This window comes from Burkholderia sp. E168m22, assembly GCF_001319805.1.
Classification (GTDB): Bacteria; Pseudomonadota; Gammaproteobacteria; order Burkholderiales; family Burkholderiaceae; genus Burkholderia; species Burkholderia orbicola.
In genome coordinates this window covers 1-112,368 of record NZ_BBSK01000139.1, presented here as the reverse complement: position 1 = coordinate 112,368, position 112,368 = coordinate 1, and the positions used below count along the sequence as shown (strand labels likewise).

Below are 112,368 nucleotides of genomic sequence, written 5' to 3'. Positions count from 1 at the left end.
CGTGCGGACGACCGTCGATACCCGTCCTTTCTGAATTCCGAGGCTTTCAGCCGCACGCGTGAAGCTCGCCATTTCGGCGACACGGGCAAAAATCAAAAGTGCATCAAGGTTCTGCATTGTTCATCCGGAAAGTAACAGAACGTTCAATCTGTCGTCGTTTATCACCCGATCGCGGCTCGCTAGAGTGGTTTCCCACGTCGTCCGAACGACGCTCCAAACGAAAGGAAACCCTCATGGATCAACTCAACCCGCCGGTGAAAACGGCCGTCGTCTACCACTCCGGCTACGGCCATACGCAACGCATGGCCGCCGCCGTCGCGGACGGCGCCGGCGCCGCACTCGTCGCGATCGATGCCGACGGCAACCTTGCCGACGACGCGTGGAACACATTGGCCGACGCCGATGCAATCCTGTTCGGCTCGCCGACCTACATGGGCGGCCCGAGCTGGCAGTTCAAGAAGTTCGCGGACGCGTCGTCGAAGGTCTGGTTCGAAAGCGGATGGCAAAACAAGATCTTCGGCGGCTTCACCAATAGCGCCAGCATCAACGGCGACAAGCTCAATACGCTCGAATACTTCTTCCTGCTGGCCGGCCAGCACGGCGGCATCTGGGTCAGCATGGACATCAAGCCGGCGAATCTGAAAGCGTCGACGCGCGACGACCTGAACCGCATGGGCGCCTACATCGCGCCGATGGCGCAGACGCCGGCCGATGCGTCGCCCGAAGAGATGTCGCCGGGCGATCTCGAAACGGCCCGCCGCTATGGCGCACGCGTCGCGGCGATTGCCGGGCAGTTGCGGGCCGGCCAATCACGCTCCAACTAACATTCCGCCGTTCATGCGGGGCGCCACCGGCCGACGCCTCGCATTGTGTCCGGCCGATTCTGAAGGGCGCTGCAATGAAATACAAGCAATTGGGCCGCACCGGCCTGTACGTGTCCGAGCTGTGTCTCGGCACGATGACGATGGGCGGCAACGCGGATGCCGGCATGTGGGCGGCGATCGGCGCGGTCGGCCAGGACGACACGAACCGCTTGATTGCCCGCGCGCTCGACGCAGGCATCAACTTCATCGACACCGCCGATATTTACTCGTTCGGCCAGGCCGAACGCGTGGTCGGGCAAGCGCTGCGCGATCTCGGCGTCCCGCGCCACGAGATCGTGCTGGCGACGAAGACGGCCGGCGTGATGGGCGCGGGCCCGAACGACCAGGGCGCGTCGCGCGGTCACATCATGGATTCGGTGCGGCGCAGCCTCGAGCGGCTGCAGGTCGACCATATCGACCTGTACCAGATTCACGCGAGCGACCCCGTCACGCCGATCGAGGAGACGCTGCGCGCGCTCGACGATCTTACGCGACAGGGGCTGATCCGTTACGTCGGCGTGTCGAACTGGCGCGCGGGCAAGATCGGTAAAGCGCTCGGCCTGAGTGCCGCGCTGCACGCCACGCGCTTCGAGACGCTGCAGGCCTACTACTCGATCGCCGGGCGCGACGTGGAGCGCGAACTCGTTCCGCTCGCCGTCGACGAGCAGATGGGGCTGCTCGTCTGGTCGCCGCTCGCCGGCGGATTGCTGTCGGGCAAGTTCGGCCCCGGTGCGGCGACCGAAGCAGGTTCGCGGCGCGGCCATTTCGATTTTCCGCCGGTCGATCTGGATCGGGCCTGGCCGTGCGTCGCGGAAATGCGCGCGATTGCCGGCGCGCATCGCGTGTCGGTCGCGCGGATCGCGCTCGCGTGGTTGCTCGCCAGGCCGGCAGTCACGAGCGTCATCATCGGCGCCAAGCGGATCGACCAGCTCGACGACAATCTCGGCGCGGTCGATGTCGTCCTGACCGACGATGAGCTGGCGCGTCTCGATGCCGTGAGCGCGTTGCCGCCCTGCTATCCCGGCTGGATGATCGCGCGTCAGGAAGCGGGCAGGATTCCCGGGCCGTTTACGCGCACCGCGTCGAAATAGGAGCGGCGGCACTTCATCTCACCGGCGGTTCGATGCGGGCGGTGGCAAAGCTGCTCGTGTCGAACCGGGTGGGCGTGCGACGTGTGCTTACATCCGATAGCCCGGTTTCTTGTACAACGTTCCGGAACGCGCATCGATATCCGGACGATAGACCTCTTCCTTCCACCTGTCCGACGGAATCTCCTCGAAACCAACTGAAACGGATTCCTCACCATAACCGAGTATGTCCATCACGTCGCGCGTGATGGCGTCCGCGAGACGTTGCTTCTGTTCCTCGGTCTTCCCGGGCCAGGCTTTGACGATGACGTGGGGCATGACATCCTTCTCCGAAATTCGAAACGACCGCGTGCACGCGCATCACGCCGCGCGCCGTGAAAATACGTCCTTGAATACCGGCATCGCCGAAAAGACGTTCGGCCATCCCGCGTAGAAAGCCAGTTGCGTCAACGTCTCGGACGCTTCGGCCTGCGTGAGCCCGTTGTCCATCGCACGATTCAGGTGATACGGGATCTGCGCGACCTGGCCGTTGGCGACGAGCGCGCTCACCGTCACCAGGCTGCGGTCGCGCGGCGCGAGCCCGGGGCGCAGCCACAAGTCGCGAAACAGCGCATCGGTCGTGTACTCGACCACGCCGGGCGCGACCGCGCCGAAGTTTTCCGAGACCGTCCGCGCACGCTGCGCCTCGGCCGCCTCGTTCAGCGGCAGCGGCGTGACGTCCGCCGGCGCGAGCTGATCGGGCCCGATGCCGCGTTCGTCATAGACGTGCTTGACGATGATCGATGCGGCGCTCGCGTTGGCCCATCCCGCGTAAAAAGCCAGATGCGCGATCATTTCCGATATTTCCGCAGGCTTCACGCCGTGATCCAGCGCGAGGCGCGCATGCAGCGGCATCTCGACGGTCTGGCTGCGGGCGATCAGCACCGACAGCGTCACGATGCTGCGATCGCGCGGCGACAGGTGCGGCCGCTTCCACAGGCCGTCGAATACGGTATGGCTCGTGTATCGCTCGAAGGCCGGGGCAACCGCCTTCAAGGCGTCAACAGACAAGGGTTCCTGCATGGTGTCGGTCCTTTGCATGGTGGTGCACGCGGCGGCGAGCAATGCCAGGCCCGTCGCGGCGACGAATCGCGACAGGCGCCGCGTGCGATCGTCAACGCGCGCCGAGCTGCGCATCGGTGACGTGTTCGGCCCGGTTGACGTCGCGCCCATCGAGTGCCTCCCGAAGCGCGACCTGCGTGCCGCTGCGGCGAACGACGCGCGGGCCGGCATCGAATTCAAGGCTGCTGGCGTATTCATCGCGGTTCGCCGCTGCCGAGGTATTGCTCGTCCGTAACCTTCTCCAGCCAGTGGACGTTCTTGCCGTCGAGCGCTTCCTGAATCGCGACGTGAGTCATCGCGGTGGTCAACGTCGCACCGTGCCAGTGCTTGTGGCCCGGCGGGCACCAGATCACGTCGCCCGCGCGGATCTCGACGCGCGGTTCGCCGTCGCATTGCGTCCAGCCGCAGCCGGCGGTCACGAGCAGCGTCTGGCCGAGCGGATGCGTATGCCACGCGGTGCGGGCGCCCGGCTCGAACGTCACGCTGGCGCACGATACGCGCGCCGGCGGCGGCGGTGCGTTCAGCGGATCGATCCGGACCGTGCCGGTGAACCATTCGTCGGGGCCCTTGATCGAGGGCTGCGAGCCCGCGCGCTTCAGTTCCATGATGTCGTCCTCTACCGAAAAGGGTGCCGCATGGATCGCTCCAGCGGCCAGCCATCCCACTTTAATGATTCGCGATTCATGCGACTAGATGGCAAAATCGGCATAGGCCTATGCTGTGGTGCATGAATCAATGGAAGACTTCAACGATCTGGTGGCGTTCATGGCGGTCGCGCGCGAACGCAATTTCACGCGGGCGGCCGCGCAACTCGGCGTGTCTCAATCGGCGTTGAGCCGAACGGTGCGGGCGCTGGAAGCACGCATGGGCATTCCGTTGCTGACGCGCACGACGCGCAGCGTATCGCCGACCGAGGCCGGCGAGCGGTTGCTGGAATCGATCGCCCCGCGCTTTCAGGAAATCGAGGCGGAGCTGGAGTCGCTGCGCGCGATGACGGATCAGCCGGCCGGCAACGTCCGGATCACCGCGACCGACTATGCGGCGAACGAATACGTGTGGCCGCGGCTGCAACCGCTGCTGCGTCGCTATCCCGCGCTCAAGGTCGAACTGGTGAACGACTATGGCCTGACCGATCTCGTCGCCGGCCGCTACGACATCGGCATACGGCTCGGCGACCAGGTCGCCAGGGACATGGTCGCGCAGCGTATCGCGCCGGACATGACGATGTCGATCATCGGTTCTCCCGATTACCTGGCGTCCCGACCCGTGACGAAAACGCCTCAGGACCTGACGCAACACAACTGCATCAACCTTCGGCTGCCGACCAGAAACGCGCTGCTATCGTGGGAGTTGAGCAAGGGGCGCCGCGAATTGCAGGTTCGCGTCGAAGGCCAACTGACGTTCAACAACGTCTATCAGATGGTCGACGCGGCGCTTGCGGGCTTCGGGCTCGCCTATGTGCCGAAGGATCTGGTCGCGCATCACGTTGACGCCGGCCGGCTCGGCTGGGTGCTGGAGGACTGGTTTCCGACGTTCGTCGGGCACCACGTCTATTACCCGAGCCGGCGCAAATCGTCGCGGGCCGTCGAGCTCGTGGTCGATGCGCTCAGGAGCGGGTATCAACGCAATGCGCGGCAAGCTTGAGCCGTCACGCCGGCGTGTCGACAGCCCGGCAGCGTTGGAAATGCGATGCCCGCATGGATGCGCCACCGCGGTATTGAACGGAAATCGAGCACCGCCGGCACCACCGCGTCGAGTAACGGGCAGACGTGATCGGCAATCACGGCTTCGATACGCGCGGTACGTCGAACAGCACCGTCGAGCGACGTGACTCGCCTGACGACCTCGATCCTGCGTCGCGCATCACTTCGGAAACACGCCCCTGCTCATCGCATCGAGCTGCCGAACGATCTCCGCGCGCAATTCGGTCGATACCTCGACGCTGTCGAGCAGTTCCGAAATCCACAACCCGTCGGCCGCGAGCCGGCAGATCATCAGCGTCGCGGCCTGCTGGAGCGGCACCGGGTCGGGCCGTGTCCATTCGCGCATCGGCACCGACCAGCGCGCACGCGTGTCCTGCTCGGTGATCATCGACGCGACCAGCACGCGCAGCACCTCGATACTCGCGGCCGGATTGGCCGCGTCGAGCACCGCATGCAGATACGCGCGCGCCGCCGCGCCGTCGCCGCTGGAATCGGCCGCCAACCGCGCGGCCAGCTGCGCGCCGAACCGGTCGGTCGCCTGCCCGAACAGCGCATCCAGCAGCCCCTGCTTGTTCGCGAAGTGATATTGCAGCGCGCCTTTCGTCACGCCGGCCCGTTCGGCCACCGCATCGAGCGTCAACGCGGCCACGCCGTGATGCGTCGCGATCTCCGACGCGGCCGCCAGCAATTGCGCGCGCACCTGGTCCGGCGCTTTTTTTCGCCGCACGCCGGCCACGGGCGCGGCCGGCGCCGATGATCCTTCGGAGGCCCGTGTATCGGGCGTTCCAGCCGGTTCGACAGGCGCGGACACGTCGCGCGCCGCGGGTTCGAGGCGTTTTTTCATGGTGCGGATGGTAGCACCGCGCGTCTCGAGATAAACATTCCGTCTGGATGGTATGATCCGCCGCATGAACAAATCGGCCCCCTCTTCCTGGTCCGCGCTCGACGCTGCCATCGCCCGTGGACGCGACGCACTCGTGCGCCTTCAGCAGCCCGACGGCAGCTGGTGTTTCGAACTCGAATCCGACGCGACGATCACCGCGGAATACATCCTGATGATGCATTTCATGGACCGGATCGACGACGTGCGCCAGCAGAAGATGGCGCACTACCTGCGCGCGAACCAGCGGCTCGACACGCACGGCGCCTGGGATCTGTACGTCGACGGCGCGCCGGACGTGTCGTGCAGCGTGAAGGCGTACTTCGCGCTGAAGGCGGCCGGCGACAGCGAACACGCGCCGCACATGATCCGCGCGCGCGACGCGATCCTGAAGCTCGGCGGCGCGGCCCGTTCGAACGTGTTCACGCGCATCCTGCTCGCGACGTTCGGCCAGGTGCCGTGGCGCGCGGCGCCGTTCATGCCGATCGAATTCGTGCTGTTCCCGAAGTGGGTGCCGATCTCGATGTACAAGGTCGCGTACTGGGCGCGCACGACGATGGTGCCGCTGCTGGTGCTGTGCTCGCTGAAGGCGCGTGCGCGCAATCCGCGCAACGTGTCGATCCGCGAGCTGTTCGTCACGCCGCCCGAACAGGAGCGCCACTACTTCCCGCCCGCGCGCGGCATGCGCCGGCTGTTCCTCGCGCTCGACCGCACGGTCCGCCCTATCGAGCCGCTGCTGCCGAAGCGTTTGCGCCAGCGCGCGATCCGGCATGCGGAAGCGTGGTGCGCGGAACGGATGAACGGCGAAGACGGGCTCGGCGGCATCTTCCCGCCGATCGTGTACAGCTACCAGATGATGCAGGTGCTCGGCTACCCGGACGACCATCCGCTGCGGCGCGATTGCGAGGACGCGCTGGAGAAGCTGCTGGTCACGCGGCCGGACGGCAGCATGTATTGCCAGCCGTGCCTGTCGCCGGTGTGGGACACCGCGTGGAGCACGATGGCGCTCGAGCAGGCGCGCGGCGTCGCGGCGCCGGAAACCGGCGACACGGCTTCCGGCGCACTGCGCGAACTCGACGAGCGCATCGCCCGCGCGTACGACTGGCTGGCCACGCGCCAGGTGAACGACCTGCGCGGCGACTGGATCGAGAACGCCCCGGCCGACGTCGAACCGGGGGGGTGGGCATTCCAGTACGCGAACCCGTACTACCCGGACATCGACGACACGGCGCTCGTCACCGCGATGCTCGATCGCCGCGGCCGCACGCATCGCCATGCGGACGGCACGAACCCGTATGCGTCGCGCGTCGCACGCGCGCTCGACTGGATGCGCGGGCTGCAATCGCGCAACGGCGGCTTCGCCGCGTTCGACGCGGACTGCGACCGCATGTATCTGAACGCGATTCCGTTCGCCGATCACGGCGCGCTGCTCGACCCGCCGACCGAGGACGTATCGGGCCGCGTGCTGCTGTGCTTCGGCGTGACGAAGCGCGCCGCAGACCGCGCGTCGCTCGCCCGCGCGATCGACTACGTGAAGCGCACGCAGCAGCCCGACGGCAGCTGGTGGGGCCGCTGGGGCACGAACTACCTCTACGGCACGTGGAGTGTGCTGGCCGGCCTCGCGCTCGCCGGCGAGGACAAGTCGCAGCCCTACATCACCCGCGCGCTCGACTGGCTGCGCGCGCGGCAGCATACGGACGGCGGCTGGGGCGAGACCAACGACAGCTACATCGATCCGAAGCTGGCCGGCACGAACGGCGGCGAGAGCACGTCGAACTGCACCGCGTGGGCGCTGCTCGCGCAGATGGCGTTCGGCGACTGCGAATCCGATTCGGTGAAGCACGGCATCGCGTATCTGCAGTCGGTGCAGCAGGAAGACGGCTTCTGGTGGCACCGCTCGCACAATGCGCCGGGCTTTCCGCGCATCTTCTACCTGAAGTATCACGGCTATACCGCTTACTTCCCGCTGTGGGCGCTCGCGCGTTATCGACGGCTGGCGGGGGCGAAGGATGCGGACGCAACCAAGTCGCCTGCATCCGCCACACCGGTAACGGACAACGCGCTCGCCTGAGCCGGAATCCCGGCCGAAACGGCAACGCGCCGGCACGCCCGACGGCGTCCGGCGCGCTCGAGACGATTTCCCCCCCCTCCTGCTTACGCGTCGCGCAGCGCCCGCATCCGCGCGAACGCGTCGCGCAAATCCGCGCAGAACGCATCGCCGAGCATCGACAGCGGCTGCGACGCGGACGTCACCAGATAGAAGTGATCGGGCACGGCCGGCTCGAACGGCTTGACGGCCACGCGCTGCCCCGCATACGCGGCCGTCACCGGATCGATCAGCGCGACGCCGGCACCGTTCGCGACGAACGCGACGATCGTCTGCGACAGTTGCGCCTCGATCGACAGCACGCGCGACACGCCGGCTTCGACGAATACGCGATCGATCGCGCTGCGCGCCTCGAAACTCGGCGGAAACGAGATGAACGCTTCGTCGCGCAGGTCGGCCGGCCGCACCACGCGTTTGCGCGCGAGCCGATGCCCACGCGGCACGATGCAGCGCATCGCGCTTTCCGCGAGCCGCTCGCCGCGCACGGCCGGATGCGGGACGGGTTCAGCGATCAGCCCGACATCGCATTGCCCCGACGCGACCTTGTCGACGACGGTGGACGCACTGTGCGCGAGCAACGTGATGTCGACCCCCGGATGCGCGTGCGAGAAATGCGTGACGAGCTGCGGCAGCAGGTCGAGCGCGACGGCCGGCGAGCCGGCCACGCGCAGCGTGCCGCGCCGCATCGCGCGGATCTGCTCGGCGGCCTGCGCGACGCGGTCGAGGCCGACGAACGCGCGTTCGACCTCCTCGTACAGCACACGCGCCTGCGCGGTCGGCGTGAAGCGCCCCTGCTGCCGCTCGAACAGCACGAAGCCGACCCGGTCCTCGAGATCGGCGATCAGCCGGCTCACGGCCGGCTGCGAGATATGGAGATCGCGTGCCGCACGCGTGACGGTATGGCGCTGCATCACTGCGCGAAACGCTTCGATCTGGCGAATCCTGAGCGAGGGCGTGGTCATAACACTGGATTATGGGTCGTTGATCAAGCTGTATTGGACAGCCCATTTTGCCTGCCCGAAAATCGGTTCCGCAACGTATTGAAAGCAAGGAGCCGCGCCACCATGGGATATAACACGCAACCGCCTCACCCGCGATACCGGAGCCGCGCATGACCGTGCGCCGCTTCGACGTCGTCGTGGCCGGCGGCGGTCTCGTCGGCATGGCCATCGCGTGGGGCATCGCGCGTCTCGGCCAGCGCGTCGCGGTGTGCGACGGCGACGACATCGCGTTTCGCGCGGCGCGCGGCAATTTCGGGCTCGTGTGGGTGCAGGGCAAGGGCGGCCGCTGCCTGCCGTATGCGCGCTGGTCGCGCGAATCGTCCGAGCGCTGGCACGCTTTCGCCGCGCAGTTGCAGCGCGAAACGGGCGTGGACTGCGCGTTCGAGCGCCCGGGCGGCATCGAGCTGTTCGAGCAGCGCGCGGAACTCGACAGCGCGACCGACCTGCTCGAATCGCTGCGCCGGCAGGAAGCCGCGCTGTCGTACGAGGTGCTCGATCCGGCGGCGCTGCGCCGGCGCGTTCCCGCGGCGTCGCCGTCGCTGGCCGGCGCGCTGTGGTCGCCGAACGACGGTCACGCGAATCCGCTCACCACGCTGCGCGCGATGCTGCAGGCGTTTCAGCAGTGCGGCGGCGTCTATCTGCCGCGCAGCGAAGTCACCGAGATCCGGCCGCGCGCCGGGCGCTTCGAGATCGACACGCACCACGCGCAGCTCGAAGCCGGGCGCGTGGTGCTCGCGGCCGGCCTCGACAACGCGCGGCTCGCGCCGATGGTCGACCTGCGCGCACCGATCTCGCCGCTGCGCGGCCAGATCATGGTCACCGAACGCCTCGCGCCGTTTCTCGACTATCCGACACTCGTCGTCCGGCAAACGCCGGAAGGCTCGGTGCTCCTCGGCGATTCGGCCGAAGACGTCGGCTTCGACGACGGCCAGACACGCCCCGCGATGGTCGACATCGCACGCCGCGCCCGCACCGCGTTCCCGGCGCTGGCCCATGCGCGCATCGTGCGCGCGTGGGGTGCGCTGCGCATCATGACGCCCGACGGCCTGCCCGTCTACGAGGCGTCGGCCACGTACCCCGGCGCGTTCATCGCGATCTGCCACAGCGGCGTGACGCTCGCGGCGACTCACGCCGATCTCGTCGCGCCGTGGATCGCAGGCGGCGCCGCGCCGGCCGACCTGTCCGCCTTTACCACCGCGCGCTTCGCCGCGCCCACGGAAGCCCGGCATGTTTGAACCGCTCATTCCCGCCGCCGCGCTGCTCGAGCGCGTGCGCATCCATATCGACGGCACGCCGCACGACGTACCCGCGCATTACAGCGTCGCGGCCGCGATGCTCGCCGCCGGCTCGGCCGCGTGCCGCACGAGCGCCGTGAGCGGCGCGCCGCGCGGCCCGTTCTGCATGATGGGCGTGTGCTTCGACTGCCTCGTCGAAATCGACGGCGTACCGAACGTGCAAGGCTGCATGACGCCCGTTGCCGTCGGCATGCAGGTGCGCGCGATGCACGGCAAGGCGAGGCTCGCATGACGCGCCGCCAGTGCGACCTGCTGATCGTCGGCGCCGGGCCGGCCGGCATGGCGGCGGCGACTGCCGCGCGTGCGGCCGGCTTGTCGGTCGTCGTCGCGGATGAAGGACGCGCGCCCGGCGGCCAGATCTACCGCAACGTGGCCGATGCGCCGGCGCCGCTCGCGCAATGGCTTGGCGCCGACTACACGGCGGGCCGCCCGCTCGTCGACGGCCTGCTCGCCAGCGGCGCGCATTACGTGCCGCGCAGCGTCGTGTGGCAAATCGCGTTCGAACCGGCGCCCGTCGCGATGCTCACGCAAGGCGGCCCGGCGCGCGGCACGCTCGAAATCGGCGCGCGCGCGGTGCTGATCGCGACCGGCACGCAGGAGCGGCCGTGGCCGGTACCCGGCTGGACGTTGCCCGGCGTGATGGGCGTCGGCGCCGCGCAGACGCTGTTGAAGGCGTCCGGCCTCGCGCCGTCCGCCGACGCCGTGCTCGCGGGCAGCGGCCCGCTGCTGTGGCTGTTCGCCGCGCAATTGCTGAATGCCGGCCGGCGCGTGCGCGCGCTGGTCGACACGACACCGCGCGATGCGTGGCGCCGCGCGCTCCCGCATGCGCTGCCGGCGCTGCGCGGCGCCGACTATCTGCTCAAGGGCTGGCGCATGCTGCGCGCGGTGCGCCGCGCCGGGATTCCGGTGTATCGCGGCGCGACCGACGTCCGCATCGACGGCGAAAGCCGCGCCGAACGCATCCGCTTTCGCGACGAAGACGGCATCGTGCAAACGCTCGACACGTCGCTCGTGCTGCTGCATCAGGGCGTCATTCCGTCGACGCAGCTTGCCCGCTCGCTCGGCTGCGCACACGAATGGGACGAATCGTCGGCATGCTGGCGGCCTCAGTGCGACGCGCGCGGCCGCAGCAGCGTGCCGCACGTGTGGATCGCAGGCGACGGCGCGGGCATCGGCGGCGCGCGGGCGGCGGCACTCGCCGGCGAAGTGTCGGCGCTCGACATCGCCGCGCAACTCGGCGCGCTCGACACGCAACGGCAGGCCGCACGCGAACGCCCGGTGCTGCGCGCGTTGCACCGCCACCTCGCGGTGCGCCCGCTGCTCGACGCGCTGTACACGCCGCCCGCCGCGCTGCGCCGCCCCGACGACGACACGATCGTGTGCCGCTGCGAGGAAGTCACGGCCGGCGAGATCCGCCAGCTCGCGGCGCTCGGCTGTCAGGGGCCGAACCAGATGAAGGCGTTTACGCGCTGCGGCATGGGTCCGTGCCAGGGACGCTGGTGCGGCACGACGGTCGGCGAGCTGATCGCCGACGTGCAGCAGCGCGGCGTCGGCGACGTCGGTCACTACCGGATTCGCGCGCCGATCAAGCCGGTCACCGTCGGCGAGATGGCCGACGCGCTCGAACTGTCGAACGATTTTCAGCGCGGCGAATTCCCGAGCTGACGTGCACGCCCACTCTTCCCCACACGAACGGAGCCTGACCATGAAGACGCGCCTCACGATTCTCCTGTCCGCCGCCGCGATGGCCTTCGCGTCGCTGGCGTCGGCGAAGGAATGGACGACCATCCGCATCGGCGTCGACCCCACCTATCCGCCGTTCGAATCGACCGCGACCGACGGCAGCGTGAAAGGCTTCGACATCGATCTCGGCAACGCGCTGTGCGCGAAGCTGAAGGCGAAATGCGTGTGGGTGTCGAGCAGTTTCGACGGGCTGATTCCGGGGCTGCAGGCGCGCAAGTTCGACGTGATCCTGTCGTCGATGGCCGCGACCGAACAGCGGCGCCAGCAGATCGACTTCACCGATCGCCTGTACCGCAACCAGACGCGGCTGATCGCGCGCACCGGGTCGGGGCTGCTGCCGGACGCGGCGAAGCTCGCCGGCAAGCGCGTCGCGGTCGAACAGGGCACGGTCCAGGAAACCTATGCGCGTGAGAAGTGGGCGCCCGCGAAGGTCGAGGTCGTGCCGTATCCGAGCTACGACCAGGCGTATGCGGACCTCGTCACGGGGCGCGTCGACGGCGTGCTGATGGACGCCGTGCAAGGCCAGCTGGGGTTCCTCGCGACGCCGCGCGGCAAGGGCTTCTCGTTCGCGGGCGGCGTGGTGTACGACGCGAAGATCATGGGCAACGGCGATGCGGCCGGCGTGCGCAAGGCCGACACCGACCTGCGCGATGCGCTGAATCGCGCCATCGCGCAGATTCGCGGCGACGGCACCTACAACACGATCCAGGCGAAATATTTCGACTTCGACATGTACGGGAACTGACGGCAGCGCGGGTGTTCCGATGGCCGGAAAACCCACTGTTTCTTGGTGATCCTCACGATCGTTTACGCGCCGGACGGGCTATAATGCGCGCTTTCGGTTTGGTCGTTGCCATGAAGCCGCTGGCCGTTCCCTCCCTCGCCAATATCGCCTCGCGCCTTCGCCTCAAGCAGCTCAAACTGCTGATCGCGCTCGAAAACCACGGCTCGCTGCACAAGGCCGCCGAAGAGATCGCGATCTCGCAGCCCGGCGCCACCAAGGTGCTGCGCGAGATCGAGGACATCCTCGGCATGCCGCTGTTCGAGCGGCAGCCGAAAGGCCTCGTCGCGAACGATCTCGGCCGCTGCGTCACGCGCTACGCGCGCCTCATCTACAGCGATCTCGAACACCTGCATACCGAAGTGCTCGCGCTCACGCAGGGGCATGGCGGCCATCTCGCGGTCGGCGTGATCATGGGCGCGGTGCCGCTGCTCACGCGCGCACTGACCGACCTGCGCCGGCGTCAGCCGAACCTGTCGGTCGAAATCGTCGAAGGCACCAGCGCGAGCCTGCTCGCGCTGATCGACGACGGCCGCATCGACCTCGCGATCTGCCGCAACGGCAACAGCCGCCGCCCGGAAGCGTACGACTACGTGCCGCTGAAATCCGAACCGCTCGCGGTCGTGACCGCGCGCACGCATGCGCTGGCCGGGCGCGACGCGCTGACGCTGCGCGATCTCACCGATGCGGAATGGGTCGCGTATCCGGTCAACACGCCGATGCGGCTCGCGCTCGAACGCGCACTGGCAGATGCGGGCATCGAGGTGCCGCGCTATCCGATCGAAACCGCGTCGACGTTCGCGACGCTCACGCTGCTGCAGGAGAACCCCGAGCTGGTGGCCGTGATCCCGCGCGAGGTCGCCGAGTTCGGCGAGCGCTTCGGCCTGGTTGCGTGCCTGCCCGTCGCGATTGCGGCGCTCGACGAGCCGTACGGCGTCGTCGCCCGTACCTTCGCGCACCTGTCGCCCGGCGCGCGGCTGCTCGTCGAAACGCTGCAGAGTCCCCTGCTTACCTGATCGGCGAGAACGCGGCCGGCCGCAGCAGCTTCGACTCCATCTTCTCGAGCATCGGGAACGCCTTCGGCACGAACTTCTCGAGCCAGTCCGGATCCTCGTACAACGCGGTACGGCGCTTGATGCGATCGTCCAGGCTTTCGTATGCCCAGATATGGACGACCTGGTTCAGTTCGCCGATTTCCGTGTACCACCAGCCGACGAGCGTCGCATAGCGGGAGATCACCGGCAGCCCTTCCTTCTCGAAGTGCCGCAGGTATTCGTTCATCTTGCCGATCTGGACCGTGTAGGTCCGCATTTCGTAATACATGACTGCTCCTGGTTGAATCGAATCGGGTAAGCGGGTTCCGTGCGGGATGCGCGCGATCAGCGATCGCCGCCGTACGCGGCGCGGATGATGTCTTCGACGTCGCGCGCGGTCGTCAGCCGCGGGTTGACCAGCACGTTGCCGCTGCGCATCGAGTCGGCCACCATCTGCGGCAGGTGCGCGAGATCGACGCCGAGCTCGCGGATGTTCGACGGAATCGCGAGCGCGCGATTGAGCTCGACGATCTGCTCCACCAGTGCGCGCGCGGCCGTTTCCGCATCGACGCCGGTCACGTCGCCGCCGAGCGCTTCCGCGATGTCGCGGTACAGCGCCGGGCAGGCCGGCCGGTTGAAGTCGATCACGTACGGCAGCAGCGCCGCGTTCGCGATGCCGTGCGCGATGTTGAACACGCCGCCCATCGTGTGCGAGATCGCGTGCACGTTGCCGAGCTTCGATTGTGAAAACGCGACGCCGGCCAGGAACGAGCCGAGCAGCATGTCCTCGCGCGCCGCGAGATCGGAGCCGACGTAGTACGCGCTGCGCAGGCTGCGCCCGATCAGGCGGATCGCACCCAGCGCGAGCGACTGGCTCACCGGGTTCGCCTGCTTCGAGACGTACGACTCGATCGCATGCGTGAGCGCATCCATGCCGGTAGCCGCGGTGATCGCGGCCGGCAGCTTCAGCGTGAGTTCCGCATCGAGGATCGCGAGCTTCGGGAACAGCTTGTGGCTGACGATCACGGTCTTGAACAGCGTTTTCTGGTTCGTGAACACCGTCGACGCCGTGCATTCGCTACCGGTGCCCGACGTGGTCGGGATCGCGAAGATCGGCAGCGGTTCGTCCGGAATCTTGTTGTAGCCCTCGTAGTCGAGAATCGTGCCGCCGTTGGTGGCCATCGCGGCCACGCCCTTCGCGGTGTCGATGCTGCTGCCGCCGCCCACGCCGATCACGGCCGTGCAGCGATGTTCCTTCAGGAACGTCAGCGCGTTGTCGAGCACGGCCGTGCTCGGGTTCGCCTCGACGCCCGAGAAGATTTCGTAGGCGACGTCCGCGTCGCGCAGCGACGCGAAGAACCCTTCGAGCACGCCGCTCTTGATCAGGCCTTCGTCGGTCACGACCAGCAGCTTGCCGCTGAACAGCGGCTTCAGCAGGTCGCCGGCCTGCCGGGCGAGGCCGTTACCGAATTTCAGCGTGGTGGGAAAGAAATATTGGAATGGGTTCATGGTGCTTTCTCCGTGTGAAGTCTCCGCACCGAACACTACAAGCGGCCGATTGCCGCCGGTAATGAAAAAACCGGATCGCCCGATAACGCCCGCTTATTCCCCGCGCGCGCCGCGCCGTTTGGTTATCACGCGATCACGAAGCGTCATTAGGCAAGACGCGGCCGTGCCCCTACAGTCGCTGCACGGGACGATGTCATCGCCCCTGCAACCATAACGACGGAGACACGCATGCCCCCCTCGAATTCCCCCGCCGTCCCGGCCGCGGCGCCCGCGTCGCTCGACGCGTCGGCACGGCCGACCAACGTCCGCTGGCGCATCTTCCTGCTCATGCTGCTGCTGGTCGCGATCAACTACATCGACCGCGCGTCGCTGTCGGTCGCGATGCCGCTGATCGCGCCGGAATTCAACCTGTCGCCGGCACTCGAAGGCCTGATGCTGAGCGCGTTCTTCTGGTCGTACGCGCTGATGCAGATTCCGGTCGGCGTGATGCTCGACCGCTATCACACGCGCGGCATCATCGCGACCGCGACGCTCGCGTGGGGCGCGTTCCAGGCGCTCGGCGCGGCGTCGCACAACTGGATCCTGCTGATGCTCACGCGCATGGGCCTCGGCTTCTCCGAATCACCGGTGTTCCCCGCCGGCGCGAAGCTGATCGGCACGTGGCTCACGCCGCACGAACGCGGCCGCGGCGCAGTGCTCGTCGACGGCGGCGCGCCGCTCGGCAGCGCGCTCGGCGCGATCCTGATTTCCGGGCTGATCGCCTGGTTCGGGTCGTGGCGCATCGCGTTCGTGATCGCGGGCATCGGCACGATGCTGGTGGGCGTGCTCGTGTGGCGCTACATCCGCAACCATCCGTCCGAGCATCCGGGCGTGAATGCGGCCGAGCTCGAACACATCACGCGCGCGAATGCGCCGACGCAAGCCACCGGCGAACGCGTGCCGCTGCGCGAGCTGGTGAAGGACCGCTCGGTGCTCGCGATGTTCGCCGGCTACAGCTGCATCCTCGCAGTGTTCTACGGGCTGCTGACGTGGATGCCGAGCTACCTGCACAAGACCTACGGCTTCAACATCGCGACGACGGGCGGCGCGACCTTCATCATCTTCATGTCGGGCTTCGTCGGCGAACTGATCGGCGGCACCATCGGCGATCGCTGGAAGGCGTCGGGCGCCTCGCCGAACCTGGTGATGCGCACGATGTTCAGCGGCTCGTCGCTGATCGCGGCTGCGTGCATTCTCGCGGCGGCCTATATCGCGAACGCAAACGCGGTCGTGCTGCTGCTGAGCATCGCGATGTTCTTCATCCGCTTCTGCGGGATGTACTGGAGCCTGCCGGCGATCGTCGGCGGTCCGGCGCGCGCCGGCGTACTCGGCGGCACGATGAATTTTTGCGGCAGCATGGTCGGCGTCGTGGTGCCGATCCTGATCGGCGTGATCGTCCAGTGGTCGGGCTCGTACTTCCTCGCGCTGCTGTTCTTCGTCGCGATGGCCGTGCTGATCGCGGTGTTCTCCAGCCTGATCGACTATCGGCCACGCGCGCACGGCTGACGCTCGAGCGACTGACCTTCCCCTTCTCGAAACGACGAGGCCCGTGCAAGCGGGCCTCGTCACGTCGTCAGCGGCTTTCCGCCGTCAGGCGATCGATCGGCAACGGCGCATCGGCCGCGACGAGCCGCTGCTCGCGCATCTCCCGCCAGAAATCGGCGGGAATATCGAACGCCAGCGCCGCGGCATCTTCCGCGATCCGCTCCGGACGGCTCGCGCCCGGAATCACCGCGGCGGCCGCCGGATGCGCGAGCACGAACTGCAGCGCGGCAGCCTTGACCGGCACGCCGTGGCGCGCGGCCACCGCGTTGATCCGACCGACCTTCGCGAGGATTTCCGGCGAAGCCTTCCGGTATTCGAAGTGCGCGCCGCCGACGAGCACGCCCGAGCTGTACGGGCCGCCGACGACGATCCCGACGTTCTGCGCGGCCGCCGCCGGCATCACGCGCTGCAGCGCGCGTTCGTGATCGAGCAGCGTGTAGCGGCCGGCCAGCAGCATGCCGTCCGGCTGAGGTTCGGTGAGGTCGAGCACCAGCTCGATCGGCTCGACACGGTTCACGCCGAGACCCCACGCACCGATCACGCCTTCCTCGCGCAGCTTGCCCAGCACGCGGAATGCGCCCTTGCGCGCCGCCTCGAACTGCGCGAGCCACTCGTCACCGTAAATGTCCTGTGCGACGTCGTGCACCCACACGATGTCGAGACGATCCGTGCGCAGCCGCTTCAGGCTGTCCTCGATCGAGCGCAGCGTCGCGTCGGCCGAGTAGTCGCTCACCAGCCGGTTCGCACGGCCGTGCGCGAAGATCCCGCTCTTCTCGCCGTAGTCGCGCGTCGTCGCATCCTCCATGTCGTCGAGCACGATGCGGCCCACCTTCGTGCTGATGAAGTAATCGTCGCGACGCTGGCCGGCCAGCGCGTCGCCGAGGCGCGCTTCGGCCAGACCCGCGCCGTATGACGGCGCGGTGTCGAAGTAACGGATGCCGCGCGCCCACGCGGCTTCGACGGTGGCGATCGCTTCCGCGTCGGGAATGTCGCGGAACATGTTGCCGAGCGGCGCCGCGCCGAAACCGAGCCGGTTGTCGGCGGGCAGCGTGTCTTTGAGACCCATGCTTTTCTCCGGGTGGGACAGGAAAGTGAGCCCAGTCTAGGTTGCACGGATGAGTCTGTCCAAGACATAATTCAGCATACTTGAGTCTCATAAGGTCTTACATGCTCGACATCCGCCAGCTTCAATATTTCATCGCGGTCGCGGAAGAGGAACACGTCGGTCGTGCGGCCGAACGCCTACACATTTCGCAGTCGCCGCTCAGCCGCCAGATCGCGCAGCTCGAGGAAAAACTCGGTCTGACGCTGTTCGAACGCAGCCAGCAGCGCATTCGTCTGACGCGTGACGGACGCACGTTCCTCAGCGAAGCGCATGCGTTCCTGCGCCATGCGAACCGGCTCGAATCGCTCGCGCGCCGGCTCGGCCGCGGCGACGAAGGCGGCCTGTGCATCGGCTACCTGGAAACGGCCACCCACTCGGGCGTGCTGCCGCGCGCGCTGAAAACGCTGCGCGCCGAGCGCCCGTCGGTGCATATCGCGCTGTACAACTATCAATCCGCCGCGCAGCTCGAAGGCCTGCGCGAACGCAGCCTCGACATCGCGCTCGTGACCGAGCCGCCCGCGCCGGACGATCCCGAACTCGATTCGACGATGGTGCTGAACGATCCGATGCTGCTCGCGATGCCCGACGGACACCCGCTCGCGAAAAAGAAGACGCTCGTCGCCGACGATCTCGCCGCACAGGCGTGGATCGGCGTCACGCAGCAGGAAAGCGCGCCGCGTCACGGCGCGTTCGTCGCGGCCTGTGCGAAGGCCGGTTTTTCGCCGGACATTTCGGTGGAGGCGACCGAGCCGCTCGCGGCGCTCGGGCTCGTCGCCGCGGGGCTCGGCGTGACGATGATCCAGCAAAGCCTGCGTCACCAGGTGCCGGAAGGCGTCGTGCTGCGCGAGCTGCCGTGGTTCAGCTACCGCACGCCGCTGTGGGCCGCATGGCACAAGGTCAACCTGCGGCCGCTGGTCGGCATCTTCCGCGAGATCCTGACCGGCGAGGAGCTCGTCGCGGCAGTCGGCAAGTAGGCCCGTGAAAACGCGCGGCGCCGTTGCATCGCGGCGCCCCGCTTGCCCCTCGCGCGCCGCTTACTTCGCGAGCGTGACCTTGCCGTCGAACAGGCGGTTGAGCGCCCATGGATTGCTCGTTCGCAATGCATCGGGAAGCAGCGCATCCGGCATGTCCTGATAGCTGACCGGCCGCAGGAAACGGCGGATCGCGAGACTGCCGACCGACGTCGAGCGCCCGTCCGCGGTGGACGGATACGGGCCGCCGTGCACCATCGCATGCGCGACCTCGACGCCGGTGCCAAAGCCGTTGACCAGCACGCGGCCCGCACGCCGCTCCAGCGCCGGCAGGAACGTGCGCGCGTCCGCGTAATCGGCTTCGTCGAGATGGATCGCCGCCGTCAGTTGCCCTTCCAGCGACTCGATCAGCGCGAGCATCGTCTTCAGGTCCGGGCACCGGACGATCAGCGACGCCGCGCCAAAAATCTCCTCGTGCAATGCCTTCGATTCGCGGAACGCATCGGCGCTCGTCACGAACAGCGCGCCCTGCCCCTGGTTCGCACCGGTCGGCGCGTTCGCGCGCGCGAGGGTCTGCACCTGCGGATGCTGCGCGAACGCCGCGACCGCGCGTTCGAACGCCTGGTGAATACCCGGCGTGAGCATCGTGGCGGCCGGCGCCTGCGCGAGCCGCTCGGCCGCCGCCGCGATGAAGCGTTCGAGCGCCGGCCCCTCCACCGCGAAGATCAGCCCCGGGTTCGTGCAGAACTGGCCCGCGCCGAGCGTCAACGACTGCACGAACGCCTGCGCGATCGCCTCGCCGCGCTGCTCCAGCGCATGCGGGAACAACAGCACGGGGTTGATGCTGCTCATCTCCGCATAGACGGGGATCGGCTCGGGACGCGCATTCGCGATCGCGATCAGCTCGGTCCCGGCATGGCGCGAACCGGTGAAGCCGACCGCCTTGATGCGGCGGTCGCGCACGAGCCCCTGACCGATTTCGCGGCCGCTGCCGAACAGCAGCGAGAACGTGCCTTCCGGCATCCCGCACGCGTTCACGGCCTGCTGCACGGCCATCCCGACGAGTTCCGACGTGCCGGGGTGCGCCGAGTGCGCCTTCACGATCACCGGGCAGCCGGCCGCGAGCGCGGACGCCGTATCACCGCCCGCCACCGAAAATGCGAGCGGGAAGTTGCTCGCGCCGAATACCGCGACCGGGCCGATGCCGATATGACGCAGGCGCAAATCGGGACGCGGCGCCGGCTGGCGTTCCGGTTGCGCCGGATCGATGCGCGCTTCGAGGTAGTCGCCCGCGCGCACCACGTCGGCGAACATGCGCAACTGGCCGATCGTGCGGCCGCGCTCGCCTTCGACCCGCGCGCGAGGCAGGCCCGATTCGGCGACGCAGCGCTCGACCAGCGCATCGCCGAGCGCGAGGATGTTGGCCGCGATCGCTTCGAGAAACCGCGCGCGTGCTTCGGGCGAGGTCTCGCGATACGCGTCGAAGGCCGCCCAGGCCAGCGCGCATGCTTCGTCGAGATCGACGACGGTCGCACCGCCGAACGCGGGCTCCATGCGTTCGCCGCTCGCCGCGTCGATCGCATACGTGACGCCCTGGGTGCCGCGCCGCGCGCGCTGACCGATCAGCAAGTTGCCTGCGATGTTCATTTCCGTTTCCTGTGTGGATCAATCGACTGAATGCGTTGGCGTCGACGCGAATGCGGCGCCGCCACGAGTGACCACGATGGTTTCAAACCCGCCCGACCCGCGTCAATACTTCGCGCATGACAGCTTTTCATAGCGCTATGAGCGGCTCTCAATACCGGATACGCGGCACGATTCTTATACTGGCCCGCGACGCGCCGCACCGGACGCGCCCGTCCGACGTCGAATATCCACACGGCAAACTGCCCCGAGTTCACGTCGGCCACGACGATGGAGACGATCATGTGTGTGCAAAAACCGGCCAACGGCCCCGACGTCAGGCGCCTGCTCGACGGCCTGCCGACCAACTGGGGCAAATGGGGCCTCGACGATGAAGCCGGCGCGCTGAACTATCTGCAATCCGAACAGGTGATGCCCGGCATCGCCGCCGTGCGCCAGGACCGGACCTTCACGCTGCAGGTGGACATCGGCCACGCACCGGTCAATCCGCTGGTGATCAAATAACGCAGGCGGGCCGTGCCCGGGCACATCGCGCGGCCCGGGCATCCCGCGACGACCGCGCGGGTATCAGAACGTGCCCGGATACGCGCCGCCGTCGAGCAGCACGTTCTGTCCGGTCAGATAGCCCGCGTGCGCACTGCACAGGAAGGCGCAGACCGCGCCGAATTCGTCGGCCGTGCCGAAACGCCCGGCCGGCACGTTGCGGCGCTTCGCTTCGCGGGTCGCTTCGTAGTCCGTGCCTTCCGCCCGAGCCGACGCTTCGGTCGCCTTCTTCAGACGGTCGGTATCGAACAGCCCCGGCAGCAGGTTGTTGATCGTCACGTTACGCGCCGCGATACGCTTCTGCCGCGCGATGCCCGCGATGAAACCGGTCAGCCCCGTGCGTGCGCCGTTCGACAGGCCGAGCACATCGATCGGCGCTTTCACGGCGCTCGACGTGATGTTGACGATGCGCCCGAAGCCGCGCTCGGTCATCCCGTCGACGGTCGCCTTGATCAGCTCGATCGCGGTCAGCATGTTCGCGTCGAGCGCGGCGATCCAGTCGTCGCGCGTCCATTCGCGGAAGTCGCCCGGCAGTGGGCCGCCCGCATTGTTCACGAGGATGTCGATGTGCGGCGCGGCCGCGAGCGCCGCCGCGCGACCCGCGCCCGTCGTGATGTCACCGGCCACCGCCACCACCGTGACGGCCGGGTTCAGCGCGCGCAATTCGCGGGCGGCCGCCTCGAGCGCGTCACTGCCGCGCGCGGTGATCACGGCGTTCACGCCCTCGGCGACGAGCGCCTGCGCGCAACCCTTGCCCAGCCCCTTGCTGGCCGCGCAGACCAGCGCCCAGCGGCCTTCGATGTTCAGATCCATACGTGCTTCGCTCCTGACGTCCGACGCGGGTCGCCCAGGCGCGACCACAATCGACACGGCAATAAGTTCAAGTTATAGTGAGTGCGCCCGTTTTCCGCCGCACGCCGGCGGCCTTCCGGTTCACACATCCAAAAAACGGCTTGATAAAAGGCTCGACGGGCCAGCATAAAGAATCGCCGCCATCGCGACAATCGACGGGATGTGATACCGGTATAACTTTTCGTCACACCCATGACCCCGCCGCTTCACTCGATCATTTCCCGCCTTCACCTGAAGCAGCTGCGCCTGCTGATCGCCCTCGCCGACCAGGGCTCGCTGCTGAAGGCCGCGCAGCAGGTTGCGCTCACGCAGCCGGGTGCGAGCAAGGCGCTGCAGGAGATCGAGACGACCTTCGGCACACCGCTGTTCAATCGCACCAACCGCGGGCTCGAACCGACCGAGGTCGGCGATTGCGTGATCCGCTACGCGCGGCTGATTCATACGGATCTCGCGCATCTGCGCGAGGAAATCGTCGGCATCCTGCGCGGGCATGGCGGACGCGTGAGCGTCGGCGTGATCATGGGCGCGGTGCCGCGGCTGACCGATGCGATCTCGACGCTCGTCGCGCGCCATCCGGAGATGTCCGTCGAGATCGTCGAGGACACCAGCGAGGCGCTGCTGAGCGAGATCGACGCGGGCCGGCTCGACCTCGCGATCTGCCGCACGACGATCAGCCGCACGCCGCAGCTCTACGACAGCGTGAAACTGCAGGACGAGACGCTCGCGGTGGTCGCGAACGTGCGGCATCCGCTCAAGGGCGCGAAGAAGCTCGCGTTGCGCGACCTCGCCGAATACCGATGGGTCGTGTATCGCGCGAACATGCCGATGCGGCTGCTGCTCGAGCGCGAATTCCTCGAAGCCGACCTTCGCTTTCCTCCGCACCTGCTCGAAACGACGTCGGCGTTCGCGACGCTCGCGCTGCTGCAGGGCAATCCGTCGTTCGTCGCGCTGGTGTCGATCGACGTCGCCGAATTCTTCGCGCGGCACGACATGACGCGCATCCTGCCGCTCAGGATCGGTTCGCGCAGCGAGCCGTACGAGCTCGTCACCCGCAAGGGAGCGCCGATTTCGCCCGGCGCGCGGCTGCTGATCGACGAACTGCACGCCGATGGCGGCGGCCAGCCGGCGTAAAACCGCGCTGACGCGCCAACGCCTTCGCAGCGGGTCGAAACCCGCGGCGAAGGCGTGGCCGGAGCCGGAAAGCCCGACTCCCATCGCACGATGCGACGTGCCGCCGTTAAGCCGCCGCGAAGCGCTTCGCCAGTTCCGCGAGGCCGTCTTCGTAAATCCCGCGGAACAGCCGGACGGTTTCGTCGTCGGTCGCGCCGTGCGGCGTGAACGTGCCCGACCACTCGACCTTCGATGCGTTCGGGCCGTTCTCGCGCACGCGCAGCGTGGAGCGATAGTTCACGACCGGGAACGGTGCTTCGAGAATCGCGTACGTATAGCTGCGTTCCGCTTCGTCGAACGCGACCAGCCGCTCGACGATCGCGTCGCCCGCCGGGTTCGCGAGACGCCGCACGCGCCCGCCTTCGCTCAGTTCGCTGGCCGGAATGTACGACAGCCAGTCGGGCAGTGCGCCGAAGCCGCCGATCAGTTGCCAGACCGTGTCGGCCGAAGCCGCGATCTCGATACCTGCATGGGCCTGTGCCATGTCATCACCTTTCAGGATCAACGATCGGTCGGCAGCGGCGCATTGGCCGCAATCAGACCTTGTTCACGCATGTCGCGCCAGAAGTCGGCCGGAATCGCCACGTTCAGCGCCGCCTGGTCTTCCGTGATCCGCTCCGGACGGCTCGCGCCCGGAATCACCGCGACGGTGGCCGGATGCGACATCGAAAACTGCAGCGCGGCGGCCTTGATCGGCACGTCGTAGCGCGCGGCGATCGCCTTGATCCGGTCGACCTTCGCGAGAATTTCCGGCGACGCCTTCTGGTATTCGAAGTGCGTGCCGCCCGCGAGCACGCCCGAGCTGTACGGGCCGCCGACGACGATCCCGACGTTCTGCGCGGCCGCCGCCGGCATCACGCGCTGCAGCGCGCGTTCGTGATCGAGCAGCGTGTAGCGGCCGGCCAGCAGCATGCCGTCGGGTTGCGGTTCGGCGAGGTCGAGCACCAGTTCGATCGGTTCGACGCGGTTCACACCGAGGCCCCATGCGTTGATCACGCCTTCCTCGCGCAACTTGCTCAGTACGCGAAACGCGCCCTTGCGCGCCACTTCGAATTGCGCGAGCCATTCGTCGCCGTAGAAATCCTGCGCGATGTCGTGCACCCACACGATATCGAGGCGGTCGGTGCGCAGGCGCTTCAGGCTGTCCTCGATCGAGCGCAGTGTCGCGTCGGCCGTGTAGTCGTTGACGATGCGGTTCGGCCGGCCGTGTTCGAACAGGCCGCCCTTTTCGCCGAGATCGCGCGCCGACACGTCCTCGATTTCGTCGAGGATCACGCGGCCGACCTTCGTGCTCAGCACGTATTCGTCACGCGGATGGTGCGCCAGCGCGTCGCCGAGGCGGATTTCCGCGAGGCCTGCGCCGTAGAACGGGGCCGAGTCGAAATAACGGATGCCGTGTTGCCATGCCGCTTCAACGGTGGCCGCGGCTTCCGCGTCGGGGATGTTGCGGAACATGTTGCCGAGGGGCGCCGTACCGAAACCGAGGATCTTGTTGCCGGGCAGCTTGTCTTTGAGACTCATGATTTTCTCCAGGGAGTAAAGGAAAGCGAGTTCAGTCTAGGGAGACGGGTTAAGTCTGTCCAAGACGGAATTCGACACACTTGAGTCCCGCTAGGTCTGATACGGGGATTTGCGGCCTGTTTCGATCACCGGCTCCGGCGCCCTGTTCGGCCGAGACGCCCGGCCGGCAAGGCTACCGACCGAATCCACGTTCGATTCGTGACGCAGGATCAAAAATGATTTGGCGCGGCGGCCGTTTTTCCCGGATGCCGGCGTACCTATATTGACTGCACTCGCAACGACATCGACGTGGTCGACGGTGGTTGCGGCTCACTCAACCAGACAGGTACCCACGATGAAAACGCTCGTTTCTTCCACCCTTGCCGCACTGATCCTTTCCGCACCGGCGCTGTCGTTCGCGCAACAAGCCGACCATCAGCTGACCCGCGCCGAAGTGAAGGCCGAGATGGCCCGTCTCGCGGCCGTCGGCTACACCCCCGCGCTGGATCACAACCAGTACCCGGCCGCGATCCTCGCCGCCGAACAGCGTGTGCGTGAAAACACCGTCGCGCAATCCGCCCCGAACGCCGCCCCGACCGCGGACAACACCGGTTACGGCAGCGAAGCCCGCACGACCGGCGAATCCGGCCGTGCGATGATGATCAACGGCCGCAACTCGATCTATCGCGGTCATTGAGTCGCGTCGGCGTGCAAGCGAGCACGCCTTTCGATACGCGCAACCGCTCGTCCATCCCCTCCGCATGGCCGGCCCGAATCGCCTGAACAGGCATTCGGGCCGCGCGTCGTCGCTGCCCTTGCACTCCGTCGCCCTGCTTCGCGAAACCGGCTCGCCCGTGGCCGCCGCAGGCAGCGATTCGTGACTGCGCAGTACAAGTTCTTATGCCGCTTCATCCGTTTATCCGGCGCGCGCCGCGCACGATACTTCGCACCGTCAGGCGCCACGCGCCCCACTCGACATCTCGTACGCATATGAACCGATATCCAGGATTGAAGCGCATCGCGCGATCGGCCGCGCTGGCCGCCGTTCCGCTGGCCGCGCTCTTCGCGTTGTCCGGCTGCCAGTCGGACGACAAGGCTCCGGCCGCGACGCCGAGCGTGATCGTCAGCGCGCCCGTCGCGCGCGACGTCAACGACGTCGACGTCTACACCGGCCGCTTCGAGGCGGTCGACACCGTCGACGTGCGCCCGCGCGTGAGCGGCTATCTCGACAAGGTCGCGTTCCAGGACGGCGCGACCGTCCGCAAGGGCGACCTGCTGTTCGTCATCGACCCGCGCCCGTACCAGGCGGCCGTCACCGCCGCGCAGGGCGCGCTCGAACGTGCGCAGTCGCAGCTGAAGCTGAGCCGGCAGGATTTCGAGCGCGCGAGCATCCTGATCAAGACCGACACGATCGCGCAGAGCCTCTACGACCAGCGCAGGCAGGCGGTGCAAAGCGCGCAGGCCGAGGTGACCAGCGCGCAAGGCGCACTCGAACGCGCGCGGCTCGACCTGTCGTTCACGCGCATCGTCGCGCCGATGTCCGGCCGCATCAGCCGCAAACTCGTGAGCGAGGGCAATCTCGTGAAAGGCGGCGACAGCGACGCGACCGTGCTGACGACGATCGTGTCGCAGGACCCGATCGACATCTACTTCGACGTCGACGAGGAAAGCTACCTGCGCTATACGCGCGAAGCACGGAAAAGCGGCGGCAACGCGTCGTCGCGGCAGGTCGCGATCGCGCTGCCGGGCGACGTGCAGCCGTCGCTCACGGGGACGATGGATTTCGTCGACAACCGTCTCGACGACTCGACCGGCACGCTGCGCCAGCGTGCGCGCGTCGCGAATCCGGACCGGCGCCTGAGCCCTGGCCAGTTCGGCCGCGTGTATCTGTCGAGCCGCGTCGCGCACCCTGCGCTGCTCGTGCCGGATGCGGCGGTCGCGACCGATGCGACGCGCCGCGTGCTGTACTTCGTCGACGCGAACGGCACCGTCGCGATCCGCCCGGTGACGCCCGGCCGCCTGTACGGCAACCTGCGCGAGATCGACGCGGGGCTGAACGCGGGCGATACCGTGATCGTCGACGGCTTCCAGCGCGTGCAGGCCGGCGACAAGGTCAAGGCCGTGCCGCGCGCGATCGAAGCGGCCGCGGTGGCCCGCGCGGCGAGCGGCACGACCGGGAGCGCGCAATGAACCTCGGCCGCCTGTCCGTCCAGCAGCCGGTGCTCGCGATCGTCCTGTCGATCGTGCTGACGATCGCGGGCGCGCTGGCCTATTTCTCGCTCGCGGTATCCGAGTATCCGGACATCGCGCCGCCGACCGTCGTGATCCAGGCGACCTATCCGGGCGCCTCCGCGGAAACGGTCTCGCAAACGGTGTCGACGCCGATCGAACTGGAAGTGAACGGCGTGGAAGACATGCTGTACATGTACAGCCAGGCGACGTCCGACGGCAGCCTGAACATCACCGTGACGTTCAAGCCCGGCACCGACGTCGACAAGGCGCAGGTGCTCGTGCAGAACCGCGTCGCGCTCGCGACGCCGCGCCTGCCCGAGCCCGTGCAGCGCAGCGGCGTGTCGGTACGCAAGTCGTCGCCGACGCAGCTCGGCACGATCTTCCTGTACTCGCCGGACCAGCGCTACGATCCGCTGTACGTATCGAACTATGCGATCCGCAACGTCGCCGACGTGCTCAAGCGGATCGAAGGCGTAGGCGACATCAACGCGCTCGGCGCGCGCGAATACTCGATGCGCATCTGGCTCGACCCCGAGCGCGTCGCGTCGTTCGGCCTGAGCCCGGCCGACCTGATCGCCGCGGTACGTTCGCAGAACACGCAGCTCGCGGGCGGCGTGGTCGCGCAGGCGCCGATCGCGAACCAGGCGTTCCAGCCGAACCTGGTCTTCGAGGGGCGGCTCAAGCGCCCCGAGGATTTCAGCGACATCGTCGTCAAGCAGGGCAAGGACGGCAGGCTCGTGCGGCTGAAGGACGTGGCTCGCGTCGAAGTCGGCGCGCTCGCGTATGCGACCGACAGCTACATGCTGCGCCATCCGACGATCGCGCTGCAGGTGCTGCAGCAGCCCGGCGCGAACGCGGTCGCGACGATGGCCGCGGTCGAGAAGAAGATGGCCGAACTGTCCCGCGACTTCCCGAAGGGCATCGTCTACAACATCGGCTACAACCCGACCGCGTTCATCGGCGACAGCATCCACGAACTCGTCAAGACGATCTACGAAGCCGTCGTGCTCGTCGTGTTCGTCGTGCTGCTGTTCCTGCAGGGCTGGCGGCCGTCGATCATCCCGATCCTGTCGATTCCGGTGTCGCTCGTCGGCACGTTCGCGGCGATGGCCGTGCTCGGCTATTCGATCAACAACCTGACGCTGTTCGGCCTCGTGCTCGCGGTGGGGATCGTCGTCGACAACGCGATCGTCGTGGTCGAGAACGTCGAGCGGCACCTGGCGGCCGGCGCCGGGCCACGCGACGCGACGCTGCTGACGATGAAGGAAGTCGGCGGCGCGCTGTTCGCGATCACGCTCGTGCTGTGTGCGGTGTTCGTGCCGACCTCGTTCATTCCCGGCATCTCGGGCCAGTTCTTCCGCCAGTTCGGCGTGACGATCGCCGTGTCGACCGCGATCTCGTTCTTCACGTCGGTGACGCTCGCGCCCGCGCTGTCGGCGATGATGCTGAAAGCGCACGCGGGCGACCATGACGCACCCGCGCCGACATCACGCATCGCCACGCTGTTCGCGCCGGCGCTGCGCGTCGCGCGACGCTTCTCGAACGCGTTCAACCGCCTGTTCCAGCGCCTGTCCGATGCGTATGGCCGGCTGGTCCGGAAAGTCGTCCGGATCATCCCCGCCATGACCGCACTGTACGTGGTACTGATCGCCGCGACCGGCTACCTGCTCGTATCGAGCCCGAAGGGCTTCATTCCCGCGCAGGATCGCGGCTACCTCGTCGTGCTCGTGCGGATGCCCGACGGCGCGACGCTCGAACGCACCAGCGCGGTCGCCCGCAAGATCGAGGACATCGCGCTGTCGGTGCCCGGGGTCGCGCGCGTACCGGTGTTCTCCGGCGTCAACGCGGCGACCGGCACGAACTCGGCGAACAGCGCCGGCCTGTTCCCGGTGTTCCAGCCCTGGCCGGAACGCAAGGCGCGCGGCCTGACGATCGATACGATCGCCGCCGAGATGCGCAAGCGGCTCGCGACCATCACCGAAGCGTCGATCGTGGTCGCGATGCCGCCGCCGGTGCAGGGCCTCGGCAGCACGGGCGGCTTCGCGATGCGGCTCGAAGACCGCAACGGCCTCGGCACCGCCGCGCTCGCGAAGGCCACGCAGGATCTCGTCGCGGCCGCGAACCGCACGCCCGGCATGGTCGGCGTCTACACGCCCTACTCCGCGACGAGCCCGCAGGTGCACGTCGAACTCGACCGCGAGAAGGCCGAGATGCTCGGCGTGCCGAGCCAGGCGATCAACGATGCGGTCGAGACGTATTTCGGTTCGACCTATATCAACGACTTCAACATCGTCGGGCGCACCTATCGCGTGACCGCGCAGGCGGACCTGCCGTTCCGCGTCGGCGCGTCGGATCTCGCGCGGCTGAAGGTGCGCAACCGCGACGGCGAGATGGTGCCGATCGGCAGCGTGACGCGCATCGACGACATGCTCGGCGTCGATCGCGCACCGCGCTACAACCTGTATCCGGCCACCGAAATCAACGGCGATACCGCGCCGGGCCTCGGCTCGGGCTTTGCAATCAAGACGATGGAGACGCTGGCGAAGCAGGTGCTGCCGCCCGGCATTTCGTTCGAGTGGACCGATCTGTCGTATCAGCAGACCACGGCCGGCAACACGGGGCTGCTCGTGTTCCCGCTGTGCGTGCTGCTCGTCTACCTGGTGCTCGCCGCGCAGTACGGCAGCTGGAGCCTGCCCGTCTCGATCCTGCTGATCGTGCCGATGTGCCTGCTGGCCGCCTCGCTCGGCGTACGCGCGCTCGGCCAGGACGTGAACATCCTCACGCAGATCGGCTTCATCGTGCTGGTCGGGCTCGCCGCGAAAAACGCGATCCTGATCGTCGAGGTTGCCAGGCAGCTGGAGGCCGACGGCACCGAGCTCGTCGAGGCCGTCGTCGAGGCATGCGTGCAGCGGCTGCGCCCGATCGTGATGACGTCGCTCGCGTTCATCCTCGGCGTGCTGCCGCTCGTGATCTCCGAAGGCGCGGGCGCGGAAATGCGCCAGGCCGTCGGCGCGGCGGTGTTCTTCGGGATGATCGGGGTGACGTTCTTCGGGCTGCTGTTTACGCCCGTGTTCTATGTGATGGTTCGCCGGCTCGCGATGCGCAAGACCGCTGTCGCAGCCGTCGCGACGGAGGCTGTGCAATGAAGTTCGTTCGACTCGTGGCCGCGCTGTCCGCGGCGGCCGTCCTGACCGCGTGCACGAGCGCGCCGGTCGCCACCGTCACCCCGCCGCCGCTGGCCGCGACCTATGCGAACGCGGATCTCGCGGCCGGCGGCCCGGCCGCCGACACCGGTGCGTGGTGGCATGGCTTCCACGACCCGATCCTGGACCGGCTGGTCGACACCGCGCTCGCGAACAACCTCGACCTGCAGGCGGCCGTCGCACGCATCGACGCGGCCCGCGCGGTACGGATCGGCGCGGCGTCGCAATGGTTTCCGTCCGTCGACCTGAATGCCGGTGCCAGCCGTCAGCGGCTGTCCGCATCGCAGGCGTTCCCGACCGATACGCCGACGACCGGCAACGCGTTCGACCTGAATGCGAGCCTCGCATGGGAAATCGACATCTTCGGCCGCATCCGCCAGGGTGTGTCGGCAGCCGACGCGGATATCGCATCCGCGCAAAACGATGCGGCGGCCGTGCGGATCGCGACGATCGACGAAACCGTGCGCACCTACGTGACGGTGCGCGGCCTCGAACAGCGGCTCGCGCTGGTCGAGGCCAACGCGTTGAGCCAGCGCGGCACCGAGGAATCGACACGGCGCCTGTTCGACGCGGGCGTCGTGCCGATCGCCGACGTCGACCGCGCCGCCGCGCAGACGGAAACGACGCTGGCCGAGCTGCCTGCGCTGCAACTGCAGCGGCAGGCCGCGATCCACCAGCTGTCGATCATCACCGCGTCGACACCGCAGGACATCTATGCGCGGCTCGACCCGCCCGCGCCCGAGCCGGTGTGGACCGCCGCCGCGCCGGGCATCGGCACGCCGGCCGACCTGCTGCGCCGGCGGCCCGACGTGCGCGCGGCCGAGGCACGCGTCGTCGCGGCCTATGCGCGCATCGGCGTCGCCGAGGCCGACCTGAAGCCGCACCTGCAACTGATCGGCGTGATCGGTGCGGCGATCGACGGTTTCTCGGGCGCGTCGCTCGCGCGTTCGCTCGCATGGATGGCCGGCGCCGGCGCGAGCGCGCCGCTGTTCGACGGCGGCCGGCGCCGCAGCGTCGTCGCGTTGCGGCGCGCGCAGGCCGACCAGGCGCTCGCCGCCTATCGCACGACCGTGCTGACGGCCGTCGGCGACGTCGAGACATCGGTGGCCGCGACCGCCCGAAATCACGGCCGGACCGAGCGCCTCGAGCGCGCGGTATCGAATGCGCGGGGTGCGTACACGCAGATCAACCGGTCGTGGCGCAGCGGCGAATCGGCGTTCATCGATACGCTGGAAGTGCAGCGTGCGCTGCTCGCGGCCGAGGATTCGCTCGCACAGGCGCGCACCGAGGAAACGCTGAGCCGGGTCAGGCTGATGAGTGCGCTGGGGCAGTAAGCGCGCGGTTCGGGTTCGATCGATGCGCGAAGGGCGACGGGTTCGATGTCATGCGAACCCGTCGCCCTTTTACGTGGCGTGAACCCGTGCGGGCGGCATCGACATCAATCAATGTCGCCGCCTGCCTTCAACTGCGCGCTCACATAGTCGAGAAAGCTGACGATGCGCGACGACAGCGTCGTGTTGCGATAGAACACCGCATGAATCGGCTGGCGGAACTCGAGGGTGTCGTCGACGAGCAGTTCGACGAGGCTGCCATCGCGGCGATGCGTGCCCGTCATGTAGTCGGCGAGGCATACGACGCCCGCGCCATTGAGCGCGAGCGTCAGCAGCGTCTCGCCGCTCGACGCCTGCAACGCCGGATGAATGCGGTACACGCCATCGTCCGCGGTGCGCAGCGGCCAATGGTTCAGCGTTTCCGGCTGCACGAAGCCGAGCAGCGTATGGTTCGCGAGATCGGCGACGCTCGCCGGCACGCCGGCTTTCTCCAGATAGGCCGGGCTCGCCAGAATGCGCAGCCGGCTGCTGCCGAGCCGGCGCGCATGCAGCGTCGAATCGCGCAGCTCGCCGATCCGGATCGCGACGTCGGTGCGGTGTTCGAGCAGGTCGATGATTTCGTCGCTCGTATGAAGTTCGGCCTCGATTGCCGGATACGCGTCGCGAAAGCCCGGCATCATCGGCGCGATCACATGCTGCATGAACGGCATCGCCGCATTGATCCGCAACCGCCCGGCCGGCGCCTCGCGCTGGCTGACGATCTGTTCCTCGGCGAATTCGACCGACGCGATGATCTCGCGCGCGTAGTCGAGAAAGAGCTTGCCCTCCTCGGTCATTTCGAGGCGGCGTGTCGTGCGGCGGATCAGCGTGGTGTCGAGTTTCTCCTCGAGGCGCCGCAGAATCCGGCTCATCACCGAGGTCGGCTGATGCAGTTTGTCCGCCGCGCCCGTCAATGAACCGGTATCGGCGATGGTCACGAACGCGAGCATCTCGTCGAGGGTCGTCTTCATGGTCGGCAGTCGTCAGCGGTATCAGGGACCGTCACGATAGTGCCGCCGCGCCGCTTTGATAAGCGGGTTCGCGCGCGAATCATAGTTGATTTCGATTCAATAATGCGCGGCGAATATTGTCGGAATATTCGGACGTGAAACGGGCGGCCGGGCCTGCAAGCACGTGCGGATCGACGCGCGTTTCAGCAGGCAACGCGGTGCGGCAGCGTCAGGCCGCGACGGGCATCTCGTGGCGAATCCAGTCGAGCATCGCGCCGTGCCGCGGCGCCCACCCGAGTTCCCGTCGCGCCCGCAGCGCCTTCACGCGGCTGTTCGAGGCGAGCGAGAAATGCGCGCGCGAGTGACCGAGCACCTCGGCGGCATCGGCGACGTCCCATTCGACGACCGACCGCAAACCGAGCCGCGCGGCGAGCGCGAGACCGATTTCCGCGAACGACGCTTCGCCGTTTTCCGCGAAGTAGAACGCGCCCGGCGGCGCGGCATGGACCGCGTGCAGATAGAGATCGGCGACATCGTCGACGTGCACGTTCGACCAGCGGTTCAGCCCCTTGCCGATCACGCGCACCGCGCCGGCGTCGCGCGCGATGGCCGCGAGCAGCGGCAGTTGCGCGCTGTCGCGACGCAGCCCGAGCCCGTCGCCATAGATCATGCTGTTGCAGATCACGGCCGAGCGGATGCCGAGGGTGGCGGCCGACATCACGAGCCGGTCGATCGCGCGGCGCTCGGCCTTCGCGGGATGGACGATCGGCGTCGTTTCGTCGAACACGATCGCGTCGCCGTGCGCGCCCTGCGCATCGTCCGCGATCACGCTCGTGCCGCTCGTGTGCAGGAACGCCTTGCCCGAGCCGCTCAGCGCCGCGATGATCGTCTCGACGGCCTCGCGGTGATCGCTGTTCGCCGCGTTGACGACGCAATCCGCGTCGCGCGCGAACGCATGCAGCAGCGCCGTATCGTCGAGCGTGCCGACGACCGGCATGATGCCGGCCGCCGCGAGTTTCGCGGCGTTGTCGCCATCGCGCGTCAAACCGGTGACGACGTGCCCGGCCGCGACGAGCCGCGCGGCCACCGATCCGCCGATGTAGCCGGTCGCGCCCGTCACGAATATCCTGCTGCCTTTCATCCGCTGCTCCGGGAAGCGAGGCGGGCCATGCGGCGCACGTCTCGCGAAATATCGTGCGTCGCAGTATCGACGGCCGGTGCCGTCGGCGGAAGAGGTGAATCACTAAAACAGTTTTGCGCGCGGCGGGATGATGAGTCGTGTCGGACGCAACCCGCTTCGATGGGCGTGCAGCCGTTCGCGGTGATCCCGTGCCGCCGGCCGCGCGTCGTCGAGCGCGGCCCCGCCCGTGATTCCGTCCCATGCGATGCTCGATCGGTCCGCCTCCGTCGACCGGTATCGCGCTCGCCGCACACCGGCTTGCCCGCCCATCACGAGCATTTCCCGACGGGTGGGCATGGCGACGTCACCGCCCGTCGCCGAGCGACCCGAGAATCCGGTAGGCGACCTTCACGCGGTCCTCGATCGGCACGTTGCCGTTCGCGAGCATCACAATCCCGATCCGCTTCGCGGGAACGAACGCGACGTACGTGCTGAAGCCGCCGGTCGAGCCCGTCTTGTTGATCCAGGTCGCGGGGTTCGGCGCGAGCGGCGGCTGGATCGCGCTGGCCGGCACCGCGTCGAACAGCATCTTCGGCGCGTTGCCCGCCAGCAGCGTCGGCAATGCGACCGGGTACGGATACTGTTCCCAGATCAAGTCCTGCGTCAGCGGCCCCGCGCGGAAATAGCCGGTGTGCGTACGTTCGATCGCGCGCTGCAGGCGCGGCGCCGTCTGGATCATCCCCAGGTTCGCCTGCACGAAGCGCAGCAGGTCGGCCGCCGTGGTCCGCACGCCGTACGCCGGCTGCCACAGCATGCCTTGCGACATCCGCACCGGCTTGCCGTCCTTCGTGTAGCCCTGCGCATAGTCGGTCATGCGCGCGGCGGGCACGTCGATGGTCGTGTGCGTCATCCCGAGCGCGGGAAAGAGCCGCTGCTCCATCAGCGTCGCGAAATCCTCGTGCATCGCCTTCGCGGTGAGCCAGCCGAGCATGCCGATCGCGACGTTCGAATACTTGCGGTGCGTGCCCGGCGCATACTCGGGCCGCCACGCATCGAGATAGCGGATCAGACCCGCATCGTCGCGAATGCTGTCCGGCACCTGCAGCGGCGTCCCGCCGGGCGTGTGCGTGCCGAGCTGAAGCAGCGTGACGACGCCGAACGGCTTGCCCTGCAACTCGGGCAGATATCTGGCCACCGGGTCCGCGAGCGACAGTTCGCCGCCCTCTTGCGCGTCCGCGGCGAGCGTCGCGGTCAGCGTCTTGCTGACCGAGCCGATCTCGAACAGCGTGTCGCCGGTCACCGGCTTGCCGGTCTGCTTCGACATCACGCCGTAGTCGAACACCTGCGGCTTGCCGTCGGCGACGATGCCGATCGCCATGCCGGGGATCGCATACTGCTTCATCAACGGAGCGATATGGCGCGTGACAGTGTCGTGGAGGTCGTCCTGCGTGACGGCGGCCGCGCTACCGGCCGTGGCGGTCGCGCATGCGGCGACGAACAGGGTCGCGGCGACGCGTGTCGCATTGAATCGCATGAGTGCGGTTCCTTCTATTTCCGATGGTTGCATGGACAACAGATCCGGCCGCGTCGCGCGGAAAAGGCGGCGGCCGTCCTGTCGAAGCAGGACTATCCGCTACCGTCCGATCGCCAACAATCGACGATATGTTGCGCGAGCCGAAAGAAAAACTTATGAGATAGGCGGAATGCGGGACGAGGCGACCGCCATGGCCGGGCCACTCCCCCGTTTTCCACGAAAACCTGTCGGTTTTAACAGCATCGAATCCGGCGGCCGAATGGCGCCGCGTCGAAAATCGACGAAAAAGAGATAAGTCTTGTCAGATCCACGGGCGCCGGCCAGCCGCGCGATTGATTCATCCGCACGGATCGAAGTAGACTCGCGGAAGCCAAAAATAAGATCCGACCTGAGAGAATCCATGAATCACCCTTTTCCGTTCGCCTGCTCCCGAGTCATCGGCTCCCGCGCGTTCGCGTGACGTTCACGCACCGCCCGACCTGAACCGGACTACGCGACGCCGCCGCGTTTGTTTGCGCGCGTACGCTCGTCGTTTCGCCCTTGAGCCAGAAGAACCGCCAGGGTCCCGCGCGCACCGCCCGCGCACGCCCTGCCCGACCGGAGAGTGAGCCCGTGACCGAAACCTTGGCCGCGTCGGCCTATCGGCCGCGCGATGTCGTCAATGCGCCCGACATCAAGGCGGCCATCGCCCGCCGCAGCGCCGCGCGCGGCGATCCGGCCGAGATCCGCGCATGGCTCGGCAACCATTTCTTCCGCTGGGTCGTCGGTGCGTTCGAGCAGGCGCAGCCGCTCGCTTCGCTCGCCGATTACCGCGCGCTCGCCGGCGCCGACCGGCCGGCACCCGAATGGCTCGTGCGCCGGTTCCGCGCGCAACCGGCATCCGCGGCCCCCGCGGCATCCCCGGCCTCCGGCCCGGCGGCCGACGCGGCGCGGCCGCCCGCCGCCGAGCCGGCGCCGCTCTACTTCATCGATCCCGAGCACATGCTGCTGATCGACCGCGAACGCGTGCTGGTCGAATTCCTGCGCTCGCGCGCCGGCACGCGGCTCGCGCAGAAACTGCAGCGCATCACCTGTACGATGGCGCTCGACATGTGGGAACGCGAGCACCAGCGGATGCAGGCGCGCCGCGACAAAGGCTGGGTGCCGAGCAGCGGCCTCGCGTTGCGCGAGGTACTGCGTACGCCGAACGGGATCGTGTTCGAATTCGTCGGCGATCATGCGGCGCTGCGTGAGGAGCTCGCATACGAGTCGTACTACATGCAGCACTGCCTGGGCCAGTTCGCCGATCGCCGACGGCTGCGCGGCGGCTACGGCGAGCAGTACGCGCAAGCCGCGCGGGACGGCCGGCTGCGCCTGTTCACGCTGCGCGGCGCGGGCAACCAGCCGCACGTGACGATCAGTCTGCAAGCCACCGGCGACGGGCTGCGCATCGACCAGATCAAGGGCAAGCAGAATCGTCATCCGGTGCGCCGCTATGCCGACGACGTCCGCCAGTTCCTGCGCGCGCTCGCGCCGCGCGGCGAGCGTCACCCCGATTGCGAGGGCATGGGCCTCGTGTTCGAGCCGGATGCACCGGGCGCGGCCACCGGCGCCTGGACCTTCGTCACCGACGTGCGCTCGCCCGACCATCTGCTGAGCGTGATGAGCGCCAACTTCCACCTGATCGAGCATTTCGAGCAGCCGCCGGCCGTGCTGCAATGGCTGCTGTTGCGCAACGCACCCTATGCGCTCGGCCAGTTGCGGCAGATCGATCCGGCCGTCGCGGCGGCCGCGCGCCATGCGTTGCCGGCCGATGCGCTGCCGGCCGCGCGCACGCCCGACGCACCGCCGGCCACGGCCGCATTCGAGATCGAAGGCATCGCGATCGACCCCGCGCTGTGCGCGACATTCGCGTTGCCCGCGCCGGCGGACGGGAGCCCGTCATGCTGAAACTGCTGCTTGGCGCGGCCGTGCTATGGCTCGTGTGGTACGTATGGCGCTCGTTCCGGGTCGCCGCGCGGCTGGTGCGCGAAGTCGACGCCGACCAGGCCGCGGGCGCCGACGGCGCGGTGCCGGTGCGGCAAACCACGGCCGTCAGGCTCGCGCATGCGCAGGCCGAACAGGCGCCGCCGAACCGCCGCCGCTGGGCGCTCGCGCTGGCCGACATCCTGCTGATCCGCAACGGGCTGCGCTGCGATTGCGACGACCTCGTCTATGCGCTGCCCGACTCGCAGCGCGAACAGCTCGCGCGCCAGCTGCGGCGCGAACTCGACCTGCCGGCCGACCTGCCCGAGTGGCAAATCGTGCAGCGTGTGCCGTCGATCCTCGCGGGCTGGATTCGCGGGGTCGGTCGCTCGCACGACGGCTTCTACGAACAACTCGCCGCGCTCGGGCGCGTGCGCGACGCACTCGCGTTCGACTGCGCGCGCACCGCGTTTCTCGTGCGCTGCATCGCGCTGCTCGGCTGGGCGTCCGAACAGCACGCGTGGGTCGTGCTGCTGCTCAATGCGCAGCGCGCGCAGGACAGCTTCGACAGCTGGGAAGATTTCGGGCTCGCGTATGCGCGGGCGCGCCAGCAGTGGCTGCGCGGCAGCGGCCAGGACGGCCCCGCGTCGTCGCGCGCCACGCAGGAAGTGCGTGAGTACCTGCGCAATCCGTCCGGAAACTGGCTTGCGCTGCCGTGGAAGCGCTACCGCATCTTCGATCCCCAACCCGTTTCGTCATGACCGCCGATACCGACATGTCCTCCGCTTCCGCCGACCTGATTCCGCCCGCGCCATCCCGCTGGCACATTTGCGACGTCGACGCGCTGCTGCGCGCGGGCGACCATGCCGCGCTCGACGCGCAACTCGATGCCGCGCTCGCCGCCAGCTTCGCCGATCGCACCGCCGAAGCGCGATACGTCGACGCGCTGCCGGCCGACGTGCAGCCGTGCATCGACGCCGGCGCCGAAGGCCTCGCGCGCCTGCGCGCGTGGCAGGCCGCGAACCCGCGCTCCGCGCATGCGTGGCTGTGCGAAGCGCACTACTGGCATCACTGGGCCTACGAGTACCGCGGCAGCGGCTGGGCCGAAACGGTGACCGAAGCCGGCTGGATCGGCGCGCATGCGTGCGCGACGCTGACGCTCGTCGCCGCGTTGCGCGCGCTGGTGCTCGCGCCGACGATGTGGAGCGCGCCGATGGTGATCTTCACGAGCGTGTCGTCGTTCGGCGAACCCGAGTGGCTCGCGCAGCTCGTGCGCGAGCGCCGCTGGCCCGTCACCGAGTTGCACCTGAACGCCGGCGCCGAGGACGACGCCACGCGCGCCGAACTGCAGCACATGTTCGCGCGTTCGGGACTGAATCCCGACGTGCCGGCCGCCTGCCCGCCGGAATTTCCCGACGCGCTGCCCGGCGCCGTCCAGGGCAAGAAGCTGCGCAAGGAAAAGTGGTACTGGATGGAAGCGACGCTGCACATCCACCCGAAGCTGTTCTTCCCGATGCGTACGTTCATCTGGTACATGCAGCCGCGCTGGGGCGGCTCGCACGATCACATCCGCGCATTCGTCGCGTCCGACGCGTGCGCGCACCTCGATGCGGTCGAGAAGGACCGGCTGCTGCACGAGATCTGGCGCGACGACTACGCCGGCAACACGCTCGACGCGGATGACGACGAAGACGATGCACGCCGCGCGATGACCGCGACGCTCGCGCGTGCGCAGGCCGCGCTGCATCCGTACCACCGCTGGGAGACGCTGCACTGGCTCGCGTACAGCCATTTCAAGCGCAGCGAGTACGAACAGGCCTACGCGCGGCTGCAGGAAGCCGAACGCAACGAGCCGATCGACGACAACCGCGCCATGGCGATGGGTTTGCGGCTGGCGCTCGGCCTCGATCCACAGGGCGACTGGCTGCCCCGCGCGATCGAACGTGCATCGGACGCACGCGCCTGCACGTCGGCGATGATCCTGCGCGGCTATGCCCATCGCACCGGCACGTTCGGCTTCGCCCAGGACGACGCGCGCGGCGACGCCTGGCTCGAAGCCGCGCGCGAGAACGAGCCCGGCTCGCTCGCATGGAACCAGATCGCCACCGCGTTCGAGTATGAAAACCGGCGCCCCGCCGATGCCCTCGCCATCTGCCAGCTCGGCTACGAGGCCGGCGGCAATTCGTGCGACTACCTGCTCGGCTGCTTCTACAAGGAAGGCATGCATGTCGAGGCCGACCCGTACCGCGCCGCCCACTACTTCCGCGAATCGATGGAGGCCGGCGGCAACATGGCAGCGTACCGGCTCGGCTACACGTACCATCACATCGGGCAGACCAGCACGGACCGAGCCGAACGCGTGCGCATGCAGACCGAGGCCGTCGAGGCCGCGCGCAAGGCGCACGAGATGGGGCATACGGACGGCCTCGAGTGCATGCTGATGTTCATCGGCGACATCGAGGACTATCCGTCGCGCCATCGCTACGTCGACGAACTGCGCCGACATGCCGAAGGCGGTCACCCGGCCGCGATGGCCGCGCTGTCGTTCTTCCTTGCCGACATCAACGACAAGTCGCTGTACGACTATCGCGAAAGCGTGCGATGGATCATGGGCGCGCAGGCCATCGCACCGGACGACGAATACGTGCTGAACATCACGCGTGTCAGCCACGAAGACGGCATGCTCGGGAAGCTGCGCTACAAGCTGCAGCGCAAGCAGATCAAGGCGCACGAGATTCCGGGCGCCGACAACGCGATGGTCTGAACCCGGGCCGACGCACGCGCCCGCTCGCCGGCGGGCCGTGCGTGCATCATCCCGGCAGCCGGTCGAGAAACGCCAGCATCGCCGCGTTGAACCGCGCGGGCCGCTGCAGCGGCGCGAAATGACTCACGCCGGGCAGGATCGTCAACGTCGCGCCCGGGATCGTCCGCGCGAGGTACGCCGCATGCTCGGGCCGGATGAATTCGTCGTGCTCGCCCTGCACGATCGCGACCGGCACGGCGATCGCCGCGAGATCCTGCGCGGTGTAATTCGGTTGCGTGCGCATCATTTCGCTGACGGCCGCGACGAACGCGTCGAATTGGTCCGGTGTCGCGGACAGTTGCGCATAGTCCTTGCGATGCCGCGCGAAGCAGCGGTCGATCAGCAGGCTCGGCGCCATCTCCTTCGTGCCGCCCGGATCCATGCTGCAGGCGAAGAACAACACGCCGGCCGCGCGTTCCGGTGCGCGCGCGGCCAGCACGAGCGCGATGCACGCGCCATCGCTCCAGCCGACGAAGCGTGCACGGTCGACCTGCAGCGCGTCGAGGACGGCCAGCACGTCCGATGCCATGCGTTCGTAGGAGTAAGGGCGGTCGTCGCGCGTGCTGCGGCCGTGGCCGCAGCTGTCGATCACGATCGCGCGGTAGCCGGCCGCGAGCAGTGCCGGCACCTGGTTGCCCCAGTTGCCGCCGTGGCCGAGGCCGCCGTGCAGCAGCACGACCGCCGGCCCCCGGCCGAACGACGCGTGCCAGATGCGCGCGCCGTCGTGGTCGAGCCACCCTTCGGCGTCGGCTGCCGGCAGCGGGGTGCCGCCGTGCGCGTCGAAGCGAACGAGTTCGTCGTCGTCGAGTTCCGCATTCATCGTTCAGCCATCCTTGAGAAGGAGACGAGCTTGCGATTGTAATGCGGGCAGCCGATGAGGTCGTGGCCCCTCAGGCCTGCGTCGACACCAGTCCGCCCGACGGCGAGCCGCCGGATTTTTCGAGCGCCGCGGCGAGTTGCGAGATCGCCGTCGCGAGCGCGGCCGAAATCGCGCTGGCTTCCGCGCTCAGCGACTGCTGTTCGACGGCCGCGGCCGGGTCGTCCTTCGCGCGCTGGGCGGCGGTGGCCATCTGCCGCTCCAGCGTCGCGAGCTGCTTCTGCAGCCGCTCGATCAGCGCCTTCAACTGGGCAACTGCCGGGTCTTCCGACGATGCGCCCGCCGCACCGGGCGTTTGGCCGGTCGCGCCGGCCGAATCCTTCGCGCCGGAGGGGCTGGTCGTGCCGGTCGCACCCGTCGTGCCGGTCGCGCCCGTGGTGCCGTCCGTGCCCGTCGCGCTCGCGGCATTCGTTGCGCCGGTGGGCGACGTCGCGGCGGACGGGTTCGCGACCACGCCGCTATCCGCGAGCGGGGATCGCGCGGTCGGGGAGAAATCGATCTGCATCGTGTCGGTCCGTATGTCGGTAAACGAAGTGACAGGGCGAAAATCGCCTTCCAGTTCGTTTACGGCATTCGTCACACGAAACTTGAATATCGGGGCCGGGTGGATTGCCGTGCGATGAGCACAATGGATCGGGAAAGGGCCAGATGGGCGGCATGACGGCGCTGGTAAAATCGCCGCTTCGCCGGCTGGCTACGCATGTCGAGCGCCTTCCCGTGCTCGACCGCGAAGCCGCCGGCTTCGACTCCCGGCCCCCGTTGCGCGCGGCATGCGACATGGGCCGGCGCCGCGATCGCGGCTTCCCGAGTTGCCGTTTCCGTCCGCATGCGTACTCCGCTCGCCCGCTCGAGCGGCGAACGCCGCGCGGCACACATTCACCTCATCACGCATTCGAGGAACACACGATGGCCCGCATCGGCGCCTTCTGCATCACGACGTGGCTCGCCGCCGCGATTCTCTACTTCGGCCAGCACTCCGTCGCGATGATCGTGCTCAGCGGTGTCGTGGTGTTCGGCGGATTCGATCTGCTGCGTCCGTAAGTGCGCGGCCGTACCGGGTGCCTCTTGTCGCACGCATCCTCGTGCGTGCGTCGCAGGTTCGCCAGTGCCTTCAATCCTTGAAGCGCTGCGACGCGCTCGACGGATGCGCGCAGCGCGGCGCCCCGCGCGCACCCTTGCGTTCATCGCACGCCGCCCTGGTGCTGCATGCGCATCGCGGTTGACGCACCGCCCGCCGTCATCTGCGTGTAGTCCGCATTCGGCCCGGATGGCGGCGTCAGGTTGTCGGCGGCCGCCCATTGCGTCGGCGTGGCGGACAGCGCATAGCTCATCGTGCCGCCATTGGCGATCTTGCCCAGCGGTAGCCACGAGCCCGCGTAGTCCGTGCCGTTGACCTTCAGCGACTGGATGTACGGGAACGCGGCATGGCCGGTATCGTCGGCCGCGACCTGCTTGTCGCTTTCGAGTCGCAGCGTCTTGCCGTTGCCGAGCCAGACCGTGATCCCGCTGAACTGCGGCGTCGACAACGCAAGACCGGCTTCCGACGGAATCACCGGGAACATGCCGAGCGTCGCCCACACGTACCAGCTCGACGTCGCGCCCATGTCGTCGTTGCCCGGCAGGCCGTCGCGGCCGGTGCCGAACGTCTGCGCCATGATGATCGGCAGGATGTACTGCGCCCCGCTCGGTTGCCCGGCCCAGTTGTAGCCCCACGGCGACTGGAACGACGGTTCGTTGCCGATGTAGAGGCCATTCGACGATTCGCCGCCGTTCAGGCTGCCGGCGGTCGGCACGGTCGAATACGGCGTCGTGATCGAGAACAGCTTGTTCAGCCGCGCGACGGCCGCCTGCTTGCCGCCGATCGCGTCGATCAGCGCGGACCAGTCCTGCGCGAAGGTCCAGAAGTAGTTCGGCTCCGTCGATTCATGGAACGCGCCCTGCACGAGCGTGCCCAGCGTGCCGGGCGCCGCCCCGGCCGGCGGCGCGTTGCGCGCGGCGATCACCTTGTTCGGGTAGTCGAAGATGTTGCGCCACCACGACGCACGCGTATACAGCGTGCCGATGTTGTCCGCCGTCACGCCGACCGACGGCGCGTTCAGCACGCCGGCAGGCAGCGCCTGCAGGAACGCGGCCGCGGAGCGGTCGCTCAGCACGCGCTCGATGGTCGCGGACGACGAATGGCCGTCGTCGCTCTGCGACAGGTAATGGGCCGTCAGGAAGTTGGCGAGCCCGGGCGCACTCGCGCGGTCGTTGCACGCGCTCGACGGATCGAACACCGACTGCTTCGTCAGCCGTGCGGCCGACACCAGGTCGAAGTCGGTCGCGCCGAACTTGTAGGAACCGGCAATCACGTTCAGTGCGTTGTCGCCCGCCATCGGCGTCGAATCGTCGCTGCCGTCGACCCAGTGCGGGAACGCGCCGCATTGCAGCCCGTCGACGACGAGCGACTGCATCATGTCGCTCGCTTCCCGCGGGGCAAGCAATGCCAGCAGTTGCGCCTGCGACCGGTACGTATCCCACAGCGAGAAGCCCGTGTAGTGATTGGCGCCGCCGCCTTGCGAGCCGTCGGGACGTTTGTACGCGTAGTCCTTCACGTTCGCGGTGGCACGCTGCGGGACGGTGCCGGTCCGGTCGACCGAGGTCGGATAGCTGCCGTTCGCGTTCCTCGGCTGACGCATGCTGCGGAACTCGCCATTCGTGTCGCTATAGAGCGTCGGCGCGCTGAATACGTGATACAGCGCCGTATAGAACTTCGTGAGGTTCGCCTTCTGCGTGGCGTTCAGCGCAGCCGGGTCCTTCGCCTGATCGATCTGGATCGTATTGAGCCGGTCGTTCCACGCCGCCGATGCCTTCGCACGCGCATCGTCGAACGCGAGTTTTTCACCCTCGGCCGCGAGGTTGGCCTGTGCGTTCGACACGCTGACGGACGAGATGCCGACCTTCACGGTGACGGTCCTGTCGTCATCGGTCAGGTCGAACTGCAGCGTCGCGGCGCCGTTGCTCGCGGTATTCACCGACGACGTACCGGTTTGCTTGCGCAGCGGCTTGTCGAAGGTCGCATAGAAGTACACCGGAGCGTTCCAGATTGTGCCGTACGGCGTGCAGAACGCCGGCGCGACCGCCTGCCCGCTCATCGACTTGCCGTCGCCGGCGATCGCAAGCGCCACGTTGTTCGCGGTGATGCTCGTGCGGCTCGAATCGCTGTTGCCGTTCAGCTTCGCATCGACCGAGAAGAAACCCTTGTCCTTGTCCGTGTACGTAAAGCGCGCGAGGCCGGCGCGCGCGGTCGCGCTCAGCTCCGTCGTGATGCCACTCGCGAGGCGTACCTTGTAGTAGCCCGGTTGAGCCACTTCTTCCGAATAGCTGTATGCGATACCGGTCGGCCTGCCGCCCGGCGCGATGGCGTTCGCCCCGTCGGTGGGCAGCATCGCGACCGCGCCCTGCCCCGGACAGCCGACGCCGCTCAGATGCGTGACGCTGAAGAAGTCGATCGTGCCGCCCGACCCACCCGACGACAGGTAGCCGCCCGAGCCGTTGAAGTTGTAGCGCGGTGTGTTCGGACCGAAATCCACCATTCCGAACGGCACGGTGGCGCCCGGGTTCACGTTGCCCCCGTAGCCGGAGTCATTGTTGACCTGCGTGCCGATCAGCGGGTTGACGAACTGCGTCAGCTGCATGTTGGTGCGCGCGGGCGTGGACGGTTGGCCGGGTTGTGATGGCTGCCCGGGCTGCGATGGCCCCGATGTCGATGGCCCGTCCGTGCCGCCATTACCGGTGGTGCCGCCGCTGCCGGCGATCGACGGGCTGTTCACGTCATCGCCGCCACACGCGGCGAGCGCCGCACCCGTCAGCGCAGCGACGATCAAGAGTCGTGTATTTTTCATTTTTCGTTTAGCACCGTTAATTAAACGAGTCGTCCTGCGTCGACGATGTTCCGGCGGGGCGTCAGGCTTGCCGCCTTGCGCGGCGCGACGCCGGCTGGTCTCCCATCGGCGTCGCACGGACTCCCGCTTGTGAATATCCGGCGCGCTATCGCGCGGCCCGCGATTTACCTCGGACCATCGGCGCCGTTCCCGCGGACCTACAGTGCCGCAACGACTGTTTATTCACCACAAGAAGTTTCCCGAATTTTCGGTTTGTTTAACTAAACAAATGGGAGTTAAGTGGCTATGGGTACAAATTGCCGAGGCTTGTTGCGTTGCAACCAGACTGGAAAGGAGGGGTCTCGACGGGCACCCGAAGAAACCGGGTGCCGTTTTCACTCAGGGATACGAACGAATACACGAAGCGTCCGACGACGCGTCAGCGCGGCAACGTCCTCAACGAAGACGGCCCGCCCGTCAGCGCGATCCGCTTGCCCGTATCGCGCAGCTTGCCGCCTTCCACCGCATACAGCGCAAGCTGCCGTTCGACGTTGAATTGCACGATCACGTGCCGGCTGTCCGCGGTAAACACGATGCCCTGCGCGGCTTCGCCGCCCGGCACCTCGTTCACCTTCACGGCCCGCCCGTCGCGGATCTCGAACAGCAGCACCTTGCCGATCTTGTGGCGGCCCGGGTTGTCGGCCGTGAGGTTCGAGCCGTCCATCGCCTGCACGGCGATCCACTTGCCGTTCGGCGAAATCGCGACGCCTTCCGGCAGCGACGGCACCGTCAGGTACTGAACCGTGCGGAACGGCACGCGCGACACGTCGATCAGCGCGACCGAATCGGCGTCGCCCGCCAGCGTGCCGGTGTAACCCGGTAGCCCGGCGAGCCCGACGTTGCTGACGACGGCCCAGCGGTTGTCGCTCGACACGTCGATCGTGTAAGGCGCGACGCCCGTGCTCAGACGCGTGCCGCTGTCGGTCACCTTGCCGTCGTCGACGTTCAGCACCGCGATGCCCTGCTCGTCGCGCAGCGACACGAGCGCATGCCTGCCGTCGTGCGTGAAGCTGATCCCGGCCAGCCGCTTCTTGCCGATTTTCAGGTTGCCTTCGAGCGTCACCTGCGTGCCGTCGATGCGCAGGATCGACACGCGGCCGTCGACGTTGGCGACGAGCGCAAGCCGGCCCGAGCGATCGATCGCGATCCCTTGCGGATGCGTGCCGAGCTCGATGCGCGTGATCGCGGGCGGTGCGCTGTCGAGATTCACGACTTGTAGAAACGTGTCGAATACGAGCTGCTTCGCGGCCGTGTCATAGCGCGTCGGCGCGCCGACCAGCGCAAGCTTCGCGTCGGGCGTGATCGCGACGGCCTGCGGCGGCCCCTGGATGCCGTTCTCGACGTCGACCTGCAGCGCGACCTTCGGCGGGAAGGTACTCGCATCGAGCAGCGTGAGCGTGTCGGCGGGCGGGGAAGGCAAATAGGTGTCGCGGCCCTCGACGCGCTGGTACTTGCCGTCGTTGCCGGACACGATCCAGTCGGCGGCATGCACGGTAACGGCCGTCGTGGCGAGGGTCAGCGCGGCGAGCAGGCGCGCGCTGCGCTGGCGGAAAAGGTTCGAATGCATGGCGGTCGGTTCTCCGGATCGGTTGCGGACGCAATGGATTGCCCGACCCTGCTGCTCGACGGGCCGGCGCCATCGCATGATGCCCGAAAGCGGGCCGACCCGGCGTCTCGTTCCGGTTCGGTTCGGTTCCGCTTCGGTTCCGTCAATCCGTGCGGCGCGTCCCCGATGACCACTCGACGATGTCGTCGAGCGGATACACCGGCCGCGCGAGCCGCTCGTAGCGAAACAGCCCGTAGTCCGAGCCCGTCACGCCGCGGCTGTCGCATTCGACCAGCGCGGACGAAATCGGCACGAATACCGGCCGGCAATACATCCGCGACTTCAGCAGCAGGAAGCGCGCACGGCGCGGATCGACGCCCACGCTCTCGAACACGCCGAGATCCCACGGCTCCTGCGTGCGCTCGGTGACGACGAGCGTGGCCGTGCCGATGTCGAGCACGGCCGCGCGGCCCATGTACGCACGCTGCCCGGTATACGTCGGCCCGGTGATCACGTATTCGCCGTCGGTGATCGCGCGCACGATGCCCGTCGCGCGAAACGGTTCGCGCCGCACGCCGCCATGCGACGGCAACCGGTTGCCGACCGGCACCGTGACGGTGGCGCCGACGCCCGCATCGATCAGCGCCGCGACCGCGTCCGGGTCGCACAACGGTCCGCTGACGATTCCGTCGAGCCCGTGCGCGAGCGCGGCTTCGAGCAGGTCCATCGTGTCGCACGGGCCGCCCGACATGCAGTTGTCGCCGTGATCGAGCATCAGCACGGGGCGGTCCGCGCCCTGTGCGAGCGCCGCGGCCTGCGCAACCGATTCGGCGAGCGGCGCGCTGCGATAGACGAATTCGTCGCGCGCGTCCCAGATCTGCCGCGCGATGCGCTCGGCCACTGCGTCGGCGGCGGCGCGGTCGCCATCGGCCACCACGACCACACTGATGCACGGTGCAGGAATATCCGCGAGCGAGAAGCCGGGCAGGACCGACACCGCGAGCATCCCGTCGGACTCGGCCGCGCGCGCGGCCTCCACCGCGCGCCGCATCGCGCCTTCCGCGCTCGCGCTGCGCAGCGTCGACGTCATCAGCGGCGGCTGCCGCCACGCGAGCACGGGCCGCGCGCGGCCGTGCAGCCGGTCGAGCAGCAGCCGCGCCGCGTGCTCGCCCGTCTCGTACATGTCGACGTGTGGATAGGTCTTGAAACTGACGATCACGTCCGCGTGATCGACCATCTTCTGCGTGACGTTCGCGTGCAGGTCGAGCGCGACCGCGATCGGCGCGTCGGGCAGCGCCGCGCGCACGCGCGCGAGCAGGTCGCCCTCGCCGTCCGCGCTCTGCTCGGCAACCATCGCGCCATGCAGGTCGAGCATCACCGCGTCGCAGCCCGGCGCCGCGGCGACGATCGCATCGCAGATCGCCGCATACGCGTCGGCCGCGACCGGCCCGCTCGGGTTCGCGGCCGCCGACACGGGCGTCACGATGTCCGCGCCCGCGCGTTCGGCCGCGTCGATGAACGCCGCCATCGCGGTACGCATCCCGCGATTCGCGCGATACGCGTCGTCGCCCCAGTCGGGGCCGTTGCGGCCGAACGCGGCGAGCGGCGTCGGCACCGGCGAGAACGTGTTGGTCTCGTGGTTCATCCGGGCAATCAGGATCTTCATCGCGCTTGGCCCTCCGCGATCCCGGCCGCGGCCAGCATCGCATGCAGCAGCACGTTGCAGCCGGCTTCCAGATGAACCGGATCCGCGTCTTCGATCTCGTTGTGGCTGATGCCGTCCTTGCACGGCACGAAGATCATCGCGGTCGGCGCGACGCGCGCGAGATACACCGCGTCGTGGCCCGCACCGCTGATCACGTTCATCGACGACAGCCCGAGCGCGCTCGCGCCGGCGCGGATCTGCTCGACCAGCGCCGGATCGAACGGCTGCGGCGGAAAGTACACGACCGGCTCGATGTCGATCCGCATCCCGGCCGCCGCGCCGTGGTCGGCGCATGCCGCACGCAATTCCGCATCCATCGCCGCCAGCGTCGCGTCGTCGGCCGCGCGCAGGTCGACGGTCAACGTCACGCGGCCGGGAATCACGTTGCGCGAATTCGGGTGCACGTCGACCCAGCCGACCGTGCCGCGTCCGTGCGGCGGATGCGCACGCGCGATGCCGTTCACCGCACGCACGAGATCGGCTGCGACCAGCAGCGCGTCGCGCCGCAGTTCCATCGGCGTCGGGCCCGCATGCGCCTCCATCCCGTGGACGGTCACGTCGTACCAGCGCTGTCCGAGCGCCCCCTCGACCACGCCGATCGTCGTGTCATGCGCTTCCAGCACCGGCCCCTGCTCGATATGCGCTTCGAAATACGCGCCGACCGGATGCGCGCCGTGCCCGTCGTCGGCACTGCCCGCATAGCCGATCGCGGCCAGCGCATCGCGCACCGACACGCCGTCGCGGTCGCATTGCGCGAGCGCATGGTCGAGCGTGAACGCGCCCGCGAACACGCCGGAACCCATCATCACCGGCACGAAGCGCGACCCTTCCTCGTTGGTCCAGACGGCCACCTCGAGCGGCGCGCGCGTGCGAACCCCGGCGTCGTCGAGCGTACGCAGCACCTCGAGGCCGGCCAGCACGCCGTAGTTGCCGTCGAACTTGCCGCCAGTGGGCTGCGTGTCGATATGGCTGCCCGTCGTCACGGGCGGCAGGTCGTCCCGTTCGCCCGCGCGCCGCGCAAAGATATTGCCGATCGCATCGACGCGCACCGTGCAGCCGATGTCCTTCGCCCATGCGACGAACAGGTCGCGCGCGTCGCGATCGAGTTCGGTGAGCGCGAGGCGGCACACGCCGCCCTTGTCGGTCGCGCCGATCCGCGCGAGCCGCATCAGGCTGTCCCACAGCCGCGCGCCATCGACGCGCAAGCCGGACGCCGCGACGCCCGGAGTCAAATCCTGTACTTGCATCGTTGCCATTCCTCGCATTGAAAGGGCACGGCGCTCATGCCACACCGACACCCAGGTAGCGGTCCTTCACGTCATGATCGGCCGCGAACGCCGCGTTGCTGCCTTCGTAGACGATCACGCCCTGTTCGATCACGAAGTGGCGGTCCGCGAGCTGCGTGCACACTTCGAGGTTCTGCTCGACGAGCAGGATCGCGACGCCGGCCGCCTTGATCCGCTTCAACTGCTCGACGATCTCCTCGACGATCACCGGCGCGAGCCCCTCGACCGGCTCGTCGAGCATCAGCAGCCGCGGATGATTCATCAGCGCGCGGCCGATCGCGAGCATCTGCTGCTCGCCGCCCGACAACTGCGCACCGCCGTTGCGGCGGCGCTCCTTCAGGCGCGGAAAGATCCGGTAGATCTCGTCGAGCTGCCACGGCGAATCGCGGCGCGCGCCGAGCCGCAGGTTTTCCTCGACCGACAGCAGCCGGAAAATCCCGCGATGCTCGGGCACGAAGCACAGTCCGCCCGCGGCGATCCGGTGCGCCGGCTGCCCGGCCACCGGCCGGCCCTCGAACGTCACCGTGCCGCCGGTCGGCGCGACGACGCCCGCGATCGTCTTCAGCGTCGTCGATTTACCGGCGCCGTTGCGGCCGAGCAGCGTCACCGTCTCGCCTTCGTTCACGTTCAGCGAAATGCCCTGCAGCACGTGGCTCTTGCCGTAGCACGCGTGCACCTCCTTCACGTCGAGCATCATGCGCGGCCTCCGGTGATCATGTTGCCGAGATACGCGCTGCGCACGCGCGCGTCGCCGCGGATCGCATCGGGTTGGCCTTCGACCAGCACGCGCCCCTGCTGCATCACCGTGATCGTGTCCGAGATATCCATCACGATGCCCATGTTGTGCTCGATCAGCACGACCGTGTAGTCGTCGCGCAGGCCGCGGATCAGCGCCTTCATGTCGTCGAGATCGTCGATGCCCATGCCCGACGTCGGCTCGTCGAGGAAGATCGCGCGCGGCCGCGCCGCCAGCGCCATGCCGACCTCGAGCCGGCGTTGCTGGCCATGCGACAGCACGCCGGCCGCCGTGTCGGCGAAGCGCTGCAGGCCGAGCCGCTCGAGGACGTCGTCGACGACGCCGTCATGCGCGAGCGCGCCGCGCGGCGGCGTCCACGGATTCAGCGCCCGCCGCGATTCGACGCCCTGTGCGGCGACGCGCAGGTTTTCGCGCACGCTCAGGTTCGGAAACAGGCTCGTCACCTGGAACGAGCGTGCGATGCCGCGCCGCACGCGCTTGTGATCGGGTTCGTGCGACACGTCGTGGCCGTCGAACAGGATCGAGCCCGACGTGATCGGCAGCGTGCCTGTCAGCGTATGGAACAGCGTCGTCTTGCCCGCGCCGTTCGGGCCGATAACAGAATGCACGGTGCGCGGCATGATGCGCAGATCGACGCCGCCCAGCGCCGTGAACTTGCCGTAACGCTTGACGATGCCGCGTGCTTCGAGAATCGCTTCGCTCATTGCCGCTCCTTGACCGTGGCCGCCGCGCGATCGCCACGCCGCAGCGACGCCACGATGCGTTCGCCCAGCCCCCACAACCCGCGCTGCATGAACAGGCTGACCGCGATCAGCACGAGGCCGAGCAGCAGCAGCCAGCGCGGCCACAGCGTCGACAGCCAGTCCGCGAACAGCACGTAGAACGCCGCGCCGAGCACCGACGCGAACAGGTTGCCCGTGCCGCCGATCACCGTCATCACGAGGATCATCTCGCTCGTGTGATAGTCGATGTTCGACAGCGGCGCGATGCCCGTCATCAGCGCGTGCAGCGCCCCCGCCAGGCCCGTGACCGCGCCCGAGATCACGAACGCCGCGAGCTTGAAGCGTTTCACGTCGTAGCCGGCCGCCGCCGCGCGCGCCTCGTTGTCGCGAATCGCGAGCAGCGTGCGGCCGAACACCGAGCGCGACACGCGCAGCAGCAGCCAGAACACCGCGACGAACAGCACCGCGACGAAGCCGTAGTAACGCCACGGCGAATCCAGCGCGACGAGCGGATGCCCGAACGCGGCGAGCGCGGGGCGCGGGATGTCGAGCAGCCCGTTGTCGCCGCCCGTCACGTCCGGCGTCGTATACGCGAGGAAGTAGAACAACTGCCCGAACGCGAGCGTCAGCATCACGAAGTAAGTGCCGCGCTGCCGGATCGAGAACCAGCCGACGAGCGCGGCCGCGACGGCGCCGAGCACCGCCGCCGCCAGCAGCGCGACGCTCACCGATGCGACACCGCGCGTCAGCACCAGCCCCGCCGCGTAGCTGCCGAGCCCGAAGAAGATGCCCTGCCCGAACGACAGCAGGCCCGTGTACCCGAGCAGCAGGTTGCAGCCGAGCGCGGCGAGCGCGAACACCAGCACTTCAGTCGCGAGCGAGCCCGAACTCAACACGAGCGGCAACACGCACGCGGCGACCACCGCGAGCCAGCCTTCCGGCCGCTGCAGCAGGCCGCGCCACGGCCGCAGGCGTTGCGACGCCGCCGCGCCCGGCGGCAACGGTTTCGACGAATCGATCATGCGGCCCTCCCCAGCAGACCGTTCGGACGCAGCAGCAGCACGGCCGCCATCGCGACGTAGATCATCAATCGCGCGCCTTCCGGCCACAGCGTGCTCATCAGGCTCTGCACGATGCCGACCAGCAGCCCGCCGACGAGCGCGCCGAGAAAATTCCCCATCCCGCCGACGACGACCACGACGAACGCGACGCCGAGCGCCTCGATCCCCATGAACGGATCGACGCCGCGGATCGGTGCGGCGAGCACGCCGGCCAGCGCGGCCGTCGCCGCGCCGAGCGCGAACACGAGGCTGAACACACGCGTCACGTTGATGCCGAGCAGCGACACCATCTCCGTCGACTCGCTGCCCGCGCGCACCGTACTGCCGAGCCGTGTGCCTTCGAGCACCCACCACAGCAACGCGGCGAGCACGGCCGTGAACGCGATCACGAACAGCCGATACTTCGGATAGACGAAGCCGCCCCAGATCACGACGCCGTTCAGCGCGTCGGGCGGCGGCACGTTGTCGCCGAGCGGCCCCCACGCGAGGATCGCGCACTCCTGCAGCACGAGCGCGAGGCCGACCGTCGCGAGGATGTGGAATTCGTGCTGCTGCGCGTACACGTGGCGCAGCACCAGCTTCTCGACGATCCATGCGAACGCGCCGACGACGAGCGGCACGACCGCCAACGCGACCCAGAAATTCGCCGACCATTGCAGCGCCTGGTAGCAGAGATACGCGCCAAGCAGATAGAACGCGCCGTGAGCGAAATTCACGAAGCGCAGCAGGCCGAATACGATCGACAGGCCGACGGCGAGCAGGAAATACAGCATGCCCACGCCGATGCCGTTGACGATCTGCAGCAGATAGACGTTCATGGCTTCCGTGTCGGAGAGGAAGGTAACGGACGCCCGCGGCGCGCGCTGCGCCGCGAACGCATGCACGGCGTCACGCGAGCTTGCAGCCCGTCTTGTCGAGCGGCAGGAACGACTGGCCGGAGCTGACGATGTCGGCATAGTCGTCCGCGTTCTTCATCCGGCTCTTCGGCTTGCCCTTCAGCAGGTAGTAGTTCTTCAGCACCTGGTGGTCGCCCTTGCGGATTTCCTCGGGGCCTGTGAGGCCGTCGTACTTCATCCCTTCCATCGCCGCGACGACCTTCTTCGGATCGGCGCTGCCGGCCTTCACCATCGCGTCGATCAGGATCTTCGAGCAGATGTACGAGCCGGCGAGGCTGTAGTTCGGGTTCGCCTTGAACGCGGCGTTCGCGCGCTTCACGAGATCGCGGTTCAGCGGCGAATCGATGCCGTGCCAGTACTGCGCGCCGAAATACACGCCGTCGCAGATGTCCGGCCCGAGCGCCTCGAACTGCTCGAGGCCCGATGCCCACGCGAGCAGGATTGTGCAGTTGCGCTTCATCCCGAAGCTGACGGCCTGGCGCAGCGTGTCCGACGATTGCGAGCCGAAGTTCAGGATCAGCAGCACGTCCGGCTGCGCGGCCGCCGCATTCGTCAGGTAGCCGCTGAACTCCTTCTCGGCGAGCGAGTGATAGCTGTTGCCGACGTGCTCGATGCCCTTCTCCTTGAAGACCGCCTTCGCGGCCGACAGCAGGCCATCGCCGAACACGTATTGCGGCGTGATCGTGTACCAGCGCTTCGCCTTCGGCAGCATCTGGATCAACGGGCGCACCGTCTGCTCGATCGCGCCGAAGGTCGGCACGGACCAACGGAACGTCGCCGCGTTGCAGTCCTTGCCGGTGATCTCGTCCGCGCCGGCCGTCGTGATGAACACGCCGTCCGCCTTCTGGACTTCCTTGCCCATCGCCAGCGATTCGGACGACAGGATGCCGCCCGCGAAGAAACGCACGCCCTTCTGCTGCGCGATCTCCTGCACGCGCCGCACGGCCGTCGCGGGCTTGCCCTCGGTGTCGAGCGCCGTATAGGCGAGCGGCGCGCCGAGCACCTTGCCGTATTGCTTGACGGCGAGCTGCATGCCGAGATCGGCGTACTTGCCGTTGGCGGCGAACGGGCCGGACATCGGCACCGGGCAGGCAAGCTGGATGGGCGCGCCCTGCGCGAACGCGACCCGGGACGACATGCTGCCGAGCGCGCCCGGCACGGCCGACAGCGCGGCCAGTTTCAACAGTTCTCGGCGATTCAAGTTGACGCTCCTCATGAGGGGGACACACGCGATACGACCGACTGCCAAACCGTGCCCACGCCACTCTTCGATGCGCGCCGCCGGTTGATCCTATTTATCATGATAAATAGAATGAACCTGATGCTAGAGTTGATCAAAATTGGTGTCAATCAGGCAAAATTCCGTACCCGCGCCGGGACCGATCGTCGACGATGACGCGGGCGCGCGGTCAGACAAAGGAGTCGTGAAGATGGTCATGGACCGAGCCAGGGCGGGCCTCGCGGTCGAAATCAAGCAGCCGAAGCGGGCCGACCTCGTCGCCGAGGAGATCAAGCGGCTGATCACCGAGAAGGACCTGAAGCCGGGCGACCGCCTGCCGCGCGAGGCCGAGCTGCAGCAGCTCTATGCGGTGAGCAAGAGCACGATCCGGGAGGCGCTGAAATCGCTCGAGGTGCAGGGGCTCATCAAGGTCACGACGGGGCCGTCGGGCGGCGGGATGGTCGTCGAGGTGCCGCTCGACCGCACGCTTCAGCTGTTGCAGAACTACCTGTTCTTCAAGGACGTGACGATCGACGACATCTATACGGTGCGCAAGCTGCTCGAACCCGAGCTCGCTGCCGGCGCCGTGCCGCACCTGACCGAGCGCGACTTCGCGGCGCTGGAATCCAACATCGCGTGCTGCGACGGCGGGTCGGGCGTGCACGATCGCGGCCACATGCTGCGTCAGCGGCAGGAGGACACGACGTTCCACGACATCCTCGCGGCCGCGAATCCCAATCCGTTCCTGCGCTTCAGCTGCGAACTGATCAACGAGATGATCCGGCAATTGATCGAGTTCCGGAACGATACGCCGCTCGCCGAGCACAAGCGCTTCGGCGAGGCGAACGTGTCGATCCACAAGGCGATCCTGCAGGCCGCGCGCGAGCGTGATGTCGAACGCGTCCGTGCGCTGATGGTCGAGCACATGACCGAAGCGCCCAAGCATGTGAAGCGGATGAAAGGCAAGCTGCGCGGGCGGCTGATCCTCGATTCCGAGATCCGCCGGCGGGCCGCCGCCGCACCCGTCGCCGAATCCGGTACGGCCGCGGCGGACCCGGAAGAACGCTGAGCGGCGGCACATGCGGCGTGGCGTCGAGGGCTGCAAGGGCCGACCGCGTCGCGGCGGCCCGAGGGCTTCTCCTGCGCCAGAGTGTCGCGATGTGCCGGGCCGCTGCCGCTGAGCGCGGGCGATCAGATCGTCATCGCGCGCCGCCTTCGGTGTACCCGGTCGTGCCCTTCGTTTCCAGATACTCGACGAGGCCGAACTCCGCGTATTCGCGCCCGTTGCCCGAGCGCTTGTAGCCGCCGAACGGCGCGGCCGGGTTCCACGCCGGGTAGTTGATGTGGACGTTGCCGACGCGCAACCGCGCCGCGATCCGGCGTGCGCGTTCGAGGTCCGTCGACTGCACGTAGGCCGCGAGCCCGTAGACCGAATCGTTCGCGAGCGCGACGGCCTCGTCCTCGGTCCGGTAGGTCATGATCGCCAATACCGGCCCGAAGATTTCCTCGGTTGCGATCGTCATGTCCGGCGTGACGTTCGAAAACACCGTCGGCCGCACGTAGAACCCGTCCGTCAACCCCGCCGGCCGGCCGGGGCCGCCGGCGACGAGCGTCGCGCCTTCCTCGATCCCGAGCCGGATGAAATGCTGGATGCGATCGAACTGCGTGCGGCTGACCACCGGCCCGATGCCGGTTTCCGTCGATCGCGGATCGCCGACGACGGTGCGTTCCGCTTCCCGGCGCGCCGCCTGCTCGGCCCGCGCCAGATGATCGACGTGCACGAGCATGCGCGTCGGCGCGTTGCACGACTGGCCGCTGTTGCTGAAGCAGCTACGCGCGCCGCGTGTGACGGCATCCTCGATGTCCGCATCGGGCAGGATCAGGTTCGGGCTCTTGCTGCCGAGCTCCTGGTGCACGCGCTTCACGGTATCGGCCGCCGCCTTCGCGACTTCGACGCCCGCGCGCGTCGAACCCGTGAACGACACCATGTCGACCTCCGGATGCCGCGACAGCGCGTCGCCCACTTCATGCCCGTAGCCGTGCACGAGGTTGAACACACCGCGCGGCACGCCCGCTTCGTGCAGGATCTCCGCGAACAGGATCGCGCTGAACGGCGCGATTTCGCTCGGCTTGAGCACCATCGTGCAGCCGGCCGCGAGCGCCGGCGCGACCTTGCACACGATCTGGTTGATCGGCCAGTTCCACGGCGTGATCAGCGCGCACACGCCGATCGGATCGTGCGATACCAGCAGCGAACCGGTCTGCGTGCTGAAGCGGAACGACTGCAGCGCGCGGATCGTCTGTTCGAGATGCGCGGTGCCGACCGCGGCCTGCATCGCCCGCGCGAACGCGATCGGCGCGCCCATTTCCTGGCTGATCGTCTGCGCGACCTCTTCGTAGCGGCGCTGGTAGATATCGAGGACGCGAGTCAGCAGCGCGACGCGCTCGTCCACCGACCAGCGCGAATAGGTATCGAAGGCCCGCTTCGCCACGCCGACCGCGCGATCGACATCGGCCGCATCGCCGATCGCAAGCTGTGCATACCGTCGCGCGGTAGCCGGGTCGATCACGTCGATCGATCGCGCGTCGGCCGGATCGAGCCACTGGCCGTCAATGTAGGACTGTTGTGACGTTCGCATCGAATGCTCCTGAAATGAAGGCTGCCGCTCAGCGCGTCGCCCGTGCGTAGGACTCGACGAGGATGTCGCGAATCTGCGCGACGAACCAGACGATCTCGTCGCGCGACATCACGAGCGGCGGCGAGAACTGCAGGATCGGCGTGCCTTCGTGGTCCACGCCCGCGCGGCACAGCAACCCCGCGTCGAAGATCGCCGGCGCGAGTATCGTCGACACGAACGCCTGCGCGCCGAGGCCCGCCGCCCAGCGGCGCGCGGCTTTGTCGGTCACGAGTTCGAGCGAGTAGTGATAGCCGTCGCCGCGCACGTCGCCGACGCACGGCAGTTCGAGCAGCCCGTCGAGCGTCTGGCGAAACACCGCTTCGTTGTCACGAACGTTCGCGAGCACGCCCTCGCGCTCCATGATCACGAGGTTCGCGAGCGCGGCCGTGCATGCGACCGGATGGCCGCCGTACGTCGCGCCGTGCAGGAACATCTGCTGCGGCCCGTCGAGCACCGTGTCGACGACCGCGTCGCTCGCGATCACGCCCCCGAGCGGCACGTAACCCGACGCGATGCCTTTCGCGAACGTGATGATGTCCGGCTTCAGCCCGTAGCGCGCCGACCCGAAATACTCGCCGAGCCGGCCGAACCCGCAGATCACCTCGTCGGCCACGAGCAGCACGCCGTGCCGGTCGCAGATGTCGCGCAGGCCGGCCGCGTAGCCGGCCGGCGGCGTCAGGCTGCCGCCCGCGTTCTGCAGCGGCTCGACGACGATCGCGGCGACCGTGTCCGGCCCCTCCTGCACGATCAGCGATTCGATCTCGTCGAGCAGATGGCGCGTGAACTGCGCTTCCGTCTCGCCCGCCGGGCGCCCGTAGCGCTTCGTGTTGCCCACATGGCGCACGCCCGACATCAGCGGCTCGAAATGCTTGCGGAAGTTCGTCATCCCGTTCAGCGCGAGCGCGCCGAACGACGTGCCGTGATACGCGACGCGCCGCGCGATGAACTTGCGCCGCTGCGGCTCGCCGCGCGACTGGTGATACTGGCGCACCAGCTTGATCGCCGACTCGTTCGACTCCGAGCCGCTCGACGTGAAGAACACGCGGTTCAAGCCTTCGGGCGCGAGCGTGGCGAGCTGGTGCGCGAGCCGGATCGCCGGTTCGTGGCCCACGCCCCAGTTGGTCGCGAACGGCAGCCGCGCCATCTGCTCGCGGATCGCATCGCCGATCTCCGCGCCGTGGCTGTAGCCGACCTGCACGCAGTACAACCCGGCGAGCCCGTCGAAATAGCGCTTGCCGTTGCGGTCGACGAGCCAGCAGCCTTCGCCGCGGTCGAACACGGTCAGCGCGTTCTCGCGGTATGCATCGGCATGCGTGAAGTGCATCAGCAGATGGCGCTTGCCGAGCGCCTGCAGGTCCGCAGCGGAATTGACGTCAACAGCGTGCATGGATCACTCCTCCTTCAGGGTTTCAAAACCGGCATCGCGCATGCCGGCCATTCAATTCATCGACAGCGTCGGCGCCGGGCGCGTGAAGCCGCGCGTCAGCCATACGAGCTGGCAGAGCCCGAGCACGAGCCAGCCGATGCCGACATAGAACGTCTGGCGCGACAGCCCCGACCAGAGCCACACGTTCATCGCGAAGCCGATCGCCGGCATCAGGCCGTACGCGATCCAGCCCACGGCGTGGCGATGCTCCGGCCGGCCCAGATAGCTGCGCATCACGCACAGGTTCACGATCGCGAACGCGACGAGCGCGCCGAAACTGATCATCGTCGACGCAAGATCGAGCGTGATGAACAGCGCGGACAGCGACACGACGCCGACCGCAAGCGTCGCGCGCACCGGCGTGCGCAGCCGCGCATGCAGATGACCGAACACCGATTCGGGCAGCACGCGGTCGCGGCCCATCGCGAACAGCACGCGCGTCACGCTCGCCTGGCCCGCCATCGCACTCGCGAAGCAGCCGGCCACGTACACCGCCACGAAGAACGCCGACAGCGTGCGGCCGCCGACTCGCCGCATCAGGTCGAGGCTCGCCGAATCGAGATCCTTGAACGCGTGCCAGTCGGGAAACACCAGTTGTCCAACATACGCGATCAGCATGAACAGCAGGCCGCTCGCAAGCGTGCAGAGCAGGATGGCGCGCGGCACCGTGCGCCGCGGCTCGCGCGTTTCCTCCGACAGTGTGGTGACCGCATCGAAGCCGAGGAACGACAGGCACAGGATCGCGGAGCCGGCGAAGATCGCGCGCGCATCGCCGGACGACGGCAACGCGACGGCCATCGACAGCCCTTCGCCGGCCGCGACGTGCGCCGACGCGATCACGAAGACCGCGATGAACACGAGCTGGCTCGCGATCAGGATCAGGTTCACGCGATTGACGAGCCGGATGCCGACGATGTTCAGCCCGGTGATCAGCGCGATGCTGCCGACGATCCACACGCTGGCCGGCACCGCCGGAAAGATCTGCTTCATGTAGATGCCGATCGCGAGGTAGCTGATCATCGGGATGAACAGGTAATCCATCAGCAACGCCCAGCCGACCATGAAGCCGGCCGACGTACCGAAGTTGCGGCTCGCGAACGTATAGGCCGACCCGGCGCTCGGCATCAGCCGCGCCATGTGGCCGTAGCTGCGCGCGGTGAACAGCATCGCGATCAGCGTGACCGCGTACGCGGCCGTCAGATGCCCGTTCGTCTCGCTCGTGACGAGGCCGTAGGTCGTGAACACCGTCATCGGCAGCATGTATGCGAGGCCGAAGATTACCAGCGTCGAGAGTCCGAGCAGATGCGGCTTGCGTGCGTCCGTGTCGCCGCGCTGCGCGTCCGCGCCGCATTCATGCATCGCGGCGGCCGATGCGGTTCGACCTGGCCTGTCGTTGTCCATGCTGTCCTCACGTGGGTGGCGTCCATGACTTCAACACGCGTGCGTCCGGCGCTGCCGGCGGGGCACGACTGGAAGAAAGTGTGGTGCGCCAAAAAATCGACGACGAATGAGAAAAGCGGACGTAATCGCGGGATATTTCCGGACATGTGGTCGCGCATCGCGCCGTTCCGCCCTGCATGCTGCTGTGCCGCACTGGTGTTTTGCGGACATTCCGGCTATGTTCTGTGCGACCCCGTCACCGCATCGGCACCATGGACAGCCGTTCCCAACGAAACCAGAGTCGGGCCGAGCGCAGCCTGCGTTCGGCGCTCGGCCTCGCGCGCCCGGCCGGACGCCAGGAGGACATTCCCGCCACGGTCCATGCGATCGCGGTCGCGCTGGACGAGTGCCGCGTGCGGCACATCGCCGGCGCCGCGCTGCTCGAAGGCACCGGTCTGGGCGCGGACGAAGTCGCGTCGCCGAACCTGCACGTGAATCGCGGCCAGGAGCAACGTTGCTTCCGCAACCTGCTGCGCTGCAGCGGCGTACCGTCGATCGGGCTGTCGATCGGCGCGCGGCTGCATGTGTCGACGCTGGGTCTCGCCGGCTACGCGATGCTGATCAGCGGCTCCGTGATGCAGGCGTTCCGCTGCATGGGCCAGTTTCCGCTGTTCATGGGGCTGTATTTCGACGTGCGCGTCGACGCGCACGCCGGCGGCATGAGCGTGACCATCGGCCGCTACAACGGCGAGCCCGATCTCGAGGTGTTCCAGGCCGACATGTGCCTGTCGAGCCTGCGCCTGATCGTGTCCGATCTCGTCGGCAAGCCGGTGTGGCCCGAGCAGGTGCAGCTCGCGCGCCGCACGCCGCGCAACGCGGCCGACTACGCGCGCCACTTCGGCTGCCCGGTCGTCTTCAATGCGGCCGACAACCGGCTCGTGTTCACGTCCGTGGACGGCACGGAGGCGCCGCGTCTCGCGAACGAAGTCAGCTTCAATGCATTGCACGGCCAGTGCGAGGTGCTCGAACGGCAGTGGGCCGCGTCGGTCGGTACGCGCTTCGCCGATCGCGCGAAGGAGCTGATGACGCGCGACCTCGTGCGCTTCAAGTCGATGACGGCGCTCGCCAGCGCGCTGCATCTGACCGAACGCACGCTGCGCCGGCGGCTCGACAAGGACGGCATCACGTTCCAGTCGTTGCTCGACGACGTGCGTCGCGACGAAGCCGTGCGGTTGCTCGACGATCACGCGTTGACGGTCGCCGCGATCGCCGAGCGGCTCGGCTACAGCGAACCGCGCAGCTTCCGTCATGCGTACCGGCGCTGGACCGGCAAGACGCCGCGCTCGGAGTCGGACGCCGACGCGTGAACCCGATGCGCGGTATTCGTCGTTCACGCGCGTCGCGGGAATCGAAGTCGTCGAATATCGCGCGGCACTCGGCGTGCGCGGGAAGACCGCGCCGACGATCGCGCGACTGCCGATCAACGTGATCGGCACGCGTGCGCCGCGACGACGGTTTTACCGAACTGATTCGGTCTTCGAATCAATTTTTGCGCACGCAGCGCTTCGCAACCGCGCGCCCGGCGACGCATCGCCGCGATCGCCCGCGGGTAGACGCGATTTATTGATTGTTCTATACTCGCGTCAACTTCATCACAAAACGCATGATCTCGTGCGCAACGTGATGTCATTTCGCACTTCGTTGCGCATGCATCCGTTTCGCCACGTCAAAGGGGCCTCCGGCCCCAGCGGTCGGCTTCCAGCCGCCCGCATCCATGCCGTCTTCACAAGACGGTGCCCTGCTCGAACGCGCCTCGCCGTTACGGCGCCGCCGGGCTGAACCTGACAATCAGACGAACGCGTCGTTGCGTTCACCCGACCGCCAGCCGCACCTCGGTGCAGCCGGCAGCACTGTTTCCGTCAGTTCAATCGCGGCCATGCCGGGATCACGAACTTCCATCGCGACGCCATGCGGCGTCATCGCGGCGTGCGCCTGCGCGCGCCGCACCGAATCGAGGAGGCGTATCTTCATGACTCGACGCACTGTCCAGCTGGTGGGCAGCCTGGTGGCAATCATCGCCGTGGGATGGGCATTGGCGCGCGGCATCGGCGCCGAAACGTTCCATCAGCGCGCGGACGATCTCGCCTACTACGCGGGCCAGCACATGCTGCTGGTCGTCTATTCGATGACACTGGCCATCGCCGTGGGCGTGCCGGCCGGCGTGCTGCTGAGCCGGCCGCGATTCCAGCATCAGGCCGAGCGCTTCATGCAGGTCTTCAACATCGGCAACACGATCCCGTCGCTCGCGGTGCTCGCCATCGCGCTCGGCATCTTCGGCATCGGCAACGTGCCCGCGATCGTCGCGCTGTTCCTCGCGTCGCTCCTGCCCGTCACGCGCAATGCGTACGAAGGCATGAAGAACGTGCCGGCCGCGCTGCGCGAGGCCGCCAAGGGCATCGGCATGACCGGCTGGCAGTCGCTGCTTCGCGTGGAGCTGCCCAATGCACTGCCGATCATCGTCGGCGGCGTGCGCACCGCGCTCGCGATCAACGTCGGGACGGCGCCGCTCGCGTACCTGATCGGTGCGGACAGCCTCGGCTCGCTGATCTTCCCCGGCATCTACCTCGACAACCAGCCGCTGCTGCTGCTCGGCGCGTCGCTCACCGCGATCCTCGCACTGGTGCTGGACGGCATCGTCGCGGCCGGCAGCCGCCATTGGCTCGCACGCCACGGAGGTGCCGCATGACGCTTCATCGCATCCTTCGATCGCTCGCACGCCTGTGCGCCGCCGGTGTGCTGTGCGTCGCGGCCGGCACGCCGGCATTCGCCGCGAAGCTCGTGCTCGGCGCGAAGAACTTCACCGAGCAATACGTGCTCGCGGAACTCACGTCGCAGTACCTGCGCTCGCGCGGCTACGACGTCGAAGTCCGCGCCGGGCTCGGCAGTACGCTCGCCCGCAGCGCGCTGGAGAACGGCCAGTTCGACCTGATGTGGGATTACACGGGCACCGCGGCGCTCGTCTACAACAAGATCCAGGACAAGCTGTCGCCCGAGGAAATGTACCGGCGCGTCAAGGCGCTCGACGTGCCGCGCGGGCTCGTGTGGCTCGACGCGTCGCCGCTCAACGACACCTACGCGATCGGCCTGCCGAGCCAGCTCGCGCAGGCCACCGGCATCCGGACGGTGTCGCAGCTCGCCGAGCACCTGAAGACCGATCCGGCGGCGAAGCATTACGTGTTCGGCATGGACGCGGAATTCGCGAATCGCCCCGATGGCCTCAAGCCGCTGCTCGCCGCCTACGGCATGCAGTTCAGCCGCGCGCAACTGAAGCAGATGGACCCGGGGCTCGTCTATACGGCCCTGCACAACAACCAGTTGAAGATCGGCCTCGTCTACACGACCGACGGACGCGTGAAGGGCTTCGGCATCGTGCCGCTCGAGGACGACAGGCACTTCTTCCCGCCGTACAACGCGACGCCCGTGGTCCGCAAGGGCACGCTTGAAAGCAATCCGAAGCTCGCGACGCAGCTCAACGCGCTGTCGGCCGCGCTCGACAACGATGCGATGCAGGCGATGGCCAAGGCGGTCGATCTCGATGGCAAATCGCCGCGCGACGTCGCCGATGCATTCCTGTGCACCCACCCGCTACCTTGAAGGAGCAACCGATGAGCGTATTCGACTATCTCGCTTCGAGCTGGCCCGAGCTGCTGCAACTCACGCTGCAGCACGTGTGGCTCGTCGCGATCGCCGTGGGCTGCGCGATCGTCGCCGGCGTACCGCTCGGTATCCTGATCAATCGCCACGACTGGCTCGCCGGGCCGCTGCTCGGCATTGCCACGCTCGTGCTCACGCTGCCGTCCATCGCGCTGTTCGGCCTGATGATCCCGTTGTTCTCGCGCTTCGGCCAGGGTATCGGCGCCGCGCCCGCGATCACCGCCGTGTTCCTCTACTCGCTGCTGCCGATCATGCGCAACACCTACCTCGCGTTGCACAACGTGGAGGCGGGAGTCAAGGAAGCCGGCACCGGCATCGGCATGACGTCGTGGCAGCGCCTGCGCCTCGTCGAGCTGCCGCTCGCGGTGCCCGTGATTCTCGCGGGCGTGCGCACCGCGGTCGTGATGAACATCGGCGTGATGACGATCGCCGCCGTGATCGGCGCGGGCGGCCTCGGCACGCTGATCCTGCGTGCGATCGGCCAGAGCAGCATGATGAAACTGCTGGTGGGCGCGGTGCTCGTGAGCCTGCTCGCGATCGTCGCCGACCGGCTGCTGCAGATGCTGCAACGTGCATTGACACCGAAGGGAGTGCAGAAGACATGATCGAACTCGACAAACTGACCAAGACCTTCACGCGCAAGGACGGCCAGGCCGTACGCGCGGTCGACTCCGTGAGCCTGTCGGTGCCCGAAGGGGAAATCTGCGTGTTCCTCGGCCCGTCGGGCTGCGGCAAGACCACCACGCTCAAGATGATCAACCGGCTGATCGCCGCGACCTCGGGCCGCGTGCTCATCAACGGCGAGGATACGGCGCAGCTCGACGAAGTGGACCTGCGGCGCCACATCGGCTACGTGATCCAGCAGATCGGGCTGTTTCCGAACATGACGATCGAGGAAAACATCACCGTCGTGCCGCGCCTGCTCGGCTGGGACAAGAAGCGCTGCGCCGAACGCGCGCGCGACCTGATGTCGATGGTCGCGCTCGACCCGAAGCTGTACCTGAAACGCTATCCGCGCGAGCTGTCGGGCGGGCAGCAGCAGCGCATCGGCGTGATTCGCGCGCTGGCCGCCGATCCGCCCGTGCTGCTGATGGACGAGCCGTTCGGCGCGGTCGATCCGATCAACCGCGAATCGATCCAGAACGAGTTCTTCCAGATGCAGCGGCAACTGAACAAGACCGTGATCATGGTGAGCCACGACATCGACGAAGCGATCAAGCTGGGCGATCGCATCGCCGTGTTCCGGCGCGGCCAGCTCGTGCAGTACGATCACCCCGACACGCTGCTGGCGCGCCCGCGCGACGAATTCGTCGCGCAGTTCGTCGGCCAGGACAGCACGCTCAAGCGCCTGCTGCTCGTGAAGGCCGGCGACGCCGCCACGCAACCCGAAACGGCGCGCGTCGATACGCCACTCGCGCATGCCTTGGCGGTCATGGACGAAACCGACTGCCGCTATCTGACCGTGCTCGACGACGCGGGCCGGGCGCTCGGCTACGTGACGCGCCGCGCGGCACGCACCGACGGCGGCGGCGTGTGCGGCGAACGCGTGACGCCGTTCCCGGCCGGCGTCGCGGCGGACGACAACCTGCGCATCGTGCTGTCGAAGATGTATCAGTACAGTGTGTCGTGGATGCCGGTGCTCGACCCCGACGGCGCGTGGCTCGGCGAGATCACGCAGGATTCGATCGCCGCGTACCTCAGCTCGGGCCGATCGCGCCGGCAAACCGGCCAGCCGCCGGGCAGCCCGGCCGAAGCGGTTGCGGCGGTCGCCACGTCCTGAGTCGCGCCCGGGCCGGCGCTTCGTGGCGCCGGCTTCGGGAAGCGGATCGATGCCGCGCGTTTTGGAAAAATGTCATCGTGGTCATTCGAGCATCGCGCGGCGAAAACCACTGCAATGACAACCGTCATCCGTTTTTCCGGCACACGCGATCCGCCTCAGCGCTGCGGCGTGCGGACTTTTCCGTCGACCTTCAACGTGCGCCGGTCGCGCGCGGCCTCGTATTCGACCGTCTGCGCCGGCGTGACCGCGCCATAGGATCGCCCGTTCACATAGACGGCGCCGTCGCGCAACTCGATCCTGTCGCCGTCGACCGTCGCAGTAGCCCGGTCGCCCTGCAATACCGCGCCCGAACAACCGGCGGTCGAGAAGCTGCGGACCGAGGTGCCCGGCATCGCGCCGTTCCCGCCGGCCTGATCCGCCGCATGCGCGGCGCTGCACGGCGGCGCGTCCATCGCGCCGGCAGCATGGAGCGGCGCCGCCCCGATGCCGCTCCCGGCAAGCAACGCGATCGTCATCGGCAACAGCTTGTTCATGGTGATCTCCGTGGTCCGCGGTCGTCGATCGAGGATCGGTCGATGCCCCTGCGCGCAGGTCGGCCAGCTCCGGCCAGTATGCGGCCACTTCTCCGCGCCGGGCCATCCGCTTCTGTACCAGTCGCGAGCGCGCTGTCCCGGCTGCCCCCCACGTCTCGTCGGCCTGGCCGTCCGGCCGCGCGCAAGCGCCGCCCCGAAGCAGGCGGTCCACATGAAAATCCGCCTTGCTCAAGTTGCGACTCGCAACTATTATTGATTGCGATACGCAACCTTTCAGGGGCAACCATGGACCTCATCGACGCACCGGCCAAGCCGCGCGACGCGACCATCCTCGAGCTGCGCGACTTCTCGCGCAAACTGGTGCGCGAGCTCGGCTTCATGCGTGCGACGCTGGCCGACAGCGACTGGGCGCCGTCGGCCGTGCACGCGATCCTCGAGATCGGGATGGCACCCGGCATCAACGCGAAGGATCTCGGCGCGATCCTGCGGCTCGACAAGTCGAACACGAGCCGGCAACTCGCGCGGCTCGAAGCGGCCGGTGTCGTGGAGCGGCGCGTGTCGAGCGAGGACGCGCGCGCGATCGAGCTGTACCTGACCGCCGAAGGCAAAAAGCTTCAGAAAAGAATCGACACGTTCGCGACCGACCAGGTGTCGAATGCGCTGCGTCGCATGATTCCGGCCGACCAGCAGGCGCTGCTGCGTTCGCTCGCGCTGTATGCCGATGCGCTCGCCCAGGACAACGCGGCCAGGGCGAGCGTCGCGCCCGCCGACGCGCCGTCGATTCGCGAGGGCTATCAGCCGGGCTGCATCGGCGACATCGCGAGCCTGCATGCGCGCTTCTATGCGGAACACTGGGGTTTCGGCGCCTTCTTCGAACAACGCGTGGCGACCGAGCTGGCCGCCTTCGCGGGTGCGCTGCCGGCCGACGGCAAGGCGCTCTGGCTGTGCCAGGAAGACGGCCGGACGCTCGCGTCGCTCGCGATCGACGGCGACCCGGCGACGGGCGTCGCGCACCTGCGCTGGTTCATCGTCAACGACGCGTTGCGCGGCTCGGGCGTCGGGCGTCGGTTGATGACGCTCGCGATGCGTTTCGTCGACGAGTACCGGTTTCGCGAAACCTACCTGTGGACCTTCAAGGGGCTCGATGCCGCACGCCATCTGTACGAATCGTTCGGCTTTGCGCTGACGAGCGAAAGCGCGGGCACGCAGTGGGGGACCGAGGTCGTCGAGCAGCGCTTCAGCCGGCCCGGGCCGTCCGGCGGCTGAGATCGGCGGACGCCGTCGCTGCGCAGGTCGTCATGCGTTCTCGTCTTGAACGACACACGCGCATCCCGACGAAAGGAATCGCCTCGATCCCGTGAACTATCGGGCCGCCTGCGCCTGCTCCGCCGTAAACGCATCGTCGATGAACCGGATCACGTCGTCGACCGACGACGTGCACACCGCGTCCGCGACAAGCGACCGAAACGCACCGTCCGGCCCGAAGCAGACTAGCGGCTTGCGCCAGCGCTGCGCGAGCGCAATTTCCTCGGCGGTACCGGGCCCGCCCGGCAGCGCGACGATCAGGTCGCTGCTCAGCACGTTCACGTAGTTGCGGTTGATCGTGTCCGGCGCGGCGCCCGGTTCGCGGCGCGGCAGCGGCGTGAGGACCGGGATGTCGACGAACGGATGCGGATAGCCGTCGAGCGGCACGAAACCCGCGACCGGATCGGCCTGCGTCGGCAGGATGCCGATCGACCGGCCGGCCCGACCGGGCACGCCGGCGAACGCGCGCGCGACCGCCAGCATCACGCCCTGCCCGCCGCCCGTCAGCAGGTTGAAGCCGGCCTGCGCGAGCCACGCGCCGAGCGGTTCCGAAAACGCGAGCCACGGCTCCTTGCCCGAGCCCATCACGCCGATCGTCCTGTTGTTCCGTTGCATCGTGGTTTCCGGTGAAATCGTGGCGGTGCATGCACGCACCGTGTTCATTCGAGCTCGACGCCCTTGAGCTCGGGGATCAGGAACAGCGTCGCGACCATGTCGAGCACGTACAGGCCGGCGAGCAGCGCGATGGCCGTCTGGAACGAGTAGTGCGCGGCGAGCGCGCCGACCGCGACCGGGCCGAAGCCGCCGACCGCGCGGCCGATGTTCCACAGCACGTTCTGCGCGGTCGCGCGTACGGCCGTCGGATAGCCTTCCGACATCAGCGTCCCGTAGCCGCCGACCATCCCGTTGACGAACATCCCCATCAGCGCGCCGGCCCACAGCATCGCCGTCGGGTCCGACAGCCGCGCATAGGCGATGACCGTCACGACCGAGCCGAGCTGGTACAGCAGGAACGTCGGCTTGCGGCCGATGCGGTCGGCCAGTTGGCCGAACACCCAGACGCCGATCATCATCCCGACGACGGTCGCCGCCGTCCACAGCCCCGATTTCGTCAGCGAGAAGCCCATCTGCTTCGACAGGAAGGTCGGCAGCCAGATCATGATCCCGTAGTAGCCGAAATTCTGGACCGAACACAGGATCACGATGCCGACGCTCGTGCGCGCGGTGCGGGCGTCGGCGACGAGCATGCGGAACGCGTTGGATTTCGGCTGCGTCGCGCGCTGCACGAACGCTTCCGGCTCGTGCAGCTTGTTGCGCATCACCCACGCGAGCAGCGCGGGCAGCACACCGACCACGAACATGCCGCGCCAGCCGATGTGGAGCAGCAGCAACGGCGTCAGCAGCGCGGCCAGCAGCACGCCGACCTGCCAGCCGAGCGCGACGTAGCACGACACGCGGGCGCGCTTGGCTGCGGGCCACGCTTCGGCCGCGAGCGCCATGCCGATCCCGAACTCGCCGCCGAGGCCGATGCCCGCGATGGTGCGATAGACGAGCAGATCCTCGAAACCGCGCGCGAAAGCGCACAGGCCGGTGAAGATCGCGAACAGCAGGATCGTCCAGGTCAGCACCCGCACGCGCCCGTAGCGGTCGCTCAGCGCGCCGAACACGATGCCACCCGCGACCGCGCCGACCAGCGTCCACGTGACCAGCGCGCCGCCCTGCCCGGGTGTCAGGTGCAGCGCCGCCGTGATCGCCGGCAGCATGAAGCCGAGGATCAGCAGGTCGAAGCCGTCCATCGCATAGCCGATCGCCGACCCGGCCAGCGCTTTCCACGCGTACGCCCCGACCTGCTCGACGCGCGGGGCCGACGGGCCGCCGAGCGCCGAAGATTTCATGTTTGCTGCCATGGTGTCCTGCCACGAATGTCCGGCGACATTCTAAGGCCTGTGCCCGCGAACGACGGAGGCGGACGCACGTCGGCCCGCGCTGGCGGGGGCGGCAGGCGGAAAATGACAGGCAACGAGCGGAAAAGAGAAAAGAAAAGGGAAAACGTCGATCCGGTGCGGCGGCGAGGCCGGCGATGTCGCGATCAGGCCGGACACCGGATGAAAGACAGCAGGCGGGCGGAGGATTGCCGGCCGGCCCGCCCGCGCGAACCGGGCGGCGCCGGATGGCCTTGCGATGCGACGGGCTTCAGCCCTGATCGTCCCCGGGCCACCAGGTCTTGGCCTCGCGATCGACCGCAAGCGTTTCGAGATCCTTGCCTTCGAGCCATTTCGGCCGCGGGCCGCGCCCCGACCATGAGCGGCCGGTCGACGGATCGTAGTACTTGGCAGGCGCCTTGCGCTTGCGCTGGACGATGTAGCCGAGCGCACTCAGCACTTCCTGTTGCGAAATTCCCAGCAACTCGACCTGTTCCTTGAACGCCGCGAGCGCGGCCTGCTTCTCCTTCTGCTTCGCCTCTGACAGCTTGATGTTCAGGTCCCGAAGTTGTGCTTCGAGTTCCTGCAGGGCCTGGGTCATGTATTCATCCTCTTTGGGCATGTTTTTGCAAAAAGCTCCGATGGCCGAACCTACCACGAAGTTCAGCCGATCGGGGCTGTCAAATAGGTGAATCGTCCACCTGAGCCGGCATGATTGCGCGATGCGCACTAAACGACGTCGTGCGTCACTGACAGACAGGGCCAGGCCGGCAAAGGCGGCGCCGCGTACGCATGCAAGGGGCGAACGGCGGCGGCAAATGGTCGCCGCGCGTGGCACGGGCGCGGCATGGCGCGAATGATAGCAGTGCGCGGCGTCGTGATGCAGAAGTCGCTGACCGGCGTCGCGCGGGCCCGACGGTTCAGCAATCGCCGCCGCCGGGCTCCCACGCGATCCGGTCGAGCAGCGCGCGCAGCTTCGCGCCGCGCGCCGCGTTCAACGCCGCCGCATGCGCGACGCGTCCGGCCAGATGCGCACGAAAATCCGGATGCGCGTCGTGGTTCTGCGACGCCGGGCCATGCCGGATGCAATTGGTCAGGACGGCCTTCAGGCGATCGAACGCGTCGCGCGCCAGATTCGGATGACGGTTGACGACCACGCCGGCCAGTTGCTGGCGCGCACCGCGCCGCATCACGCGGGTCTTGCGCAATTGCAGCGTGAAACCTTCCTCGAGCGCGATCGCGGCGACCCGGATCTGCAGCCGCTCGATGTCGCGCGCGAGCGCGCCGCCGCCGGAGAACGCGAGATCGTCCGCATAGCGCGTGTAGGTCGCATCGAGCGAACGCGCGAGCGCGGCGAGCCGCAGGTCGAACCGGAACGCGCACAGGTTCGCGAGCGCCGGCGACGTCGGCGCCCCCTGCGGCAGATGCCGTTCGCGATAGCGCTGGCGACCGATCCAGTCGAACCGGTCCCGCAGGTCCGGCGCGAGCAGCCGCGCCGACGGCACGCGATTGGTACACAGCCCGGTGAGCGTACGCGCGACTTCGGCCGGATACCCGAGCGTCGCGAACAGCGCATGGACGCGCGCGGCGCGCACCGACACGAAGAAATCCGCGAGATCGAAGCGCACGACGACCTCGCGATCCGCATGCGGCGCCGCGAACGACACGATCCCGTGCCCCTTGCGAAAACCGTGTACCGCGCCGTGCGGCGCAATGCGATCGAGCAGCCCGTGCAGGATGCGACGCTGCGCTTCGCGCAGCCGTCCCTTCGGGATTTCGACGAGGCGGCACCCGCCGCTGCGCTTGTCGACCGCGACGTACGTGTAGTGATGCAGCGGCGTGGCGCTGCTGCGCGCGTCGACACGCCAGTGATCGGACAGCCAGTCGAGTTCCGGCACGCTCACCCCGAGCCAGCCGGCGAGATCGCCGGGCGTCGGCCAGTGCGGCACGTCGCAGCCGGCGAGCGGCGCCGGCAACGGTCGCTGGACCAGCGGCCGCCGCACGATGCGGATCACTGCCGGCCGACGGTCGCCATACCATGCGCGCACGAACGCGGGCGCCTCGGCCAGGACCGCCGCGAGCGCGTCGGTGTCGGTATCGGCCCAGTCCGCGCCGAAGTGGACGAGCGCGAGGTCCGCGCATTCGTGCGTCCACGGCTGTGCTTCGCCGAGCACGGCGGCCATCCGCGCGACGACGCCGTCGCGTTCGGGCGAACCGGCGAGCATCGCCTCGGCAATCGTGCGGGTGGTGTCGCGCAGAGATGAGTGCATGGGAAACGGAGGCGGGACGATGAGTCAACGTGGCTGGTGCTGCGAGAGCCGTCGTTGCGCAACGCGCAACATGCGCACTTGCGACGCATCGGTGTATCGATCTGATCCACGGGGTAGCCCCGTAGTCCTGGAACATCGGCGGCCTGTTCCGGGCGTGTGCTTGACCCACCGCCCCGCGTCGCGACTTTAATCGGCGGCCGCGTCAGGTGTCAAATCGAGCCGGACGATGCGCGCCGCGCGGCGGCCTCGCGCTTATGCGCGCCGGCTGAACAGCTCGCTGAACGCGATCGGCGCCACGCCGATGCCGGCCAGGCCATTCAGTATCGTCGCCCAGCTCGCGTCGGCCACGCTGACCGGAAACGACCGCACGCGATGGGCGAGCAGCCAGAAGGTACGCGTCATGCCGTCGCTCATCGCGACCTCGTAGCCGCTTGCCGCCGCCCAGTAGCCGACCGACGGCAACGTCACCGGTGCGTCGCGGCCGCTTCTGAACGCGGCCGCCGCCGTCGCGAACTTGCTGTCGAGCGACATGGCGCGGCGCGGTACGCAATCCTGCGAATTCTGTTTGGGGAACGTGGGACTCGTCTCGAGCCAGCGGCGATAGAACATGTCCGCGTCGATATGGACGACGAACCGCTCCGCGCCACCCGGTTCGGCCTTCAGATAGCAGTCCGCCTGGTTCGGCACGGGAACGCGCCACGTCGCGCGCTTCGCACTCAGGTCGACCAGTTCGCACGCCATCGACGGGCGCTGGGCGGGTATAGCGGCTCCGGATTCGCGCAGGTCCTGTGCGCGAAGGATGCCGTTACGAAGACGTGTCAGCATGGGCCCTCTCTCTTTCTCTCGATTTTTTCGCATGAGTCAGGGCCCGTCGCGCGATCCGCGCCGGCGCCGCGATGCGGTCGCCCGGTTCCCCGACGCTCCCGACTGAATCGGGAACCCGCGCAGTGTATCGCCTTTCGATGCAGGTACGACAGGGCTCCATCACGACCCATGCGGCGGCACCGGCCAGCACGGCTGCCGCGGCAAACGGGCCACCCCGCTTCCCTACATGTTGCCCGCCAGATGAAACCGCGACGCCGGATGCCACAGCCTGACCGACGTGGCGACCTGATCGCCAACCCATGTGCGGCGTCGCAACAGCAAGCACGGTTCGCCGATTTCCATCACGAGATGCCGACGCACCTGCGCATTGGGCTTCTCCGCGTAGATCCGGAACTCCGCACGCTGGATCGGCGCCAGTCGCACCATGTAATGATTCGGCGTCTCGAGCGTGAAGTCCTGCTCCAGATACGCGGGAAACAACGCCGGATTCACGTAGCGATCCTCGAACTGGATCGGTTCGTCCTCCTCGTAATGGACGATACGCGAATGAAACACGGGCCCGGCGCGCAGCCCGAGCGCATCGATCGCGTCCGGGTCGACGCTGCGCTCGATCAGCAGCACGCGCGCACTGTGCCGATGGCCGCGCTCGGCAATCTCGTCCGCGATGTTGCGGATCTCCAGCACCGTCGACTCGTAATGCCGGCGCTCGACGAACGTGCCGGCCCCCTGGATGCGGGTCAGCACGCGCTCGGCCGTCAGTTCGCGCAGCGCGCGCGACACCGTCATCCGGGCCACGCCGAACTCCTTGACCAGCTCGGCCTCGGTCGGGATCGCGCCGCCGGGCTTCCAGTCGCCCTTCGCGATCCGCTCGACGACGTAGCGCTTGATCTGCTGGTAGGCCGGCAATGCCCGCGCCGGCACGGTGTCGGCCGATGCCGACGCCTGCCGTGCGGAAAGTCTGCGTTCCGTTTCGCTCATGCGCCCTCGACCGAATGAATGTGGAGTGATCCGCTCGCCGTTGACCGTCGTCATCGCAACGACGGCGGCACACCGGCGACGATGCCGGCCGCGATCGCGATATCGTCCGCCAGCGGCCGGTCGTCGTGATACGCCGGCGCACGTTCGCGCACGTGTCGCCACAGCGCGTCGGTCGATGCGGCGCGCCCCGTTTCGCCCGGCTGCAGATCGTACGCCTGCGCGGCGGCCAGCAGCTCGATCGCGAGCACGCGCGTCGTGTTCTCGATGATGTCGAGCGCTTTCAGCGCGGCCGGCGTCGCATGACACAGGTGATCTTCCTGCAGCCCCGACGTGATGCCGCCGTCGAGGCTCGCCGGCGCCGCGAGCCGCTGATTTTGCGCGACCAGCGCGACCGCCGTGTACTGCGCGATCATGAAACCCGAACAGCTGCCGCCCGGCGTGGCAAGAAACGCCGGCAGCCCGCTGACGAGCGGATTCACGAGCCGGTCGAGACGCCGCTCGGCGATCGCCGCGACCTGCGCCATCGCGCTCGCGAGGCTGTCCATCGCGAGCGCGATGCCGGCGCCGACCGCATGCGCCTGCGAATGCACGGCCGGCGCGTCGCGCGTGCCGGCGACGATCGGATTGTCGGTGACGGATGCGAGTTCGCGATCGACAACCTCCGCCGTGACGTCGAACACGTCGCGCGCCGCTCCATGGACGTGCGGAATCGTGCGCAGGCTGAGCGGGTCCTGCGTATGCCGGCCGCTCGCCGCGGCAAGCATGCCGCTGTCCGCCAGCAGCGCACGCAAACGGGCGCCGACCTGCCCGATACCGGGCGAAATCCGCAGCGCGAGCGAAGCCGGATCGAATGCGGCGAGTTGCCCGCCGAGGTTCTCGAAGCTCATCGCCGCGATCCAGTCGGCCCAGTCGAGCAACCGTTCCGCGCGGGCCAGCGCAAGCGCCGCCAGCCCCGTGACGCAGGGCGTCCCGTTGACGAGGCTCAACCCTTCCTTCGCGCCGAGAACCAGCGGTTCGCGGCCGATGCGCCGCAGCGCCTCGTCGCCGCGGATGCGTTCGCCGCGATGCCGCGCATGGCCGTGCCCGACACAGACGAGCGCGACGTGCGCCATGTGGGTCAGGTACCCGACCGAGCCGTGCGCCGGCACCTCGGGAAGGCAATCGTGCTCGAGCAGCGCGACGAGCTGGTCGACGACGTCGGCACGCACGCCCGAATGCCCGTGCGCATAGTTGTTGATCGCGGCCGCGATGATCGCGCGCGTTTCGGCCGCGCCGAGCGGCATGCCGACGCCCACCGCGTGACTCATCAGGATGTTGTGCGACAGCGTGCTCTGCTGGGCCGGCGACACGATCACGTCGCACAGTGCGCCGACGCCGGTATTGACACCGTAGGCGCGAATCCCGCGCGCGACGATCTCGTCGACGAGTTCGCGAGCGGCCACGACCCGCGCGCGCGTCTCGTCGGCCAATGCCAGCGGCTCGCCGGCCGCCACCGCCGCAACCTGTCGCCAGTCGAGCGGCCGCGCCGCACGGAATACGGTCATGGCAGCCTCAGTTCGTGGTGCGGTCGTGGTGGCTCGACACGAATTGCCGGAAGCGCTCGGAGGTCTGGCCGCCGAAGACTTCGTCGGGCGTCCCGTCCGTATCGACCTCGCCCTGATGCAGGAACATCACGCGGTTCGACACGTGGCGTGCAAAGCCCATTTCATGCGTGACGACCAGCATCGTGCGCCCCTCTTCCGCCAGCGAGCGCATTACGCGCAGCACCTCGCCCACCAGCTCCGGGTCGAGCGCCGACGTCGGTTCGTCGAACAGCATCACCTTCGGATGCATCGCCAGCGCGCGGGCAATGGCGACACGCTGCTGCTGGCCGCCCGACAGGTGCGCGGGATAGTAGCCGCGCTTGTCCGCGAGGCCAACGCGTGCGAGCAGCGCCTCGGCTTCCTCCACCGCTTCCGCGCGACTGCGCTTCTGCACGCGCAGCGGCCCTTCGACGAGGTTGTCGAGCACCGTCATGTGCGACCACAGGTTGAAGTTCTGGAACACCATGCCGAGCTGCGAGCGAATCCGGTCGACCTGGCGCCGGTCGCTCGGATGCAGCTTGCCGTCGCGTGCGCGCTTCATCGCCAGCTCTTCGCCCGCGAGCGCGACGGAGCCGTCGTCGGGGGTCTCGAGCAGGTTCAGGCAACGCAGGAACGTGCTCTTGCCCGATCCGCTCGCGCCGAGGATCGAGATGACGTCGCCCTCGTGCGCGTCGAGCGAAATGCCCTTCAGCACATGGTGATCGCCGAACGACTTGTGGATGTTTCTGACCGACAGCGCAACGGGAGCAGCGGTGTTCATCGGATTCTCCTGGAAAGAATGGCGCGCTCAGGACGCGACGCGCTGGGTATTGCGGGTCGCCGCGGCGGGCGCGCCGGACGGCTTCGGCGCACGCAGGTGCCCCGAGAGCCGCCATTCGAGCGCGCCGAGCACGCGCACGACGATGAAGTTCAGGCCCAGATAGATGATGGCCGCGCAGACGAACACTTCGGTCGTCCGGTAGGTTTGCTGAATGATCTGCTGCGCGACGCCCGTCACTTCCCACACCGTGACGAGGCTCGCCAGCGCGGTCGACTTGACGAGCAGCACGGCTTCGGTCGAATACGCCGGCAGACACTGGCGCAACGCGATCGGGCCGATCACGCGCCGCAGCAGCGAGAAGCCCGACAGGCCGATGGAATACCCGGCCTCGATCTGCCCGACCGGTACGGCCATCAGCCCGCCGCGCAGGATCTCGGCCGTGTAGCCGGCCGTGCACAGCGCAAGCGACAGCACCGCGCAGACGTACGGCTCGCGCAGCAGCGGCCACATGAAGCTCTCGCGGATCACGCCGAACTGGCCGAGCCCGTAATACACGAGAAACATCTGGATCAGCAGCGGCGAGCCGCGAAACACGAGGATGTAGGCCCGCGCGAAGCGGTTCGGCAGCCAGCGCGGCGACACGCGCATCGTGACGATCACGAGCGACAGCAGGCCGCCGAGCACGAGCGATGCGAAGAACAGGCCGAGCGTGGTCGGCACGGCCGCGAGCAGTTGGCGCAGCGTATCGAGGAGAAAAGCGAAATCGATGGACATGCCCGTACTCCGTCAGTTGCGCGCGAAATTGCGGCGGAACGACCGGCCGACGATCGCCTCGGCCCGGTTGAACACACGGTTCGACAAGCCCGTCATCAGCAGATACAACGCACCGCCCGCGACGAAGAACACGAAGTACTGGTGAGTCGAATTGGCAGCGATCTGGCTCGTGCGCAGCAACTCGGCAAGACCGGTGACCGAGATCAGGGCGGAATCCTTCAGGCTCAGTTGCCACACGTTGCCGATACCGGGCAGCGCGAAGCGCAGTACCTGCGGCACCAGGATGCGCCGCAGCACCATGCTGCGCGGCATGCCGATCGAGCGCGCCGCTTCGAGCTCGCCTTTCGACACGGCGAGCACCGCCGCGCGATAGACCTCTGCCTGATAGGCGCCCGAGATCATCCCGACCGCGAGCGCACCGATCACGAACGGCGGCACGCCGATGAAGCCTTCCGCGCCGAACCACTGGCCGACGGCCGTCACGAGCGTCGAGCCGCCGAAGTAGAACAGATAGATGACGAGCAGTTCGGGCACGCCGCGAAATACCGTCGTATACAGATCGCCGAGCAGGCGGAGGGTGCGGTAGCGCGACAGCTTCGCGGCCGCGATCGCCGCGCCGATCATGGCGCCGACCGCGAGCGCGGCGAGCGTCAACGCGACCGTCATCAATGCGGCGAGCAGCAGCACACCGCCCCAGCCTTCGGTACCGAAGCCGAGCATTTCAAGAATCGCCATGCGTGCCTCCCTGCATGCGTTGAGTGAATCCGCTGGATGCGTGCCGCCGCATCGCGCGTCGTTCGACGAACTTGCGCGGCGGCGGCCGAACGCGCAGCGCTTACGGCGTGACGTCGGTCTTGAACCACTTGTCGGCGAGCTTCTTCACGGTGCCGTCCGCGAGCGCCGCGGCGATCGCCGTATCGAACTTCGTCTTCAGGTCGGCATCCTGCTTGCGGAACGCGAGCCCCTCGCCCGGCCCCCAGATCGGGCCGCCGAGCTTCGGCCCCGCGAGCACGATCGACGCGTTGTCCTTCTTCGCGTTGTTCGCCGCGTAGTACGTGACGTCGTCGAACGATGCATCGATGCGCCCGGCGACCAGATCGAGATCGCGTTCGGGCGACGTCTTGTACACGCGAATCGACGCGATGTCCTTGAAGCTGTCGTTGATGAATTTCGTGTAGACGGTGCCCGACTGGATACCGATCGTCTTGCCCTTCAGCTGCTTGCGCAGCGTGTCGACGGTAGGCTTGTCCGCGTTGGCGTCACCTGTGAGCTTGACGATCGGTGCGCCGGGCGCGGCCTTCGGCAGGATCTTCGTATCGGTGACGGCGAACGTCGCCGGCGTCGCCGCATACGGACGCGAGAACAGCAGGATCTTTTCGCGCTCCGGCGTGATCGAAATGGCATCCATCAGGACATCGAACTTGCCGGCCTGCAGGCCCGGAATCATCCCGTCCCAGTCCTGCGCGACCATGTTGCACTGCACCTTGATGCGCTCGCACACGTTGGCGAGCAGCTCCGGTTCGAAACCGCCCAGCTTGCCGCCCGGCAGCGTGAGGTTCCACGGCGCGTAGCCGCCTTCGAGCGCGACCGTCACCGTCTTCCATTCCTTTGCCTGCACCGGCGCCGCGAGCGTTGCCGCCGCAGCCGCGATGACGCCGATCGTCCTGATTGCCCACTTGATGCGCTTGCCGTTCACGAGATTTCTCCTTGCGTTGAAGTTCGCCATCCCTTCGGTGCAGCAAGCCGCCTCAGGAATTTGTCTATACAAGCATGCAAGAAGAAAAACAGCGAGACAAGGGGTGATCAATAAAAACGGCGGAAACGCGGGAAATCCCCTAATTTCAAGGGTCTGGCGTGCCTCGTTACGGGGAATGGCGGCACACGTTTGGTGCGATTCGGGCGGCCGAATCGCAATGATGACTAGACAAATTTTGAATTCGACCACGACGTCGCTCGCCCCCGTGACGCATGTCTGAGGATTGGCGGCTCGCGATGCCTGCATCGTTGCCGCATCGATGGCGCCGTGCGGTATGGCATCTGTATCGGCGTCGAGCGGCCGCGCCCTCGTCGGCGGCGCGGATGCTTCCCTCGTTCGTCAAATGAATATCGGGCGGAAGATCGCCCGGCTGCCAGGTAGGCGGTGAACGGCGGCACGAACCTCAGCGAATCGGCTCGTTGATATCGGCGGGTGCCGCGAGCCGCGGCCGGTGTCGCGCCTACAGCGCCCGCGGCGCGTCGCGCAGCACGGTCCGCAGCGCCGTATCGAACGGCGTCGCGTAATCGATCCCGAGCGCGCGCACGCGCGCGGCATCCAGATGGCAGTCGTACGGGCGCGGCGTCGCGTCGGTCGGCTGCGTGATCGGCGTGAGCGACGCGTCGATGCCGAGCGCGGCGGCAATTCGCTGCGCGATGTCGTACTTCGTCATCGGCTCCTCGCTCGACCAATGGCGAATGCCCGTGACGGATTCGCCCGCGAGATGGCGCAGCGTCAGGTCGCGGATGACCTGCGCGACGTCGGGCGTGTAAGTCGGGTAACGGATCGCCCATGCGTCCATGCCGACCGCGTCGGCGCCCGGCCGCGAAGACGCGACGACGGCCGGCACGAGGCTCGTGACGGCCGATTCGCTCCAGTCGGCGATCGGGCCGAACAGCAACGGCAGGCGCAGCACGCACGACAGCGGCGACGCGGCAAGTAGCGCGGCCTCGCCTTCGAGCTTGGTGCGGCCGTAGATGTTCAGCGGGTTCGGGGTCGCGTCTTCGCGGTAGGGCGCCGCCTTGCCGTCGAAGACGTAGTCGGTCGAAATGCCAAGCGTCCATGCGCCGTATCGCGTGGCGAGTGCGCCGATGCGGGCGGGCGCGGTGACGTTGATCGCGCGAGCCGCGTCCGGGTCGCGTTCGCAGACGTCGGGGCGGCGTTCGGCGGCGCAGAGAATCACCGCTGCCGGTCGGTGCGTTTCAAAAATGCGCTCAAGGGACGGCTGGTCGAGCAAGTCCAGCTCGGCGATGTTTTCCGGCGGCAACGCGAGCAGTTTTGCACCGGCGCTTTGCGGGTTCCGTATGGTGGCGAGCAGCGTCAACGACGATTCGCGAGCCAGGCAGGCGGCAACCGCACGGCCGAGCAGGCCGGACGCGCCGATGAGGAGGACAGTGGAACGGCCGGTTGGCGAAATCTGGTTTGGCATGAGGTGGCGATCGATCACGGAAACGAAGGGATTATCGGGCCTATTGGATAACATGAACGGCTTGCATCCGGTCGCGAACATGATCGCCCCATTCTTCGCCCATTTCGCGCTGGCCAACAGCTTCGCGCAATACATGATCCGTGATGTAGATTCCGGCCGTGAGCGCATGCGCTGGCCGCCGTGCCTGGGCACGACGCCGATTCTGTCGTCGGCCCGCGCGCCGATCGCTCCGTCGCCCGTAAAAAGCGAAAACCCGGCACGCTTGCGCGCACCGGGCTCCCGATACCGAACGGAAACGCCGTCCCGCGTTACTTCCGGTCAACCGAATACCGCCCCGGCCCGGTCAATGCGAGCAACAGCAGTCCACCGATGATGCTCACGTTCTTGTAGAAGTTGATCATCGCCATGTACTGCTCCATCCCCTGCAACGCCCAGTAGCGATGGCCGATCAGCGCGGTCGCGAGCGTATAGGCGGCGAACAGCAGTGCGAGCGGACGCGTATAGAAGCCGATCGCGATCAGCACGCCGCCGACCAGTTCGACCGCCACCGCGATCACGGCCGCGAGCTCGGGCGCCGGGTTCCCCGTCGACGCCATATACGCGACCGTGCCCGAAAAACCGTTCAGCTTCTGCCAGCCGAACAGCACGAACAGGATCATCATCAGCACGCGAGCCGCCAGCAGCAGCTCGTCCTTCTTCGACTCCAGCGAAACGTAACGCATAGCAATCACCCTTGAATTGACGGTTTGATGCAGCCGGTGCCGCTGCGCGCCGAATCGGCGCGCGAAGCCGGCAACGGACCACTCTTCGCACGATCGGACGGCAAGCCACATGGCCCGCCGCCGAAGAATCCGACAGGTGACGCCGCGACTGGCGGCGCACGCCGGATCGGTTCTGGCAAAGCACGGATGCAGTCTACTGTCCTGCCAAGAATCATCAATCCTTCAAAACATGATTCGCTGTCTCGATTAAGTGGACAATCAGGAAAGCGCGCCCCGTCACTCCGACGGCCGTGGTTCATCGCCAACAAAATTTGAACCGACGCAAACGAACTTGTGCCACGGCCTTTTGAGCAAAGAAAACTGTTCCATGCCGTACCGGGAAATAAAATCGTCGCCGCGCGTGGTATCGCGAAGACCGCATCAATTCCCTCGCAGCGCCGGCTGTCGCAGTCACGCGATGTACCACCCTCGCGTTTGAACAGGCGACCGTCGATCGCGCGTGCAACTTCCGGATGTGCTTTGTCACACTGACCCACTGTCGCGTAATCCATACTGTCGCGCAGTTCAACAAGACGACAGGGGAAATAAAGATGTCGAAACGGTTCGTGGAGCGTGCCAGCCTCGAGGAGTTGCCGAATCCCGCGCGTCGAGCGTTGTCGCTGGGCCTGGGGCTATTCCCAATGCTGCCGCTGCTGCCGGGACTCGGCGTCCAAGCGGCCCAGGCCGCGCTTGCAGGTCCGGCGCGCACGCCGGCTTCGGCGAGTGGTGTCTTCCGTCACCCGGGACTGCTGATCACCGACGACGACTTCGCCCGTATCCGCGGCTACATCAAGGCCGGTCAGGAGCCGTGGGCGCACTGGTGGAGCACGCTGTGCGCCGAGCGCTTCGCTTCCCTCGACGCCCGACCTTTCCCGCTGGCGGGCGTCTACCGGGCCGATGGCAGCTCGCGGGACATGTACGTCGACATCTGGCGCGCCTGGACCCTGGTCCTGCGATGGAAGCTGTCCGACCCGCAGGACAACCGCTATGCCGACAAGGCCGTGGAGTTCCTGGACGCCTGGGCGAACACGCTGAAGGTGGTTGGAACGGTGCCTCCCGGCTCGACCGCCCATGACGACCACACCTTCATCATCCTGGCCGGTATACAAGGTCACCAGTGGGCGCAGATCGGCGAAGTCCTGCGCACCTACCCAGGCTGGGCCCCGGCGAACCTGAAGCGGTTCCAGGACATGCTGCTCAACGTCTTCGCCCCGGTATCGTCGTGGTTCCTCAGCGACGGGCGCATCGGGTCCCATGCCAACTGGGACATGGCCTCGATGGTGGGCGCCATGGCGATCGGTGTGTTCTGCGACAAGCCCGACCTGTACCGGCTGGCCTGCGACTGCTATGCGGGCAACAACCGCGGCACGCTCCGGAACTTCGGCAATGGCGCCATCGGGCACGGCGTGTACTTCATGCACCCGGGCCATTTCGGGCAGTGGGAGGAAAGCGGCCGCGACCAGGGCCACTCCACGCTGGGCATGTCGCTGGGCGGTGACCTGCTGGAGATCGCCTGGAACCAGGGCGACGATCTCTACGGGCTGTACAACAACCGCTTCCTCGCAGCGGCAGAGTATGTGGCGCGCTCGAACCTGCTCGACGAGAGCGGCAAGAACTACCCGATGCCCTATGTGCGCGAGAACAATCCGTCCCAGCCCCACCCGTCGTTCTGGACGCAAGTGAACTACGGTCAGATGGGCCGCAACTGCTGGGAGCCCATCTACAACCACTACGTCAACCGCCTGGGGCTCGCGGCGCCGAACGTCGCGCGCATGGTGAAGTTGTGCGAGCCGAAGTACGGGGGCAGCAGTGACGACGTCTGGTGGCCGACGCTGATCCATCGCCGCCCGGACTATGCCGGCTCCATGAAGCCGCCGTCTGGCCTCACGGCCTACCTGCGCGGCAATCGCGTCGTGCTGTCGTGGTGGGGCAGCGTCGGCGCGACCTCGTACGAGATCAAGCGCGCAAGCCGGGCCAACGGCCCCTTCAACCTGCTGGGCACGGTTTCGGCGAGCGAGGTGCTCACCTACAGCGATATACCGTCCAACGGCGTCTGGTTCTACCAGATCACGGCGCAGGGCGCTGGCGCCCCGGGAGCCGGCTCCAATGTGGTTCGTATCGCCGTTCCCGGCGAGGTCCGCCTGTCCCTGCCGCTGAACGACCCGAGCGGCACCGGCACGCATGGCGCGCTGCGGACCGCCGCCGGCACCATGACCTTCATCGAGGGCAAGCTGCTGGACGGCGCGACCTGGAGTGAGGGGCGCCGCAACGACAAGGCCATCGTGTTCGACGGTCTGAAGGCCGGCCTGCAGCTGCCGTCGGGCGTGTTCGGCGACCTCGACGACTTCAGCCTTTCCTTGTGGGTCTACGCGAACGGGTTGCACTGGGACAGCTGCGTGTTCTATGCAGGGCTGGACGCGAACGCAGCCATGTGCATCGCCCCCCAGACCGGCTCAGGCACGCTGTGCTTCTCGATCTTTGGCGCGACATTCAAGGATTCACAGGTGGTGGCGGCGCCGTGGGCCCTGCCGATTCGACGCTGGGTCCATCTCGCGGTCACGCTGCAGGGCAATACCTGCCGCCTGTACGTCGACGGCACCGAGGCTGCGAAATCCGACGAAATCCTGCTGTCGCCGCGCCAGGTTGGCGACCAGGTCATTTTCCTTGGCCGCAATTGGGCGCATCCATCTTTCAACGGCCGCATCCAGGGCTTCCGCGTGTACGCAGGCGCATGGAGTGCCGCGGAGGTTGCAGCGCTGGCCCGTGATGCGATGTGATGCTGCATCGCTCATCCCTGCCGGCAATGCCGGCGGGGACTGTGCGAAGTTGTTTTCGATCATGCGTGCGCCCGGTCGGCCCCGCGCGCGACAACGCGCGTCGACGTGACCGTGATCGCGTCGTAGATCAGCCCCGACGCATCCGCCGACGTGACGGTCGCGCCCCCCCGTGCGCGTTTCAGCGCCTCACCGGCAGTCGGTTGCGGCTTGCGCAGCGCGATCAGGCCTTGCGCGCGACGACACCCACCGGCGAAGCGGGCGCGCGTTTCGGTGCGGTCTTGTAGTGCGTGCTGTACAGCGCCGCGCCGACGAACACCAGCCCGCCGACCAGGTTGCCGAGTACCGTCGGGATCTCGTTCCACAGCAGATAGTCGACGACCGTGAAGTGGGCGCCGAGCATCAGGCCGGACGGGAACAGGAACATGTTCACGACCGAGTGCTCGAAGCCCATGTAGAAGAACACGAGGATCGGCATCCACATCGCGATCACCTTGCCCGGTACGGACGTCGACATCATCGCGGCGACCACGCCGGTCGACACCATCCAGTTGCACATCACGCCGCGCACGAACAGCGTCAGCATGCCGGCGGCACCGTGCGCCGCATAACCGAGCGTGCGTGCTTCGCCGATGCCGCCGATCTTCTGTCCGATTGCGTTCGGCGCTTCCGAAAAGCCGAATGTGAAGATGATCGCCATGAACAGCGCAACCGTCAGCGCGCCCGCGAAATTGCCGAAGAACACCAGCGTCCAGTTGCGGAACACGCCACCCCAGGTCGCGCCGGGCCGGCGATCGATCACCGCGAGCGGCGCGAGCGTGAAGACGCCGGTGAGCAGGTCGAAGCCGAGCAGGTACAGCATGCAGAATCCCACCGGAAACAGCAGCGAACCGGCCAGTGCGTTGCCGGTGTTGATCGTGATGCTGACCGCGAAGGCGGCGGCGAGCGCGAGGATCGCGCCCGCCATGTACGCGCGAATCAGCGTATCGCGGGTCGACATCGACAGCTTCGATTCACCGGCATCGACCATCCTGGTGACGAATTCGTTGGGCGTGAGGTAGGCCATGGTGTGCGCTCGTAAAGTTGGACGGGCAAAAAAAACGCGCCAGGCACTCGCTCGACATGCGAGTGCCTGGCGCGGACGCTGTTATCCACGTGATCGGTCGCCACGGTTCGACATGGCGTGATCGTCAGGCCGCCATTAGCCCGACGAGCGAGATGTTCGCAATTCTCATACCAGTGACGGGGATATCGCGATGCAGGCTGGCCGGACGCGAAATGCCGGGGGAGAAAGCCGCGGCCGATCGCGGCGAATCGCACTCGCCCGGTGCAAACTGCACCTCGCGCATGCGCTTCGGGCGCAGCTGCGGTGCGTGAAGCGCGGTGCGTTCCGGTCAGGTCGTGCCGTCGTCGTGCGGTGTGTCCGGCGCGCTTCGCTGCGTACGACGTCGCGCGGAAAGCTGCGCGTGCTCGTCGACGAATCGCTCGGGCGACGTCAGCGCGTCTTCCGCGATATCGGCAAGCGGCCGATTGCCGTCCATCGACGCTTTCTGCAGCATCCGATACGCTTCGTCCTCCCGCAGGCTGAAGCGCGTCATCAGCGTATTTTTCGCGCGCTGCACGAGCTTTCGTTCGTAGAGCGCGCGACGCGCCGCGTCGAGCTCGACCTCCGCGCCGGCCAGTCGCGCCGATTGCGACTCCAGCAGGGATTTCAAGCTGGCGAGCGTCCCCACGTCGGAGCCGGAGAGGCGTTCCGGCAGTTCGTGAACCGCCGCGCGCGCCGACAACGGATCGCCGGCGAAGAACTGGGCGAGCGCCTGGGTATGCGGGGGCGGATTGTTCCGCAACTGCGCCATCAGGCGCTCGGAGTCGTGTAGCGTTCGGTGCGCGTCGTCGATTCGCGCGTTGCACGTTTCCTGCACCTGCAGCGTCAGCGCAATCTGAAGGTGCCAGAGATCATCGATGCGGGCGCTCGCGGCGTCGAACCATGCTTCGCTCAGGACGGCGTCGAGCGCATCGCCGGCGTGCGCCGTGCATAGTACGCGGCGCAGCTTCTCGAGCGCCGCCATGTGCGGCTCCGTCATGCGGGTTTCCCACCATGCGCTTTGCGCCGTGCTTGCGAAGCTCGCGAAGACTTCGAGACTGCGCTCCTGCGCGGCTATCAGATACAGCAGGCGCTGCTGCTGGTCCGCCGAAAACGTGCCCGCCGCGAACATGTGCGCGCCGACGGCACGTTCCTGTCCCGCTTCCTCCTTGCCCTCGACGACATGGACGAGGGCAATCAGCATGCGCGATACCGACGGGTCCGCCGCGCTGTCGGCAAACTGGAAAATCAGCTCCACCAGGCCGCCGATCACGGTACTGAACGCCTGGACGGAATCCGGCGCCGACAGCGCAAGATGGTCGATCTGTTCGCGCAGCACATCCAGCGATTCCAGATCGAGCAGCACCCAGGCGATCAGCGACAGCAGGCGCGACGTCGAGCCGCGCGCGGGCGTCAGTTCCAGATCCAGGCGCTCGCGCAACTGCGCGACGAGCGGCACCGATTCGCCGCGCGAAGCCGCGCGTTCGGCGACGAAGCGCTTGCCGCTCGACGCCAGATAGATGCTGGTGGCGCCGCGCTCGCGCTGCAGCGCATGGATCAGGCGGCCGAGCAGGTCGACCAATTCGATCTGCTCGGCCAGGTGGCGCAGGGACGCGATTTCCTGATGCTTGGCGAGCAGCGCGAATTGCAGGGCGGTGGCGGGCATGGTGGAGACTGACCGTCGACAGGGACTCGGTGCAGTGTAGAGCGGACAATAATCGTCATTTTTTGACGCCTTGCAGGTCAAGATCCGTGACGAAGGTGCGGTCCGCAGCTTCGCTGCCCAATACTTCCCGAGCATAGGCGTGCAATGCCTCGGCAACGTTCACAAGGCGCACTGCCAATAAACACTCTCAATCTTTTGAGCTTGCCCGCCCGTACACAACCCAAGGTTTCATGTCCGCTTCGGGCCGGCTACGATTTTCTACCCTTGGAATAGCCGACTTCTTTTAGAAACCGGCTCCGCATCCACTGCTCTTCTCCCACATTTTTCACAAGAATAATTACAAAAAATTACCAACCAATACCGATTTAATAATACGATAGCCCACCAATCATTCTTACGTTTTCCCGACACTCCCGCGATCCGTGGCGGGCGTCGGGCGAGAAGCGCGAGAAACGACACGCACGCGGATCGCCACGGACCCATCCGGATCGCCGCCGGCCGGCTCCACCGCCGTTCGCCACTGGATCGCCTTCAACCGGAGCTCACCCATGCCAACGAACACGCCCGTCAACAGCGGCGCGAACGCGAACAGCCTGATGCAACAGGCGGCGCAATCGATCATCAACGGCTCGACCGGCAATCCGGCGATGGATGTCGGCTCGCTCGTCAAGACGCTCGTGAACGCGAAAACGGCCGGCCGGGCCGCGACGCTTGCCGCGTCGCAAACGACCGGCAACACGCGAATTTCCGCGTTCGGCGCGCTGTCGTCCGCGCTCGGCGCGCTCGAGGCGGGCCTGACGTCGCTGAAGAACGGCGCGCTGCAGTCGACGTTCAACGCGGTCGCGAGCGGCAAGGGCTTGACCGCGACGGCCGGCGCGGGCGCGGTCGCCGGCACCTACACGGTCGGCGTCACGCAGATCGCGACCGCGCAGGCGCTGTCTTCCGCCGGCTTCAACGGCAGCAAGGCGCTCGGTACCGGCACGCTGACGCTGTCGCTCGGCAGCCAGTCGTTCAAGGTCGAGGTCGGCGGCACGAACAACACGCTGGCGGGCATCGCGGCGGCGATCAACGGCGCGTCGGGCAACCCGGGGATCAGCGCGACGGTCATCAACGGCACGGACGGCGCGCACCTCGTGCTCGCGTCGTCGAAGACGGGCGCGGCGAACGCGATCAGCGTCGCGGTCGGCAACGTGTCCAACGACGGCGGCCTGTCGAACCTCGGCGTCACGTCGACGGCCGACCCGTCCGGCGGCGCATCGAAAATCGAGTCGGCGAACGGCGCGGCCGCGTGGCGGCAGAGCACCGCCGCGCAGGATGCGAAGTTCATGCTCAACGGGATCGCATCGACCAGCGCGAGCAACGCGGTATCGGGCGTGCTGACCGGCATCACGTTGAATCTGTCGGCGGCCGCGGTCAGCGCGACCGATACGCAGACGTTGACGGTCAGCACCGACACGAAGTCGCAGGCCGCCACGATCACGAATTTCGTGAGCCTGTACAACACGGTGGTCAAGACGATGGGCGCGCTGTCGAGCTACACGGCCGGAGCCAGCTCGCAAGGCGCGCTGATCGGCGATTCGACGTTGAACACGATCCGCAACTCGCTCGCGTCGATCGTCGCGCGCGGCGTCGACGGCGGCGCCACCACCGGGAAGGGCAACGGACACGTGAACCTGTTGTCGATCGGCATCAAGCTCGAGAAGGACGGCACGCTGAACGTCGACAGCGCGAAGCTCGACGGCGCGTTGTCGGCCAATCCGTCGGGCGTCGCGCGGCTGTTCAATCCGGAGAACGGGATCGGCACGCGCCTGGCCGACCAGATCACGCAGTTCACGAAGAAAAACGGGATGATCGACGTGCGCACGACCGCACTGACCGCCGATCTGAAGCGCGTCACACAGCAGCAGTCGGATCTGTCCGACTATGCCGCGCAACTGACGAAGCAATACCAGGCGCAGTTCACCGCACTCAACACGTTGATGGCGCGGATGAACACCAACACGCAGTACCTGACGCGATTGTTTGGCGGTGCGAACAGCAGCGGCACGCTGTCCAACAAATGAGCGGCCGGGTCGCGCGAGAGGCGCGGCCCGGAGTTGTCGCTCATGCCCGGCGACGCGCCAGCGCTCGCGGGATTCGCATCATCGAGGCCGGCGGCCAGCCCGCGGTTGTTCTTGAAGCGGGCCGGCGTCAGCCGAGACCTTCAACGCGATCGGCGAACCAATCGATCGCGCGCGACACCTGACGCCCGAAATAGCCGGGCCGTTCGTGCTCGTACGCACGCAGCAGCGACGTGCATTCGCGCTCGGCCCAGCGCCACACGGGCCCCTGCTTCGCGAATACCGGATGATCGTGCAACTCGGCCGGTACCGCATGCTCATCCTCCCAACCCCAGAAATAAGCCTGGTAAGCACGGGCGAACGGCATGCCCAGCTGGTTCGCGACGGTCTCGTCGTGGCGCAGCGTGAAGTCGACGATCTCCTTGCGCGTGCGTCCGAGCGCATCGTCGTGGCGCGCTTCGATCCAGCAGTGATACCGCGCGAGCTGCGACAGATGCCGCGCGGTGCGGCGCCGCTCGCGCGTCGTGCAGAGCGCGTACAGGTTGCCGCCGCCGAAATCCATCACTTCGCCGCCCGCGAACGGCCGATAGGGCTTGCCGGTCAGCAGCGTCAGCACCCGCGCGCCGACGATCGCATAGTCGGCGCAGCGCATGTAGCCGCCGCGCGTCGTCGCTTCCGACACGCTTCGGTGGACGACTTCGTCGATCACGGCGTGCAGCATGGCATCCACCGGCGCCGCCAGGATCGGCGGCCGGCTTGTCGTCGTTACGTGTTGCATGGGCGAATGCGGCTTCAGCGGTTCGTCGTAAAAATCACTCCGCGGCATGGTATTACGAGCCGTTACAACGGATGGGCGCGGGATTGCGCAGATTTGTGCGCTTTTCTCGCGTCGCGCAAGACATGTCGACAGTCCGTCGGACATGGTCGATGCAACGCGCGGCAGGTTGGCCGGACGAGCATCGACGCCGCGCTCGCGGATCGCGGGCGGTTCGCGTTCATGATGTCGTGAATGACGGCAGGAGGAGCGCGGCGGCAGGCGTCGCCGCCATCGACGAGAGGGAAATCGCGATGAGTGCGCCGCGATTGCGACGCATCGCGCAAAGCGGGTCGTGCTTGCAGGCAATGGGCGCGCCGGCCGCGCGCACGGCACGCGATGCGATCACGTGCCACGCGACTGGCGCGGCACGCGTCGTACTTTATGACGCAGCGATCCGCCGGCGGAAGTGTTCGGTGCCGGCGACGATCTTGTCGAGCACCGCGTCGAGCGCCCAGAAGCGTTCGCGCACGTCGTAGTCGATCGCACGGCATTTGATCGACCCGAACGTGCCGATCCGCTGGTGATAGAGCTTCGCGAGCGCCGGGTAACCCAGCGCCTCCGATACCGCCGAGACGACCAGGAACGTCGACAGTTCGTCGGCCAGCGCCGGATTCGACTCGCCTTGCGTGCGCAGCCACTGGTAGAGATCGGGATGGAAGTTCGTGAACACGCCGTTGAAACCGGCGGACCCGGCCTTCATCGCGTCCCAGGCGATCGCGGCGTTCGCGTTCAGGATCTTCAGCGGCGACCCCTCGGCAAGCGCGACGCGCCGCTTCACCGTCGCGAGATCGCAACTCACGTCCTTGAGCATCACGAACCGGCCCGTGTCGATGCACGCGCGCAGTTCGTCATCCGACAGAAGCCGCCGGTAAGGCGCCGGACATTCGTACAGGCCGAGCGGGAGATCCGACGGCAGTCGCGCGAGCAGCCGGTGCAGATGGTCGAGCAACGCGGCGCTGCCCTTGCGTTGCGGATCGAGCCGGTTGGTCACCAGCACGACGCCCTGCGCGCCCGATTCGGCCGCCGCGCACAGTTCGGCGACCTGCGCGTCGAGATCGTCGCTGATGTGCCCGGACGCGACGACCGGCACGCGCCCGGCCACCCGCTCGACCACGAAGCGCGCGAGTGCCGCGCGTTCGGCGAGGCTCAGGAACTGCATCTCGCTCGATTGCGCAACCGCGAACAACGCGTCCGAGCCGTGCGCCAGATACCATTCGATGAGCCGCTCGAGCCCGGCGTAGTCGATCGCGCCGGCGTCGTCGAACGGCGTCAGCATCACCGGTACGATCCCCTCGATGGTCACGTTCGATTGCTGCGAGTGTTGCATCGGTTTCTCCTTGCTTCAATGAATGCGGGTGCAGGCTGCGTGCTCAAGCCGGCAACGGTCCGGGCGCGGCGTTCGCGGCCTGTTCGGGAATCGGCTTGCGCACGAGCAGCAGATAGGCCATCGCGCCGGCGAACGCGATCGCCGCCGCCGTGAGCAGCGCGGGCACGAACGACCACTTCTGCGCGATGATGCCGGTCAGGATCGGCGCCAGCGCGCCGCCGATGAAGCCGCCGAAATTCTGGATCGCGCCGAGCGACGCGATGCGGCTCGGCGGCGCGGCCGCCGTCGCGAGCGCCCACGAGCACGCCGACGCCGCGTTGGCGAGAAAGATCACCACCGAAATGCATGCGAGCGCAACCGTATTGCTCTGCACGAGCGCGGCCGGAATCGTGAATGCGACCATCCCGAGCATCGCGGCCACCACTGCATTGCGCCGGCTCACGACCGGCGACCGGCTGCGCCGCGTGACGAGATCCGACAGCCAGCCGGCGACCAGCGAACCGACGAACCCGCACAGGAACGGCACCGATGCGGCGAACCCGGTGCGGATCAGGCTCATGTGCCGCTCCATCGTCAGGTAGCCCGGCAGCCAGGTCAGGTAGACCCAGTTCAGGTACACGGAGCCGAAGAAGCCGATCAGCATCCCCCAGGTCGTGCCGTGCGAGAACAGGCTGCGCCATTCGGCGAAGGTCAGTTTCGGCGCCGCGGCGACGCTCTGCGCATCGGCATCGAGATAATTGCGCTCGGCGGCAGATAGTTGCGCGCGCACCGGATCGCGATAGAACGCGAACCACACGACGGCGACGACGAGGCCGAGCGCGCCGGTCACGATGAACGCCCAGCGCCAGTGGAACGATGCAACGAGCACCGACAGCAGCAGCGGCGCAAGCGCGGTGCCGAGCGGCGACGCGGCATTGAAAAAACCGGTCGGCGTGCCGCGCGCCCGCAGCGGAAACCAGTTGCTCACCACGCGCGCGGCCGACGGGAATTGCGGCGCCTCGCCGATGCCGAGCACGATGCGCGCGACGATGAACCAGCCAAACGTGGACACGAGGCCGCCCGACGCCTGCGCGAACGACCAGACGATCAGCCCGATGCCGAGCAGCCGGCGCGGCCCGATGCGGTCGACCAGCCCGCCGACCGGAAACTGGCACAGCGCATAGCTCCAGGAGAAGGCCGACAGCAGCAGCCCCATCTGCGCGAGCGAGAGGCCGAGATCGCCGCGGATCGCCGAACTCGCGACGGCCAGCGTGCCGCGATCGAGGTAGTTGACGATCCCGCTCGCCATCAACAGCGCGAGCGCGATGCGTTGACCGCGCCGAATCCGGGGCGGCGCGTGCGGAACAGGTGGGTTGTCGTTCATGTCGATTGTCTCCATGTCACTGGTAGGGGCCGGGTTCGGCCGTTCCGTCGCATGCGGAATTCAGGTATCCATAGGGTTGACTTCATCGCGCGTCGGAATCGACGTCTGCGCGCCATGACGCGTGACGCTGATCGCCGCCGCACGCTGGCCGAAGCCGATCGCGTCGTCCATCGACGCGCCGCCGGCCCGCGCGACCGCGAACCCGCCGACGAACGTGTCGCCGGCCGCGGTCGTATCGACGGCCGCCACCGCCATCGCACGATGGCGGCCGCGCCCTGCGCTGCCGCGCCAGCACACGCCGCGCGCGCCGAGCGTGACCAGCACGTTGCCGACGCCCTTCGCGCACAGCGCATCGGCGGCGCGCGCGGCCGATGCGTCGTCGCCCACGGCGATGCCGGTCAGCGACTCGGCCTCGGTTTCGTTGACGACGAGATAGTCGACCCGCGCCAGCAGCGCATCGAAAAGCGGTTGCGCGGGCGCCGGGTTGAGCAGCACCGGCGTGTGGTGCGCGCTTGCGCAGGCAATCGCACGCGCCACGCTGGCGACCGGCACTTCGAGCTGGCACACGAGCAGCGCGGCTCCGGCGATCGCGTCGCGCGCCGCGTCGATCCGGTCGGCATCGACGCATGCATTCGCGCCGGGCACGACGACGATGCTGTTCGCGCCGCCGTCATCGACCGTGATCGTGGCCACGCCGGTTGCCGTGCCCGCGATCCGGTGCAGGTGCGTCACGTCGATGCGCTCCGCCGCCAGCGCGGCGTGCAGGCGCGCGCCGAACGCGTCGTCGCCGACACAGCCGATCATCGCGACCGATGCACCGAGGCGCGCGGCCGCGACCGCCTGGTTCGCGCCCTTGCCGCCGTGAACGGTCTCGAACGTCGTGCCGAGCAGCGTTTCGCCCGGCACCGGCAGGCGCGGCGCCCGTGTGACGAGGTCAATGTTGACGCTGCCGACGACAGCGATACGCGGTGAGGTGAGCTCGCTCATGCTTGAATGTAATCGCTTACATTTGAGACCGACAAAATGGCCGGAAAGGCCGTCGTCTCTGAAAATTTCGCGGTGCGGGTGAAATCCATGTCTGACATAATACGGAGCAGCATCAAGATAGCGCTTACATTCTCACAGGATCGAATGAGGATGCAAGCGCGGCCACCATGAATCGAGGGTAAACAATGACGCGACTGGCAACGCACGGCGCAGGCAGGCCTACCCCGCCGGGAGACGGCCGATGAGCACGGCCCCGCCCCGCGGCGGCGCATCGCGGGCACGCCGCGGCAGCGGCCGCTCGGTGCTCGGCGACGTCGCGAAACTGGCCGGCGTGTCGACCGCGACCGTCTCGCGCGTGTACAACGACCCCGGCAAGGTGTCGGCCGACGTGCAGCAGCGCGTGCGCGACGCGGCGCTCGCACTGAACTGGATTCCGAATGCGGCCGGCCGCGCGCTGGCGTCCACGCGTACCCACATTACCGGCGCGATCATTCCGACCCTCGACGACCAGGTGTTCGCGTCGCAGGTCGCCGGCATGCAGACGATCATGGCCGAGCACGGCATCACGCTGTTCCTCGGCTGCTCGAACTACGACCCCGCGCAGGCGCTCGCGCAGGTGCGCGCGATGCTGTCGCGCGGCGTGGAAGCGGTATCGCTGGTCGGCGAAGCGTACCCGCCCGAACTGTTCGAACTCCTTGCGATGCATCGCGTGCCGTACGTCGTCACGTATGCGTACCGCGACGACAGCCCGCACTGCTGCATCGGCTTCGACAACCGCGCGGCGTTCGCGCGGCTCACCACGCACCTGCTCGACCTCGGCCATCGCGATTTCGCGATCATCATGCAGCCGTCGACGGACAACGACCGTGTCCAGGCCCGCCTGCGCGGCATTCACGACACGCTGGCCGCGCACGGGCTCGCGGTGCGCCCCGTGCACCAGCACGAAGGCGCGGCCACGATCGCGTTCGGGCGGGCGAGCCTGCGCGCGATCGCCGGCAGCGATGCGGTGACACGGCCGACCGCCGTGATCTGCGGCAACGACGCGCTCGCGCTCGGCGCGTTGCTCGAAGCGCAGGCGCTCGGCATCGACGTGCCCGCGCAGTTGTCGATCACCGGGTTCGACGACGTCGCGCTCGCGCGCGAGATCCAGCCGCCGCTGACGACGATGTGGGTCGACACCGACGCGATCGGGCGCCAGGCCGCGCACGCGTTGCTCGACGCGCTCGAGAACGGCGCCACGGGGCCCGGCCATGCCGTCCAGCCCGAGTTGCGCATACGGGAATCCGCCGCGGCGCCGGCGAAGACGCAGACGCAGGCGCGCACGGCACGCGGGAAATAGCCGGGCAGCGCCGGCTGACTGCATCACGTCGATCGGCAGCGTCTCGTCGAGATTGTCGAGCCACGCGTGGCTCGTCTTCGGCGCCGGCGACGACATCACCCGTCGAACGGCACCAGCTCGTAACTCGTGCTGCGGCCGCCGGACGCCGAGCGACGCAGCATGCCCTGCTCGACAAGCTCCGTGATGTCGCGCAACGCCGTGTCCTGCGAGCATTTCGCGAGGGCCGCCCACTTGGTGGTCGTCAGCTTGCCTTCGAAGCCGTCCAGCAGGCGATTCATGACCTTGACCTGGCGTTCGTTCATCGCGACGCCCGCGCACCGCTGCCAGAAACGCGCCTTGATCAGCACCGCATCGAGCGTCGTGTGCGCATGATCGATGGCCCGGCCCAGCGTATTCAGAAACCACGCGAGCCACTCCGTGACATCGAGCGAGCCGCGCTGCGTGCGCTCCAGCACGTCGTAATATGCGTTGCGCTCGCGCTGGATCTGCGCGGACAGGCTGTAGAAACGCTGCGGGCTTCGGTCCGCGCGCGCCAGCACCAGATCGCCGAGCGCGCGTGCGATACGACCGTTGCCGTCGTCGAACGGGTGGAGCGTGACGAACCACAGATGCGCGAGCCCGGCCCGGATCAGCAACGGTTCGGCCGGCGGCGCGTTGAGCCACGCGAGAAAACGCCCGATCTCGTCGGGCACGCGTGCGGCCGGCGGCGCCTCGAAATGCACGCGCTGGCGGCCGATCGGCCCGGAAACCACCTGCATCGGCCCGCTCGCATCCGTGCGCCAGCCGCCGACCGTGATGCGCGACAGCCCCGAGTAGCCGGTCGGAAACAGCGCGGCATGCCACCCGAACAGCCGCGCTTCGGTGACCGGCGCCGCCGAATGGGTCGTCGCATCCAGCACCATGTCGACGACGCCCTCGACGTGGCGATCGACCGGCGCCAGCGCGCCGATATCGACGCCGAGCCGGCGCGCGATCGACGACCGGACCGATGCGACATTCAGGTTCTCGCCCTCGATCGCGCTGGTCTTCACGACGTCGTCCGTCAGCGCGGCCAGGCTCGCCTCGTCGCGCAACGCCAGCCCGACATCCGCCAGCCGCCCGGCCAGCATGCCTTGCGCACGGCTGACGTCGGCGAGCGGCGTGGCGAGGGCCGGGAGGTCGAAACGCCATGCCGGCCAATCGGCTGCTTCCCAGATAAAGATGTAATCTCCGCTCATCATGCGGAGATTATCCGCTCATTCGCCGCGCGACTCAACAATCCCCGCAAAATGTGCGGAGATTAATCACCCCATTCACCGCAAAGCGGCCGGCTACCGTACCCGGCCCGCCCCATTCACACCCGTGGGCGCCGGTTCCCCGAGCCGCTCCGCGAGAAACCCGATGAACGTGCGCAACGTGACGAACCCTTCCCGGTGCTGCGGAAACACCGCATTGAGCGTGATCGGCGGCGGCACGTACGCGTCGAGCACCGGCACGAGCGCGCCGCTGTCGAGCGCCGCGCCGACGATGAAGTGCGGCAGCAGCGCGATGCCGAGCCCCGCGATCGCCGCGTCGCGCACCACTTCGCCGTTGTTCGCGACGAGCGGCCCCTGCACGTCGAACGTGCGCACCGCACCGTCGACGCGGAATTCCCAGCCGACCCGCCGCTCGCGCCCGTACAGCACACAGGTGTGGCCGGCGAGATCGGCCGGCGTCTGCGGCGTGCCGTGCCGCTTCAGGTAGGCGGGGCTCGCGCACGCGATCATCCGCCACGCGCCGAGCGGACGCGCGATCAACGTGGAATCCTCGAGCGAGCCGATCCGCAGCACGAGGTCGAAGCCCTCGCCGATCAGGTCGACGCGCCGGTCGGTCAGGTCGAGGTTCAGCCGCACGGCCGGGTGCGCGGACAGGAATTCGGCGATCAGCGGCGACACGTGCGTGATCCCGAACGACAGCGGCGCGCTGATCTTCAGCGAGCCATGCAGCTCGGTGCTGCGTACCGACATCGCCTGCTCGGCGTCGGCGATCTCCGCGAGGATGCGCTGCGCGCGCACGTAGAACTCCTGCCCCGATTCGGTCACCGCCAGATTGCGGGTATTCCGGTGCAGCAGCCGGACACCGAGCGACGCCTCCAGCGCCATCGTGCGCCGGCTGACGAACTGCTTGGACAGCATCAGCTGATCGGCCGCCGCCGTGAAGCTGCCGGCGTCCACGGTCGCGACGAAGATCCTCAGGTCGTTGATTTCCATATTGTCCACTCCATTGCGACAGTCATTATCTCTACAGCGATTTATTTGTCAAATAGATTGACCTAAGATTCATCTCAACGAACGGCCGGTCTCACTTCCGAGGTCCGGCGACTTCAAGGACAAAAAATCATGATCGATATCCGTGCAGCAAACCAACGTGGCCGTGCGGAGCATGGCTGGCTCAGCTCCCGTCATACGTTTTCGTTCGCGAATTACTACGATCCGAAGCAAGTCGGCTTCTCCGACCTGCTCGTGATCAACGACGACCGCGTCGCCCCGGGCCGCGGCTTCGGCACGCACCCGCACCGCGACATGGAAATCCTGTCGTACGTGCTCGACGGCGCGCTCGAACACAAGGACTCGATGGGCACCGGTTCGGTGATCGTGCCGGGCGACGTGCAGTTGATGAGCGCGGGCACGGGCGTGCGCCACAGCGAGTTCAACCACTCGCAGGACACGCCGGTCCACTTCCTGCAGATCTGGGTCGGGCCGGCCGAAAAGGGTGCCGAGCCGCGTTATCAGCAGACCAATGTCGCGGCCGACGACAAGCGCGGCAAGCTCGCCCTCGTCGTGTCGCCGAACGGCGATGCCGGTTCGCTGAAGATCCGGCAGGACACCCGGATTTACGCGGGCCTGTTCGACGGCGACGAAAGCACTACGCTGGAACTCGATCCGAGCCGTTTTGCTTACGTCCACGTGGCACGCGGCAGCGTGACGGTCAACGGCGTGACGCTCGGCGAAGGCGACGGCGCGCGCATCCGCGGCGAACAGGCGCTGACGATCGCCGACGGCAAGGATGCCGAAGTGCTGGTGTTCGACCTGCGTCCGGTCGAAGTGACGGCCGAATGGGCGTGACGCCCGTTCGGGAAACCGGGCCCCGCGGAAACGCGGGGCCCTTTTAATCGGAGATTCGCAACATGGCCAAGGTTCTCGTTCTTTACTACTCGTCCTACGGGCACGTCGAAACGATGGCGCAGCACATCGTGGAGGGCGCGAAATCGGTGCCCGGCGTCGAGGTCACGCTCAAGCGCGTGCCGGAAACGATCCCCGTCGACCAGGCCCGCGCGATCGGCGTGAAGGTCGACCAGGCCGCACCGGTCGCCACGGTGGACGAACTCGCCGATTACGATGCGATCATCTTCGGCACGCCGACCCGCTTCGGCAACATGGCCGGCCAGATGCGCACGTTCCTCGACCAGACTGGCGGCCTGTGGATGAAAGGCGCGCTCGTCGGCAAGATCGGCAGCGTGTTCGCGTCGACCGGCACGCAGCACGGCGGCCAGGAAACGACGATCACGTCGTTCCACACGACGCTGCTGCATCACGGGATGGTGATCGTGGGCGTGCCGTATGCGTGCAGCGGGCTCGTCAACATGAGCGAAATCACCGGCGGCACGCCGTATGGCGCGACCACGCTCGCCGGCGCGGACGGCAGCCGCCAGCCGAGCGCGAACGAGCTCGACATCGCGCGCTACCAGGGCAAGCACGTCGCGGAACTCGCGAGCAAGCTCGCGTCGTAACGCGGGGGCCTCGCCCCTCGCTGCCCCGCAGTTGTGCAGTTCCGTACATGAACGAACGGCGCCGGTTCAACCGGCGCCGTTCGTGCTGTGCAACGCTGTCGACCGTTACTGGCCCGACGCCGGCGCGGCCGGCGCCGCCTTCGTCGCGGGCGCCTTCTGCACGGCGTTCTGCGGATAGTTGCTCTGGTCGCCGGTCAACCGGTAGCCGCTGCCGGTGCCGATCGCCTTCAGGTCCGACGCGTGCCGTGCGCGGGCCGCCTTGCGCGCCGCCTTCTTCTGCGCCTTGTCGAGCTGCTTCTGCGCCGGCGCGGACGCCGGGTCCTGCGCGTATGCCGCCGGCGCGGCGGTCAACGATAGACCGAACGACGCCGCTACTGCTACTGCCACCGAAACCACGCGAGACTGCTTCATGACCGATCTCCTTGTCGATTGTTGAGTGTGGGTCGGACACCGGCGCGCACGCGACGGCCTGCGACAACGGCACCGATGCAACGTTAGCCGATCGCCGCGCAAATGTCCGTGTGCGTTCCTGAATTGTCCTGATAACGTCACCGATACATGCGAGCCGGGGGCGCCGTCCTTTCGGCCTGTCGCCCGCGCCATCAGGGAAACCGATACCCGGGCGGCGTGGGCCGGCGCTCAGATCCAGCGCGACAGCACCGGCAGCAGGATCGGCACGACGAACGCCGTCAGCACGCCGTTCAGCCCCATCCCGAGCCCGGCGAACGCGCCGGCTTCCTCGCTGACCTGGAACGCGCGCGCGGTGCCGATCCCGTGCGACGCGACGCCGAGCGCGAAGCCGCGCACGGCCGGCTCGTCGATCCGCAGCAGATTGAGGATCGCGCGCGCGCACACCGCGCCGAAAATCCCGGTCGAGATCACGAGCACGGCCGTGAGCGACGGAATGCCGCCGATCTCCGCGGCGACGGCCATCGCGATCGGCGTCGTCGCCGATTTCGGGGCGAGCGACGCGATTGTCTGATGGGACGCCCCGAACAGCGCGGCGATACCGACCGCCGACACGATCGCGGTCAGCGAACCCGCGAGCAGGCCGACGAGCAGCGGCAACGCGGTGCGCCGCAGCTTCGACCACTGGCGGTACAGCGGCAGCGCGAGCGCGACGGTCGCCGGGCCGAGCAGGAAGTGGACGAACTGCGCGCCTTCGAAATACGTGGGATACGGCGTATGCGTGAGCGTCAGCAGCACGACGATCACCGCGACCGCGATCAGCACCGGATTCGCCAGCGGATTGAAACGCGCCCGCGCATAGACGGCCTGCGCGAACAGATACGCGACCAGCGTGATGGTCAGGCCCAGCAGCGGGCTCGCGGCGAGATAGACCCAGATCGCGCCGAGCTTCGGGAACGCCGTCATTGCGCGCCCTCCGCGGTGCCGCCCGCGCGGCGCTGGCGCCGCAGCAGCGCGCGCGTGACGAGCGCCGTCACCGCGATCGCGAGCGTGGTGCTGACGGCCAGCGCGACGACGACCGCGACCGCGTCGCCGCGCACGCGGTCGGCCGACACCATGATGCCGACGCCGGCCGGCACGAACAGCAGCGACAGGTGACGCAGCAGCTCGAGCGCGGTCGGCTCGATCGCATCGGCGACCTGCGGGCGCAGCATCACGAAGCCGAACAGCAGCAGCATGCCGATCACCGGGCCCGGCACCGGCAAGCCGAACAGATAGGACACGCCTTCCCCGAGACACTGGAAGATCAGCAAGACCGCGAATGCCTGCAACATGAACCGCTTCTCCCGAACGTGGCCGCGCGAACGGGCAGCCGCGCGGCCGATGAGCCGGCGGCGTGCGACGCCGGCGTGGACGATACGCGCGATCGTACCAACAATGACGGCGGGCGGGCGCGATCGCCATTCAACCGTTTCGCCCTGACCCGCTGCCGGGCCGGAACCAAACGCCCTCACGCAAAAACGGCGGGCACGTGCCCGCCGCCCTGCCGTTCAGGGTCGAACGACCGCCGATCGCGTTACTTCAGCCGCGTCGCGATTTCGTTGGCCATCGCCTTCGTCGCGGCCTTCGTCGGCGCATCGTCGGCCAGTGCGTTCAGCAAGCCGAAATCATGGATCGTGCCGTCGTAGCGCGTGGTCGTCGCGTCCACGCCGGCCGCGTCGAGCTTGCGGCCGTACGCCTCGCCTTCGTCACGCAGCACGTCGAACTGCGCGACCTGGATCAGCGCGGGCGGCAGCCCCTTCAACTGCGCGACGCTCGCGCGCAGCGGCGACGCGTAGATCTCGTTGCGTTGCGCTTCGTTCTTCGTATAGGCGTCCCAGAACCACTTCATCATCGGCCGCGTCAGGAAGTGACCTTGCTGATACGCGTTGTACGAACCCGTGTTGAAGTTGTGGTCCGTGACCGGCCACATCAGCCCCTGGAAACGGATCGCGGGGCCGCCCTTGTCCTTCGCCATCAGCGCGACGACGGCCGACATGTTGCCGCCGACGCTGTTGCCGACCACCGCGAGGCGGCTGCCGTCGACGCCGATCTCCGCGCCGTGCGCGGCCACCCACTTCGTCGCCGCATACGCCTGGTTGATCGCAACCGGGTAACGCGCTTCCGGCGACGGCGTGTAGTTCACGAACACCGCGACGGCGCCCGATTGCACGACGAGATCGCGCACGAGCCGCTCATGCGTCGGGAAGTCGCCGAGCACCCAGCCGCCGCCGTGAATGAACACGAATACCGGCAGCGCGCCCGTCACGCCTTGCGGACGCACGATCGTGACCGGCACCGACAGGCCGTCCTGCTCGATCGTGCGGTTCGACACGTCGATGCCCGACAGATCGACCTTCACGCCGTTCTGCGCGTCGACCAGCACCTGGCGCGCCTTCGCGGGGCTCAGCGTTTCGAGGCCCGGGCCCTTCTGGCCGTTCAGTGCGGCGAGAAACGCGCTCGTCTTCGCATCGGGACCGACGGTGTCAGCGCCCGCGGCGAACGCGGCAGGTGCGGTGGACAGTGCGGCTGCCACGGCGGCAGCGATCAACAGCGGCTTGACGATCTTCATGGTGCAACTCCTTGGTCAGGTCTTTGAATGGCGATGAATGGTTTGCAGCGCGATTGATCAGACGAGCGTGAGCGTGACGTCGATGTTGCCGCGCGTCGCATTCGAGTACGGGCAGACGATGTGCGCACGGTCGATCAGCGTTTGCGCGATGTCGCGATCGAGGCCCGGCAGCGAGATCTTCAGTTCGACTTCGATGCCGAAGCCGTTCGGGATCGCGCCGATGCCGACGCTGCCTTCGATCGCGGCGTCCGCGGGGATCGCGATCTTGTCGCGCGCCGCGACGAACTTCATCGCGCCGATGAAGCACGCGCTGTAGCCGGCGGCGAACAGTTGCTCGGGGTTCGCGCCCGCACCGCCCGCGCCGCCGAGTTCGCGCGGCGTGGTCAGCTTCAGGTCCAGGCCGCTTTCGGGCACCGTCGCACGGCCGTCACGGCCGCCGGTGGCTTTTGCATGGGCGCGGTACAGCACTTTTTCGATCGACATGACAGACTCCTTTTTCAGCAAATGAATGAAACAGCCTTCGAACCGGGGACCGCGTGCCGGCGGCTGCTCCGCCGGCCTCGCATCAATTTATCTACTCATAGATAGACAAACATCCCCAAAAAATGCAGGCGGACACCCCACCTGCGCCAATAATCTATCTACTACACGATAGATAACGAGATCCAATAAAAGGCGGCGAACCGCCCGACTCCTTGCGCCGTCCGTCAGGACCGCGTTTTCCAAACGGCCTCGACATCCTCGAGACGCGCCCGCGTGTGAAACAACCGGCTGGCCAGCACACTGCCCTGAAACGCCGCATACAACGTGCGCGCCGCGGTTTCGGGCTCGCCGCTGAACTGCAGCGTGCCTTCCTTCACGCCTTGCTTCAGCAATTCCGCGAGCCAGCGCTCGTTGGCCGTGAAGAACGCCTGCACGGCCTGCCGCACGTTCTCCGGCAGCGTTTCGATGTCGGCCGCGAGCATCCCGCACAGGCAGATCAGATTGCCGTCGCCGAGCGTGCGGCCGAACATCTTCGTGTACAGGCTCAGCTTCACGTCGGCCGGCAACGCCGGATCGATCGTCCGCATGGCCGCGAGGACTTCGTCGCTGTACGCCGCCACCGCTTCCAGCACGAGATCGTCCTTCGACGGGAAGTAGTAGTGGATGCTCGACGTCTTCACGCCCACCAGGTCGGACAGGTCTCGATAGCTGAAGCCGTTGTAACCGCGCTGCATCATCAACGTGATCGCGTGGTCGAGAATCTGTTCGCGGACGGTCGGTTTCGTTTCCATGGATCGAACTTTATCTACTCATAGATAGATAGTCAAGCACTTTTTTGCAACCCCGGCGGAAGATGTGCCGATGCCTGCCGGCCGGGCACTGCCCCGGCGGGCGGTGTGCCGCGCTCGGGCGCGGGCCGCGCCCTTCCGTCACTGCGGCTTCAACATCCGCTGAATGATCGTCCGCAGCATCGCGCGATGCGCGCGCGGCTTGAACCCCGGCTCGAACACGACGCGCCCGACCGCCCCTTCCGCCAGCGCGAGCAGCCAGGTCGCGACGAGATCCGGCTTCAGGCTTCCGTCGATCCGCCCTTGCGCGACACCACGCTTGATCAGCGCGACCATCCGCCCTTTCACCTGCGCCTCGTTCGCCGCGAACAACGCGGCGACGTCCGGATTGCGCGTCGCCTCCGCCGCGGTCTCGACGCAGATGCGCGCATAGACGGGATCGCTCGACAGTTCCATCAACGTCAGCGCGATCTCCTCGATCGCGGCCAGCGCATCGTCGGCGTCCGCATGCTTCGCGAACAGCTCGGCCATCTCGCGCTGGTCGTCCTGCGCGATCGCCTCGATGATCGCCGCCTTGGTCGGGAAATAGTGAAACAGGTTGCCCGGGCTCATCCCGGCCGCCTTGCAGATCGAGGCTGTGGACGTCGCATGGAAGCCGTCGCGCGCAAAACAGTCGATCGCGGCATCGAGGATCTGGCGCCGCTTCGCTTCCACTCTTTCAGGATCGATCTTTCTCAACGGGAACTCCGTGCTCGACGATGGCTCAAATATTTATTAGACTGATTAGTCGATCTATTATCTACGCGAGACGTCGGGAGCGTCAAGGCAGCGTGCGCATGCATGTGTCGCCCGCGGCATCCGCTCACACAAACGATCAGAGGACCAATGAAACGCATCGTCATCGCCGGTATCGCACTCGTCCTGTTCGGCTGCGTCGCGGCGGGCGCGCTTGCGCTGCGCGGCCTGTCCGATTTCGAGCTGAAGGGCGCGAACGTATCGACACTGACGTTCCACGCGGGCGACGCCGACCTCGTCGGCACGCTCGCGCTGCCGGCGCACGCACCCGACGCGCCGATCGCGCTGCTCGTCCACGGCGACGGGCCGCGCACGCGCTTCTCGGACGACGCGATGCTGCCGCTCGTCAACAGCCTGCTCGACGCCGGCATCGGCGTGTTCGCTTGGGACAAGCAGGGCACCGGCCGCAGCAGCGGCGACTGGCTCGCGCAATCGATGCAGGACCGCGCGAACGAAACGGTCGCCGCGATGGCGCGCGTGCGCGCCGCCGCCGGGCCCATGCACAAGATCGGCCTGCTCGGTTTCTCGCAGGGCGGCTGGGTGATTCCGCGCGTGGCGAATGCGGTGCGGCCCGCGTTCTCGGTGATCGTCGGCGGCGCCGTCAGCTGGCGGCGCCAAGGCGCCTACCTGACGCGCCGGCAACTCGAGGCAACCGGCCTGCAGCCGGATCGAATCGATGCGACACTGGCCGCCGAGCGACGCAGCAACGACGCAATCTTCGGCCGGGCGGACGTGCCGGCCGATCCGGCCCGGCGCCCGGACATCGAGCCGCGCCGCTTCGGTTTCATCGCGCTGAACTACCTGGAAGACGCATCGCAGGCGCTGGCGACGATGCAAGGGCCGGTGCTGGCCGTGTGGGGCGCGCTGGACCGCAACGTCGATGCGGCCGACGAAGCGAACGCTTACGCGCACGCATTCGGGAAGCGGGCCGCCCGGCACGTCGTCGTGGTGCCGGGCGCGACGCATGCGTTGCTGCGCGGCCGCTGGTTCGACTATCAGCTCGAGTCCGACTGGCCGAAATGGAAGACGTGGCTGTACATGGCGCTCGGGCGTCACGCTTATGCGCCGGACACGCTCGGCCCGATCGAGGCGTGGATCCGGTCGCAGTAAGCGCGCGCACCGCGCGCCGCCGCGCAGGTCACAGGCATCACGCAATATCGGTCGCGCCCGCCCGCGCGACCGCATCAAGGAGAGGTTTCAATGTACTCGTGGTTTGAACGGCGCCTGCCGACTTTCCCGCTCGAAGATCCCGTCACGCCGCCGAAGGGATTCTTCTCGTTCGTCTGGGCGTGCACGAAAGGCGCGCGCGGCTGGCTCCTGCTGATCGCGCTGACGTCGGCCGCGCTGGCCGCGTACGAAGCCGCGCTGTTCGCGATGATGGGGCACGTGGTCGACTGGCTGTCGTCGTCGACGCCGTCCGAATTCGGCGGTCGCCACTTCGGCGCGCTCGCGGGCTTCGCGGCGATCCTCGTCGGCAGCGCGCTGTTGATCGCACTGCACACGATGGTCAAGCACCAGGTGCTCGCGATCAACTTCCCGATGCGGTTGCGCTGGCTGTTTCACCGGCTGATGCTCGACCAGAGCCTGTCGTTCTATGCGAACGAGTTCGCGGGCCGCGTGACGACCAAGATCATGCAGACCGCGCTCGCGGTGCGCGACGCGCTGTTCATGTCGGTCGACGTCGTGATCGGCGTCACCGCCTACCTGATCGGCATCCTCGTGCTCGCCGCCAGCTTCGACTGGCGGCTGATGATTCCGCTCGCGCTGTGGGCGCTCGGCTACGGCGCGGCATGCGCGTATTTCGTGCCGCGCCTGGGCGCGGTCGGCAGCCGGCAGGCCGACGCCCGCGCGCTGATGACGGGCCGCATCACCGACGCGTATTCGAACATCACGACCGTGAAGCTGTTCTCGCATACGCGACGCGAAGCCGACCACGCGCGGCGCGCGATGGAAGCGTTCAAGGCGACCGGCGACGCGCAGATGCGGCTCGTCAGCGCGTTCGAGATCGTCAACCACCTGCTGTCGACGCTGCTGCTGATCGGCTCGGCCGGGCTCGCCCTCGTGCTGTGGATGCACGGCGAGGCGAGCGCGGGCGTCGTTGCGGCCGTGATCGCGATGGCGCTGCGTTTGTCGAGCTACTCGCACTGGATCATGTGGGAAATGACCGAGCTGTTCGAGAACGTCGGCACGATCCAGGACGGCATCAACACGCTGACGAAGGTGCGCAGCGTGATCGACGCGCCCGATGCGAAGCCGCTCACGGTGCGGCGCGGCGAAATCGTGTTCGACAACGTGCAGTTCGCGCACGAGGACAACGATCGCGCGGTATTCGACGGGCTGAACCTGACGATCCGCCCGGGCGAGCGAATCGGCCTGATCGGCCGCTCGGGCGCCGGCAAGTCGACGCTCGTGAACCTGCTGCTGCGTTTCTACGACGTCGGCGGCGGCTCGATCCGGATCGACGGGCAGGACATCGCGCACGTGACGCAGGACAGCCTGCGCGCCGCGATCGGGATGGTCACGCAGGATACGTCGCTGCTGCACCGGACGATGCGCGAGAACCTGCTGTACGGCCGCCCCGACGCGACCGAGCGCGAGATGCAGGATGCGGCCGTGCGCGCGGAGGCGTCCGAGTTCATCGGCCGGCTGCGCGACCGCCACGGCCGCAGCGGCTACGACGTCGAAGTCGGCGAGCGCGGCGTGAAGCTGTCGGGCGGCCAGCGGCAGCGCGTCGCGATCGCGCGCGTGATGCTCAAGGATGCGCCGATCCTCGTGCTCGACGAGGCGACCAGCGCGCTCGATTCCGAGGTCGAGGTCGCGATCCAGCGCAGCCTCGACACCCTGATGAGCGGCAAGACGGTGATCGCGATCGCGCACCGGCTGTCGACGATCGCCGCGATGGACCGGCTGATCGTGCTCGACGAAGGGCGCATCGTCGAGGAAGGCACGCACCAGCAGTTGCTGCAGGCGGGCGGCATTTACGCGGCGCTGTGGGCGCACCAGAGCGGCGGGTTCCTCGGCGAGACGGCGGACGCGGAAAGCGTGGCGCAGTAGGCGCTGCCCTGTCGCGATGCACGGGATGTCCGCGCGCCGCGTGTCGATCCGTTGCGTGCGCATCCATCGCCGCGCCGCCTCATAACGATCCGACAATTTATTGGTTCCCTTGACGATGCGCGGTCCGTATCGTTCACCGATTCGTCAGACCAATCGACCAACGGGGGAATCCAACGATGAAACAGATTCGTTCATTCGCGCTGCTCGCCCTGCCGGCCGCGCTCGTCGCCGCCGGCGCGCACGCACAAAGCAGCGTCACGCTGTACGGCATCGCCGACGCGGGCATCGCATACGTCCACAACGCGCAGAACGCGAACGGCAGCAACGCGTCGAGCCTCGTGAAGTTCAGCAGCGGCAACCTGTCGGGCAGCCGCTGGGGGCTGCGCGGCATCGAGGATCTCGGCAGCGGCCTGTCCGCGCTGTTCCAGCTCGAGAACGGCTTCAACATCGGCACCGGCGCGCTCGGCCAGGGCGGGCGCGAATTCGGCCGCAAGGCCGTCGTCGGCCTCGGGAGCAGCACCTACGGCACCGTGACGCTCGGCCGCCAGTACGATCCGATCGTCGATCTCGTGCAGGGCCTCACGCAGGACAACTACTTCGGCGGCGTGTTCGCGACGCCGGGGGATCTCGACAACTACGACAACAGCCTGCGCGTCAGCAACTCGGTGAAATACACGAGCCCGCTGATCTCCGGCTTCCAGTTCGAGGCGCTGTACGGCTTCGGCGGCGTCGCGGGCGCGACCGGCAGCGGCCGCACGTACAGCTTCGGCGCGAGCTATGCGAACGGCCCGCTGTCGCTCGGCGCCGGCTACTTCTACGCGAACGGCGGCACGACGGTCGCGAACGGCGTGCGCACGTGGTCGAGCAGCGCGGACACGCTGTTCAACACCGTGATCAACCAGGGCTTCTCCAGCGCGAAGTCGATCCAGATCGTGCGCGTGGCCGGCCAGTACGTGGCCGGACCGGCCACCTTCGGCCTCGCGTATTCGAACACGCAGTACGGCGCGGACACGCTGTCGGCATTCAGCCAGAACGCGAAGTTCAACAACGGCTCGGCATTCTTCAACTGGCAGTTCTCGCCGGCACTGCGCGCGGGCGTCGGCTACAACTACACGTCGCTGACGGGCCCGGCTTCCGCGCACTACAACCAGGTCAACCTCGGCGCGGATTACGCGCTGTCGAAGCGCACCGACCTGTATGCGCTGTTCGGCTATCAGAAGGCGAGCGGCAACACGCTCGACGCGAGCGGCGCGACCGTGAAAGCGGCCGCGTCGGTCGGCTCGTACGGCGTGAATTCCGGCACCGATACGCAGGAACTCGCGATCGTCGGCATCCGCCACAAGTTCTGATCGTCACGCTGCACGACGATCGCCGGCAGGCGCGCACCGCGGTGCGCGCCTGCCGCGTTTACACTGTCCCTCTTCACGTTCGTCACGACACAGGAGCCCGGCATGCTGACGGTATGGGGACGACGCAACGCATTCAATGTCCAGAAAGTGATGTGGCTCGTCGACGAGCTCGCGCTCGCGCATCGCCACGTGCCGGCCGGCGGCCGGTTCGGCGTGCTCGATACACCCGCATTCCTCGCGATGAACCCGCACGGGCGCATCCCGGTGATCGACGACGACGGTACCGTCGTGTGGGAATCGCACAGCATCCTGCGCTACCTCGCCGCGCGTTACGGACGCCCCGGCTTCTGGCGCGACGATCCCGCCGAGCAGTCGCGGGCGGACCGCTGGATGGACTGGGCGCAAACCACGCTGCAGCCGGCATTCCTCAACGGCGTGTTCCGCGACTACTACCGCACGCCGCCCGAGCAGCGCGACACCGCGCGCGTCGAGCAGAGCATCGCGCAATGCGCGCAGTATTTCCGGGTGCTCGATACCGTGCTGGCCGGGCAGCCGTTTCTCGCGGGCGACGCGATCACGCTCGCCGACATCGCGGCCGGCACGCACCTTTACCGGTATTTCGAGCTCGATATCGCGCGGCCCGACGTGCCGCATGTCGTGGCGTGGTACGAACGCCTGAAGGCGCGACCCGCGTATCGCACGAACGTGATGATTCCGTTCGACGATCTGCGCGGCAAGCTTGGCTGAGCGACTGATCGACTGTTGCGCCGGCAGTGGAGCGGCTTGTTGGATGGTTGTAAGAACAACCGCGTATGTTGCCGACTTGCACACCCGCCGGATAGGCATACGTCGCCGCGACGACGATCGTAGCCAAGCGGGTCATGACTGACCAACCACGCAGGCAAGATGATGAGCGCCCAGGACGTTCCGGTCGAGTTCGCTTCTCGGAAGGACAACGCGGTTGCCGTGCATCGAAACGCGGGGCTGGACGCGTTGCGGGCCTGCCTGACGCTGCTGGTGGTCTTTCACCACTGCGCGATCACGTATGGCGCAATCGGCGGGTGGTACTACCACGAGGTGGCCGCAGGCCCGTCGGTGGCGTCCGCGCTGTTGACGCTCTTCTGCGCGATCAACCAGGCGTTCTTCATGGGCCTGCTCTTTTTCCTCGCGGGCTATTACACACCGCCATCCATCGAGCGCAAGGGCGCCGTCCGCTTCCTCGCCGACCGGTCTCTCCGGCTTGGCCTGCCGTTGCTCATCTACGGCTTCCTGATCGGCCCCGCGACGATTGCTCTGGCTCAGTCGGGCGCGGGTCATCCGTTTCCAGATACGCTGCGACATCTGTGGCAAAAAGGCACGTTCGAAAACGGACCGATGTGGTTCGCCGAGGCATTGCTGATTTTCAGCGTGGCGGCGGCGCTGCTGCATATCGTCTTCCCGCGCACCGTGGCGCGCGTTACGAACCGCGTCGCGCGCGTCCCTTCCGACACGACGCTGGCCGCCGCCGCACTGCTCACCGGTATCGCGGCACTGGCATTGCGGTCGCGATGGCCGGTAGGTATCAACGTATGGGGGCTGCAGCTCGGCTACTTCGCGAGCTACGTCGTGTTGTACGCAGCGGGTTGCCGGACGGCGCGCGCGCACTGGATCGAGCATCTGCCGGCACCGCAGGTCCGACGTTGGTCACGCATCGCGCTCATGGCGTTGCCCGTCCTGCCGGTCGCCTACCTGATCGCGAAGCACGTGCCTGCGTGGCACGGCCGTCCGCAGGACGTCATCTACGCATTCTGGGAGCCGCTGGTCGCGTGGGGCGCAATCCTGTTTCTCGTCGATCGTTTTCAACAGCGCTTCGACACATTGACGGGCGCGTGGCGGCCGCTGTCGCGACGCGCGTACGCCATCTACGTCATCCATCCGCCCGTGCTGGTCGCGGTCGCCCTCGCGTGGCGAAACGTACCGGCGTCCCCGTTCCCGAAATTCGCCGTGACCGGTAGCATCGCCTGCGTCGCGTGCTATCTGATTGCCGGCCTCCTGCTTCGCGTGCCGCGGTTCGCGTCGATTCTGTAGACGCATCGGCTCGCGCCGCTCGTTCGTACAGGGTATCAGCGGCTGGCGGCGCGCCGGGCGACGTCATGGACAGCCGCCGCCGTGACCCCGAATACCAGGTGCGCGATCAGCGTGATCGCGCCGCGCACCGCGATGAACCACGGAAAGATCGTCGTGAATCCGTACAGGTTCACGCCGTACAGGAGAAGCCCGAACGCGCCGCCCGCCAACAGCGCGGCCACGCGCGACAGATTGCGGACCAGCCGTGCCAGCACGGCCGCATAGACCAGCGAAAGCGCCGCATGGACGAGCGTCGCCACGCCCATGACCAGCGGATCGAAGCCGCCGGACGCAGCGAGCACGCTTCGCCCCATCACGATCGCGGCCGTGAGGCGCGCGTCGCGCAACAGATTCCGGACGGCGTCATCGCCGGCGATTGCCCAGAGCAGCAGCTCGATGACGGTCGATCCGACCGCCGCGCCGAACGCTGCCCAGAGAATCGGGACCCCACTCGCTCGTTTCAATGATCGCCCTCATGGCGGGCCGGTCGATGCATCGAGCGAACCGCCGTGCAAACCGGTTTACGACGCCCCTTCGCAGTCCGACCAGTATGCAAACGGGTCGCGATGTTTCGGATAGTGCTCGTCGAGCCATTTCAGCAGCGTCGCCCGCGCATTGTCCATGTCGGCCTTCAACGACGACGTCGTCAGCTCGTGCACTTCGACGGACTTTTCCCGATCGACCACGAAGCAGTTCCAGTCGGGACCGTCGAGATCCGGATCGTCGGACGCCTTCGACGACTTGCTCCAGCCGAAACGCTTGCGCGCATCGATGTAGTAGCGCGGATGCACCTTCAGATACGACATCTCGCCGCCCTGCAGGCTGCTCTCGGCGCGCAGCACGTCGCGTTCGTCGACGATCTGCGTGACTTCCGGCAACCGGCGCGAGCGCCATCCGGCAGGCAGCGTCGCCACTGCACGAATGCTGTCGTACGTGCCCCACTCGAGGCCCCACGCTTCGGCCATGCGTTTCATGAACGCGTCGGCGCTCGGATAACCGCGCAGCTGGATGCGGGTCGACAACGTGACTTCCACCCCGCCGCGACCGCCGGATGCGCTCGACACCTCGTCGTCCGTTGCGAACGGATTGCCCGGACGCGGCGATTCGCGCTTCGCGTCCGCAGGCGCCAGGCCGGAAAAAAGTTGATCCAGCGCCGCACGCGCCTTCGACGATTTGTCTGGTCTATTCATCGGTTCCCTTTTGTACAAATTTGAACCCGTACTGCAATGGTTGGTGATTGCCCTGCCATCGGGCAAAGGCTTGATTCCGCTTCACTGCGGCGATCTCGCCGTTTTCCGCGGCTGCATTGTAACGATTTGGCGGCCGCGACCGAACGAACCGGGAGCGTGCTAGTGCTAGTGCCCAAGCGGTCACCTGCGCGAACCGCCGGGTATGCGCTACCCCAGCGCCTTCACCATCCGCTCCATCAACGCGAGGACTTCCGGCCGATTCTCGCCCTTCGCATGCACGAAGTGATAGCTGAGCAGTGAATCGACCTCGTGACGGCTCACGCGCACGAGTGCGCTGCGCTTCAGATACGCATCCGCAAGCGGCGTGCGCGCAAGCGCCACGCCCAGCCCCGCTTCGGCCGCCGCCAGCACGAGGTTGTAATCCTCGAACCGGCGATCCTGTACACGCGGCTTGAACGGAATGCCGAGCGCGTCGAACCACGTGCGCCAGCCGGTCACGTCGGAATCGTGCAGCAACGGCATGTCGAGCAGCGCGGCGTCGCCCGTTGCGCGACGCATCCTGGCCAGTTGCGCGGCGAGCCGCGGATGCGCGACCGGATACAGCCGTTCCGGCATGAACGGACGGGTTTCCAGCCGACGCCAGTTGCCGCGCCCGTAGCGGATCGACAGATCGGCTTCGCCACCGGCGATATCCACGTTGCGGAGCTCGATGCCGAGCTCGATGCGCAACGCGGGCGCTTCGCTCTCGAGCGCGGGCTGCCGCTCCAGCAGCCACAGCTGCGCAAACGCGGGCACCACGCTCATCCGCACCAGCCGCGGCGTACGCGGCGAGCGCCACTGATCGGCCGCGCCGTCGATGATCGCGAACGCCTGCTCGATCCGGCCAACGAAGCGTTGCCCGTCCGGCGTCAGGCGCACGCCGCGCGCATGCCGTTCGAACAGCGCCATCCCGAGCCAGTTTTCCACGGCGGCCACCCGTCGGCTGATCGCGCCGTGCGTGACGCCGGAGACGTCGGCGGCCGCGAGAAACGAACCCTCGCGCGCTACCGTGCAGACCGTCTCCAGGCTCGCGAGCGGCGGCCGCGGGCCCGGCATCGGCGCGGCGACCGACAGCCCGCCGGCGACCTGCCGCGCCCGCGCCGGACCGTCGGCACGCCGCGCGTCCGAGCTGTGAGCCATATTCATATCCGGATGTTGATCTGTGCGCTAGCTTAGCATCTCGCCACGCCGCACCATTGCCGCATGAATACTCTTTCGTCATCGACGTCGCGCGGCGCGCGACAGCCGCTCGTCGCGGCAGCCGCGGTGGCGTTCACGATCGTCTCGTGGGCGTCCGCCTTCCCGTTCATCCGGATCGGCCTGCAGGGCCTCGCGCCGCTGCAGCTCGCGGCGGCGCGCTTCGCGACCGCGGCGGTGCTCGTGATCGCGTGGCTCGCATGGCGGCGGCCGCCGCTGCCGACGAAAGCCGATGCGTGGCGCTTTCTCGCGTGCGGCCTGCTCGGCATCGCACTCTACAACGCGCTGCTCAATACCGGCGAACAGACCGTGTCGGCCGGCGCGGCGAGTTTCATCGTGAACACGCTGCCGATCTTCACCGCGTTGCTGGCCGCCGTGTTTCTGCGCGAGCGCTTCAATCGCTGGGGCTGGCTCGGGTCGCTGGTCAGCCTGGCCGGCATCGCGGTGATCGCGCAAGGGCAGCCCGGCGGCCTCGTCCTCGGCTCCGGAAGCACGCTGATCCTCGGCGCGGCGCTGTGTTCGGCCAGCTATTTCGTGTTGCAGCGGCGGCTGATTCCCGTGTACGGCGCGCTGCCGTGCACCGCGTACACGCTGCTGGCCGGCGCGGTATTGCTCGCGCCCTGGCTGCCCGGCGCGCTCGTGTCGCTCGGCGGCGGGTCGCGCGACACGGCGCTGGCCGTCGTGGTGCTCGGCGTCTTTCCCGCCGCGCTCGGGTACGCGACCTGGACCTTCGCGCTCGGCTACTTCGGCGCGGCGCGCGCGGCCAGCTTTCTCTACCTGACGCCGGCGGTCGCGACGCTGCTGTCGGTGGCGCTGACGGGCGAGCGGCCCGGCATCGCGACGGCGTGCGGCGGCCTGCTGGCGATTGCAGGGGTGATCGTCGTCGCGTTGCGCGGACGGTCGTAGGGTCGAGCTTGCAGTGGATTGCATGGCGATGCTCCGAAAGCACACGCGGGCCGGCCCAACACGCCTCCGTCTTGCCGAACCCGATAAATGGTTCAGCCGGTGCAATCGGCACCCACTCCCGTGGCGTTACCGAACTTGACCGTTAGTTGCATATATACAGCAATCGCGCTTGATGAAGCATGACCTCGAAACCGGATACGCGATTCTCGAGTGACCAAACTGTGCAGACAAATCGACCGAACAGTTCCCGATTGACCGCGCGTCAGTGTCCATGGCTTCGTCGCGGCGACCGGCCGAATAATGGATGCGGCCGTAAGGCCGACGACAGCGAATCGCAACCTGCGGCTCGCCGCAGTGCACGATTTCCGGCATCCGGAGCCTTCGACGGCCGGGCGTCGACCGGTGCCGCGCCGGCCCGCTGCGGGATTCGCCGCAGCGCGCAAAAGCGGCTTCATATATATTCATACGATTGCATGACGTCCAGCGGCAACGCAGGTCTGTCGGCCGGGCGCCATGCAAGTGAAGCCCATGATGGGTATGGAGACTCGTCCGACCGCCCCGGCCCCGCAGCCGGCCAGTCGAGACGTCAATAGAAAGACATTCAATCCGGAGATGGCAGATGGAACGAAGCACTGTCGGCATGCGCTGCAAACCCCTGATCACCGTTGCACTGGCAGCCGCCGCGTTTGCGGCCGCGTCGAGCGCGATGGCCGACCAGGTCGTGAAGATCGGCAGCGTCGAACCGACGACGGGCGGTATCTCGCACCTCGGCAAGGACAATGAG

Annotated in this window: 104 protein-coding genes and 1 pseudogene (1 of these 105 only partly in view); 41 read left to right on the top strand and 64 right to left on the bottom strand. The window is 67.6% G+C overall.

Annotated elements, in window-relative coordinates; translation table 11 throughout:
* Positions 1-117, bottom strand: the 5' portion of a protein-coding gene (locus tag AP428_RS31090) for a LysR family transcriptional regulator (protein WP_054928575.1). Its footprint begins 789 nt before the window's first position; the window shows 117 of its 906 coding nt (coding positions 1-117); it begins with the start codon at positions 115-117; its stop codon lies off the left edge, out of view.
* Positions 118-233: 116 nt separating this feature from the next.
* Between AP428_RS31090 and AP428_RS31085 the strand changes: the two genes are divergently transcribed.
* Together AP428_RS31085 and AP428_RS31080 are read left to right on the top strand one after the other, a co-directional pair.
* Positions 234-824 (top strand): flavodoxin family protein, encoded by a 591-nt coding sequence (locus AP428_RS31085; protein WP_023476726.1) that lies wholly within the window; start codon positions 234-236, stop codon positions 822-824.
* Positions 825-898: 74 nt separating this feature from the next.
* A complete protein-coding gene (locus AP428_RS31080) occupies positions 899-1,954 on the top strand; it encodes an aldo/keto reductase (RefSeq protein ID WP_054928574.1) in 1,056 nt (351 codons plus the stop codon).
* A gap of 87 nt (positions 1,955-2,041) precedes the next feature.
* Here AP428_RS31080 and AP428_RS31075 read toward each other — a convergent pair whose 3' ends face one another.
* Both AP428_RS31075 and AP428_RS31070 read right to left on the bottom strand, forming a co-directional pair.
* Entirely contained in the window at positions 2,042-2,269 is a 228-nt protein-coding gene (locus AP428_RS31075; RefSeq protein ID WP_054928573.1) for a tautomerase family protein, read from the bottom strand.
* A 42-nt stretch (positions 2,270-2,311) separates the two neighbouring features.
* Positions 2,312-3,013, bottom strand: a complete 702-nt coding sequence (locus AP428_RS31070) for a carboxymuconolactone decarboxylase family protein (RefSeq protein ID WP_347176308.1) — start codon at positions 3,011-3,013, stop codon at positions 2,312-2,314.
* Between AP428_RS31070 and AP428_RS37310 the strand changes: the two genes are divergently transcribed.
* Positions 3,012-3,287, top strand: coding sequence for a hypothetical protein (locus AP428_RS37310; protein WP_197285624.1), 276 nt, complete (start codon positions 3,012-3,014; stop codon positions 3,285-3,287). The genes AP428_RS31070 and AP428_RS37310 overlap by 2 nt on opposite strands.
* Here the strand turns inward: AP428_RS37310 and AP428_RS31065 are convergent.
* Entirely contained in the window at positions 3,247-3,657 is a 411-nt protein-coding gene (locus AP428_RS31065; RefSeq protein WP_054928571.1) for a cupin domain-containing protein, read from the bottom strand. The two genes, AP428_RS37310 and AP428_RS31065, sit on opposite strands and share 41 nt — an antisense overlap.
* Positions 3,658-3,787: 130 nt before the next feature.
* On the opposite strand from AP428_RS31065, the gene AP428_RS31060 reads away from it, so the two are divergent.
* Positions 3,788-4,696, top strand: coding sequence for a LysR family transcriptional regulator (locus AP428_RS31060; protein WP_054928570.1), 909 nt, complete (start codon positions 3,788-3,790; stop codon positions 4,694-4,696).
* Between the two features lie 219 nt (positions 4,697-4,915).
* On the opposite strand, the gene AP428_RS31055 is transcribed toward AP428_RS31060, so the two are convergent.
* Positions 4,916-5,599 carry a TetR/AcrR family transcriptional regulator gene (locus AP428_RS31055; protein ID WP_054928569.1) on the bottom strand — a complete coding sequence of 228 codons (684 nt, stop codon included), beginning with the start codon at positions 5,597-5,599 and terminating at the stop codon, positions 4,916-4,918.
* Between the two features lie 52 nt (positions 5,600-5,651).
* Here AP428_RS31055 and shc point away from each other — a divergent pair, with 52 nt between their 5' ends.
* Entirely contained in the window at positions 5,652-7,706 is a 2,055-nt protein-coding gene (shc, locus tag AP428_RS31050) for a squalene--hopene cyclase (protein WP_054928568.1), read from the top strand.
* Positions 7,707-7,789: 83 nt separating this feature from the next.
* Here the strand turns inward: shc and AP428_RS31045 are convergent, their stop codons facing one another.
* Positions 7,790-8,704, bottom strand: a complete 915-nt coding sequence (locus AP428_RS31045) for a LysR substrate-binding domain-containing protein (protein ID WP_054928567.1) — start codon at positions 8,702-8,704, stop codon at positions 7,790-7,792.
* Positions 8,705-8,853: 149 nt separating this feature from the next.
* Here AP428_RS31045 and AP428_RS31040 point away from each other — a divergent pair, with 149 nt between their 5' ends.
* From AP428_RS31040 to AP428_RS31020, 5 genes are all read left to right on the top strand, one after another.
* Positions 8,854-9,978, top strand: a complete 1,125-nt coding sequence (locus AP428_RS31040; RefSeq protein WP_054928566.1) for an FAD-binding oxidoreductase — start codon at positions 8,854-8,856, stop codon at positions 9,976-9,978.
* On the top strand, positions 9,971-10,270 hold the full coding sequence (locus AP428_RS31035) for a (2Fe-2S)-binding protein (protein ID WP_054928565.1): 300 nt from the start codon (positions 9,971-9,973) through the stop codon (positions 10,268-10,270). Before AP428_RS31040 ends, AP428_RS31035 begins: the two co-directional genes overlap by 8 nt.
* Positions 10,267-11,703 (top strand): NAD(P)/FAD-dependent oxidoreductase, encoded by a 1,437-nt coding sequence (locus AP428_RS31030; protein WP_054928564.1) that lies wholly within the window; start codon positions 10,267-10,269, stop codon positions 11,701-11,703. The genes AP428_RS31035 and AP428_RS31030 overlap by 4 nt, the downstream gene beginning before the upstream one ends.
* Positions 11,704-11,743: 40 nt before the next feature.
* On the top strand, positions 11,744-12,526 hold the full coding sequence (locus AP428_RS31025) for an ABC transporter substrate-binding protein (protein WP_054928563.1): 783 nt from the start codon (positions 11,744-11,746) through the stop codon (positions 12,524-12,526).
* Between the two features lie 110 nt (positions 12,527-12,636).
* Positions 12,637-13,578 carry a LysR family transcriptional regulator gene (locus AP428_RS31020; RefSeq protein ID WP_054928562.1) on the top strand — a complete coding sequence of 314 codons (942 nt, stop codon included), beginning with the start codon at positions 12,637-12,639 and terminating at the stop codon, positions 13,576-13,578.
* Here the strand turns inward: AP428_RS31020 and AP428_RS31015 are convergent.
* On the bottom strand, positions 13,571-13,885 hold the full coding sequence (locus AP428_RS31015; protein WP_006497967.1) for an NIPSNAP family protein: 315 nt from the start codon (positions 13,883-13,885) through the stop codon (positions 13,571-13,573). The genes AP428_RS31020 and AP428_RS31015 overlap by 8 nt on opposite strands.
* Positions 13,886-13,941: 56 nt before the next feature.
* On the bottom strand, positions 13,942-15,105 hold the full coding sequence (locus AP428_RS31010; RefSeq protein ID WP_054928561.1) for an iron-containing alcohol dehydrogenase: 1,164 nt from the start codon (positions 15,103-15,105) through the stop codon (positions 13,942-13,944).
* Between the two features lie 228 nt (positions 15,106-15,333).
* Between AP428_RS31010 and AP428_RS31005 the strand changes: the two genes are divergently transcribed.
* Complete coding sequence (locus AP428_RS31005) at positions 15,334-16,650, top strand: MFS transporter (protein ID WP_054928560.1); 1,317 nt, start codon at positions 15,334-15,336, stop codon at positions 16,648-16,650.
* Between the two features lie 67 nt (positions 16,651-16,717).
* Here the strand turns inward: AP428_RS31005 and AP428_RS31000 are convergent, their stop codons facing one another.
* Positions 16,718-17,755: an aldo/keto reductase gene (locus AP428_RS31000; RefSeq protein ID WP_054928559.1), complete on the bottom strand. Its 1,038-nt coding sequence runs from the start codon at positions 17,753-17,755 to the stop codon at positions 16,718-16,720.
* Positions 17,756-17,856: 101 nt separating this feature from the next.
* On the opposite strand from AP428_RS31000, the gene AP428_RS30995 reads away from it, so the two are divergent.
* Positions 17,857-18,768: a LysR family transcriptional regulator gene (locus AP428_RS30995; RefSeq protein WP_054928558.1), complete on the top strand. Its 912-nt coding sequence runs from the start codon at positions 17,857-17,859 to the stop codon at positions 18,766-18,768.
* 60 nt (positions 18,769-18,828) lie between these two features.
* Here AP428_RS30995 and AP428_RS30990 read toward each other — a convergent pair whose 3' ends face one another.
* Positions 18,829-20,412 carry an aldehyde dehydrogenase (NADP(+)) gene (locus AP428_RS30990; protein ID WP_054928557.1) on the bottom strand — a complete coding sequence of 528 codons (1,584 nt, stop codon included), beginning with the start codon at positions 20,410-20,412 and terminating at the stop codon, positions 18,829-18,831.
* Positions 20,413-20,691: 279 nt separating this feature from the next.
* Between AP428_RS30990 and AP428_RS30985 the strand changes: the two genes are divergently transcribed.
* On the top strand, positions 20,692-20,913 hold the full coding sequence (locus AP428_RS30985; RefSeq protein ID WP_231691724.1) for a hypothetical protein: 222 nt from the start codon (positions 20,692-20,694) through the stop codon (positions 20,911-20,913).
* Positions 20,914-20,976: 63 nt separating this feature from the next.
* Here AP428_RS30985 and AP428_RS30980 read toward each other — a convergent pair whose 3' ends face one another.
* On the bottom strand, positions 20,977-21,765 hold the full coding sequence (locus AP428_RS30980; protein ID WP_054928555.1) for an SDR family oxidoreductase: 789 nt from the start codon (positions 21,763-21,765) through the stop codon (positions 20,977-20,979).
* A gap of 231 nt (positions 21,766-21,996) precedes the next feature.
* On the opposite strand from AP428_RS30980, the gene AP428_RS30975 reads away from it, so the two are divergent.
* Complete coding sequence (locus tag AP428_RS30975; RefSeq protein ID WP_054928554.1) at positions 21,997-22,935, top strand: LysR family transcriptional regulator; 939 nt, start codon at positions 21,997-21,999, stop codon at positions 22,933-22,935.
* 106 nt (positions 22,936-23,041) lie between these two features.
* Here the strand turns inward: AP428_RS30975 and AP428_RS30970 are convergent, their stop codons facing one another.
* The gene (locus tag AP428_RS30970) at positions 23,042-23,458 is read right to left on the bottom strand and encodes an SRPBCC family protein (protein WP_011549251.1); all 417 of its coding nucleotides are present in this window, start codon (positions 23,456-23,458) and stop codon (positions 23,042-23,044) included.
* Between the two features lie 17 nt (positions 23,459-23,475).
* The gene (locus AP428_RS30965) at positions 23,476-24,495 is read right to left on the bottom strand and encodes an aldo/keto reductase (protein ID WP_054928553.1); all 1,020 of its coding nucleotides are present in this window, start codon (positions 24,493-24,495) and stop codon (positions 23,476-23,478) included.
* Positions 24,496-24,829: 334 nt separating this feature from the next.
* Here AP428_RS30965 and AP428_RS30960 point away from each other — a divergent pair, with 334 nt between their 5' ends.
* From AP428_RS30960 to AP428_RS30945, 4 genes are all read left to right on the top strand, one after another.
* Positions 24,830-25,171 carry a DUF4148 domain-containing protein gene (locus tag AP428_RS30960; RefSeq protein WP_054928552.1) on the top strand — a complete coding sequence of 114 codons (342 nt, stop codon included), beginning with the start codon at positions 24,830-24,832 and terminating at the stop codon, positions 25,169-25,171.
* A gap of 293 nt (positions 25,172-25,464) precedes the next feature.
* The gene (locus tag AP428_RS30955) at positions 25,465-26,664 is read left to right on the top strand and encodes an efflux RND transporter periplasmic adaptor subunit (protein ID WP_054928551.1); all 1,200 of its coding nucleotides are present in this window, start codon (positions 25,465-25,467) and stop codon (positions 26,662-26,664) included.
* On the top strand, positions 26,661-29,852 hold the full coding sequence (locus AP428_RS30950; RefSeq protein WP_054928550.1) for an efflux RND transporter permease subunit: 3,192 nt from the start codon (positions 26,661-26,663) through the stop codon (positions 29,850-29,852). Before AP428_RS30955 ends, AP428_RS30950 begins: the two co-directional genes overlap by 4 nt.
* Positions 29,849-31,243 (top strand): efflux transporter outer membrane subunit, encoded by a 1,395-nt coding sequence (locus tag AP428_RS30945; RefSeq protein ID WP_054928549.1) that lies wholly within the window; start codon positions 29,849-29,851, stop codon positions 31,241-31,243. The genes AP428_RS30950 and AP428_RS30945 overlap by 4 nt, the downstream gene beginning before the upstream one ends.
* 104 nt (positions 31,244-31,347) lie before the next feature.
* Here AP428_RS30945 and AP428_RS30940 read toward each other — a convergent pair whose 3' ends face one another.
* The 4 genes from AP428_RS30940 to AP428_RS37015 form a co-directional block, all read right to left on the bottom strand.
* A complete protein-coding gene (locus tag AP428_RS30940; RefSeq protein WP_054928548.1) occupies positions 31,348-32,250 on the bottom strand; it encodes a LysR substrate-binding domain-containing protein in 903 nt (300 codons plus the stop codon).
* 208 nt (positions 32,251-32,458) lie between these two features.
* On the bottom strand, positions 32,459-33,370 hold the full coding sequence (locus tag AP428_RS30935; protein WP_054928547.1) for an NAD-dependent epimerase/dehydratase family protein: 912 nt from the start codon (positions 33,368-33,370) through the stop codon (positions 32,459-32,461).
* A 343-nt stretch (positions 33,371-33,713) separates the two neighbouring features.
* Positions 33,714-34,883 carry a class C beta-lactamase gene (gene ampC, locus AP428_RS30930; RefSeq protein ID WP_011549259.1) on the bottom strand — a complete coding sequence of 390 codons (1,170 nt, stop codon included), beginning with the start codon at positions 34,881-34,883 and terminating at the stop codon, positions 33,714-33,716.
* Between the two features lie 153 nt (positions 34,884-35,036).
* Positions 35,037-35,285 carry a hypothetical protein gene (locus tag AP428_RS37015; protein ID WP_156349365.1) on the bottom strand — a complete coding sequence of 83 codons (249 nt, stop codon included), beginning with the start codon at positions 35,283-35,285 and terminating at the stop codon, positions 35,037-35,039.
* A gap of 210 nt (positions 35,286-35,495) precedes the next feature.
* Here AP428_RS37015 and AP428_RS30925 point away from each other — a divergent pair, with 210 nt between their 5' ends.
* Genes AP428_RS30925 through AP428_RS30915 form a run of 3 tightly spaced genes read left to right on the top strand, consistent with a single transcriptional unit; the run spans position 35,496 to position 39,591 of the window.
* Positions 35,496-36,812 (top strand): hypothetical protein, encoded by a 1,317-nt coding sequence (locus AP428_RS30925; RefSeq protein ID WP_041489522.1) that lies wholly within the window; start codon positions 35,496-35,498, stop codon positions 36,810-36,812.
* Entirely contained in the window at positions 36,806-37,588 is a 783-nt protein-coding gene (locus AP428_RS30920) for a DUF1266 domain-containing protein (RefSeq protein ID WP_011549261.1), read from the top strand. Before AP428_RS30925 ends, AP428_RS30920 begins: the two co-directional genes overlap by 7 nt.
* Positions 37,589-37,602: 14 nt before the next feature.
* Positions 37,603-39,591 carry a DUF4034 domain-containing protein gene (locus tag AP428_RS30915; protein ID WP_226292107.1) on the top strand — a complete coding sequence of 663 codons (1,989 nt, stop codon included), beginning with the start codon at positions 37,603-37,605 and terminating at the stop codon, positions 39,589-39,591.
* A 46-nt stretch (positions 39,592-39,637) separates the two neighbouring features.
* On the opposite strand, the gene AP428_RS30910 is transcribed toward AP428_RS30915, so the two are convergent.
* Both AP428_RS30910 and AP428_RS30905 read right to left on the bottom strand, forming a co-directional pair.
* Positions 39,638-40,450: an alpha/beta fold hydrolase gene (locus AP428_RS30910; protein ID WP_011549263.1), complete on the bottom strand. Its 813-nt coding sequence runs from the start codon at positions 40,448-40,450 to the stop codon at positions 39,638-39,640.
* A 70-nt stretch (positions 40,451-40,520) separates the two neighbouring features.
* Positions 40,521-41,012 carry a hypothetical protein gene (locus tag AP428_RS30905; RefSeq protein ID WP_054928596.1) on the bottom strand — a complete coding sequence of 164 codons (492 nt, stop codon included), beginning with the start codon at positions 41,010-41,012 and terminating at the stop codon, positions 40,521-40,523.
* A 143-nt stretch (positions 41,013-41,155) separates the two neighbouring features.
* Here AP428_RS30905 and AP428_RS37305 point away from each other — a divergent pair, with 143 nt between their 5' ends.
* The gene (locus tag AP428_RS37305; protein ID WP_197285623.1) at positions 41,156-41,548 is read left to right on the top strand and encodes a hypothetical protein; all 393 of its coding nucleotides are present in this window, start codon (positions 41,156-41,158) and stop codon (positions 41,546-41,548) included.
* A 140-nt stretch (positions 41,549-41,688) separates the two neighbouring features.
* Here the strand turns inward: AP428_RS37305 and AP428_RS30900 are convergent, their stop codons facing one another.
* From AP428_RS30900 to AP428_RS30860, 9 genes are all read right to left on the bottom strand, one after another.
* Positions 41,689-44,391 carry a glycoside hydrolase domain-containing protein gene (locus AP428_RS30900; RefSeq protein ID WP_054928546.1) on the bottom strand — a complete coding sequence of 901 codons (2,703 nt, stop codon included), beginning with the start codon at positions 44,389-44,391 and terminating at the stop codon, positions 41,689-41,691.
* A 418-nt stretch (positions 44,392-44,809) separates the two neighbouring features.
* Positions 44,810-45,997, bottom strand: a complete 1,188-nt coding sequence (locus AP428_RS30895; protein WP_054928545.1) for a YncE family protein — start codon at positions 45,995-45,997, stop codon at positions 44,810-44,812.
* 142 nt (positions 45,998-46,139) lie between these two features.
* Positions 46,140-47,642, bottom strand: coding sequence for a M81 family metallopeptidase (locus AP428_RS30890; RefSeq protein WP_054928544.1), 1,503 nt, complete (start codon positions 47,640-47,642; stop codon positions 46,140-46,142).
* Positions 47,639-48,928 carry a Zn-dependent hydrolase gene (locus AP428_RS30885; protein ID WP_054928595.1) on the bottom strand — a complete coding sequence of 430 codons (1,290 nt, stop codon included), beginning with the start codon at positions 48,926-48,928 and terminating at the stop codon, positions 47,639-47,641. Before AP428_RS30885 ends, AP428_RS30890 begins: the two co-directional genes overlap by 4 nt.
* Before the next feature lie 34 nt (positions 48,929-48,962).
* Positions 48,963-49,664, bottom strand: coding sequence for an ABC transporter ATP-binding protein (locus tag AP428_RS30880; RefSeq protein ID WP_011549269.1), 702 nt, complete (start codon positions 49,662-49,664; stop codon positions 48,963-48,965).
* Entirely contained in the window at positions 49,661-50,428 is a 768-nt protein-coding gene (locus AP428_RS30875; protein ID WP_011549270.1) for an ABC transporter ATP-binding protein, read from the bottom strand. The genes AP428_RS30880 and AP428_RS30875 overlap by 4 nt, the downstream gene beginning before the upstream one ends.
* The gene (locus AP428_RS30870) at positions 50,425-51,468 is read right to left on the bottom strand and encodes a branched-chain amino acid ABC transporter permease (RefSeq protein ID WP_011549271.1); all 1,044 of its coding nucleotides are present in this window, start codon (positions 51,466-51,468) and stop codon (positions 50,425-50,427) included. Before AP428_RS30870 ends, AP428_RS30875 begins: the two co-directional genes overlap by 4 nt.
* On the bottom strand, positions 51,465-52,325 hold the full coding sequence (locus AP428_RS30865) for a branched-chain amino acid ABC transporter permease (RefSeq protein WP_027808159.1): 861 nt from the start codon (positions 52,323-52,325) through the stop codon (positions 51,465-51,467). Before AP428_RS30865 ends, AP428_RS30870 begins: the two co-directional genes overlap by 4 nt.
* A gap of 70 nt (positions 52,326-52,395) precedes the next feature.
* A complete protein-coding gene (locus tag AP428_RS30860) occupies positions 52,396-53,604 on the bottom strand; it encodes an ABC transporter substrate-binding protein (RefSeq protein ID WP_023476392.1) in 1,209 nt (402 codons plus the stop codon).
* 229 nt (positions 53,605-53,833) lie between these two features.
* Here AP428_RS30860 and AP428_RS30855 point away from each other — a divergent pair, with 229 nt between their 5' ends.
* A complete protein-coding gene (locus tag AP428_RS30855) occupies positions 53,834-54,691 on the top strand; it encodes a FadR/GntR family transcriptional regulator (RefSeq protein ID WP_011549274.1) in 858 nt (285 codons plus the stop codon).
* 130 nt (positions 54,692-54,821) lie between these two features.
* On the opposite strand, the gene AP428_RS30850 is transcribed toward AP428_RS30855, so the two are convergent.
* From AP428_RS30850 to AP428_RS30840, 3 genes are read right to left on the bottom strand one after another with little or no spacing between them, the layout of a single operon-like run.
* Positions 54,822-56,261 carry an aldehyde dehydrogenase family protein gene (locus tag AP428_RS30850; RefSeq protein ID WP_011549275.1) on the bottom strand — a complete coding sequence of 480 codons (1,440 nt, stop codon included), beginning with the start codon at positions 56,259-56,261 and terminating at the stop codon, positions 54,822-54,824.
* A gap of 28 nt (positions 56,262-56,289) precedes the next feature.
* The gene (locus tag AP428_RS30845; protein ID WP_011549276.1) at positions 56,290-57,687 is read right to left on the bottom strand and encodes an aspartate aminotransferase family protein; all 1,398 of its coding nucleotides are present in this window, start codon (positions 57,685-57,687) and stop codon (positions 56,290-56,292) included.
* 51 nt (positions 57,688-57,738) lie between these two features.
* Complete coding sequence (locus tag AP428_RS30840; RefSeq protein ID WP_011549277.1) at positions 57,739-59,127, bottom strand: APC family permease; 1,389 nt, start codon at positions 59,125-59,127, stop codon at positions 57,739-57,741.
* A 251-nt stretch (positions 59,128-59,378) separates the two neighbouring features.
* On the opposite strand from AP428_RS30840, the gene AP428_RS30835 reads away from it, so the two are divergent.
* Positions 59,379-60,473 (top strand): AraC family transcriptional regulator, encoded by a 1,095-nt coding sequence (locus AP428_RS30835; RefSeq protein ID WP_041489523.1) that lies wholly within the window; start codon positions 59,379-59,381, stop codon positions 60,471-60,473.
* A 481-nt stretch (positions 60,474-60,954) separates the two neighbouring features.
* Here the strand turns inward: AP428_RS30835 and AP428_RS30830 are convergent, their stop codons facing one another.
* The gene (locus AP428_RS30830) at positions 60,955-61,137 is read right to left on the bottom strand and encodes a hypothetical protein (RefSeq protein WP_023476396.1); all 183 of its coding nucleotides are present in this window, start codon (positions 61,135-61,137) and stop codon (positions 60,955-60,957) included.
* Here AP428_RS30830 and AP428_RS30825 point away from each other — a divergent pair.
* From AP428_RS30825 to AP428_RS30810, 4 genes are read left to right on the top strand one after another with little or no spacing between them, the layout of a single operon-like run.
* Complete coding sequence (locus tag AP428_RS30825; protein WP_011549280.1) at positions 61,136-61,852, top strand: ABC transporter permease; 717 nt, start codon at positions 61,136-61,138, stop codon at positions 61,850-61,852. The two genes, AP428_RS30830 and AP428_RS30825, sit on opposite strands and share 2 nt — an antisense overlap.
* Complete coding sequence (locus AP428_RS30820; protein ID WP_011549281.1) at positions 61,849-62,760, top strand: glycine betaine ABC transporter substrate-binding protein; 912 nt, start codon at positions 61,849-61,851, stop codon at positions 62,758-62,760. Before AP428_RS30825 ends, AP428_RS30820 begins: the two co-directional genes overlap by 4 nt.
* Before the next feature lie 11 nt (positions 62,761-62,771).
* Positions 62,772-63,425: an ABC transporter permease gene (locus AP428_RS30815; protein WP_011549282.1), complete on the top strand. Its 654-nt coding sequence runs from the start codon at positions 62,772-62,774 to the stop codon at positions 63,423-63,425.
* Positions 63,422-64,600 carry an ABC transporter ATP-binding protein gene (locus AP428_RS30810; protein ID WP_011694963.1) on the top strand — a complete coding sequence of 393 codons (1,179 nt, stop codon included), beginning with the start codon at positions 63,422-63,424 and terminating at the stop codon, positions 64,598-64,600. Before AP428_RS30815 ends, AP428_RS30810 begins: the two co-directional genes overlap by 4 nt.
* Positions 64,601-64,755: 155 nt before the next feature.
* On the opposite strand, the gene AP428_RS30805 is transcribed toward AP428_RS30810, so the two are convergent.
* Entirely contained in the window at positions 64,756-65,133 is a 378-nt protein-coding gene (locus AP428_RS30805) for a sugar ABC transporter ATPase (protein ID WP_011549283.1), read from the bottom strand.
* A gap of 285 nt (positions 65,134-65,418) precedes the next feature.
* Between AP428_RS30805 and AP428_RS30800 the strand changes: the two genes are divergently transcribed.
* Positions 65,419-66,399: a helix-turn-helix domain-containing GNAT family N-acetyltransferase gene (locus AP428_RS30800; RefSeq protein ID WP_011549284.1), complete on the top strand. Its 981-nt coding sequence runs from the start codon at positions 65,419-65,421 to the stop codon at positions 66,397-66,399.
* A 96-nt stretch (positions 66,400-66,495) separates the two neighbouring features.
* Here AP428_RS30800 and AP428_RS30795 read toward each other — a convergent pair whose 3' ends face one another.
* The 13 genes from AP428_RS30795 to AP428_RS30735 all read right to left on the bottom strand — a co-directional run bounded on the left by AP428_RS30795 (position 66,496) and on the right by AP428_RS30735 (position 79,454).
* Complete coding sequence (locus AP428_RS30795; RefSeq protein ID WP_226292110.1) at positions 66,496-67,053, bottom strand: LOG family protein; 558 nt, start codon at positions 67,051-67,053, stop codon at positions 66,496-66,498.
* Positions 67,054-67,097: 44 nt separating this feature from the next.
* Positions 67,098-68,345 (bottom strand): MFS transporter, encoded by a 1,248-nt coding sequence (locus AP428_RS30790; RefSeq protein ID WP_011549286.1) that lies wholly within the window; start codon positions 68,343-68,345, stop codon positions 67,098-67,100.
* 286 nt (positions 68,346-68,631) lie between these two features.
* Positions 68,632-68,961 carry an H-NS family nucleoid-associated regulatory protein gene (locus tag AP428_RS30785; RefSeq protein WP_011549287.1) on the bottom strand — a complete coding sequence of 110 codons (330 nt, stop codon included), beginning with the start codon at positions 68,959-68,961 and terminating at the stop codon, positions 68,632-68,634.
* A gap of 319 nt (positions 68,962-69,280) precedes the next feature.
* Positions 69,281-70,630 carry a reverse transcriptase family protein gene (locus tag AP428_RS30780; protein ID WP_011549288.1) on the bottom strand — a complete coding sequence of 450 codons (1,350 nt, stop codon included), beginning with the start codon at positions 70,628-70,630 and terminating at the stop codon, positions 69,281-69,283.
* 252 nt (positions 70,631-70,882) lie between these two features.
* The gene (locus tag AP428_RS30775) at positions 70,883-71,455 is read right to left on the bottom strand and encodes a hypothetical protein (protein ID WP_011549289.1); all 573 of its coding nucleotides are present in this window, start codon (positions 71,453-71,455) and stop codon (positions 70,883-70,885) included.
* Between the two features lie 222 nt (positions 71,456-71,677).
* On the bottom strand, positions 71,678-72,433 hold the full coding sequence (gene hutC, locus AP428_RS30770; RefSeq protein ID WP_011549290.1) for a histidine utilization repressor: 756 nt from the start codon (positions 72,431-72,433) through the stop codon (positions 71,678-71,680).
* A gap of 50 nt (positions 72,434-72,483) precedes the next feature.
* A complete protein-coding gene (hutH, locus tag AP428_RS30765; protein WP_011549291.1) occupies positions 72,484-73,977 on the bottom strand; it encodes a histidine ammonia-lyase in 1,494 nt (497 codons plus the stop codon).
* Positions 73,978-73,984: 7 nt separating this feature from the next.
* Positions 73,985-74,776, bottom strand: a complete 792-nt coding sequence (locus tag AP428_RS30760; RefSeq protein ID WP_006481065.1) for an ABC transporter ATP-binding protein — start codon at positions 74,774-74,776, stop codon at positions 73,985-73,987.
* 27 nt (positions 74,777-74,803) lie between these two features.
* Positions 74,804-75,550, bottom strand: coding sequence for an ABC transporter permease (locus AP428_RS30755; protein WP_011549293.1), 747 nt, complete (start codon positions 75,548-75,550; stop codon positions 74,804-74,806).
* A 12-nt stretch (positions 75,551-75,562) separates the two neighbouring features.
* Complete coding sequence (locus AP428_RS30750; RefSeq protein WP_011549294.1) at positions 75,563-76,285, bottom strand: ABC transporter permease; 723 nt, start codon at positions 76,283-76,285, stop codon at positions 75,563-75,565.
* 100 nt (positions 76,286-76,385) lie between these two features.
* A complete protein-coding gene (locus AP428_RS30745) occupies positions 76,386-77,246 on the bottom strand; it encodes a transporter substrate-binding domain-containing protein (protein WP_012337095.1) in 861 nt (286 codons plus the stop codon).
* Between the two features lie 520 nt (positions 77,247-77,766).
* Complete coding sequence (locus tag AP428_RS30740; RefSeq protein WP_011549296.1) at positions 77,767-78,732, bottom strand: SDR family oxidoreductase; 966 nt, start codon at positions 78,730-78,732, stop codon at positions 77,767-77,769.
* A gap of 308 nt (positions 78,733-79,040) precedes the next feature.
* On the bottom strand, positions 79,041-79,454 hold the full coding sequence (locus tag AP428_RS30735) for a DoxX family protein (protein WP_006481060.1): 414 nt from the start codon (positions 79,452-79,454) through the stop codon (positions 79,041-79,043).
* A gap of 590 nt (positions 79,455-80,044) precedes the next feature.
* Between AP428_RS30735 and AP428_RS30730 the strand changes: the two genes are divergently transcribed.
* Positions 80,045-82,270, top strand: coding sequence for a LamG-like jellyroll fold domain-containing protein (locus tag AP428_RS30730; RefSeq protein ID WP_011549297.1), 2,226 nt, complete (start codon positions 80,045-80,047; stop codon positions 82,268-82,270).
* A gap of 220 nt (positions 82,271-82,490) precedes the next feature.
* On the opposite strand, the gene AP428_RS30725 is transcribed toward AP428_RS30730, so the two are convergent.
* Positions 82,491-83,333 carry a formate/nitrite transporter family protein gene (locus tag AP428_RS30725; protein ID WP_011549298.1) on the bottom strand — a complete coding sequence of 281 codons (843 nt, stop codon included), beginning with the start codon at positions 83,331-83,333 and terminating at the stop codon, positions 82,491-82,493.
* 328 nt (positions 83,334-83,661) lie between these two features.
* Positions 83,662-85,017, bottom strand: a complete 1,356-nt coding sequence (locus tag AP428_RS30720) for a nitrate regulatory protein (protein ID WP_054928543.1) — start codon at positions 85,015-85,017, stop codon at positions 83,662-83,664.
* A gap of 548 nt (positions 85,018-85,565) precedes the next feature.
* On the opposite strand from AP428_RS30720, the gene fliD reads away from it, so the two are divergent.
* Entirely contained in the window at positions 85,566-87,080 is a 1,515-nt protein-coding gene (gene fliD / locus AP428_RS30715) for a flagellar filament capping protein FliD (RefSeq protein ID WP_011549300.1), read from the top strand.
* 127 nt (positions 87,081-87,207) lie between these two features.
* On the opposite strand, the gene AP428_RS30710 is transcribed toward fliD, so the two are convergent.
* The 4 genes from AP428_RS30710 to rbsK form a co-directional block, all read right to left on the bottom strand.
* A complete protein-coding gene (locus AP428_RS30710) occupies positions 87,208-87,855 on the bottom strand; it encodes a hypothetical protein (protein ID WP_011549301.1) in 648 nt (215 codons plus the stop codon).
* 418 nt (positions 87,856-88,273) lie between these two features.
* Complete coding sequence (locus AP428_RS30705; protein ID WP_011549302.1) at positions 88,274-89,221, bottom strand: dihydrodipicolinate synthase family protein; 948 nt, start codon at positions 89,219-89,221, stop codon at positions 88,274-88,276.
* A gap of 43 nt (positions 89,222-89,264) precedes the next feature.
* Entirely contained in the window at positions 89,265-90,584 is a 1,320-nt protein-coding gene (locus tag AP428_RS30700) for an MFS transporter (RefSeq protein ID WP_011549303.1), read from the bottom strand.
* 60 nt (positions 90,585-90,644) lie between these two features.
* The gene (rbsK, locus tag AP428_RS30695) at positions 90,645-91,571 is read right to left on the bottom strand and encodes a ribokinase (RefSeq protein ID WP_011549304.1); all 927 of its coding nucleotides are present in this window, start codon (positions 91,569-91,571) and stop codon (positions 90,645-90,647) included.
* Positions 91,572-91,812: 241 nt separating this feature from the next.
* On the opposite strand from rbsK, the gene AP428_RS30690 reads away from it, so the two are divergent.
* Complete coding sequence (locus AP428_RS30690) at positions 91,813-92,910, top strand: LacI family DNA-binding transcriptional regulator (RefSeq protein ID WP_011549305.1); 1,098 nt, start codon at positions 91,813-91,815, stop codon at positions 92,908-92,910.
* 95 nt (positions 92,911-93,005) lie between these two features.
* Here AP428_RS30690 and AP428_RS30685 read toward each other — a convergent pair whose 3' ends face one another.
* Both AP428_RS30685 and AP428_RS30680 read right to left on the bottom strand, forming a co-directional pair.
* Positions 93,006-94,130, bottom strand: coding sequence for a Fic family protein (locus AP428_RS30685; protein ID WP_011549306.1), 1,125 nt, complete (start codon positions 94,128-94,130; stop codon positions 93,006-93,008).
* Between the two features lie 90 nt (positions 94,131-94,220).
* Entirely contained in the window at positions 94,221-95,138 is a 918-nt protein-coding gene (locus tag AP428_RS30680) for a LysR family transcriptional regulator (RefSeq protein WP_011549307.1), read from the bottom strand.
* A 129-nt stretch (positions 95,139-95,267) separates the two neighbouring features.
* Between AP428_RS30680 and AP428_RS30675 the strand changes: the two genes are divergently transcribed.
* Positions 95,268-95,993: a pirin family protein gene (locus AP428_RS30675; RefSeq protein WP_011549308.1), complete on the top strand. Its 726-nt coding sequence runs from the start codon at positions 95,268-95,270 to the stop codon at positions 95,991-95,993.
* A 62-nt stretch (positions 95,994-96,055) separates the two neighbouring features.
* Positions 96,056-96,658, top strand: a complete 603-nt coding sequence (gene wrbA / locus AP428_RS30670; RefSeq protein ID WP_006481047.1) for an NAD(P)H:quinone oxidoreductase — start codon at positions 96,056-96,058, stop codon at positions 96,656-96,658.
* A gap of 105 nt (positions 96,659-96,763) precedes the next feature.
* On the opposite strand, the gene AP428_RS30665 is transcribed toward wrbA, so the two are convergent.
* From AP428_RS30665 to AP428_RS30635, 7 genes are all read right to left on the bottom strand, one after another.
* Positions 96,764-97,069: a hypothetical protein gene (locus tag AP428_RS30665; RefSeq protein WP_011549310.1), complete on the bottom strand. Its 306-nt coding sequence runs from the start codon at positions 97,067-97,069 to the stop codon at positions 96,764-96,766.
* A 228-nt stretch (positions 97,070-97,297) separates the two neighbouring features.
* Positions 97,298-98,032, bottom strand: coding sequence for an LrgB family protein (locus tag AP428_RS30660; RefSeq protein ID WP_011694966.1), 735 nt, complete (start codon positions 98,030-98,032; stop codon positions 97,298-97,300).
* Positions 98,029-98,400: a CidA/LrgA family protein gene (locus tag AP428_RS30655; protein ID WP_011549311.1), complete on the bottom strand. Its 372-nt coding sequence runs from the start codon at positions 98,398-98,400 to the stop codon at positions 98,029-98,031. Before AP428_RS30655 ends, AP428_RS30660 begins: the two co-directional genes overlap by 4 nt.
* A 242-nt stretch (positions 98,401-98,642) precedes the next feature.
* Positions 98,643-99,677, bottom strand: a complete 1,035-nt coding sequence (locus tag AP428_RS30650; RefSeq protein WP_054928542.1) for an alpha/beta hydrolase — start codon at positions 99,675-99,677, stop codon at positions 98,643-98,645.
* A gap of 57 nt (positions 99,678-99,734) precedes the next feature.
* The gene (locus AP428_RS30645) at positions 99,735-100,160 is read right to left on the bottom strand and encodes an organic hydroperoxide resistance protein (RefSeq protein WP_011549313.1); all 426 of its coding nucleotides are present in this window, start codon (positions 100,158-100,160) and stop codon (positions 99,735-99,737) included.
* Between the two features lie 224 nt (positions 100,161-100,384).
* Positions 100,385-100,951 (bottom strand): TetR/AcrR family transcriptional regulator, encoded by a 567-nt coding sequence (locus AP428_RS30640; RefSeq protein WP_006481041.1) that lies wholly within the window; start codon positions 100,949-100,951, stop codon positions 100,385-100,387.
* A 138-nt stretch (positions 100,952-101,089) separates the two neighbouring features.
* Positions 101,090-101,686, bottom strand: coding sequence for a TetR/AcrR family transcriptional regulator (locus tag AP428_RS30635; protein WP_006481040.1), 597 nt, complete (start codon positions 101,684-101,686; stop codon positions 101,090-101,092).
* A 147-nt stretch (positions 101,687-101,833) separates the two neighbouring features.
* Between AP428_RS30635 and AP428_RS30630 the strand changes: the two genes are divergently transcribed.
* The 5 genes from AP428_RS30630 (at position 101,834) to AP428_RS30610 (ending at position 108,213) form a co-directional block, all read left to right on the top strand.
* On the top strand, positions 101,834-102,853 hold the full coding sequence (locus AP428_RS30630) for a S9 family peptidase (protein ID WP_011549314.1): 1,020 nt from the start codon (positions 101,834-101,836) through the stop codon (positions 102,851-102,853).
* Positions 102,854-102,943: 90 nt separating this feature from the next.
* Positions 102,944-104,797 (top strand): ABC transporter ATP-binding protein, encoded by a 1,854-nt coding sequence (locus AP428_RS30625; RefSeq protein ID WP_011549315.1) that lies wholly within the window; start codon positions 102,944-102,946, stop codon positions 104,795-104,797.
* Between the two features lie 176 nt (positions 104,798-104,973).
* Positions 104,974-106,146, top strand: a complete 1,173-nt coding sequence (locus AP428_RS30620; protein WP_011549316.1) for a porin — start codon at positions 104,974-104,976, stop codon at positions 106,144-106,146.
* 102 nt (positions 106,147-106,248) lie between these two features.
* Complete coding sequence (locus tag AP428_RS30615; RefSeq protein ID WP_011549317.1) at positions 106,249-106,893, top strand: glutathione S-transferase family protein; 645 nt, start codon at positions 106,249-106,251, stop codon at positions 106,891-106,893.
* 162 nt (positions 106,894-107,055) lie between these two features.
* Positions 107,056-108,213, top strand: coding sequence for an acyltransferase (locus AP428_RS30610; protein WP_041489567.1), 1,158 nt, complete (start codon positions 107,056-107,058; stop codon positions 108,211-108,213).
* A 35-nt stretch (positions 108,214-108,248) separates the two neighbouring features.
* Here the strand turns inward: AP428_RS30610 and AP428_RS30605 are convergent, their stop codons facing one another.
* The 3 genes from AP428_RS30605 to AP428_RS30595 all read right to left on the bottom strand — a co-directional run bounded on the left by AP428_RS30605 (position 108,249) and on the right by AP428_RS30595 (position 110,627).
* Positions 108,249-108,716, bottom strand: a complete 468-nt coding sequence (locus AP428_RS30605) for a hypothetical protein (RefSeq protein ID WP_054928541.1) — start codon at positions 108,714-108,716, stop codon at positions 108,249-108,251.
* Between the two features lie 57 nt (positions 108,717-108,773).
* Positions 108,774-109,442 carry a hypothetical protein gene (locus AP428_RS30600; protein WP_006481034.1) on the bottom strand — a complete coding sequence of 223 codons (669 nt, stop codon included), beginning with the start codon at positions 109,440-109,442 and terminating at the stop codon, positions 108,774-108,776.
* 207 nt (positions 109,443-109,649) lie between these two features.
* Positions 109,650-110,627, bottom strand: coding sequence for a LysR substrate-binding domain-containing protein (locus AP428_RS30595; RefSeq protein ID WP_011549320.1), 978 nt, complete (start codon positions 110,625-110,627; stop codon positions 109,650-109,652).
* Between the two features lie 57 nt (positions 110,628-110,684).
* On the opposite strand from AP428_RS30595, the gene AP428_RS30590 reads away from it, so the two are divergent.
* Positions 110,685-111,584: a DMT family transporter gene (locus AP428_RS30590; protein WP_011549321.1), complete on the top strand. Its 900-nt coding sequence runs from the start codon at positions 110,685-110,687 to the stop codon at positions 111,582-111,584.
* 619 nt (positions 111,585-112,203) lie between these two features.
* Positions 112,204-112,368 (top strand): annotated as a pseudogene (locus tag AP428_RS37005) (branched-chain amino acid ABC transporter substrate-binding protein); the annotation flags it as partial.

Excerpts from the sequence above, each read along its gene's own strand:
- AP428_RS30700 (WP_011549303.1), bottom strand. The coding sequence starts at position 90,584 with ATGAACGACAACCCACCTGTTCCGCACGCGCCGCCCCGGATTCGGCGC.
- AP428_RS30660 (WP_011694966.1), bottom strand. The coding sequence starts at position 98,032 with ATGACGGCGTTCCCGAAGCTCGGCGCGATCTGGGTCTATCTCGCCGCG.
- AP428_RS30625 (WP_011549315.1), top strand. The coding sequence starts at position 102,944 with ATGTACTCGTGGTTTGAACGGCGCCTGCCGACTTTCCCGCTCGAAGAT.
- AP428_RS31040 (WP_054928566.1), top strand. The coding sequence starts at position 8,854 with ATGACCGTGCGCCGCTTCGACGTCGTCGTGGCCGGCGGCGGTCTCGTC.
- AP428_RS30685 (WP_011549306.1), bottom strand. The coding sequence starts at position 94,130 with ATGATGAGCGGAGATTACATCTTTATCTGGGAAGCAGCCGATTGGCCG.
- AP428_RS30805 (WP_011549283.1), bottom strand. The coding sequence starts at position 65,133 with ATGAACAAGCTGTTGCCGATGACGATCGCGTTGCTTGCCGGGAGCGGC.
- AP428_RS31065 (WP_054928571.1), bottom strand. The coding sequence starts at position 3,657 with ATGGAACTGAAGCGCGCGGGCTCGCAGCCCTCGATCAAGGGCCCCGAC.
- wrbA (WP_006481047.1), top strand. The coding sequence starts at position 96,056 with ATGGCCAAGGTTCTCGTTCTTTACTACTCGTCCTACGGGCACGTCGAA.
- AP428_RS30965 (WP_054928553.1), bottom strand. The coding sequence starts at position 24,495 with ATGAGTCTCAAAGACAAGCTGCCCGGCAACAAGATCCTCGGTTTCGGT.
- AP428_RS30880 (WP_011549269.1), bottom strand. The coding sequence starts at position 49,664 with ATGATGCTCGACGTGAAGGAGGTGCACGCGTGCTACGGCAAGAGCCAC.
- AP428_RS30990 (WP_054928557.1), bottom strand. The coding sequence starts at position 20,412 with ATGAACATCGCAGGCAACTTGCTGATCGGTCAGCGCGCGCGGCGCGGC.
- AP428_RS30960 (WP_054928552.1), top strand. The coding sequence starts at position 24,830 with ATGAAAACGCTCGTTTCTTCCACCCTTGCCGCACTGATCCTTTCCGCA.
- hutH (WP_011549291.1), bottom strand. The coding sequence starts at position 73,977 with ATGACCGTATTCCGTGCGGCGCGGCCGCTCGACTGGCGACAGGTTGCG.
- AP428_RS30855 (WP_011549274.1), top strand. The coding sequence starts at position 53,834 with ATGGTCATGGACCGAGCCAGGGCGGGCCTCGCGGTCGAAATCAAGCAG.
- AP428_RS30940 (WP_054928548.1), bottom strand. The coding sequence starts at position 32,250 with ATGAAGACGACCCTCGACGAGATGCTCGCGTTCGTGACCATCGCCGAT.
- AP428_RS30630 (WP_011549314.1), top strand. The coding sequence starts at position 101,834 with ATGAAACGCATCGTCATCGCCGGTATCGCACTCGTCCTGTTCGGCTGC.
- AP428_RS30735 (WP_006481060.1), bottom strand. The coding sequence starts at position 79,454 with ATGCGTTACGTTTCGCTGGAGTCGAAGAAGGACGAGCTGCTGCTGGCG.
- AP428_RS30740 (WP_011549296.1), bottom strand. The coding sequence starts at position 78,732 with ATGCCAAACCAGATTTCGCCAACCGGCCGTTCCACTGTCCTCCTCATC.
- AP428_RS31025 (WP_054928563.1), top strand. The coding sequence starts at position 11,744 with ATGAAGACGCGCCTCACGATTCTCCTGTCCGCCGCCGCGATGGCCTTC.
- hutC (WP_011549290.1), bottom strand. The coding sequence starts at position 72,433 with ATGAGCGAAACGGAACGCAGACTTTCCGCACGGCAGGCGTCGGCATCG.
- AP428_RS30710 (WP_011549301.1), bottom strand. The coding sequence starts at position 87,855 with ATGCAACACGTAACGACGACAAGCCGGCCGCCGATCCTGGCGGCGCCG.
- AP428_RS30590 (WP_011549321.1), top strand. The coding sequence starts at position 110,685 with ATGAATACTCTTTCGTCATCGACGTCGCGCGGCGCGCGACAGCCGCTC.
- AP428_RS31075 (WP_054928573.1), bottom strand. The coding sequence starts at position 2,269 with ATGCCCCACGTCATCGTCAAAGCCTGGCCCGGGAAGACCGAGGAACAG.
- AP428_RS30825 (WP_011549280.1), top strand. The coding sequence starts at position 61,136 with ATGACTCGACGCACTGTCCAGCTGGTGGGCAGCCTGGTGGCAATCATC.
- AP428_RS30995 (WP_054928558.1), top strand. The coding sequence starts at position 17,857 with ATGCTCGACATCCGCCAGCTTCAATATTTCATCGCGGTCGCGGAAGAG.
- AP428_RS30970 (WP_011549251.1), bottom strand. The coding sequence starts at position 23,458 with ATGGCACAGGCCCATGCAGGTATCGAGATCGCGGCTTCGGCCGACACG.
- AP428_RS30600 (WP_006481034.1), bottom strand. The coding sequence starts at position 109,442 with ATGAATAGACCAGACAAATCGTCGAAGGCGCGTGCGGCGCTGGATCAA.
- AP428_RS30980 (WP_054928555.1), bottom strand. The coding sequence starts at position 21,765 with ATGGATCTGAACATCGAAGGCCGCTGGGCGCTGGTCTGCGCGGCCAGC.
- AP428_RS30615 (WP_011549317.1), top strand. The coding sequence starts at position 106,249 with ATGCTGACGGTATGGGGACGACGCAACGCATTCAATGTCCAGAAAGTG.
- ampC (WP_011549259.1), bottom strand. The coding sequence starts at position 34,883 with ATGCGATTCAATGCGACACGCGTCGCCGCGACCCTGTTCGTCGCCGCA.
- AP428_RS30845 (WP_011549276.1), bottom strand. The coding sequence starts at position 57,687 with ATGCACGCTGTTGACGTCAATTCCGCTGCGGACCTGCAGGCGCTCGGC.
- AP428_RS30915 (WP_226292107.1), top strand. The coding sequence starts at position 37,603 with ATGTCCTCCGCTTCCGCCGACCTGATTCCGCCCGCGCCATCCCGCTGG.
- AP428_RS30620 (WP_011549316.1), top strand. The coding sequence starts at position 104,974 with ATGAAACAGATTCGTTCATTCGCGCTGCTCGCCCTGCCGGCCGCGCTC.
- AP428_RS30945 (WP_054928549.1), top strand. The coding sequence starts at position 29,849 with ATGAAGTTCGTTCGACTCGTGGCCGCGCTGTCCGCGGCGGCCGTCCTG.
- AP428_RS30655 (WP_011549311.1), bottom strand. The coding sequence starts at position 98,400 with ATGTTGCAGGCATTCGCGGTCTTGCTGATCTTCCAGTGTCTCGGGGAA.
- AP428_RS30750 (WP_011549294.1), bottom strand. The coding sequence starts at position 76,285 with ATGGCGATTCTTGAAATGCTCGGCTTCGGTACCGAAGGCTGGGGCGGT.
- AP428_RS30815 (WP_011549282.1), top strand. The coding sequence starts at position 62,772 with ATGAGCGTATTCGACTATCTCGCTTCGAGCTGGCCCGAGCTGCTGCAA.
- AP428_RS30775 (WP_011549289.1), bottom strand. The coding sequence starts at position 71,455 with ATGCTGACACGTCTTCGTAACGGCATCCTTCGCGCACAGGACCTGCGC.
- AP428_RS31080 (WP_054928574.1), top strand. The coding sequence starts at position 899 with ATGAAATACAAGCAATTGGGCCGCACCGGCCTGTACGTGTCCGAGCTG.
- AP428_RS30890 (WP_054928544.1), bottom strand. The coding sequence starts at position 47,642 with ATGAAGATCCTGATTGCCCGGATGAACCACGAGACCAACACGTTCTCG.
- AP428_RS31085 (WP_023476726.1), top strand. The coding sequence starts at position 234 with ATGGATCAACTCAACCCGCCGGTGAAAACGGCCGTCGTCTACCACTCC.
- AP428_RS30810 (WP_011694963.1), top strand. The coding sequence starts at position 63,422 with ATGATCGAACTCGACAAACTGACCAAGACCTTCACGCGCAAGGACGGC.
- AP428_RS30830 (WP_023476396.1), bottom strand. The coding sequence starts at position 61,137 with ATGAAGATACGCCTCCTCGATTCGGTGCGGCGCGCGCAGGCGCACGCC.
- AP428_RS30690 (WP_011549305.1), top strand. The coding sequence starts at position 91,813 with ATGAGCACGGCCCCGCCCCGCGGCGGCGCATCGCGGGCACGCCGCGGC.
- AP428_RS30800 (WP_011549284.1), top strand. The coding sequence starts at position 65,419 with ATGGACCTCATCGACGCACCGGCCAAGCCGCGCGACGCGACCATCCTC.
- AP428_RS31030 (WP_054928564.1), top strand. The coding sequence starts at position 10,267 with ATGACGCGCCGCCAGTGCGACCTGCTGATCGTCGGCGCCGGGCCGGCC.
- AP428_RS30840 (WP_011549277.1), bottom strand. The coding sequence starts at position 59,127 with ATGGACAACGACAGGCCAGGTCGAACCGCATCGGCCGCCGCGATGCAT.
- AP428_RS30835 (WP_041489523.1), top strand. The coding sequence starts at position 59,379 with ATGGACAGCCGTTCCCAACGAAACCAGAGTCGGGCCGAGCGCAGCCTG.
- AP428_RS31010 (WP_054928561.1), bottom strand. The coding sequence starts at position 15,105 with ATGAACCCATTCCAATATTTCTTTCCCACCACGCTGAAATTCGGTAAC.
- AP428_RS30665 (WP_011549310.1), bottom strand. The coding sequence starts at position 97,069 with ATGAAGCAGTCTCGCGTGGTTTCGGTGGCAGTAGCAGTAGCGGCGTCG.
- AP428_RS30935 (WP_054928547.1), bottom strand. The coding sequence starts at position 33,370 with ATGAAAGGCAGCAGGATATTCGTGACGGGCGCGACCGGCTACATCGGC.
- AP428_RS30730 (WP_011549297.1), top strand. The coding sequence starts at position 80,045 with ATGTCGAAACGGTTCGTGGAGCGTGCCAGCCTCGAGGAGTTGCCGAAT.
- AP428_RS30900 (WP_054928546.1), bottom strand. The coding sequence starts at position 44,391 with ATGAAAAATACACGACTCTTGATCGTCGCTGCGCTGACGGGTGCGGCG.
- AP428_RS31005 (WP_054928560.1), top strand. The coding sequence starts at position 15,334 with ATGCCCCCCTCGAATTCCCCCGCCGTCCCGGCCGCGGCGCCCGCGTCG.
- AP428_RS30720 (WP_054928543.1), bottom strand. The coding sequence starts at position 85,017 with ATGCCCGCCACCGCCCTGCAATTCGCGCTGCTCGCCAAGCATCAGGAA.
- AP428_RS30885 (WP_054928595.1), bottom strand. The coding sequence starts at position 48,928 with ATGCAAGTACAGGATTTGACTCCGGGCGTCGCGGCGTCCGGCTTGCGC.
- AP428_RS30975 (WP_054928554.1), top strand. The coding sequence starts at position 21,997 with ATGACCCCGCCGCTTCACTCGATCATTTCCCGCCTTCACCTGAAGCAG.
- AP428_RS30755 (WP_011549293.1), bottom strand. The coding sequence starts at position 75,550 with ATGTCCATCGATTTCGCTTTTCTCCTCGATACGCTGCGCCAACTGCTC.
- AP428_RS31035 (WP_054928565.1), top strand. The coding sequence starts at position 9,971 with ATGTTTGAACCGCTCATTCCCGCCGCCGCGCTGCTCGAGCGCGTGCGC.
- AP428_RS30850 (WP_011549275.1), bottom strand. The coding sequence starts at position 56,261 with ATGCGAACGTCACAACAGTCCTACATTGACGGCCAGTGGCTCGATCCG.
- AP428_RS30675 (WP_011549308.1), top strand. The coding sequence starts at position 95,268 with ATGATCGATATCCGTGCAGCAAACCAACGTGGCCGTGCGGAGCATGGC.
- AP428_RS30950 (WP_054928550.1), top strand. The coding sequence starts at position 26,661 with ATGAACCTCGGCCGCCTGTCCGTCCAGCAGCCGGTGCTCGCGATCGTC.
- AP428_RS37015 (WP_156349365.1), bottom strand. The coding sequence starts at position 35,285 with ATGGATTCTCTCAGGTCGGATCTTATTTTTGGCTTCCGCGAGTCTACT.
- AP428_RS31000 (WP_054928559.1), bottom strand. The coding sequence starts at position 17,755 with ATGGGTCTCAAAGACACGCTGCCCGCCGACAACCGGCTCGGTTTCGGC.
- AP428_RS30610 (WP_041489567.1), top strand. The coding sequence starts at position 107,056 with ATGAGCGCCCAGGACGTTCCGGTCGAGTTCGCTTCTCGGAAGGACAAC.
- shc (WP_054928568.1), top strand. The coding sequence starts at position 5,652 with ATGATCCGCCGCATGAACAAATCGGCCCCCTCTTCCTGGTCCGCGCTC.
- AP428_RS30785 (WP_011549287.1), bottom strand. The coding sequence starts at position 68,961 with ATGACCCAGGCCCTGCAGGAACTCGAAGCACAACTTCGGGACCTGAAC.
- AP428_RS37310 (WP_197285624.1), top strand. The coding sequence starts at position 3,012 with ATGGTGTCGGTCCTTTGCATGGTGGTGCACGCGGCGGCGAGCAATGCC.
- AP428_RS30985 (WP_231691724.1), top strand. The coding sequence starts at position 20,692 with ATGTGTGTGCAAAAACCGGCCAACGGCCCCGACGTCAGGCGCCTGCTC.
- fliD (WP_011549300.1), top strand. The coding sequence starts at position 85,566 with ATGCCAACGAACACGCCCGTCAACAGCGGCGCGAACGCGAACAGCCTG.
- AP428_RS30595 (WP_011549320.1), bottom strand. The coding sequence starts at position 110,627 with ATGAATATGGCTCACAGCTCGGACGCGCGGCGTGCCGACGGTCCGGCG.
- AP428_RS30820 (WP_011549281.1), top strand. The coding sequence starts at position 61,849 with ATGACGCTTCATCGCATCCTTCGATCGCTCGCACGCCTGTGCGCCGCC.
- AP428_RS30865 (WP_027808159.1), bottom strand. The coding sequence starts at position 52,325 with ATGAACGTCTATCTGCTGCAGATCGTCAACGGCATCGGCGTGGGCATG.
- AP428_RS30705 (WP_011549302.1), bottom strand. The coding sequence starts at position 89,221 with ATGCAACACTCGCAGCAATCGAACGTGACCATCGAGGGGATCGTACCG.
- rbsK (WP_011549304.1), bottom strand. The coding sequence starts at position 91,571 with ATGAGCGAGCTCACCTCACCGCGTATCGCTGTCGTCGGCAGCGTCAAC.
- AP428_RS30680 (WP_011549307.1), bottom strand. The coding sequence starts at position 95,138 with ATGGAAATCAACGACCTGAGGATCTTCGTCGCGACCGTGGACGCCGGC.
- AP428_RS31055 (WP_054928569.1), bottom strand. The coding sequence starts at position 5,599 with ATGAAAAAACGCCTCGAACCCGCGGCGCGCGACGTGTCCGCGCCTGTC.
- AP428_RS30870 (WP_011549271.1), bottom strand. The coding sequence starts at position 51,468 with ATGATCGATTCGTCGAAACCGTTGCCGCCGGGCGCGGCGGCGTCGCAA.
- AP428_RS30780 (WP_011549288.1), bottom strand. The coding sequence starts at position 70,630 with ATGCACTCATCTCTGCGCGACACCACCCGCACGATTGCCGAGGCGATG.
- AP428_RS30760 (WP_006481065.1), bottom strand. The coding sequence starts at position 74,776 with ATGAACACCGCTGCTCCCGTTGCGCTGTCGGTCAGAAACATCCACAAG.
- AP428_RS30905 (WP_054928596.1), bottom strand. The coding sequence starts at position 41,012 with ATGCAGATCGATTTCTCCCCGACCGCGCGATCCCCGCTCGCGGATAGC.
- AP428_RS31070 (WP_347176308.1), bottom strand. The coding sequence starts at position 3,013 with ATGCAGGAACCCTTGTCTGTTGACGCCTTGAAGGCGGTTGCCCCGGCC.
- AP428_RS30955 (WP_054928551.1), top strand. The coding sequence starts at position 25,465 with ATGAACCGATATCCAGGATTGAAGCGCATCGCGCGATCGGCCGCGCTG.
- AP428_RS30795 (WP_226292110.1), bottom strand. The coding sequence starts at position 67,053 with ATGCAACGGAACAACAGGACGATCGGCGTGATGGGCTCGGGCAAGGAG.
- AP428_RS30910 (WP_011549263.1), bottom strand. The coding sequence starts at position 40,450 with ATGAATGCGGAACTCGACGACGACGAACTCGTTCGCTTCGACGCGCAC.
- AP428_RS30640 (WP_006481041.1), bottom strand. The coding sequence starts at position 100,951 with ATGGAAACGAAACCGACCGTCCGCGAACAGATTCTCGACCACGCGATC.
- AP428_RS31060 (WP_054928570.1), top strand. The coding sequence starts at position 3,788 with ATGGAAGACTTCAACGATCTGGTGGCGTTCATGGCGGTCGCGCGCGAA.
- AP428_RS37305 (WP_197285623.1), top strand. The coding sequence starts at position 41,156 with ATGGGCGGCATGACGGCGCTGGTAAAATCGCCGCTTCGCCGGCTGGCT.
- AP428_RS31015 (WP_006497967.1), bottom strand. The coding sequence starts at position 13,885 with ATGTATTACGAAATGCGGACCTACACGGTCCAGATCGGCAAGATGAAC.
- AP428_RS30645 (WP_011549313.1), bottom strand. The coding sequence starts at position 100,160 with ATGTCGATCGAAAAAGTGCTGTACCGCGCCCATGCAAAAGCCACCGGC.
- AP428_RS30790 (WP_011549286.1), bottom strand. The coding sequence starts at position 68,345 with ATGGCAGCAAACATGAAATCTTCGGCGCTCGGCGGCCCGTCGGCCCCG.
- AP428_RS31045 (WP_054928567.1), bottom strand. The coding sequence starts at position 8,704 with ATGACCACGCCCTCGCTCAGGATTCGCCAGATCGAAGCGTTTCGCGCA.
- AP428_RS30895 (WP_054928545.1), bottom strand. The coding sequence starts at position 45,997 with ATGCATTCGAACCTTTTCCGCCAGCGCAGCGCGCGCCTGCTCGCCGCG.
- AP428_RS30725 (WP_011549298.1), bottom strand. The coding sequence starts at position 83,333 with ATGGCCTACCTCACGCCCAACGAATTCGTCACCAGGATGGTCGATGCC.
- AP428_RS30650 (WP_054928542.1), bottom strand. The coding sequence starts at position 99,677 with ATGAAGATCGTCAAGCCGCTGTTGATCGCTGCCGCCGTGGCAGCCGCA.
- AP428_RS30875 (WP_011549270.1), bottom strand. The coding sequence starts at position 50,428 with ATGAGCGAAGCGATTCTCGAAGCACGCGGCATCGTCAAGCGTTACGGC.
- AP428_RS30920 (WP_011549261.1), top strand. The coding sequence starts at position 36,806 with ATGCTGAAACTGCTGCTTGGCGCGGCCGTGCTATGGCTCGTGTGGTAC.
- AP428_RS31020 (WP_054928562.1), top strand. The coding sequence starts at position 12,637 with ATGAAGCCGCTGGCCGTTCCCTCCCTCGCCAATATCGCCTCGCGCCTT.